This is a genomic window from Spirosoma pulveris (assembly GCF_054781875.1).
Map to the genome: position 1 here is coordinate 1 of NZ_BAAGTO010000016.1, position 111,741 is coordinate 111,741.

The 111,741-nt window shown below is 49.7% G+C and carries 89 protein-coding genes, 1 tRNA gene and 1 rRNA gene; 37 read left to right on the plus strand and 54 right to left on the minus strand.

Annotated features, from left to right (window positions below):
• From ACYVJM_RS28845 to ACYVJM_RS28855, 3 genes are all read left to right on the plus strand, one after another.
• Positions 1-146: ribosomal RNA gene (locus ACYVJM_RS28845) — 23S ribosomal RNA — on the plus strand; the annotation flags it as partial.
• A 124-nt stretch (positions 147-270) separates the two neighbouring features.
• Complete coding sequence (locus tag ACYVJM_RS28850) at positions 271-1,446, plus strand: MFS transporter (protein WP_461151596.1); 1,176 nt, start codon at positions 271-273, stop codon at positions 1,444-1,446.
• Positions 1,447-1,541: 95 nt separating this feature from the next.
• Positions 1,542-1,811, plus strand: a complete 270-nt coding sequence (locus tag ACYVJM_RS28855; RefSeq protein WP_461151597.1) for a hypothetical protein — start codon at positions 1,542-1,544, stop codon at positions 1,809-1,811.
• A 16-nt stretch (positions 1,812-1,827) separates the two neighbouring features.
• On the opposite strand, the gene ACYVJM_RS28860 is transcribed toward ACYVJM_RS28855, so the two are convergent.
• Positions 1,828-2,478, minus strand: a complete 651-nt coding sequence (locus ACYVJM_RS28860) for an HAD hydrolase-like protein (protein ID WP_461151598.1) — start codon at positions 2,476-2,478, stop codon at positions 1,828-1,830.
• 170 nt (positions 2,479-2,648) lie between these two features.
• Here ACYVJM_RS28860 and ACYVJM_RS28865 point away from each other — a divergent pair, with 170 nt between their 5' ends.
• From ACYVJM_RS28865 to ACYVJM_RS28885, 5 genes are all read left to right on the plus strand, one after another.
• The gene (locus ACYVJM_RS28865) at positions 2,649-2,990 is read left to right on the plus strand and encodes an HPF/RaiA family ribosome-associated protein (protein ID WP_461151599.1); all 342 of its coding nucleotides are present in this window, start codon (positions 2,649-2,651) and stop codon (positions 2,988-2,990) included.
• Positions 2,991-3,676: 686 nt separating this feature from the next.
• A complete protein-coding gene (locus ACYVJM_RS28870; protein ID WP_461151600.1) occupies positions 3,677-4,126 on the plus strand; it encodes a response regulator transcription factor in 450 nt (149 codons plus the stop codon).
• A gap of 368 nt (positions 4,127-4,494) precedes the next feature.
• Positions 4,495-4,920 (plus strand): LytTR family DNA-binding domain-containing protein, encoded by a 426-nt coding sequence (locus tag ACYVJM_RS28875; protein ID WP_461151601.1) that lies wholly within the window; start codon positions 4,495-4,497, stop codon positions 4,918-4,920.
• Positions 4,921-5,239: 319 nt separating this feature from the next.
• Complete coding sequence (locus ACYVJM_RS28880; RefSeq protein WP_461151602.1) at positions 5,240-5,485, plus strand: hypothetical protein; 246 nt, start codon at positions 5,240-5,242, stop codon at positions 5,483-5,485.
• A gap of 50 nt (positions 5,486-5,535) precedes the next feature.
• Positions 5,536-5,934, plus strand: coding sequence for a response regulator (locus ACYVJM_RS28885; protein WP_461151603.1), 399 nt, complete (start codon positions 5,536-5,538; stop codon positions 5,932-5,934).
• Positions 5,935-6,016: 82 nt separating this feature from the next.
• On the opposite strand, the gene ACYVJM_RS28890 is transcribed toward ACYVJM_RS28885, so the two are convergent.
• The 5 genes from ACYVJM_RS28890 to ACYVJM_RS28910 form a co-directional block, all read right to left on the minus strand.
• Positions 6,017-6,439, minus strand: coding sequence for a response regulator (locus tag ACYVJM_RS28890; RefSeq protein ID WP_461151604.1), 423 nt, complete (start codon positions 6,437-6,439; stop codon positions 6,017-6,019).
• A 255-nt stretch (positions 6,440-6,694) separates the two neighbouring features.
• Positions 6,695-6,865, minus strand: a complete 171-nt coding sequence (locus ACYVJM_RS28895) for a hypothetical protein (protein ID WP_461151605.1) — start codon at positions 6,863-6,865, stop codon at positions 6,695-6,697.
• A gap of 347 nt (positions 6,866-7,212) precedes the next feature.
• Positions 7,213-10,566, minus strand: a complete 3,354-nt coding sequence (locus ACYVJM_RS28900; protein WP_461151606.1) for a UTP--glucose-1-phosphate uridylyltransferase — start codon at positions 10,564-10,566, stop codon at positions 7,213-7,215.
• 50 nt (positions 10,567-10,616) lie between these two features.
• On the minus strand, positions 10,617-11,576 hold the full coding sequence (locus ACYVJM_RS28905; protein WP_461151607.1) for a UTP--glucose-1-phosphate uridylyltransferase: 960 nt from the start codon (positions 11,574-11,576) through the stop codon (positions 10,617-10,619).
• A gap of 191 nt (positions 11,577-11,767) precedes the next feature.
• Positions 11,768-12,433, minus strand: coding sequence for a GNAT family N-acetyltransferase (locus tag ACYVJM_RS28910; protein WP_461151608.1), 666 nt, complete (start codon positions 12,431-12,433; stop codon positions 11,768-11,770).
• A gap of 435 nt (positions 12,434-12,868) precedes the next feature.
• On the opposite strand from ACYVJM_RS28910, the gene tkt reads away from it, so the two are divergent.
• On the plus strand, positions 12,869-14,914 hold the full coding sequence (tkt, locus tag ACYVJM_RS28915; protein ID WP_461151609.1) for a transketolase: 2,046 nt from the start codon (positions 12,869-12,871) through the stop codon (positions 14,912-14,914).
• A gap of 61 nt (positions 14,915-14,975) precedes the next feature.
• Here the strand turns inward: tkt and ACYVJM_RS28920 are convergent, their stop codons facing one another.
• From ACYVJM_RS28920 to ACYVJM_RS28935, 4 genes are all read right to left on the minus strand, one after another.
• On the minus strand, positions 14,976-16,193 hold the full coding sequence (locus ACYVJM_RS28920; protein ID WP_461151610.1) for a glycosyltransferase family 4 protein: 1,218 nt from the start codon (positions 16,191-16,193) through the stop codon (positions 14,976-14,978).
• 172 nt (positions 16,194-16,365) lie between these two features.
• Entirely contained in the window at positions 16,366-17,136 is a 771-nt protein-coding gene (locus tag ACYVJM_RS28925; RefSeq protein WP_461151611.1) for a glycosyltransferase family 2 protein, read from the minus strand.
• A complete protein-coding gene (locus ACYVJM_RS28930) occupies positions 17,133-17,771 on the minus strand; it encodes a WcaF family extracellular polysaccharide biosynthesis acetyltransferase (protein WP_461151612.1) in 639 nt (212 codons plus the stop codon). Before ACYVJM_RS28930 ends, ACYVJM_RS28925 begins: the two co-directional genes overlap by 4 nt.
• Positions 17,722-18,654 (minus strand): glycosyltransferase family 2 protein, encoded by a 933-nt coding sequence (locus tag ACYVJM_RS28935; RefSeq protein ID WP_461151613.1) that lies wholly within the window; start codon positions 18,652-18,654, stop codon positions 17,722-17,724. Before ACYVJM_RS28935 ends, ACYVJM_RS28930 begins: the two co-directional genes overlap by 50 nt.
• 134 nt (positions 18,655-18,788) lie before the next feature.
• On the opposite strand from ACYVJM_RS28935, the gene ACYVJM_RS28940 reads away from it, so the two are divergent.
• From ACYVJM_RS28940 to ACYVJM_RS28950, 3 genes are all read left to right on the plus strand, one after another.
• Positions 18,789-20,774, plus strand: coding sequence for a sialate O-acetylesterase (locus tag ACYVJM_RS28940; RefSeq protein ID WP_461151614.1), 1,986 nt, complete (start codon positions 18,789-18,791; stop codon positions 20,772-20,774).
• A 65-nt stretch (positions 20,775-20,839) separates the two neighbouring features.
• Complete coding sequence (locus ACYVJM_RS28945; protein ID WP_461151615.1) at positions 20,840-21,604, plus strand: methionyl-tRNA formyltransferase; 765 nt, start codon at positions 20,840-20,842, stop codon at positions 21,602-21,604.
• Positions 21,605-21,701: 97 nt separating this feature from the next.
• Positions 21,702-22,556 carry a polysaccharide deacetylase family protein gene (locus tag ACYVJM_RS28950; protein ID WP_461151616.1) on the plus strand — a complete coding sequence of 285 codons (855 nt, stop codon included), beginning with the start codon at positions 21,702-21,704 and terminating at the stop codon, positions 22,554-22,556.
• Positions 22,557-22,560: 4 nt separating this feature from the next.
• On the opposite strand, the gene ACYVJM_RS28955 is transcribed toward ACYVJM_RS28950, so the two are convergent.
• The 19 genes from ACYVJM_RS28955 to ACYVJM_RS29045 all read right to left on the minus strand — a co-directional run bounded on the left by ACYVJM_RS28955 (position 22,561) and on the right by ACYVJM_RS29045 (position 45,588).
• Positions 22,561-23,712, minus strand: a complete 1,152-nt coding sequence (locus tag ACYVJM_RS28955; protein WP_461151617.1) for a glycosyltransferase — start codon at positions 23,710-23,712, stop codon at positions 22,561-22,563.
• Between the two features lie 19 nt (positions 23,713-23,731).
• On the minus strand, positions 23,732-24,898 hold the full coding sequence (locus tag ACYVJM_RS28960) for a glycosyltransferase family 4 protein (RefSeq protein ID WP_461151618.1): 1,167 nt from the start codon (positions 24,896-24,898) through the stop codon (positions 23,732-23,734).
• Entirely contained in the window at positions 24,898-26,277 is a 1,380-nt protein-coding gene (locus ACYVJM_RS28965; protein ID WP_461151619.1) for an O-antigen ligase family protein, read from the minus strand. The genes ACYVJM_RS28960 and ACYVJM_RS28965 overlap by 1 nt, the downstream gene beginning before the upstream one ends.
• An 82-nt stretch (positions 26,278-26,359) precedes the next feature.
• The gene (locus tag ACYVJM_RS28970) at positions 26,360-27,250 is read right to left on the minus strand and encodes a glycosyltransferase family 2 protein (RefSeq protein ID WP_461151620.1); all 891 of its coding nucleotides are present in this window, start codon (positions 27,248-27,250) and stop codon (positions 26,360-26,362) included.
• A 3-nt stretch (positions 27,251-27,253) separates the two neighbouring features.
• Positions 27,254-28,363: a glycosyltransferase family 4 protein gene (locus ACYVJM_RS28975; protein WP_461151621.1), complete on the minus strand. Its 1,110-nt coding sequence runs from the start codon at positions 28,361-28,363 to the stop codon at positions 27,254-27,256.
• A 120-nt stretch (positions 28,364-28,483) separates the two neighbouring features.
• On the minus strand, positions 28,484-29,491 hold the full coding sequence (locus tag ACYVJM_RS28980) for a hypothetical protein (RefSeq protein ID WP_461151622.1): 1,008 nt from the start codon (positions 29,489-29,491) through the stop codon (positions 28,484-28,486).
• A gap of 18 nt (positions 29,492-29,509) precedes the next feature.
• The gene (locus ACYVJM_RS28985; RefSeq protein WP_461151623.1) at positions 29,510-30,535 is read right to left on the minus strand and encodes a glycosyltransferase; all 1,026 of its coding nucleotides are present in this window, start codon (positions 30,533-30,535) and stop codon (positions 29,510-29,512) included.
• Positions 30,536-30,543: 8 nt separating this feature from the next.
• Complete coding sequence (locus ACYVJM_RS28990; RefSeq protein ID WP_461151624.1) at positions 30,544-31,371, minus strand: DUF5672 family protein; 828 nt, start codon at positions 31,369-31,371, stop codon at positions 30,544-30,546.
• Positions 31,368-32,402: a glycosyltransferase family 9 protein gene (locus ACYVJM_RS28995; RefSeq protein ID WP_461151625.1), complete on the minus strand. Its 1,035-nt coding sequence runs from the start codon at positions 32,400-32,402 to the stop codon at positions 31,368-31,370. Before ACYVJM_RS28995 ends, ACYVJM_RS28990 begins: the two co-directional genes overlap by 4 nt.
• A 2-nt stretch (positions 32,403-32,404) precedes the next feature.
• The gene (locus tag ACYVJM_RS29000; protein WP_461151626.1) at positions 32,405-33,475 is read right to left on the minus strand and encodes a glycosyltransferase family protein; all 1,071 of its coding nucleotides are present in this window, start codon (positions 33,473-33,475) and stop codon (positions 32,405-32,407) included.
• 39 nt (positions 33,476-33,514) lie between these two features.
• Complete coding sequence (locus tag ACYVJM_RS29005) at positions 33,515-34,735, minus strand: glycosyltransferase family 4 protein (RefSeq protein WP_461151627.1); 1,221 nt, start codon at positions 34,733-34,735, stop codon at positions 33,515-33,517.
• Positions 34,736-34,752: 17 nt separating this feature from the next.
• Entirely contained in the window at positions 34,753-35,406 is a 654-nt protein-coding gene (locus ACYVJM_RS29010) for an acetyltransferase (protein ID WP_461151628.1), read from the minus strand.
• 70 nt (positions 35,407-35,476) lie between these two features.
• Complete coding sequence (locus ACYVJM_RS29015; RefSeq protein WP_461151629.1) at positions 35,477-36,175, minus strand: WbqC family protein; 699 nt, start codon at positions 36,173-36,175, stop codon at positions 35,477-35,479.
• 103 nt (positions 36,176-36,278) lie between these two features.
• On the minus strand, positions 36,279-38,366 hold the full coding sequence (locus ACYVJM_RS29020; protein WP_461151630.1) for an ArnT family glycosyltransferase: 2,088 nt from the start codon (positions 38,364-38,366) through the stop codon (positions 36,279-36,281).
• Between the two features lie 97 nt (positions 38,367-38,463).
• On the minus strand, positions 38,464-39,573 hold the full coding sequence (locus ACYVJM_RS29025; protein WP_461151631.1) for a DegT/DnrJ/EryC1/StrS family aminotransferase: 1,110 nt from the start codon (positions 39,571-39,573) through the stop codon (positions 38,464-38,466).
• Between the two features lie 83 nt (positions 39,574-39,656).
• Positions 39,657-40,916 (minus strand): ABC transporter ATP-binding protein, encoded by a 1,260-nt coding sequence (locus ACYVJM_RS29030; RefSeq protein WP_461151632.1) that lies wholly within the window; start codon positions 40,914-40,916, stop codon positions 39,657-39,659.
• A 77-nt stretch (positions 40,917-40,993) separates the two neighbouring features.
• Positions 40,994-41,833 (minus strand): ABC transporter permease, encoded by an 840-nt coding sequence (locus tag ACYVJM_RS29035; protein ID WP_461151633.1) that lies wholly within the window; start codon positions 41,831-41,833, stop codon positions 40,994-40,996.
• A 27-nt stretch (positions 41,834-41,860) separates the two neighbouring features.
• Positions 41,861-42,982, minus strand: a complete 1,122-nt coding sequence (locus ACYVJM_RS29040) for a hypothetical protein (protein WP_461151634.1) — start codon at positions 42,980-42,982, stop codon at positions 41,861-41,863.
• Positions 42,983-42,999: 17 nt separating this feature from the next.
• Positions 43,000-45,588, minus strand: a complete 2,589-nt coding sequence (locus ACYVJM_RS29045) for a polysaccharide biosynthesis/export family protein (RefSeq protein WP_461151635.1) — start codon at positions 45,586-45,588, stop codon at positions 43,000-43,002.
• Between the two features lie 249 nt (positions 45,589-45,837).
• On the opposite strand from ACYVJM_RS29045, the gene ACYVJM_RS29050 reads away from it, so the two are divergent.
• The 3 genes from ACYVJM_RS29050 (at position 45,838) to ACYVJM_RS29060 (ending at position 49,756) form a co-directional block, all read left to right on the plus strand.
• On the plus strand, positions 45,838-47,736 hold the full coding sequence (locus ACYVJM_RS29050) for a DNA topoisomerase IV subunit B (protein WP_461151636.1): 1,899 nt from the start codon (positions 45,838-45,840) through the stop codon (positions 47,734-47,736).
• Positions 47,737-47,838: 102 nt separating this feature from the next.
• The gene (pheA, locus tag ACYVJM_RS29055; protein WP_461151637.1) at positions 47,839-48,912 is read left to right on the plus strand and encodes a prephenate dehydratase; all 1,074 of its coding nucleotides are present in this window, start codon (positions 47,839-47,841) and stop codon (positions 48,910-48,912) included.
• Between the two features lie 151 nt (positions 48,913-49,063).
• Entirely contained in the window at positions 49,064-49,756 is a 693-nt protein-coding gene (locus ACYVJM_RS29060) for a sulfite oxidase-like oxidoreductase (RefSeq protein ID WP_461151638.1), read from the plus strand.
• A 159-nt stretch (positions 49,757-49,915) separates the two neighbouring features.
• On the opposite strand, the gene ACYVJM_RS29065 is transcribed toward ACYVJM_RS29060, so the two are convergent.
• The 7 genes from ACYVJM_RS29065 to ACYVJM_RS29095 form a co-directional block, all read right to left on the minus strand.
• Positions 49,916-50,473, minus strand: coding sequence for a D-sedoheptulose-7-phosphate isomerase (locus tag ACYVJM_RS29065; protein WP_461151639.1), 558 nt, complete (start codon positions 50,471-50,473; stop codon positions 49,916-49,918).
• Positions 50,474-50,505: 32 nt separating this feature from the next.
• Positions 50,506-51,447, minus strand: coding sequence for an ROK family protein (locus tag ACYVJM_RS29070; RefSeq protein WP_461151640.1), 942 nt, complete (start codon positions 51,445-51,447; stop codon positions 50,506-50,508).
• A 91-nt stretch (positions 51,448-51,538) separates the two neighbouring features.
• Complete coding sequence (locus ACYVJM_RS29075) at positions 51,539-53,161, minus strand: hypothetical protein (RefSeq protein WP_461151641.1); 1,623 nt, start codon at positions 53,159-53,161, stop codon at positions 51,539-51,541.
• A 58-nt stretch (positions 53,162-53,219) separates the two neighbouring features.
• Positions 53,220-54,095 carry a carbon-nitrogen hydrolase gene (locus tag ACYVJM_RS29080; RefSeq protein ID WP_461151642.1) on the minus strand — a complete coding sequence of 292 codons (876 nt, stop codon included), beginning with the start codon at positions 54,093-54,095 and terminating at the stop codon, positions 53,220-53,222.
• Positions 54,096-54,191: 96 nt separating this feature from the next.
• Entirely contained in the window at positions 54,192-55,529 is a 1,338-nt protein-coding gene (locus ACYVJM_RS29085; protein WP_461151643.1) for a TolC family protein, read from the minus strand.
• A gap of 2 nt (positions 55,530-55,531) precedes the next feature.
• Positions 55,532-58,639, minus strand: a complete 3,108-nt coding sequence (locus ACYVJM_RS29090; protein ID WP_461151644.1) for an efflux RND transporter permease subunit — start codon at positions 58,637-58,639, stop codon at positions 55,532-55,534.
• Positions 58,636-59,706 (minus strand): efflux RND transporter periplasmic adaptor subunit, encoded by a 1,071-nt coding sequence (locus tag ACYVJM_RS29095; RefSeq protein WP_461151645.1) that lies wholly within the window; start codon positions 59,704-59,706, stop codon positions 58,636-58,638. The genes ACYVJM_RS29090 and ACYVJM_RS29095 overlap by 4 nt, the downstream gene beginning before the upstream one ends.
• 163 nt (positions 59,707-59,869) lie before the next feature.
• On the opposite strand from ACYVJM_RS29095, the gene ACYVJM_RS29100 reads away from it, so the two are divergent.
• The 8 genes from ACYVJM_RS29100 (at position 59,870) to ACYVJM_RS29135 (ending at position 69,639) form a co-directional block, all read left to right on the plus strand.
• Positions 59,870-60,490, plus strand: coding sequence for a TetR/AcrR family transcriptional regulator (locus ACYVJM_RS29100; protein ID WP_461151646.1), 621 nt, complete (start codon positions 59,870-59,872; stop codon positions 60,488-60,490).
• Between the two features lie 153 nt (positions 60,491-60,643).
• A complete protein-coding gene (locus ACYVJM_RS29105) occupies positions 60,644-61,438 on the plus strand; it encodes a sialate O-acetylesterase (RefSeq protein ID WP_461151647.1) in 795 nt (264 codons plus the stop codon).
• Between the two features lie 122 nt (positions 61,439-61,560).
• Positions 61,561-62,658, plus strand: a complete 1,098-nt coding sequence (locus ACYVJM_RS29110; RefSeq protein WP_461151648.1) for a Gfo/Idh/MocA family protein — start codon at positions 61,561-61,563, stop codon at positions 62,656-62,658.
• Between the two features lie 180 nt (positions 62,659-62,838).
• Complete coding sequence (locus tag ACYVJM_RS29115) at positions 62,839-63,069, plus strand: hypothetical protein (protein WP_012927106.1); 231 nt, start codon at positions 62,839-62,841, stop codon at positions 63,067-63,069.
• Positions 63,070-63,298: 229 nt separating this feature from the next.
• The gene (locus tag ACYVJM_RS29120; protein WP_461151649.1) at positions 63,299-63,991 is read left to right on the plus strand and encodes a response regulator transcription factor; all 693 of its coding nucleotides are present in this window, start codon (positions 63,299-63,301) and stop codon (positions 63,989-63,991) included.
• Between the two features lie 127 nt (positions 63,992-64,118).
• Entirely contained in the window at positions 64,119-65,387 is a 1,269-nt protein-coding gene (locus tag ACYVJM_RS29125; RefSeq protein WP_461151650.1) for a TolC family protein, read from the plus strand.
• A gap of 28 nt (positions 65,388-65,415) precedes the next feature.
• Positions 65,416-66,495, plus strand: coding sequence for an efflux RND transporter periplasmic adaptor subunit (locus tag ACYVJM_RS29130; RefSeq protein WP_461151651.1), 1,080 nt, complete (start codon positions 65,416-65,418; stop codon positions 66,493-66,495).
• A 3-nt stretch (positions 66,496-66,498) separates the two neighbouring features.
• Positions 66,499-69,639 (plus strand): efflux RND transporter permease subunit, encoded by a 3,141-nt coding sequence (locus ACYVJM_RS29135; RefSeq protein ID WP_461151652.1) that lies wholly within the window; start codon positions 66,499-66,501, stop codon positions 69,637-69,639.
• Positions 69,640-69,721: 82 nt separating this feature from the next.
• On the opposite strand, the gene ACYVJM_RS29140 is transcribed toward ACYVJM_RS29135, so the two are convergent.
• The 9 genes from ACYVJM_RS29140 to rpe form a co-directional block, all read right to left on the minus strand.
• Positions 69,722-70,723, minus strand: coding sequence for a hypothetical protein (locus ACYVJM_RS29140; RefSeq protein ID WP_461151653.1), 1,002 nt, complete (start codon positions 70,721-70,723; stop codon positions 69,722-69,724).
• A 104-nt stretch (positions 70,724-70,827) separates the two neighbouring features.
• Positions 70,828-73,545 carry a hypothetical protein gene (locus ACYVJM_RS29145; RefSeq protein WP_461151654.1) on the minus strand — a complete coding sequence of 906 codons (2,718 nt, stop codon included), beginning with the start codon at positions 73,543-73,545 and terminating at the stop codon, positions 70,828-70,830.
• Positions 73,546-73,573: 28 nt separating this feature from the next.
• On the minus strand, positions 73,574-74,335 hold the full coding sequence (locus ACYVJM_RS29150) for a glycosyltransferase family 2 protein (protein WP_461151655.1): 762 nt from the start codon (positions 74,333-74,335) through the stop codon (positions 73,574-73,576).
• Positions 74,336-74,568: 233 nt separating this feature from the next.
• Positions 74,569-75,711 carry an acyltransferase family protein gene (locus tag ACYVJM_RS29155; RefSeq protein WP_461151656.1) on the minus strand — a complete coding sequence of 381 codons (1,143 nt, stop codon included), beginning with the start codon at positions 75,709-75,711 and terminating at the stop codon, positions 74,569-74,571.
• 95 nt (positions 75,712-75,806) lie between these two features.
• The gene (locus ACYVJM_RS29160) at positions 75,807-77,600 is read right to left on the minus strand and encodes a hypothetical protein (RefSeq protein WP_461151657.1); all 1,794 of its coding nucleotides are present in this window, start codon (positions 77,598-77,600) and stop codon (positions 75,807-75,809) included.
• Between the two features lie 2 nt (positions 77,601-77,602).
• Positions 77,603-79,399 carry a glycosyltransferase family 39 protein gene (locus ACYVJM_RS29165; RefSeq protein WP_461151658.1) on the minus strand — a complete coding sequence of 599 codons (1,797 nt, stop codon included), beginning with the start codon at positions 79,397-79,399 and terminating at the stop codon, positions 77,603-77,605.
• A gap of 60 nt (positions 79,400-79,459) precedes the next feature.
• Positions 79,460-81,574, minus strand: a complete 2,115-nt coding sequence (locus ACYVJM_RS29170; protein WP_461151659.1) for an OmpA family protein — start codon at positions 81,572-81,574, stop codon at positions 79,460-79,462.
• Between the two features lie 110 nt (positions 81,575-81,684).
• The gene (locus ACYVJM_RS29175) at positions 81,685-83,088 is read right to left on the minus strand and encodes an alpha-amylase family glycosyl hydrolase (RefSeq protein WP_461151660.1); all 1,404 of its coding nucleotides are present in this window, start codon (positions 83,086-83,088) and stop codon (positions 81,685-81,687) included.
• Between the two features lie 42 nt (positions 83,089-83,130).
• Positions 83,131-83,802 (minus strand): ribulose-phosphate 3-epimerase, encoded by a 672-nt coding sequence (gene rpe, locus ACYVJM_RS29180; RefSeq protein ID WP_461151661.1) that lies wholly within the window; start codon positions 83,800-83,802, stop codon positions 83,131-83,133.
• A gap of 251 nt (positions 83,803-84,053) precedes the next feature.
• Here rpe and ligA point away from each other — a divergent pair, with 251 nt between their 5' ends.
• A complete protein-coding gene (gene ligA, locus ACYVJM_RS29185) occupies positions 84,054-86,144 on the plus strand; it encodes an NAD-dependent DNA ligase LigA (protein WP_461151662.1) in 2,091 nt (696 codons plus the stop codon).
• A 148-nt stretch (positions 86,145-86,292) separates the two neighbouring features.
• Complete coding sequence (dapA, locus tag ACYVJM_RS29190; RefSeq protein ID WP_461151663.1) at positions 86,293-87,189, plus strand: 4-hydroxy-tetrahydrodipicolinate synthase; 897 nt, start codon at positions 86,293-86,295, stop codon at positions 87,187-87,189.
• Between the two features lie 80 nt (positions 87,190-87,269).
• On the opposite strand, the gene ACYVJM_RS29195 is transcribed toward dapA, so the two are convergent.
• From ACYVJM_RS29195 to ACYVJM_RS29205, 3 genes are all read right to left on the minus strand, one after another.
• Positions 87,270-87,470, minus strand: a complete 201-nt coding sequence (locus tag ACYVJM_RS29195) for a hypothetical protein (protein WP_461151664.1) — start codon at positions 87,468-87,470, stop codon at positions 87,270-87,272.
• Positions 87,471-87,563: 93 nt separating this feature from the next.
• On the minus strand, positions 87,564-89,786 hold the full coding sequence (locus tag ACYVJM_RS29200; protein ID WP_461151665.1) for a carbohydrate binding family 9 domain-containing protein: 2,223 nt from the start codon (positions 89,784-89,786) through the stop codon (positions 87,564-87,566).
• A 130-nt stretch (positions 89,787-89,916) separates the two neighbouring features.
• Positions 89,917-92,499 carry a M14 family metallopeptidase gene (locus tag ACYVJM_RS29205; protein WP_461151666.1) on the minus strand — a complete coding sequence of 861 codons (2,583 nt, stop codon included), beginning with the start codon at positions 92,497-92,499 and terminating at the stop codon, positions 89,917-89,919.
• Between the two features lie 181 nt (positions 92,500-92,680).
• On the opposite strand from ACYVJM_RS29205, the gene ACYVJM_RS29210 reads away from it, so the two are divergent.
• From ACYVJM_RS29210 to ACYVJM_RS29220, 3 genes are all read left to right on the plus strand, one after another.
• Positions 92,681-92,752, plus strand: a tRNA-Glu gene (locus ACYVJM_RS29210).
• A gap of 368 nt (positions 92,753-93,120) precedes the next feature.
• Positions 93,121-94,488 carry a GAF domain-containing sensor histidine kinase gene (locus tag ACYVJM_RS29215; RefSeq protein WP_461151667.1) on the plus strand — a complete coding sequence of 456 codons (1,368 nt, stop codon included), beginning with the start codon at positions 93,121-93,123 and terminating at the stop codon, positions 94,486-94,488.
• 350 nt (positions 94,489-94,838) lie between these two features.
• A complete protein-coding gene (locus ACYVJM_RS29220; RefSeq protein WP_461151668.1) occupies positions 94,839-95,264 on the plus strand; it encodes a response regulator in 426 nt (141 codons plus the stop codon).
• A gap of 200 nt (positions 95,265-95,464) precedes the next feature.
• Here ACYVJM_RS29220 and ACYVJM_RS29225 read toward each other — a convergent pair whose 3' ends face one another.
• Positions 95,465-96,697: a PQQ-dependent sugar dehydrogenase gene (locus ACYVJM_RS29225; protein WP_461151669.1), complete on the minus strand. Its 1,233-nt coding sequence runs from the start codon at positions 96,695-96,697 to the stop codon at positions 95,465-95,467.
• 344 nt (positions 96,698-97,041) lie between these two features.
• On the opposite strand from ACYVJM_RS29225, the gene ACYVJM_RS29230 reads away from it, so the two are divergent.
• Entirely contained in the window at positions 97,042-97,782 is a 741-nt protein-coding gene (locus ACYVJM_RS29230; protein ID WP_461151670.1) for a YciE/YciF ferroxidase family protein, read from the plus strand.
• Between the two features lie 96 nt (positions 97,783-97,878).
• Here the strand turns inward: ACYVJM_RS29230 and ACYVJM_RS29235 are convergent, their stop codons facing one another.
• The 3 genes from ACYVJM_RS29235 to ACYVJM_RS29245 all read right to left on the minus strand — a co-directional run bounded on the left by ACYVJM_RS29235 (position 97,879) and on the right by ACYVJM_RS29245 (position 99,596).
• Positions 97,879-98,199: a hypothetical protein gene (locus ACYVJM_RS29235; protein ID WP_461151671.1), complete on the minus strand. Its 321-nt coding sequence runs from the start codon at positions 98,197-98,199 to the stop codon at positions 97,879-97,881.
• A gap of 60 nt (positions 98,200-98,259) precedes the next feature.
• Positions 98,260-98,697, minus strand: coding sequence for a hypothetical protein (locus ACYVJM_RS29240; protein ID WP_461151672.1), 438 nt, complete (start codon positions 98,695-98,697; stop codon positions 98,260-98,262).
• A gap of 149 nt (positions 98,698-98,846) precedes the next feature.
• Complete coding sequence (locus ACYVJM_RS29245) at positions 98,847-99,596, minus strand: SDR family oxidoreductase (protein ID WP_461151673.1); 750 nt, start codon at positions 99,594-99,596, stop codon at positions 98,847-98,849.
• Positions 99,597-99,712: 116 nt separating this feature from the next.
• Between ACYVJM_RS29245 and ACYVJM_RS29250 the strand changes: the two genes are divergently transcribed.
• Positions 99,713-100,615, plus strand: coding sequence for a histone deacetylase family protein (locus ACYVJM_RS29250; RefSeq protein WP_461151674.1), 903 nt, complete (start codon positions 99,713-99,715; stop codon positions 100,613-100,615).
• Positions 100,616-100,765: 150 nt separating this feature from the next.
• Here the strand turns inward: ACYVJM_RS29250 and ACYVJM_RS29255 are convergent, their stop codons facing one another.
• The gene (locus tag ACYVJM_RS29255) at positions 100,766-101,413 is read right to left on the minus strand and encodes a response regulator (protein ID WP_461151675.1); all 648 of its coding nucleotides are present in this window, start codon (positions 101,411-101,413) and stop codon (positions 100,766-100,768) included.
• Positions 101,394-104,504, minus strand: coding sequence for a sensor histidine kinase (locus tag ACYVJM_RS29260; protein WP_461151676.1), 3,111 nt, complete (start codon positions 104,502-104,504; stop codon positions 101,394-101,396). Before ACYVJM_RS29260 ends, ACYVJM_RS29255 begins: the two co-directional genes overlap by 20 nt.
• Positions 104,505-104,717: 213 nt before the next feature.
• Between ACYVJM_RS29260 and ACYVJM_RS29265 the strand changes: the two genes are divergently transcribed.
• From ACYVJM_RS29265 to ACYVJM_RS29295, 7 genes are all read left to right on the plus strand, one after another.
• Positions 104,718-105,482, plus strand: a complete 765-nt coding sequence (locus ACYVJM_RS29265) for an HpcH/HpaI aldolase family protein (protein WP_461151677.1) — start codon at positions 104,718-104,720, stop codon at positions 105,480-105,482.
• Positions 105,483-105,621: 139 nt separating this feature from the next.
• On the plus strand, positions 105,622-105,939 hold the full coding sequence (rplU, locus tag ACYVJM_RS29270) for a 50S ribosomal protein L21 (RefSeq protein ID WP_461151678.1): 318 nt from the start codon (positions 105,622-105,624) through the stop codon (positions 105,937-105,939).
• Positions 105,940-106,030: 91 nt separating this feature from the next.
• A complete protein-coding gene (gene rpmA, locus ACYVJM_RS29275; protein ID WP_297374809.1) occupies positions 106,031-106,333 on the plus strand; it encodes a 50S ribosomal protein L27 in 303 nt (100 codons plus the stop codon).
• Positions 106,334-106,501: 168 nt separating this feature from the next.
• The gene (locus ACYVJM_RS29280) at positions 106,502-107,104 is read left to right on the plus strand and encodes a NifU family protein (protein ID WP_461151679.1); all 603 of its coding nucleotides are present in this window, start codon (positions 106,502-106,504) and stop codon (positions 107,102-107,104) included.
• A gap of 163 nt (positions 107,105-107,267) precedes the next feature.
• Positions 107,268-108,689, plus strand: a complete 1,422-nt coding sequence (locus tag ACYVJM_RS29285) for a DUF5723 family protein (RefSeq protein ID WP_461151680.1) — start codon at positions 107,268-107,270, stop codon at positions 108,687-108,689.
• A gap of 62 nt (positions 108,690-108,751) precedes the next feature.
• On the plus strand, positions 108,752-110,860 hold the full coding sequence (gene recG, locus ACYVJM_RS29290; protein WP_461151681.1) for an ATP-dependent DNA helicase RecG: 2,109 nt from the start codon (positions 108,752-108,754) through the stop codon (positions 110,858-110,860).
• Positions 110,861-111,045: 185 nt separating this feature from the next.
• Positions 111,046-111,741 (plus strand): carboxypeptidase-like regulatory domain-containing protein (locus ACYVJM_RS29295; protein ID WP_461151682.1); only part of this gene is annotated, 696 nt, incomplete at its 3' end.

Here is a 111,741-nt window from a genome sequence, read left to right on the forward strand (position 1 = left end):
CTGAAAGCATCTAAGTGCGAAACTGGCCTGAAGATGAGTGTTCCGGTATAAAGGGGTGTTGTAGACGACGACGTTGATAGGCGGCAGGTGGAGGTGGTGAGAGCCATAAAGCCGAGCCGTACTAATGGCCCCGGAAGCGTATACAGTAATTGATATCTACTTTCTTGCTCAAACGGGACAAGACATATATAGTACCTAAAAGCCGCTCCTATAGGGGTGGCTTTTATTGTTTTATGGAGCTCAATAAGCAACCATTCTTACTTTTGCTGCATGAATAGCAAAACGTTAACACCCGGCCAGATTGCCATTATGGCCGTATCGGCAGGGGTGTGTGTCGCCAACATTTATTATAATCAACCTATACTACCTCACATAGCCCGCACATTTCAGGCAACTGAAAACGAAGTTGGCCGGGTAGCCGTACTGGCTCAGGCCGGGTACGGTGTAGGACTCTTTTTCCTGACTCCCCTTGGCGACAAATTAAACCGAAAACGGCTGATGCTGTTATTACAGGTTCTGCTCGTCATTGCGCTGGGATGTATGGCATTGGCCAGTAGTCTGTTGCTGGTGAATATGATGAGCTTTTTCATTGGCCTTTTTGCCGTTTCGGTTCAAATCATCGTGCCCATGGCTGCTAGTCTGGCGCGTGAAAACCGGGGGCGCGTTGTGGGTATTATCTTCACCGGCATTCTTATTGGGGTGTTGTTCGCCCGTGTTTTTAGTGGCTTTATCGCCGAGTGGTTCGGTTGGCGATACGTGTACGGTATTTCAGCGGGGATGGTAGGCGTAGTAGCCCTGGCGCTTCAGCTTTCGTTACCTGATGTACAATCGGCATTCACGGGCAGTTATGGACAGTTGATTTCGTCGACGCTGGCGCAGATAGGTCGCTTTCCACTTTTGCGCAACACGGCACTGTTAGGCGCACTGGTGTTTGGTACCTTTTGTTCGTTCTGGACAACCCTGACCTTTCACCTTAGTGGCCCGCCTTTTCAGTATCAGACGGGTACCATTGGCTTGTTTGGACTGTTGGCTATCGGAGCCGCTCTGCTGGCGCCTGTGTTCGGGAAGCAGGCCGACAAAGGCAATGCTCTCAAAATTCGCCTGTTTATGGCATCTCTCCTTATTTTAAGCGTACTGATCGTTAAAGTTTTCCCATTCTCGGCTACCGCGTTTATCATAACGGTTCTATTGCTGGATCTGGGCGCGCAGTCCATTCAGGTGACGAATACCGCGCTCATCTACACGCTGGACAGCACCGCGCATAGCCGTATCAACACAGTGTATATGACATCTTATTTTATAGGGGGAGCCATCGGAACCTTCGTTGGCATCCAGGCATGGGCCTGGGGTGGTTGGAACCTGGTGACCTGGCAACTGCTGCTCTGGAGCAGTCTGGCCATGCTTGCTCTGCTACTGGGCTCCCGGTTGAGAACCGTTACTACCTAATCTGCCCGGTCTAACTTTTTAGTCCAATTCGGGTTCTTTGTAAGAATACAGTCTCATAGAACCCGGTGCTGTGACGGAATCCAGCCAATCTGCTTATGAATGATCAACTAGCCTTATCCACCGTTGCCAACAAGCTTATCGAACGTTGGAAAACTGTAATGACCGAAGGCCAAAAAGCGAAGGATGCCCAGAATGAGCTGGTTGTAAACATCTACCAGCAGGAAAGGCAATTTCTGGAAAAGTTGATCGATGAGGTCAGTCAAACGTTAACCGATCCGTTACCGGAATGGGAAGCCTATAAGGAAAGACCCGCGCCCGATATTCTATTCAGCCCCGACTCAACCTTTGTGCAGCATCGATTTTAACGCTGGCCAATACAAGTTAGACTCCGTTGGGTCGATAGTGACCAAGTACCGTCTTCTGGATGTCATCAAGGGAGTCGAACAGGATGATATCCGGTTGAACTTTCAGCGCGCCAACGTGAGTATATCCCCAGGAAACGACTCCGATTGCCGCGTTAACTTTCCTGGCTGCATCAATATCCCGGATTTCGTCGCCAATACAAAGGGTTTCGCGGGGGCTAACGCCATATCTGGCCATCACCTTCCTGAATTTTTGCTGCTTACCAAACAGGGCTGTTCCACAGGCGTAGTACTGAATGAGGGCTGCATTGTCGGGACCTAAAACCTGACGGATGTTGGTTTCCGAGTTTGAGCTAACGATGGCTAATCGAACACCCTGCTCAGCCAATTGTTTCAACAGAGCAGATACACCAGTGAATAGCGGAATCTGGTCAATGTCCCGAGCCATTAGTTGGATGAACGAACGGGCAATGAATGGAATCTTCCAGGCGGGTAGCTTGGCGAGCTTCATCATTTGCCGGGCATCAAGTGCCCGCAGTTGATCAACATGGCCGGGCTCTATCTGCTTAAAATTATACCGTACCGCTAGTGTATTGATCGTACGCAAAAAGTAAGGAAACGAGTCTGCAAGGGTACCGTCAAAATCGAAAATGACCAGTTTGTAAAGCATGGATGTCTATTGAGTATTTATTGACTAAGCAAAAGCGTAACCCGAAGCACATCATTGGATTGCCGCCAAAGTCTTGGACCGTATCCTCATTATCTGGTTCAACACCAACGACTGCTCAGTTGGAACGTATTATGTTCAAGTTAGTACGGTAACCATAAATACCAATGATTATGAGCGATCAAAAAGGATTGGACGATGTACGTCTGTCAGTTAATGCGGTTGATATTACCGTCGATGATGCATTTCGGGATCGAATAGCCCAGGCACTGGTAAAACTTCGGCGATATTATAGTGGTGATCTAATTACAGCTGAAGTATTCCTGCGTGTAGAATCGCATGGCGGACCAAACGATAAGTCGCTACGCATCATCTATGGCGTACCAGGAACAGGTGTTTTTGCCGAAGAAGAGGGCGCTAACTGGGATACGATGCTTCATACCGTGGTTGGTAAATTAAAGCACCAACTGGAACGAAAATTTACCAACTCTCAAAATAGCTATCGGCAACATTAGCGTCAGGCCAGTGTATAACGCAACTTATTTATTGCTGATTCGCCGTTAGCAACGTTAATGACCGTATCAACTAGAAAAGGGAGCACTTAGGTGCTCCCTTTTCTAGTTGATACATCATTTAAGCCTCTACTGCCAGTTATGGCGAACGGGGTCAACGATTAACCTATATATTGATGAACACTAAGCCTGTTTTGTGATTCTTCCGTTCTGTAAGCCTAATCATACTGACTGTAGTGGAAAGCTCGGATGGAGTGTCGGGTTATTTAATCCAGCATGTCTTCCTGTTGGCTCAAGCTTGTCAACCAGCTTTAGTCAAAGCCTGATTTAGACTGAAAAGGTACTTTAAGCCAACAGGTCTGTCGTAAGACATTAGACTGGCTACGTAATGATCATCATCGAAAAAAACGGGTCCATAAGCTCATTATTTGGTTCAATACTTCTCAGGAGGGAATTTTTAGAAGCAACCTCAACGTTTTGTCCAATATTCTCTAAACAATGCTATAAAATGTAAGTTCTTATTAGGGTCAGACGTATATACGTGCTTAAACGCCGAAGTTAGTTGGATCGTTTAGGAAAGTTATAAGCTTGTTTCCCGGCGCGTTAAATGTCTGGTATACACTTCATCTAAATCACACACAGCAGCCGCTAAGTCTGGCAGACTACCGGCTGCGTATTCATCTTAACCCATGCCCGATGACCAGCGACGAAATCAAAAGTCTTCTTTTCCACTACTAGTGGCTGTATCGAATAGAGACCATCAACTACTCATTCAGTATAGTCTGATGGCCAGCATGCCACATGCACAAGTGGCATTTGCCGCAACGAGCGATGATGCGGCTGCCTACCTGGCAGAGGCAATTACAACAGAACCATTTCCTCGATTGGTGCTTCTGGACGTTTACCTGCCTTTTTTAGATGCCGGTTATCAGCTGATAAAACACATCAAAAAAACGTATCCTTATTTACCCATAGTTGCCATTAGCGGTGATCCCGATGCCACTATTGTTAAACACGCCTACGAACTGGGTGTCCATTCGCTTCTTATTAAACCCGTTTATTTAGAAGAGTGGGAACATTATTTTCGCGTATTTAACGCGTATTGGTCCGGGGTGGTAACCCTACCGCCCAGTATATAATCGGGTTGCAGAGAAAGGTTAAAAAAAGATCTACTCTTATTCGTAATCAGGCAGTTGGTGTATGACTGGACTACACAAACTATGATTATATTTTAATGTCTATGGATTTTGTAGTCTAATCCGTTCATTAGTAGGGTTTTAAACATACGCTCTTTTGTTCCTGTTAGTATATATCAACGTGCTTTTAAGCCGTAAAACATGTCTGACAATCCATTCACGATATGAAAAATCTGTTGATTATTGTTTCTGGAACTTTGTTGGTAAATGTCTTCCGATAGGTTGTTTGTCTATAGGATTCGTTGTCTGAATCCTATAGGCTGATAGTTATGATTAACTGTTTTTTGCAGAAAAACTTAACTTTTTCATCTATGAGGTCTCAACAAAACTTGACGGTAACAATTCAAATACCCGGCTACCGCCACATCCAGGATGCACAGCGTATTCTCAGGTTACAGGGCAGTGGTAACTACACAACGATTTATTTAAGAGATGCAGATAAACCGCTGCTGGTTAGTAAAAGTCTTGTGTACTTCGCCGATCAGTTACCGGATTTTATTCGAGTCAGTAAATCCAGCCTGATCAACCCCACTGATATTGTCAAAGTGACCCGATGGGATGCCAGAAGAATGGAAGTAGAATTAAGTGACGGCACATTACTGCCGGTTGCGCGTCGTCGTGCGGCCGACTTGCTGGCGGTGCTTCAGGAACAGGTAGATCGTCGGAAAATCGTGCAGAGAGAGCCGTCCTGGAGTATTCATTTGGTAGCTAACCAACTCGTCAGACCTTATAAATAAGCACACCTTAAGGGCGTTTCGATCTGCGCGATCTTACCCGCGCAAGTATCTGCAGCCTGTCTTGATTAAGGCATGGGCTGTAACATTTCCGCTTTATTTAAAACTATTTCATGCGGTCATATGTGTTCAGTACAAACACACATAAATTGGCTTATATTGATAAAATCGTATCAAAATCCGATATTTCGTTGACTTATTTTGGGCTTTAATAAACAGGTGATGCTCTGTTTTTTCGATTTGATACTGACTCTATTCAGGGTAATATAAAACCACTGGGTCATCAATTCGTTAAACAGATACACCTTAAACCAACAAAGCCATGAAAATGAACACCCATCCTCTGGTAAATCTGGAAGTAAGTCTGGATGAGTTACTGTATGCGTTCAAGCAACTTCCCCAAAAGAACGAAGGTCAACAAAGCCATTTTTCTGTAAAATTTCCCGTAACCAACGATTATGGTAATGCTAGTGAGCGTCAATTACTTTTTAGTTGGAATGAAGCGTACGATGACTGGGAGTTAAACACAAAAGGTCATGATCTATTGATCACAGCCTCTGTCCGATGATTTTCATGGGTCAAATAGCTGTGAAAGTTGTCAACAAAACGGTACAAACTATGGAGAACGCCAAACAAGTGATCATTATTGATGACGATGATGATGATTGTTTATTTTTGGAACAGGGCTTGCAAAAACAAACGTCAAATCTGGTAATTTCTCGTTTTGTATCGGGCGATGAATTTATTAATTCCCGGCTATGGCAACAAGAAGAACACAGTTATAAACTCATCTTATTGGAATTTATCTTACCCGGCGAGGATGGGTTAGACTGGTTAAAACTGTTCCTGAAACATGAATGCTGCCAGAACATACCTGTAGTCATGTACTCCAGTTTAGCCATAGAGCCTCAAACTTGTAAGCAGGCCGGTGCTGCTGATTATATTACCAAACCCTGCGATTTAGACGAACTTGATCTGGTCTCTGAAAAGATATGCCTTAGCTGGTTGTTCGACTAAGTAGTCGGCCAGTAGTGCGTTTGGAGCAGAACTCTTAGACAAATGCTGGTTAGAAATGCAGAGTGACAGGAGTCTGCCAGGCTTATTTGATGGCTGCTGATTTGCCCTCTAACCAGGTCCGCTTTAACTCGATAACAACCTGATTAAGCTGTTTCAACGTTGGGGGCTTGGTAATAAAACCATTAGCCTTTAACTCAGAAGCCATTTGTCGATCTGCCAGTTGATCAGACGTAGTCAGGATAATTACCGGTACAGAGTTATATCTGGAGTTTTGGCGGATTAAGCGAAGTGATTCGAAACCGCCCATGATCGGCATATTTATATCCAGCAGGACTAAAGAGGGTAGAACTGCTGCATCGATCAAAGCCTGTAACAGTTCTTCACCGCTGGTTAACGGTCTTATTTCACAAGTTGGGCAGTACTGTTGAAATACCTGTTGCATTAAAAAGCGATCATCTTCATCGTCGTCGACATGAAAGATGTATTCATATGGGTTTTGAATCATGCTCAAGTTATTCGGTAGGTAATCGACGTTAAGATGGGTAACGCTGAAATAAGTTATATTGATATACAACAGACTACACGAATTAATGAGCGATTAGAAGGGTAGTCGGTTTACAGGAAAACATTTCCTTTGGTCGCTCATTAATTCGTATTAAGTCATATCAGTGGATACAACTTTCTTCCAAAATAACATTGAGATAACAGGGTGTACTGAGGAGTCCGAAGGGCACCTGTACCACAAAGACGGGCATACTTGTCAGGCTACCGGAAGTAAAATATCTTCCCATTCCTGCCGAAGTTTCCCTAACGGGCCACTAAAGTAACTTCCATCGAAAGCATTTAACGGCAAATTGATCAGGTTCTTATTGGCACCAATTATCCGAACATCAGTCAATTTCCAGCCGTGGTTCATTAACTCGGTTAGCATGTCCAAGCCAGATTCAAGGTTTGGACCTCCATAACTACATTCCTGTAAGTCGCCTGAAGAATCAGCGTATTTAAAACAGATAATTATCATGATGATTGAAGTTACAGTGAAATATTAGATGCAAATTCGTATTTCCTGGATATTTAAATTTACCATCCAATAAATATTTATTCATAGTTTATTGGATGGTCGTAAATAATGAAATACGTGGCTTTTTTTAGCCGAAGGCAGCGGAATTTTTTAAACTGTAATTCATAAAGACACATCAAAAAAAGTGTCCTTAAGAACAAATCAGTTTGTTCTTAAGGACACTGGATGATACTGGGTTGATACCCTCTTATTTACAATTACTTTGCAGGTTGACTGCTCGCAAATGTGCAGAGCGAAGCAACATAGTCTTTACTGCCATCGGTGACCCACGAGTCCAGCTGGGCCGGATCTTTCATCTGCTGCCCGCGGTATCTGGGAACCGCAACATAGCCGCATTTGACATCGGCCAGTGCCGACATATCGCTCCATAACTTCTCAATCTGCGCAACGGGGTAAATATCTTCCTGCCCATGTCCCCAGCGGTATTTTACATCCTTGATGGTAACATAAGTAGGAATTCGGTGCCCGATGCTCCGAACGGCTTTGGCCAGTTGTGCTTCGTCGCCGTTTTGCAGATCGGTGCGACTCAGGCCAAAAAGCTGAAGCAGTGGATCAATCTGAATCCAGGTAGTCATGGTATTGTAATAGCTCAGATTGAGTTCGTCGTCCTCGCGGGGCTGCGCCAGACCTTCCAGCAGGCGAACATGACCGTTTACTCTGGCCAGTCCACCCCCCCGATCTTCAATCCGACGGGGCACTACCTCGAATGTGAGCGCATTGCCCGATTCGAGGTGATAGCCCAGAACGGCCGGGTCTACATTGGCACCCAGCGTGTCGATATTATGCAGCATGATGGTTTCTACCTGCGGATTGTCGGCAAGCAGCTTTGCCAGGGTACCATTGCGCAGCAGGTTAGAGACTTCGTACCAGTGACCCAGCGGGGAAAACCGCTGTGCGGCAATATTATCGACATAATCGGTGCCTTCGCCTTTTGCTTTCGCCCAGGCAATCATCGACTGGCGTACGGCATCCCGCACTTTCTGCTTGTTCTCATCCAGCGTTTCCTGCGGCATTTCCTCCCACATAAACCGCAAATCGCGTTCCATCGGCACAAAACGCTGCCCGATCGAACGGCCCGGCGATAGGAAAGCAGGTCCGTGATAACCAAAGTTGTTCGTTTGTTCCAGCTTTTTCCGAATAGGCTCATGCGTCAGATAGCTGGTGGCAACAAGGTGCGGAATGGCCGCGTTGTACTGCTCAGCTATTTTTCGGGTCTTGGCCATGTGGATTTCCAGGAAGCTCCGGTGCTCGCCGTCCATATCAACGAACGGATTAATGGCCTTGATGACCCCGGCGCCTTTGGTCCAGCGGCTGCCAACGCCAGCAGCCAGACTCATGATTGCCACCTTGCCTGCCCTGATGGCTTGTTCGCCGGCCTGGGTTGATGTGGCCAGCGAATCGAACTGGACCAGGTCTTCCGGTAAAACGTCTTCAATGGTCGTTTCAGCCGACAGCCGGTTACGGGCCAGTCCAATACGACCTTTCTGAAGTTCTTCCCGAATTTCGCCGTGCTGGATGTAATCGAATCCGTTCTCTTTCTTAATACGGTCGGCTTTGTCGTTTTCGGTGCTCCGGTTGCCCTGCGATGTAGGATCGGATACTTTAAAGAGATTGCTGACGATGGTTCGCAGCAATGGGTAAGCCAGGTTGTTTTGGTCGCAATAGGTAGTAAAATAGTCTATTTCTGCCCGGCGAACATACGGAATCGAACTGGGGTCTTTCCGCACCAGTTCCGACACTTGTATACCGTAATACTGTTCGGGCATTAATGCCTGATTGCCCTCCTGCAGCGTTGCCCAAGTACCTCTTGGGTTAATGCTCCAGTTGTAAACTACTGGCTCCATAGCAAAGGGTAGGGAGTCTGAGAGCTCGTTTTTGGTTTTACGGAGCATCTCCAGCACCTGTAACTTGTATTCTTCATAGCGGTCCGGGTTAACGAACATACCCATACCTCCGCCAGACATACCCCCCAGCATCAGGAAACCATAATAATCATCGCCAATCTGTTTTTTTGCTCTGGCAATGATTTGCTCCGTAAAATACGTCGACGCCCAGGGAATGATGGTTTTGATGGGGAACTCCCAGTTCCGGGCAGTATTCTCCCCCAGTTTCCGGATGTCGCCTTCCTTGATAGCCCCCAGGATATTGTCGAAGATCTGGTTCGTCTGCTGGCGGGCGGCCCATTCCTTGTCGCCACGGAGGAGGTATTTCTCGGTAACCATCTCCAGAATCGGCCCCACGTTGGAAGCCATACCACCGTGCATCAGCACAAGCGAGTTCATGATTTTTTCCTGAATCTCAGGGTGTACCTCGCTGCCTTCCAGCACGCGGTGGCGGGGGAGGAGCGTACCCCGGCTGATGCCCGACTCCGGATCGCCTTCCTGCGCAAACGTACCCTGAATGGCTTTGATGCCCGGCCAAACGCCCCCCGAATCCTGCCAGCCACCGCCGGAGCCGCCAATCCACTCGCCCAGAATAGCTCTTGAGGCCACCAGACGCCGTTCACTTTCCAGCAAGCCGCCTTCCAGACTTTGCGTTTGTCCGGTTGCGCGCATCAGCAGACTAATGATGGACCCCAGCAGGTTTGTGGAAACGGCAAAGCGCGAACCCTTCGGAATATCGTTTACTTTCGTAACCAGTTCGATACCCATACCGGGCGCCACGATACGGGTCAGGATTTCGGCCAGCGACTGGTTAGTGCCTTCAAACGAAGGCGGAATTAAGCCAGAGGCAATAACCCCGGCTTTGACCAGACTCAGGTAATCATTACCGAAATTGAACAGATCGGCAAGGTCGTGAATATCCTTGGTGGTGTTCAGGTCAACGCTGGTCAGACGCAGCACTGGCTCCGAGATAACCCGTACGTAACAGTGCAGTGGCGGCCGAATATCTTTGTCGCGGCCAAAAACGCCCAAATCGATCGATATATTGATAACCCTGGCTCCTTCGGGGTAGTCCATTCCCAGAAAGAAAATATCGGACCAGCCACTGTGGGTCAAGTCCATCCGCACCGATGTCTGTTCGTGCAGGATCGGGTAGAAAAGCGAGTTCTCCGGCCGTTTCAGCAGGTTTGGGTGAATACGAATAGGATGCTCTGCCTGATGCCCGACCCGGAACATCCACTGGTTGCCCTTACTGGAACGAACGCTCTTACGAACCTGGTCGGCCAGAATCTGGAAAGATAACTGATGATAACTATCGGCTAACGCACTGAACAATGTGGCATTAGGCCCATGACGGTCCAGGTCCTGCAAAAAAGCAACGATGGCCTGTTCAAACCGGCGGGACAATAGATCTTCAAAACCGGCGTAGGGAATTTTGCCGATGGCCGGGGTTGCTTTGTCTTCCATCAGGAAAAAGCGGAAACCGGCATACAGGAAGAGAATCGCCCTGACTTTGTCGTACAGGTTGGGTGTTGATTTTCTGAACTCATCCAGTTCGCGGAGGGCTTTCAGTAAATCTTTGGCAGATAAATTTCGGCTTAACTCAAAGAAGGATCGGTTACGGGCAGAGGAATCAGCAGAAGTAATTGTTTCTATAAAAACATTCATGTTGATTGATGCTAGGAAACTAATAGGAAGTTTCGGGATGACAAAGTGCCTTATTGAACCTGTTGTGCCTTTCGGGTATTTGCTTCGGCCAGCAGTTCAACCATAGAGGTCAGGGTTTCGTCATGGGCTACACCCGCTAGTCCTAGCGCCATTTGCGCCCGGAGCAGGCCCTGGCGTCCGCTTAAGTCGTACCGATTTCCTTTCACTTCCAGCGCCAGGTATTTTTCGGTATCGGCTAAAGCCTGAAGGGCCGGTGTTAACAGAACGTTTTTACTGCCTTCTGTTAATTGCTTTTCCAGCAGTGAGAAAACAGTAGGCGTTAACACGTGCATACCGAAGAAACAGAGGTAGTAACCCACCCGCAAACCGGGCGTTTGCAATTCAAGTTCGGCAACGCTCAAAGATGGCTTCTCAATAAGTTTCTCGATCTGATATACCCCCGTCATGTTGGGTACGTGCTTGCCGGTCAGGGTGCCGTACCGTCCAATCTGATGCTCGATGGTTGGGTTAACCGCCGATACCGAGCAGTTCTCCTGCATGGCCAGTTCGATCAACTGGGCTGCACATCGTTTACGGGTAAGGTTTGAGACGTACAGATAATCACCTAACAGGAGTAAAAAAGGTTCATCGTTGACAAACTCCTTCGCGCAGTAAACGGCATGACCATAGCCAAGGGGCTCCTGTTGCTCCGTAAATTGGATTCGACTGATGAGGTTGTCGATCTTTTCAGCCTCTTCCCGCGCCCAGTCAACACCCTTGTACGATTTGACCAGATTGTCTCGTAACGAGGTGAAGGCGTTGATGTATCGTTCACCATCGCCGGGGGCACAAACGACGCATATTTCGTCAATGCCGCTCAAAAAAGCTTCTTCGGCAATCGCCTGAATGACTGGTTTGTGTAAGCCATCGGTATCAATAACCGGGAGCATGGCTTTTTGAATCGTGTCGGCTACCGGATACAATCGTTCCCCGCGAGCGGCTGCTGTGATAACTGCTTTTTTTATTTTCATTAGTTAGTGAGGTATTCAACTGTCGAAGATAATAGGACAAAACTAATTTATCTATGCTTAGCCGCCCGATCAACCGTACTTATATTGACTTTTTAGTATAGGACGTAAAATAATGGAAAGTATAGGGTTACAGCCGTTGTGGAACCGCACAACTGAAGACAGACAGAAGTCCCGGAAATGACTCAGAGGCCTTATTGTTGTTCCAGTTTGAAGGTCGCCATCGCGTTCACCGTTGCCCACGAAAAGGGGAGCCACCGACCGGTATTTTCATCGAACACCTCGGTAGCGGCTTCGCAGGGAAATAGCTTGTAATCAAATTTTGGGTAGTAGCTCACCAGATAGCCGGGATAATAGTACTGTTTATGTCGATTTCGCGCGTGGTTTATCTTGAGCAGCATGAGGTATTTACCAAGGCTATGCTTACGATAGTCCGGATGGTAAAAATTCATGATGCCCGCAATACTGGTTTCTCCATTATCAAAGATTCCCACCGCAATGAGCTTGTTGTTATCCCGTACTTCAATGGTATAAGTATCGAAGCCAGACGTAAGCGCCCCGTTCAGTAACCAGAATTCGACCGAAAGCGGGGCGTCAAAATCGACCGATTTTTTATAAAGCGCGTAGAGGGTTTCAATTTCCGGCGTTAATACGAACGGCTGTACGGTTACTGAAAACTTTTCATTGATGCGAAGTAGGCGGGATTGCTTTGGACCGAATGCAACGCTGGCCAGGGACAGCCTCAGCCAGTGTACCGGGCAGAGGGTATCGTTAAAAACAATGTACTGGCAGGTGAACACCTCCTGCTGCATTCGGAAATAGCCTATACTGAGGAATAAGTCTAATTCGCTTCCTTTCATTTAGGGTGGGACGTCAATAGAGAACGCCTTTTTTACGGTTATCGATTGAGGGCAATTTAACGCAAAATTCGGTACAGATTTGGCAAATCAGATAGTAAGTATGCACTGTTGATGTAAGAAAGGCAATGCATAAGAGATCGATAAAATGTGTCGCCAGATGCAGCCTGTGTCGGACCTGAATACGCTGCCGGAAAACGTATGGTACTGAGGCTGGTAAGGTAAACCCTTTTTGTCTATCGATTTATAGATGATCAATATTGCCCTTGCCAACTAATTGACTTGACTAACCAGCTGTTAATCAGCTTGTTTTTATTGAGTCGCTAAGTTTTTTCAATCTTCTTTTGTGTTTGATAGTTAAATTATAACAGCTGTTAGTCGGCCGGATAGCTGCGCCGGTAACATCGGATCATTTTTCAACGTTTGCCTTTTTTCGTTATGACCACTCAATCGGTTGATCTCGACCAACTCAGTATCAATACCATCCGGCTTTTGTCGGTTGATGCGGTTCAGAAAGCTAATTCTGGACACCCCGGCCTGCCTCTTGGTGCGGCTCCCATGGCCTATGTGCTCTGGTCCCGCTTTTTGCGGTTCAATCCAAAAGACCCGCACTGGCCCGATCGGGACCGGTTTGTTCTATCGGCCGGGCACGGTTCTGCCTTGTTATACAGCCTGTTGCATCTGTATGGGTATGATCTCTCGCTGGATGATATAAAAGCTTTTCGGCAGATCCACTCCCGCACGCCGGGCCACCCCGAGTCCAACCTGACACCCGGCGTTGAGGTAACTACCGGCCCGCTTGGACAGGGGTTTGCCAATGGGGTAGGTATGGCTATGGCCGAAGCGTTTCTGGCCGCAACCTATAACCGGGATGGCCACACGGTCATGGATCATTATACCTATTCCATTGTCAGTGATGGCGATCTAATGGAGGGCATCGCGTCTGAAGCAGCCTCTCTGGCGGGGCACCTCAAACTTGGAAAGCTAATTTATCTATACGACGACAACCTGATCTCGTTGGATGGGCCTACCAATCTGGCGTTTACCGAAGATCGGATGGCGCGCTTCGATGCGTACGGCTGGCATACACAGCACGTGGCTGATGGGAACGATCTGGAAGCCATCGACCAGGCCATACGCACAGCCCAGGCCGAAACGGACCGGCCGTCGATCATTGCCGTGCGTACGGTTATCGGCTTTGGCAGCCCAATGGAAGGAACCAGCAAAGTACATGGCAGCCCGCTGGGTGATGAAAATCTACGGAAAACGAAAGCGTTCTATGGGTTCGACCCCGATCAAACGTTTGTCATTCCCGACGAAGTAAAACCGCATTTACTGAAAGCCGGAAGTCGGGGTGCCGAGCTTCAGGCCGACTGGCAAAAACGATTTGAAACGTATAAAAGCCAGTTCTCCGATCAGGCCAATCTATTTGACGTGTCATTTTCGGGCAAGTTCCCCAGCGATTGGGAAGCTGATTTGCCCAAATTTACGCCTGCCGATGGGCCACTGGCTACCCGGCAGGCGTCCGGTAAAGCACTGGAAGCGTTGAAAAAACGGGTTCCTTATCTTTTTGGCGGCTCTGCCGATCTGGCCTCCTCCAATGAGATGCCAACGAAGGGCGACATTAGTTTTCAGCCCGGTAAGTACGGTAATTCGAATATCTGGTTCGGGGTGCGTGAACACGCTATGGGCGCGGCCTTAAACGGCATGGCCCAGCACGGTGGCGTGCATCCCTACGGCGGTACCTTCCTCAACTTTTCTGATTACATGCGGGGAGCCATCCGGCTGACGGCGCTGGCGGAGTCATCGGCGACATTTGTATTCACGCACGACAGTATTGGCCTGGGCGAAGATGGACCCACACACCAGCCCATCGAGCAGGTTGTTTCGTTGCGAACCGTACCAAACATAATTGTTCTGCGGCCCGCCGACGCCAACGAAACGGTTGAAGCCTGGCGCGTGGCTTTGCAACAGCCAAAGACGCCGGTAGTGCTGATACTCTCCCGGCAGAAGCTTCCCGTGCTGGATCAGGAAAAATACGGCTCGGCACGTGGTCTTAAGAAAGGGGCATACATTTTAAGTGAAGCGGAAGGAACGCCCGAGCTGATTCTGATTGCCACAGGCTCTGAGGTGTCGTTGGTACTGGAAGCGCAGACCGAACTTAAGAAACAGGGTATTCAGGCCCGGGTTGTTAGTATGCCCTCCTGGGAGCTGTTCGAAAAACAGGATCAGGCGTATCATCATGAAGTATTGCCACCATCCATTCGGAAGCGACTGGCCGTTGAAATGGGCTCACCAATTGGCTGGCATAAGTATGTAACGGACGAAGGCACAACCGTTAGTATGAACCGCTTTGGCTTATCCGGCCCCGCCGAAGAGGTAATGGCTTACTTTGGTTTCACCGTTGACAATGTAGTAAAAACGGCCAAAGCTGTGCTGGAAAGTAATCCTGATGGTATTGAGAAGAAAGAAGTATTATCCTGATATTGTCCAAAAAAAAGCCCTTCGAGCAGTTGAAGGGCTTTTTGTATGAATTTGTGAGTGATTACAGGTAGTCGACAATGCGACGTCCAACAATTCCATTTTGTAGTTCCCTTCGTAAAACAGCTTTCCGTCGGCGCGGATGGGTAGAAACGTACATCACCCGCATCTTGAGCGTAAAGCTCACGATCATGTATAAGCCGAACATACAGCCCAGTATCACCAGAGATAACGTGTTTGAGATGTTGCGGTGCAGAAACAGGAATAAGATAGTGTTGAAGAGCGAGATACCACACAAAACAGCCGTCGCTCCGGCATGAGACAGCCCATTGTCCAGCAGAATATGATGCATGTGGTTTCGGTCGGCTGAAAAGGGCGAACGGCCCGCCAGAATTCTAACCAGAAAGACCCGCAGGGTATCAAATATGGGTACGATCAAAATGACAATAGCAATGATCGGGGCATTGAAGAAGGCCGTTGGCTCGTAACGATAGGCGGAATTCAGATTAACAAACCGAACGGCAAAGAAAGCCAGCATAAAGCCGATGATCAGTGACCCCGTATTACCCATGAATATCTTGCTGGTTTTTGAGAAGTTAAACCGCAAAAAACCCAGCAAGGCTCCAGCCATTGTAAAGGCCAGACACGCCATGGTAAAATGATTTGTCAGTAAAAACCAACCGCCAAAGGTGGCACTGGCGATGGTCGAAATGCCACCCGCCAGGCCGTCAATACCGTCAATCAGATTGATTGCATTGGTTAAAGCAATAAAAATGAAGCAGGTTAACACCACACCCACAACAGGCTGTATGTGGTATAAGCCCATGATGCCGTACAGGTAGTCGACCCGCAAATCGCCAAAGAGGATTAAAATCATGGCGGCCAGCACCTGAAACATTAATTTTTTGGCCGGATCTATGCCAACCAAATCATCTTTAATGCCAATAAAGAACAGAATGGTCATGCCCACAATAGACAGATTTGTACTGTAGGTACTGTAAAGGTCTGTTCTGTCAAGGCTGGGCCAAAGGAAATAGCCGATCAGGATAGCAGCAAAGATGGCAATCCCACCGAAGGTTGGCGTTGGCGTTGAGTGAGACCGGCGTTCGCCGGGTTTTTCCATCAGCGATTTCAGTTCAGAAATCTTGATTACAACGGGAATGGCGATTACAGCCACAAAACAGGCGACTAAAAAAGACAGTATACACTGATAAAGGCCAATCGTAAATGCTTCATCATTGAATTTATTTTGCAGGTACGCAATTAATAAATCAATATTCATAAGGTGGGGCGTTTAATGACTATCAAGCTTCTTAGCTCGATGAGTGTTCAAAACAACTCGAAAACTAACGCTACCTACGTACACCAGTCATCTGGTTTGGAAATCGAAGGAGCGTAAAAATTATGGTTTTACCTATTCATACCGTTGAAATCTGATCGAACGGCATGTCTGGTTACTTAATTAGTACGGCTGGCGGCTTAGTAATGTATTGCTTCAATTTACGTAAAGGCTTGAGCCAGAATGTAAACAAATAAGGTTTTAACCCGTTCAGCTGCCAGGCCAACTGGTCTTCACGATTGGCGCGAAGGCGATTTTGCAGGCTGCTGTTGCTGATTCCGCCTACCCGCATAACAATCGTTACCTCGTCCATGTACGCCAGTTTGGCTTTATGCTTGTGAATGAACCGTAACATCAACTCATAATCGGCCGCACTCTTCATGTCTAATCGAAACAAGCCGTATTGCAAATACATCCAGCGCTTGGCAAAGAACGAGAGGTGCCCGGGCATCCATCCCCATAGGAATGCATTTTCAGTGTACCAGCCCGAACGCCAGTAACGCTTAAGCTTTTGGGTATCAGTACGGTCTACATAAAGCATATCCCCATACACGGCATCGCTGTCCGTACGCTCAAAGGTTGCGACCATGTTTTCTATAACACGTTCATGCCGGTAAAAATCATCGGCGTTCAATAAGCCTATTACGTCGCCGGTTGCCAAACGGATTCCCTTGTTCATGGCATCGTACAGGCCTTTGTCAGGTTCAGATATGAATTTGGCCACCCGGGTACCGTACGACTCGATGATGGCTACGGTTCCATCCGTCGATTGGCCATCGACAAGGATGTACTCGATGTTGGTATAGGTCTGGCCGAGCACGGATTCAATGCAGTCCCGAACAAATTCTGCACCATTGTAGACAACCGTTATAATTGATACTTTCACGCCTTAATGTTTCGTTGACGGACCCAGACAGCCGGGTTTCCCTGATAAATACCATACGCTTTCAAGACATGCGTAGCCACCGAATTAACGGCCAGTACAGCATGTGATTCGCAGCGAACACCCGCACAAACAATGGCTTTAGCCCCAATCCAGACCCCATCCTCAAGGGTAATCGGCCGAGTGGTCAGATCAAATGTGGACCGCGAGTAATCATGGTTACCAGTTAACAACATAGCACCTTGAGATAGACAAACATTATTGCCAATGGTCACATCGCTTAAGTTATCAATCCACACATGCTCGCCGATCCAGACTTGATTGCCTATCGATAGCAACCAGGGATACTTAATGTTTACAGCTGGTTTTATAACGACCCCTTCTCCAATTTTTGCTCCGAAAAACCTGAGCACGGCTAACTTTAACGCAATGGGAACGGGGAGATAGGTATTTAGAAAATAAGCATTGACCAGAAACCAGAGAATAACTTTCCAACGTGGCCCCGGATTGTACCAGCTGATGTTGAACTTGGTAAAATCCGTTTTCCCGTTCTGAAAGTCAGGTTCTGTAGTCCGATCAGTATTTGAATCAGGGCTGATTGACTTGCTCGGGTCGGGCTGGTCTAAGGTCTTTTCCATATTCCGTTCGGAAATAGTTGATAATTGCTTCTTTATCGGTGCCTACCCGAATGTTCACTTCCATGAGCTTGGCATCGACCAAAAAACGGTACCAGAGTGCCTGTAGGGAACACCAGACGAAACCCGCCTTGCCATCCAGGAAACCTAAACGGATAAAATACCGATAGATAAAATATAAGATAGGTCGGGTAAAGAGGGGTAATGACGCGTATTTCTCTTTTAAAAACCGGATTCGCTGCTCTTGTGTTCCAAACAGCCTGGGCTGAACCGTCTCAGCTTTGTCGAATTGATAGCGGTAGTTTAGTAAATTGATCATTTCCAGAATGGTGTAGTGATTGTGCTTCTGCGTCCACCATGTCAGGTTGTTGAGGTTATGATCAACAATATCATGACTAAACTGAATAGGCTCACCTTTTGTCAGTTTAATGTGTTCATCGTGCCAAACCTGCTCGCAAAAGCCGTCTCCCCGTCGCCAGAGCCGCAGTAACCAGATGGGGTAAAAACCGCCGTGGCGCATCCACCGGTTCAGGAAGAACACCCGGCGTTTCACATAAATACCCCCAACATGAGCCGGGAGGTTGTGAAGACGTCGGTTTATTTCGTCGGCCAGTTCTGGCATTACGTACTCGTCCGCATCCATCCGCATTAGCCAGCCCGTTTTAAAAGGGGTGTTGTTAATGCCAAAATTAAATTGAGTGGCGTAGTTTACCCAGGTGTTTTGAACTACCTGAGCGCCCAGTGAACGAGCTATCTCAACAGTATTGTCAGTCGAAAATGAATCGACAATAAATATTTTATGCGTAAATGGCAGCAAACTCTGAATACAGCGAGTAATGTGTTTTTCCTCGTTATGTGTCAGGATGATGACTGATACGTCGGTCATATTCAGATGAACTATAGACTCTCTATAAGCCTGTTTTCATTCTTTTATGCGAAAAAAGAATGTATTTTTACCCGCTTGTTTGCGCAACAAGAATGCGCACAATATTATAACTTTTTTTATAGTCAACAAAGCCGATGAAAAGACTTTACTTCGGAGTCATATTGTTTTTGTACTATTTCCAAGCCCAGGGGCAACTGGTTTTTGATCGGCTACCCCGTGAGCTACAGTTATATCCGCGTGATGCCAGCAGTCAGGCCCAGGTTGTTGTAAGTGGAAAGATGGATACGGCCGGTTACACGAAAATAACGATGCGCATGGCTCGGGAGGGCGTATTGACAAACGTGGTCAGCCAGAGTTTAGAGCCGGCGAGCAATAGCGCCCCATTCAGTTTGTCGGCAACCATCAAAGCTGAACCGGCTGAGTACTCGGTTCAGGTATATATTTATAAAGGGACAGACTCACTCCTGGTTGCCAACCCCCAGCACATTGTTTGCGGAGATGTATATATCATTCATGGGCAGTCGAACGCATTGGCCCTTAGTGACTTCGATGTGCTGTATTCGTTTAATTTCAATGATAAGTACATGCGGAACGTGGCTTATCCGTATCTGGGACTACCCTCCCAGATGAGTTGGTACCCTGCCAAACAGCCCTTTGCCAGTATTGGCGGGTTTGGGCTGACGATTCAACGGCTCATTCTGGAAAACTATGGTATCCCTACCTGTGTCATAAACGGGGCCATGGGTGGGACGCCCATTAGTGCCTTATCGATACGTGACTCGGTGAACCATGCTAATCCAATCACGTTCTACGGTGATCTGCTCAACCGGGCGCAATGGGCGGGTGTTGCCAAACAAACGAAAGCAGTAATCTGGAAACAGGGGGAAGAAGATGCCGGAAGCGGTCTGCCGGGGTATCCGGGCAAATTTGCTACCCTGTATAAGCAGTTCAGGGAAGATTATGGCAACGCCCGCATCTACGTAGGGCAAATCAATATTTTAAATAACCCACAGGATAGTGCAGCGGCCCTGCGCGATTTTCAACGGCGTACCAAATACCTGTTCAATAACGTTGAAACCATCGCTACCGTTGGGACACCGGGTTATGATGGTGTGCATTACAGCGGGTTGGCGCACCAGCGGATGGCCTTCGAGCAGTTCCGGCTAATTGCCCGCGACATATATGGATCGAATGATACGCTTCAGATTAACTCGCCGGATATAAAGAAGGTATTTTATAATAGCCGTAAAGATTCTATTACCCTGGTTTTTGACGATCAGATGCAAATGGTCTGGAAAAACGATACTACCTTTTATAATTTTGCAACAGGAGCGAAAATCGCTTACCGCGAGCAGAAAGATTTCTTTTATCTGGATCGGCAGTCAGGGATGGTAACGGGCGGATCAGCCACTGGAAACCGGATTCTGTTGTCTCTGAAACAACCAGCCTCCGCCAAAACAATTCGTTACCTGCCGGCTTATTTTTCGGATGCCGCTTCGCCATTCTACGACGGTCCTACGCTCCGCAATACGCGGGGTATGCGCGCTTTTTCATTCGATAACGTTGCTATTGCCGAAGCCATTGCTCCTGTAACTACGCTGGCTGCCAAACCTGTATCGGAAAAGCAGATTCAATTGAACTGGACCGCTGTACCAACGGCTCAAATTCAGATTCTGGAACGGGCCACGGGTACACCCACCAATTTTACACCGGTTGCCAGCCTTGGTGGGACCATTGGAGCGTATACCGATACGAATGTGCCTGACATGTTTGGTACTTATTATTACCGATTACGTGCGTTCAGTGCGGTTTCCGAATCTACCTACAGTAACGTTGTCAGTGCCCGCCCACTGGTGCTGGGTACCGAACCAACCGAACCACTTGTTCAGATTTATCCGAATCCATTGGCGTCGGACCGAATGCTGTACGTAGAAGCAGACCAGGTCTTTTTTACTGAGTTAACGGTACGTGACCTACTCGGCAGAGCCGTAAAAACATGGCGGGGCGGCCCCAAGAAGGCGATTTCGCTGGCACTCGATAACTTGGAATCCGGTATCTACATCACGGATGTGCAAACCGTCAATGGGCACCTAATTCGCCGGAAACTGATTATACGTTGATAACCGGATACTGGCTTTCGGGTCTGAATGTGTAGTTTTGTGGCATTAATGTTATATACTTGTTTATGCGCCTTGTGATTCTTACGCAGGATGATCCGTTCTATCTTGCTCGTAATATCGATTACTTACTCAAAAACTTACCTCCCTACGCTGAAGTTGTAGCAACCGTCGTGTTCGACGTATCGCCGTTTGGCAAGCGCGAAAGTTTTAGCGAGAAGATGAAGAAGACGTACGATATTTTTGGTCTGCCATTTTTTGTACGGTATGGCTTCAAATTTGTAGCCTCAAAGCTGGATAGCCGAAATAACGTACGCAAGGTGCTGGCCGACCGGAATATTCCTCTCATTCATATTGATGGAAATATTAATAAAGATGAGAATCTCGAAAAGCTAAAGGAGTACAAACCAGACCTGTTTCTCTCCATTGCCGGCAACCAGATCTTCAAGCGTAAACTTCTGGATGTTGCCACCCACGGGTGTATAAATCTGCATACGGCTCTCTTACCCAAATACCGTGGATTGATGCCCTCGTTCTGGGTATTGAAGAACGGGGAAACGCATACGGGCGTATCCGTGTTCTTTGTGGATGAAGGCATTGACAACGGACCTATCCTGGTACAGGAAAAGCTTGCCATTGGCAACATGACCCAAGCCGAATTAATTGATGTGACCAAGAAAATGGGTATGGATGCCATGCTTAAGTCTATTGATAAAATTCACTCGGGTACTTATGAGTTAATTGAGAATGATGCATCCCAGATGACTTACTTCACCTTTCCCACGCGTGAGGATGTAAAAGCTTTTCTGGCAGCCGGTAAGCGGTTTTATTAAAAGGAAGAAGGGGAGGAAAGGGAGTATGGAAAAAAGGAGAGGCCATCCGCGCTCCTTCCTGTCCTTGTCCTCCCCTTCGACCCTTTCGATCTTAGTTATGAACATTTTGACGTTTGACATTGAAGAGTGGTTTCATCTTCTGGATAATGAATCGACCCGCACAGAAACGGAATGGAGTCGTTACGAAACCCGGATCTACCATAATATGGATCGGATCTTTCAGCTTTTAGAAGATACTAAAAGCCGGGCCACCTTTTTTTGTTTGGGTTGGGTGGCTGATAAACACCCGGAGATAATCCGACGAATTGATGCTGCCGGGTACGAGGTTGCTACCCATTCTTACGCCCACCAGCTCGCTTACGAGCAGACACCAGCCGAATTTCAGGCAGACCTGGAACGATCTATCAAGCACCTACAGGATTTGACCGGTAAAAAAGTGCGCTCCTATCGGGCCCCCGGGTTTTCGATCAAAGAGTACAATCGCTGGGTGTTTCCGGTCTTGCTGGAGCAGGGTATCGAGATTGACTGCTCGGTTTTCTCGGCCCGTCGCTCACACGGGGGCGATACGTCACTAAACATGTTCGAACCGGGTTATCTGAATATTGACGGCACACTACTCAAAGAATTTCCTATCAATACTGCCCCGGTGTTCGGGCAGGACCTTATCTTCTCGGGTGGTGGTTATTTCAGGCTCTTTCCCTATAAAGTTATTAAGGGGTTAGTGAGTCGGTCGAAGTACGTCATGACATACTTCCACCCCCGTGACTTTGATCCGGGTCAACCCATGATTCCCGGCTTAAACCGCGCCCGGCAGTTTAAGTCGTACTACGGTCTCAATAACTGTCTGCCCAAATTACAGCGATTACTCCTCGATTTCCCGTTTGTTGACCTGGCTGAAGCCGATAGGCAGGTTGATTGGGCCAATGTCATCCGCCGGGATGTGCAGGTGTAGGTTACTATTTTTTGCATACGTTCGTGTATTCGTCAAGGAGCTTTTTGGCGACTACATCAATGTCATATTGTTTCTTCAATAAGGCCGTCGCATTTTGGGCCATTTCCTGGCGTACCTGTTCATTGCCAAGTAGTTGCGCTATCCCTTCCGTAACGCTTTCTGCCGTTAAGCTGGCCAGCACACCAGCGGCTTTGTGTTCCCGAATTACGTCGCCAAAGCCAACCCGATCGGATACCAATGTGGGCGTTCCCGCTGCCATAGCCTCAAGTACGGCCATTGAAAAGCCTTCCGAATAGGAGGGAAGGGTAAACAGATCAGCATCGGCGAGGGCCGCTTTCTTATCATCGCCGGTTAACATACCCACCATTCGAATTGAATCGCTGAGCTTATGCTGTTCGATAAACTGCCGGGTGGTTGCTTCATAGCCGTCGTCAGGGCCAGCCAGAGCCAATACGGTATCGGGGTGCTGACGAACGTACTCCCGAAAACCAGGCAGCAGTAGGTCTAGCCCTTTTTTTGCATTCAGACGACTCATGAATAACACCAGCTTTTTGTCCATAGGCAGGCCAAACTTCCGGCGAAACGTACCCTTGGGCGGTAACGAAATGAAATCGCTCATTTTAACCCCATTGGGGATGATAACGATGTTTGGATGTGCATGACCCAGATAACGCAGCACATCCTGCTGCTCATCGGTATTGTTAATTTGCACCAGATCGGCCCGCTGGAGGTACTTTTTTTGAGCCAGCGAATCCATTAACTGCTTTTTCCAGTTGTTGTGCGCATAAACCCACCGATCCAGCACCCCGTGTATGGTAATCACTTTGGCCACTGTCCGGTCAATCATAAAGGGGGCCAGGGTGCCAAAATGCCAAAGACCGTGGCAATGAATAATGTCGTACTCGTGAGCGTGCTTTCGTAGATACTGATAAAGCTCAATGGAAAATTCACGAAAAAACCTGCTGATACCGGGTGTTCGCTGGCAGAGAATCAGTCGTGCCCCGGTCGGAACAGGATAGGGCTTTTCGCCGGGCGAAACAGGACTAAGGATGTCTACCTGATGGCCATAGCGAAGGGCTACCTCAGTATGATCGAAAATGATTTTGGGCGGCCCGCCCGATTGCCATGTGTACGCGCAGATATTTAAAATTCGCATGATACTGCGGAATAACCGATTAGTTTGTGATTTTATGAAAGCCCTCAAGCATTTCCTGAGCCACAACTTCAGGGGCATAAGGGGCAATGAACTCCCGGGCCAACTGGCCCATTTGCCGGATGGCCACGTTCCCGTCCATAAACCGAAGAAGGTATTGCGTGAGTTGATCAGGCTGATCCGGGTCGAAAACGAACCCGTTTTTTTCATGATGTACCAGGTCTTTCACACATCCGCAACGGTCCGAGACAATAACGGGTAATCCGCAGGCCATGGCCTCATTCACAACCAATCCCCACGGCTCCGAACGGCTTGGCAATACCAGAACATCACTTAAGGCCAATACCTCCGGCACCCGAAACCAGGGGCGACCGGGTAATATAGTTACTTGATCCGCCAGCGCCAGCGCATCAATCTGCCGCATTAAGGAATCATACTCAGCACCATCGCCCAGCATAATTAATCCCCATGTCGACGGGTTTACGGTACGTTTGAGTGCCTGATGAAAGGCATCGACCAGAACAGGTAAATTCTTAGCCTCAATCAGTCGACCCACAAAAATGAAATTTTTGTCTCGTAACTGCATGGCCTGCCGGATGCTTTCCCGGTTTGGAAGCGTCTTTTGGTAAACAGCCCGAAGGGCCTTATTATCTACCGCACTTTTTCGGAGCAGGATCTTGGCGGGAGGCACGCCTAACTGCAAGAGGTAGTCGGCCGATTGGCTGCCAAAGCAAAAAAAACCATCGCACTGACGAAAGACCCAGCGTTTGAACACTTCTTTCCATCCTCCTCGCTGGTGATCGGAGGCTGTACTTTCGTTTTGCATGACTACCCGAACGCCATTTGCCTTGGCCCAGCCTAACAAGGCGAGTTGTGCCGGATCATAATAACCCGTCAGGTGAATAACATCCGGTTTATAAACCCGGGTACGCTTGAGTAAAGCCCTGACTCGTTCTACCAGGCCAATTTCTTCGACAAATCGGTCGAATAACAACTCATGCTCGTAGACGTAAGTTGGGGTGGTTTCGTCGGCTAAGGATTCCAGACTGGCACGCGAGCGCTCGTTACGGGCAATCTGTAAAACGCGTACTGAGGTATTTTCCTGCTGGTTTACCAGTTGTTGCAATGCCTGAAATACGGTTGATTTATAATGAGCCCATAAGAGATTATGAACGATAAGAATACGCATCAGGCTGGTTCAGCGGAAGGCACAACAATAAATTGATCTTGTGTATGGTTAATGGCATGGTTGGTAAGATGGGCGGGGAACAGGTGGTCAACGCCCATAAACCGGATCATCAATGAAAGCGGGAACCAGTAGGAAATTTCGGTTGGCCGCCCATTTGTAAAGAGTTGTACAATCAGAAGCAGATAAAAATACGCGAGAAAGGTATTTAACGGGTTCGGATTTGTGCGCATGTTGCGAACCGAGTAATAAAACGCCATACCATTAATGCCTCCGAATGTTAACAAGCCAAGAATACCCTGATTAACAAATGCTTCGAGAAGGGGCACATCGAAGTACTGGAATTTGTAGCCATAGCCCAGAATGAGCATATATATTTTAGGCCCCATCAGGTTCCTGAGGAACGTAAGACCGACGGTTCGGTTTGCCGCCGAGTCGTCGAGTACAGCTTTATACTCCGTCCCTTGTGCTTTCTGTCCTAAAAGCGCATAGACATTTTCGAGGTTTCGCTCCATAAAGCTGGAGACATAGTCGTATAAGATCAGGTAGGCCGTAATGTTGCGCTGGAAGAAATAGACGACTCCGAGTACGCCGACAACCATGATAAAGATAGGGACTGGCTTGACGAGGCTACGAACTGCCGAACGAATTTCTGTCGGGCGAACGTGGAAATACATGAACAGGAGCGTTGCCAGGATGAAGGCCAAAATGCCGGATCGGGTTTGGGTAAGTACCAGTACGGCGATGTTGAGTACGCCGGCAAAAAAACACAGTAACTTGAACAGAATGTTCGACTTCGGCTGTAACAGGCCAATGGCACAGGCGATGATGCCCATGTACGCATTTCGTGAAAAAGCGTGGGGGTTACCAGACCCTTCGTCGCCATTATTGAGGGTAATGGTTGCCCGCTGCCCAATGGCCCAGGTAGGGTCTGTGATCAATGCATAAATTAACCCCAGGTTAGATACCAGTGTAAATAAGACAACTATTGGAATAAAAAACCGGATGATCTCATTCGGTACATTAATGAGTAGGAACAAAAAGATAAGAACGTATGCAAAATAGATCAGGTCGCGGTCATAATCTTTAAAACCTGGTACTGCGTTGAAATAGAACATGTAAAAAACGCTCAGCAGAATATAGCAGATACCCAGCGTGAGCATCACGTAATTTGGTCGGTACAATCGGCGAAGTAACGTAAACGGTACCATAAGCACCAAGCCCCCTGCCAGCGCTGCCGCCGTAAAGGCAGTGCTACCGGGAGCGAGTTTAAGGGTTTCCCGAAAAAAGAAGATCAGGGGGTAACCATCCAGAAGAATACAAATACCGACCACCATTCGCATATAGTCGAGTGATTGTACAAAGCGAATGAACGAGTTCATAAATTGGATTCGATTAATAGGGTTGAGGTCAACCGTGTCGATAAAGGTGTAACGATACGTGTTTATGCAAACAGTTGACAGTCTATTTATTTAGACGAAGCCGATGCCGTACGTAGGCAAACTCACCTTTGAGCACGAAAGTCATCAGCTTACGCAGTCGGCAATACCGTTGCCAGAAAGAGGCTCCCAGACGTGAAGTTAACATCGGCTGGTATTTTTCTTTAACCTGTTTATGTTCCTGTAAGCCCACGGTGGCGGCAATGGTTGATGACTTCGCGTCGGGCTGAACCCGAAACCCGCCCCAGAATCCGTCAACGTGTTGAAATCGCATACCGGGTTGAACCCCCAATCGGGCAACAATCTCATAATCGATCACAAAACGCAGGCTTTCGTCGAGCATGCCCAATCGAAGTAATTGCTCACGACGGATAAACAACGATTGGTTAAAAACCTGCATCCCTTCGTAAATATGACATTCGGCGCAAAAGGCCGGTGCCCGCATCTCTTCCAAAATAACGTCGGTTTCATCGGTGATGTACATATCTCCAAAAAAAACGTCCGTATCCGGGGCCTTCCGCCAGGCCTGGGCCACCCGATGAAAAGCGTCTGGTGCAAATACATCGTCGGAGTTTTGAAAAGCGACGTAATCGCCGGTTGCCCGTTTGAATCCTTTATTTATGGCATCCGTTTGCCCTTTGTCCTTTTCACTCACCCAGCCAGCCAGATAGGGTTCATACTTTTTTATGATATCTACACTACCATCGGTAGAGCCACCATCCATGATGAAATACTCCAGATTAGGGTATTGCTGGTTCAACACGCTCAGGATCGTTCGCTCCAGATACTGTGCCTGGTTGTAAGACGGAGTAACGATGGTAAGTTTTGGATACGCTCTGTTATCCGTACGGGTAGCCTGAGCAGACGAGTACGGCTGTGTAACAAATGTATGAAGTGAAACGGAAGTTGAGGCCATCGCTTAATGGAGAGATTGATAAACCTCCAATGTCTGGCAGGCGGTTTTATCACATGAAAAATTCTTCAGCCGCTCAATTCCTTTCAGGCGCAGGTCGGCACACAACGCATCGTCGGTAACAACGCGTTCGATGGCTTCGGCCATTGACTCATCGTCTTCGGGATCAAAATACAGGGCGGCATCGGCAGCTACTTCGGGTAAGGAGCTTCGGTTGCTCAACACAACGGCACAGCCTCCGCTGTAGGCTTCCAGAACGGGTATGCCAAAGCCTTCATTCAACGAAGGAAAAACAAAGGCACGGGCGTGTTTGTAGAGGGCCAAGAGACTGGCATCGGATGCGGGTCGGTAATGAACGCGATTCGCCAGTCGGGACGAGTGAAACAGGGTCTGCTCGTCTTTACTGAACGCCCCCCCGCCGGCGCAGATCAGATGTAAATCGGGATGCCGCTGCAAAACAGGCTGTATCGCCCGGAAAAAGCCGGTGAAGTTTTTGTACAAACCCCGTTTGCCCACATACAGCAGGTAAGGAGCCTGCATAGGCGGAGTATTGTATTCACTCGCCGATGCATACTCCCCGAGCGTAGTGCCCAGATGAATAACTTTTATCTTTTCCGGGTCGACCGTAAAAAAGCGCAAAATTTCCTGCTTCGAAAATTCAGAAACGGCAATGATGCAGTCGGCCCGTCGTAGCAGCACTTTCTTCAGGTCATACAGCCCTTCGCCTACTTCGGGGTAAATGCTGCCATATCGTTCACTGGTGGCATCATGAAAGGAAACAACAAAAGGCTTGTTGCCAATCGCGTCCAGAAAGTAGCGATGGTAATAAGTCGGGTGGAAAACGTCGAATTTCCCCGCTTTTATGCGACGCAGGCTGTAAAGCCGATTGAGAACGGAGGCAACCCGATGGGCATTTCGCACCTGAGCCAAACTCCGGTAGCGTAAGTGCCGACTGAAGGAGGCCTGATCGAGATACTCGTTATTGGATAATCGCAGGGATAGTTCAAATTCAATATCTGTTCGCTTGGCAAACGAACGCATCAGTTCAAAAAAATAGCGGGAAACGCCCCCGTAAGGTACACCCGTGAACGATTGATGGTCGTAAAGTACTTTCATGAAGGGAAATCTACAAACGAAGACCGTTTGTATTTTTCTGAGATGATTTGTCTACAAAATTAGAGCTAATAGGGGATAAAACCTTGCCCAAGTCGCAATATTCCTCCAACGGTCAAACGCTTAGCTTTGAACGGAGAACTGATCAATGAATCGGGTAACGCTTCGAAACGACTGAACTGCCGTATAACGCCAGCCCCGCAAAACGACAGGTTCCGGCTGTTGTCCATAAGCTGGTGTTATTGACTTCATACTAAGCTCGGGAGGAGTGGGCAGGGTTTGTCGGTAAGTGGCCAGTAAGGAGGTGAGTTCGGGTCTATCTGACAGATGAAGCCGGTTTTGATGCGGAAAAAGCCCCTGATCGGGGTGAAGCCATCCTTTGACGTTCATAAACAGGAGGGGCTGATCCTGTCCTTCTGGCCCTGTTACCCGCCAACCATTTTCTGTTTGCTGAACGCTACGCTCGGGTAAATTCCACAGAGCAACGTGCCAACCCGGATTCTTGATTATCCGCACATCGTTAAAAAAGACCGGAACATGCATAAGCCAGATCTGGTCGAGACATAGGCCTTCGCAGTAGTTGATAAACGCTCGTTGCTGAACCCGGTCCGTCCACCAGGCTACTAACCGATCCGTTTCAGCAGATCGGCGGAAGCCCAGAAAGTCGGAACTATACAAACCGATGTTCTGAAAAAACTTCTCATCGGGCCAAAGTGAATCGGCTGGAGTACGGGTAATAAAGGGAGTCAGCAGGGCCGTTGACTCGTCAAGGTTCTGCCAAACTGTCAACAACGAACCCGTGAAATACACATTCGGGTCGGCATAAAGTAGTTTATCAACGTCGGGATATCGCCGAAAGACTTCAGCAATGAAGATTGGTTTACAGGCCGCGGCAAATTCAGTTGGCGTGTAAATCGCTGATAAATCGGTTAGTTGCACAGCCGTTAATAACTCGCTGACCGGCAGAAGCGGGTAAGGAGAAACGAAGCCGACGGGTAAACGGGCCGGATCATCGACCAGCCCCAGGATAACCGAAGAGCTACCGGTAGCGTTGACCGAATGACGAATAAAACTGTCGCCCAGTGCAATTGCCTGAGGAAGTTGTGAGAGGGTACAGATGGTTAATAGCACAGTAAATGCAAAGCTACGTCATTCGAGTAAATCGCCCAACATTGCCAGGTAAGGGGCGTACCAGTTGGCCGATGCGTCGGCATACCGGTTGTAGTTGCCGCGCTGCAGGCTTCGTAGAACCGGCAGTACCCGGCCAAGCCGGTTATCGGGCAGACTGCTGCGCATGGTAAAATGGGCTAATCGTCGGTTAAGTTGAGAAAATCCCGGCGCAGTTTCCGGAACACGGGTGCTCAGTAGCTGGTTTATTTTGGTCAGATTTACCTGTTTTTCGCGAAGGGGGGCAAGTTTACCCGCCCGGCGACGGGCCAGCCGGTCCTGCAACCGCACCGACTCGGCCGCTTCTTTCGCCCGTACGCCAACCTGTTGTTGAACGTGGGTTCGGTAGAGTTGTAAGGGGATGTCGATAAAGTGTACAGCGTTGCTGGCAGCGGCTACCAAAGCCATCCAGCCATCGTAGATATAATCGGTAGGTAAGTCATTGGGTACCGGCAGCACCGTAGTCAAAAATGATTTTCGAACAACGGTAGCACAGCCCATCATTCGATTGCCATCCAGGAGTACTTCCAGCGATTCGCCCGTTTGCCATCGGTTCTGTGCGTTTTTATCAAAGCGTACAACCTCCCAAAATCGACCTTTCTTTTCCTGAAGCAGTTCGTCCGTGACCCAGGCGTCGCAAAACGCTACCTGCGCATCGGAATGCTGCATCATATACCGGGTCATGGTCGCTATTTTTTCGGGTAACCAAAAATCGTCCTGGTCGCATAAGAAGATCAGGTCGCCGGTACAGGCTGAGAGCGCCCGCTCGAAATTTTTATTGGACCCCAGCCGGACTGTATTTTCGAGGACCCGCACCGGAAAGGGCGCATCGACGGCAAGCTGGCTCAGTAATTCGGCGGTGCCATCGGTAGACTGGTCATCGCAGACAACGATTTCGTCGGGCAGTTGCTGCTGCTCAAGCAAACTCTGCCATTGAACGGGCAAGTAGGCAGTGCCGTTGTACGTACAAAGGGCTATGGAAATGGTTGGGCGGGGACGTTCATTCATGCAAAAAATCAGATTTGGTAGCCGTACCGGGCAAAAATAGGTCGCCAGTAGTCGGTACCGTGGATGTTCCAGGCGTGGCAACCGAAGGGTAACTTGCCCTGATTGTAATGCTCAACGGCCCACTGAGGAAAAAACTCAATGGAGAAATAGAGCGCTTCTCGGTAAGACGGAATGCGTAAGTGGGGCCAGTGCCGATTGACTTCAATACCCCAGAATACATCTTCGTGGTACTGGTGCAGCGTTTTGCGTTCGTACTCGTCGATTTTGTGCTTAAACTGTTTTAAGCAGCGCAGCATCGCCGATACCCGCCGGAGGGTAAACCCGCCATTGCCCACGCCGTTCAGGTTGATGATTTCGCGCGGGGTGATGCCGTCCGGTTTTTTCAGGTTTAGCCAGGTAGCCAGTCGTTGCCGAATGGTAAAGTCGAGCTTGTCGAGCCAGCCTGTAAAATCGCGGTCCCGGAGCCAGGGTGCTCCAATGTAATCGTAATTCTGCTGGCACCAGTATGCCAGATCATCCTGAAAGACAAATGCATCTAACTGGTAGATCAGCAGGTATTCCTGATCGGCAAAAGCACTGTAAAATTCTTCTGACAACATGAGCCGGTTGTAGCCCTGTACATCGGTGAAATAGTGCTCGTCGAATGTTCGTGCGTTAATACCGGGGGCTATTTCCTGATAAGCCGTCATATCGAGGGTATGGGGTGCCGCGAGCCAGACCGGGTAATTGCCTAGTACCCGAACACATTGCGTCAGGGCAATGCGTTCATAATCGGTAAGCTGGGCCTTGTAGACCGGTATAACTATGTTGACACTAACAGACCTGGACTGTATCATACTCGTTTGGGTTGACCTACCTGATGTTGAACGGCCTGTTGTACCCAGTCGTAGGGTAATTCAGCACATGGATGACCAAAATTGTTGAGAATAGTCACCCCTTCCCCTCGTTTATAACGGCCTGAGTAGGGCAGGTAATCAATAAAGTCATACAGTTTTCCTAAAAGGAGAATACCTGTTACCCCTCCGGCATTGGCCATGTGTGCCGGTCCGCTGTCGATGCCAATGAACAGCCGGGCGTGTTGGATAACTTCGGCCGTTTCAAGCAAATTCAGTTGACCGCATAAGTTAATAAACCGTGGATTGGTGGATTGGACAGTTGGCGTAAGTCCCACTTCGATGATCGGGTAGGGATACGTTGCCAGTAGCCAGTCTACCAGCTTGTTCCAGTTAGCAGCGGGCCAGTCGCGGGCAATATGGCTTGACTGACAGTGGATAACAATGGGCTGGTCCGGCAATTTCCTGGCTTTTATGGCCTGTTCAATAGCTTCCGGAATATACATTCGAGGCTCGTCGGTGATGGGCGGCAACCCGGCTGCCTGCGAGAACATATACAGTAAATCGCCCCGGTGGTAATAATTATCGAAGGTGAGGCCTATCCGATCCGCCGTTGGGTTAACAGGGTCTTCTGGGCAGTATTTACATTTTCGGTGCGAAATGTGCAGATTATAAACCTGATCGTAGATGCCGGAGCGCAGTAATTGTACCCGTTCGCCGGGGCATTTTTCTACCAGAAAGCCATCCAGGTTGGGGTTGTATCTGACCAGGTCAGCGAAGGCTTCCTTCACGATCCAGAGGATATAGGCATCGGGATGACGCTGGCGTACTTCCCGAGAAACCGGCTCACAGGCAATAATATCGCCCATCTGTTCCGACAGAATAATAGCGACCAGCTGCCGGTCCCCCAGCCGACTTTTAAGTAAACGAAGCTGAAGGTACTTCACGGCAAACGACCAGAATTTGCCCACAATGTGGGTAATTTTATGGTAGCGATAAATCCAGACTTCCCGAAAACGAGGCCCTTCTGTCATAGTTAACTAGATTCTAAGAGCGTGATCAGTTTGTTGAAAGGCAGTTTCAACAGCTTACGTATCCGCTGATAACGAAAAACTTTAGGCGGCTTGATATAGACGCAGGGATATTGACGGTATAGCTCGTTTTGGTTAGTCAGCAGCTGATTGCGGTATAGATCGAACAAGGGCCTTACATCGGGTCGCTGTTGTTCGGGCAGATCGGCAAAGCGGTGGGGCTTGCCGCCGGTGTGGTTGGCCTTATTGGGAAAGCTGTACCGCGTTTGGTATTTGGAGATCTCATCCGGCTTATCGGGGTTGTAGCCGCTAAAATGAAAGAACTGTAACAGCTCTGTGTGAGGAGCTGGGGAGGATGTTAATGTTGCGGTTACCAACCAGTGCCCGGCCTCGTTCTGGCTGATAAACCGTTCGTGCAAATTCCAGTAGGCCATGTTGTAGCCTAAATGATGATCGATCAGGACGTTGTTAAAATAAACGGGAGCAAAGTTCACCCAGTGCTGATCGACAAAAAGGCCTTCGCAGAGGTCGATCCGGCATTCATACACCAGGCGGTCTTTCCACCAGTTCACGAATTGACGAGCGGTGGCATCGTTACGAAGTCCAATAAAACCGAGGTTGAAAATGCCCGTATTCAGGTGGTGCTGTTCGTTGGGCCGCTCCCAGTCGGGGGTTGGCGAACAGGTGTGTGGGGTTAACACCAGGCTGTGCCGGGTCAGGGCTTCATTAAGCTCGTTAAGCGGTTGAAAAACGATGATGTCGGGATCAAAATAGATAACCTCGGTAGCGTCCGGATAGGCCTCGTACAGGTAATCAATGTAAAACGGCTTTACCGCCGTGTTCAACTCCGTAATATCATAGCGGTCGCACATGGCCGCAAAATCAGGAATTCCAATTTTGTCTACCTCTAGCATGGGGTAGTCAGGAACCAGTTGTGCCGGTAAGTTAGCTACACTCAATTTATCAACTAACCCAATTATGAATTGGTAATCGGGATTAGACTGTCGAAGTGAGTCGCCCAGGGTACGGGCCTGAGCTAAATAATTTATAGAACAAATTGTGAATGCAAGAGTCATACATTGGGCACGGCAAAGGGCCACGGGCGTGCAGCGAGGCTATTGCCGAGTCAGTTTCTCGAACAAAGTTACGAGAGTTTCGACGCTTTGCTGAGCCGGGTGGCGTTCAAGTATTTTTTGAGCAAGTCGCTGCCCCATCTTCTTTCGTAAATCAGGCTCCCGGAGCAGGTCGATAACGCGGTTGCTCATGGCATCGAGGTCAAGGTAAGGCACCACAAAACCACCATCGGTTTCTACCAGCTCGGGTGAGCCTCCGGCCTCGTCAAAACAGACTACCGGTACTTCGCTCAAGCCTGCTTCAAACACCACCAGCGGGTAGGGATCTTCGCGGGAGCAAAGGAGAAAGACGTCGAACCGACTTAGGTAACGCAGCACCTCCGGCGTAGGCGGAACCAGGTGAACGTAATCACTAAGCCCCGCTTTCCGAATATCGACCAACAGGTCGTCCCGCAGGTTTCCGGCCGGCACTCCAACCCAAACGAAATAAATGGGCCGCTCCATTGATGCTTCTGAGACTATACTGTCCTTCTGAACGCGGCCAATTACCTGCCTGGCCAGTGTAATGAAGAGGTCGTTGCCTTTTCGCCATTCGGCGTTGCCGCACCCGCCTACAATCAGGGCGTTATCGGGCAAACCCAGCGACGTATAAGGGCTCGGCTGCTCACGGGCCTGTTGAACCGAGCGGGACAGGGTGGGGGTATCGATGAGTGTATAGCGTGTAATGCGGGCCGGATCGAACCCATGCTGACGTTCGTAATACCGGGCGGTCGCTTTCGATACCGCCAGTAACTGCGTGGTTCGACTAAGCAGAAACGCCAACTCGTCGGGGCGGGTGTATATCCGAACCGACATGTCGAGTTCATGTACAAAAGTGACGACGGGAATACGGGCGGGTAGCGCCAGTTGCCCAAACCATCGGCTACTGGTTACGGTATTAACCAGCACCAGATCGAACGAATTGATGTCAAGCTCCGCTTGTATTGCCTGTTGTCTTCTAAGCTGCTGTCGCGTCTGAAAACGCTCCCAAAGTCCGGCTTTAAACAGCACTTTATCGGCAAGAGCCCCCACTACGTATGGACTGGGGGCAGGCCAGATGGTAACCGGGCATATTGCCCGGTATTCGTCGAGCAGCGGACCGCCTTCTCCCAGCAGTAAGTGCATGGAAAGGCCTTCCGCTTTCAATAAACGCATCAGGTTAAGGAGCACGATTTGTGCGCCGGCCCGGTTGGCATCATGGCCTAGTAACAGGAGCTTTTTCAACAGGAGACGGCTGCGCTTTAATACGCTTCGTAACTGGGTTTGGGAAGTTTTTTGGCCGGGTTGCCGAGGTATAAACCCCACTCATCGGTATCCTTGTAAATAGCAGAAGCCATGCCGACAAGGGTTCCGGTTGCGATGTGCAGAAAGTCGCGAATAGTACTGTTTACCCCAAAAAAGCAATACGGCTCAATAACACAATGGCCGGACATAACCACGTGCGAGGTAAAGAACACATGGTCTTTTATCTGGCCGTGATGACCAATGTGATTGCCGCTCCACAGCACAACGTTGTTGCCAATGGTTGTAAATGGTTGAATGGTATTGTCTTCCAGAATAAAGCAGTTTTCGCCGATCTGGTTACCAAATAGGGTGGCTTTTGAACTGATGTAGGAAATGAATTCGTATCCTTTGGCTTTTGCTTCGAGGTAAATCCGTTCCCGGTTTCGGTTCATGTTCCGGCCAGTCATGGGGGCGAAAAACTTGTATTCCTTCGGAGAAAACAGCGTTTCTACGTCTTCGAATGCTACCAGTGGCAAGCCCTGAAATTCATTGCCGGTCATGTATTCGCGGCTCACCGTAAAAGCCGCAACTTCGTGTTCTGAATCGTGGGTGAGATAGAAATGGGCCAACTCGGCCGTATCCATAACCCCGAAAATGATAACTTTTGCCATATGTTAGATAAGGATCGAAGCGTAAGAAGTTTCGAGATACGTATGTCAGGACAACTCCCCGCTGCCAGTACTAAACTAATTCATATTCTCCCAGCAATTTCCGAACGTCGGGTATGTCGTTAAACATAAGCGTGTCTAGGACGGATAACCAGGGAATAAAGTCATTTTTGAATTGAGAGTACTCAGCCCGTTTTGATTTAATGAATTTTAGGTCGATACCCGCCTGGGCAAATGTGGGCGCATCGTATAACTCCATTCCCCCAATTGGATTGATGTAGCGGGAAGCCTTTTCCTGCCGACAAATGTCCAGTATGCGTTCCTGCGCTTTTAATTCACTGTTGGCGTAGATGGACGAAGAGATAACCAGTCGGGTTGATAAACCCAGGTAGGTATTCAGCTCAACGAGACTGAAATGGATCAGTTCGGCGATAGAGTTGGTTGTAAAATTGATGATCTTTTCGGTTAGCGGCATAACCGTTTGGTAAGAGGGGGCTTTTCGATAGCCCTGTTCAATGGTTTTTAGCAGCTTACTGCGCCATTTTGGATCATCGGCCAAATGTACTTCGTTGATTCGCTTGTTCTGGCTGGCATCTTTTAACGGGATGGTAAATAAATACTCCTGACCATTTATTAACAACCTGTTTCGATTTATCCAACCCCGGTTTATGAAGGCTACATCGTCGTACAAAACAAATGTATCGACTGCTCCCATCAACTGCATATAGCCGATGTAGGGCAGAAAGTAAGGCTGCATGATGGCAAGGGTCATATTTTTAGGGTTTAGGAGCGAAAAGTGAGGAGGGAGTATTGGAAGCGAGGAGTGAGGAGCGGGGAGTTGCTGACGCCAGCAGTATACCCGCGTTAGTAACTCCTCACTCCTCGCTCCTCGCTCCACCCTTCTTCAACTTCCGTAAATAATAATCTTCACCCGGCACGATCATTTTGGCGCGTAGGGTGGTATCCGTACCCAGGCGTATGTCGCCGGGTTGGGGTGAAATAACGCTTTTATCGAAAAACAGGTAATCGGCCTCTTTCGGAATTGGCTTGAGTCCCTGCTCAAATGGGTTAATGGCAATAAGTCGACGGGATAATTTAGGCCCGTAAAGCGGATACTCATAATCATCATTAATGGTCGCCAGCGCAACAGTTGCACCATCAGGAACCAGTTCATCGAAGCGTTTAAAGGGGATATAGGTATCCTGGCGACCAATAGTTATCTGCCGAATTCTATCTGCGGTAAACGCCGACGGAAAGGGAGCGCCATCGGGGCCGGTCCAGGCGAATGGCAGCGCTCGTGTGTTCAGGAATACGCACATGAGCGCCGACAGGCAACCCAATACAGTAACGAGGGCTACGTATCCTTTCCAGATGGGTCGTTTCTGGGCGTCGATCGTTGTGCGTGGATGAAGGAATAGCAAGGCCAGAAAGGTAATACCAAACAGGCCTGTTTCTATAAAATAACGCCCTTTAAATGGATCATACGGAGCTGAGTAGGAGAGTGCTAAAAAATGAAGCAACAGGGCTATACCTAAATAAACATGCGGGGTTGAGCGAATATAGCCTATCAGGACCAGCACAAGGAACGGTAAGATGAGACCAAAGCCGAAAATTCCCCAGTACGGATTGGCATTGTAAAAGACAAATTTACGGTCGAAGGCAAATGTCTGAATCGAAAAATCCGTTTCTTCATCCAGACGCATATGCAGTTTGTCCTCCAGCATAACCAGCGGCTTGCGCATGGCATGGTTCAGGTCGGCCCCGGCTTTCACATTTCGGATGCCGTCCAGGTTTATATGGTCGTAAGCATAACGAACCACATTGCGGCTTCCCTGCTCAAGTAAGTTGGGAAGTGAGCCTGCCCGCTCCACCGACTGGTGTTTGAGTGCCGTTGGGGGACCAATCGGGTGGCCAAATACTTCAATGTTTTTCAGATAACCGGTTGGCAGTGTCCATAAACAAACCCCAACCCCTATGGCCAAGCCAAGCCGCCAGACCCGACCAAAGGTAACGACCCACGAACTGGACAGGAAAACCGTGTAAATCAGGATGACAAATACGGAAGGCAACAACAAAGAAAATGTGATTTTGTGCCCAAATGCAATGCCAAACGCCATACCGGCCAGGTACAGATACCGGTTATCAGCAGTAGACAACCCAATACTGCGATACGTAAACAGCATATAAAGTAATACGCTCAGGTAGGCGGTCAGGACAATGTCTGTTTCGGTGGTGATGGCCTGCATGAGGAAATCGGGAAGCAGGGCATACGCCAGCGCACAGAAAAAACTAGCTGATAGCCGGTTCTGGCCAATGCGCTGCACGATACCGAAAACCGCAACGATGGCCGTCCAGTAACTCAGGTGATGAATAAATTTGAAGCCATTCTCAAAACGGCCGGTCATCAGAAACGAATAGATCTGAAGGGTACAAACGCTCTTTGGATAGGTATCCATGTTCCAGTTTGTTCCGCCAAAATGACGCATCGTGCCGCGTTGAATGTACTGCATCACCCGGTTCAGGTGGCCGGTCATGCTGTCCCATTCATTAGGAACGGTGAATAGGACCAACAGCAGATTGGTAATCGCAATGATTCCCAAAGTGCCGAACAGCAGGACGAAGAGGAAGCGGGAATATGCCGGCAACCCACCGAACCAGTCTTTAAGCGTTTGAAAGCGCTCCTGAGCAAGTACGCGGATCGAAAAACTGGATTTATGTCCAGACAGCCCACTCAATAGTTTACCAAGTATTGTTGCCGTAATAAACACCGACCCGGCCCAAACCGGGGCATTGGCCGTGAGGTACAGGCCGGATAGTACGAAGCCCGTTAAAATAACACTCCCGGCACCCAGCAAAAAAGTTGTCAGCCACCATTCTGTTAGGGAACGGCGGCAAATCTGTGCAGAGAGCCGTCCGACGTAAATAATAAACAGAACAAGGGGAAGAATGTATAAGCTACTCATAGGAAGAAAATTCTCGTACAGAAGGGCCTAATGAAAAATGGCCTTATAAACCGACCTAGTGAACGTAAGTCAGTTTATTGGCCAATTTCGGGCTTTTTTATACGCTTTCGGGTACGATACCGACAGTCAGATTTACAATCGAAACAATGCGGTCAACATCAGCTTCGGCCAGATCAGGATAGAGGGGCAGGCATAACACCCGCAGGGATACGTCCTCCGACACCGGACAGGATTGAGCGGATGTCGAACCGGGCCTGAATGTAAAGGGCAGGGTATTGAGCGAAGGGTAAAAATACCGGCGGGGCATAACGTCGTCGGCCTTCAGGGCATCTACCACCCGCAGCAGTGTCTCCTCCGAATCGAAAATTACCGGGTAATAAGCATAGTTATAGTCGACGCCGGGTGTCAGGCTGGGACGGGTGATCCTACTGAAATCCAGCTGACTGTCATAATACCCGAACCGCTCTTTGCGGGCGGCAATCAGCTCGGGTACTTTGGGCAGAACGCACAAACCCATGGCCGCATGCAGTTCGGAATTCTTGGCGTTGATACCAACGCCAAAGTAGTTGTCATTTTGGTGACCGAACGAGCGCATGTGGTGCAGCTTCTGCGCCATATCGGCGTTGTTAGTCACGATACAACCCCCTTCAACAGTATGAAATACCTTGGTCGCGTGGAAACTACAGGTACTCAGATCGCCATAACTTAAAATGGACTTACCCTTGTAACTAGCCCCGAATGTATGAGCTGCGTCGTAAATTACTTTTAGGTTGTACTTATCGGCAATGGCCTGAATCTGTTCAATCCGGCAGGCATTACCATATACATGGGTAGCCATGATTGCCTGGGTATCGGCCGTGATCAGCGGCTCGATTTTTTCTGGATCGATATTGTAATCATCCGGGCTAATGTCGGCGAATACCGGGGTACACCCTTCCCAGAGCAGCGCATTGGTCGTGGCCACGTAAGAAAAGGGTGTAGTGATAACCTCTTTCTTTATATCCAGTGCTTTGAGGGCCATCTGAAGTACAATGGTGCCATTGGTGCAGAATTTCAGGTACTTTACATCCAGAAACTCTTTCATCTCATCCTCCAGCCTACGCAGAAGTGGCCCATCATTCGTCAAATGAACACGCTCCCAGATACCCTTTAAGTAGTTGGTATACTCGTCAAGTTCTGGCAGATATGATTTCGTGACATTAATCATTAAGCAATTAGTAGATAAGCGTCAACAATAAACAGACAGTATTAGGCAGCTCGCTATAAGTACAATCTGCTAAATAGACTTAATTATTGTTCACTGGTGACTGTTTCCAGCATTTTTGTGTGAAAAGGTATCTGAGGACGAACATAACCCGGCCATTTTCCATACCAGGCAATTCCCTCCCGATAATCTTCCACATCAAAGGTAATACCTTCTTCCATTACGAATAGTGGGGTAACCGTATCCTTCACAATCATCATGGAGATTGTATAGGAGCCATCATTCAGGAAGTATCCCGGAATGGTGCACTCACCGGCAATCAACCCTTTACCAAAGGGCTGCGACAATGTTCCGATGTTAAAGATACACTCACCGGTCATTGAATTCAGGTGCAAGCTCAGGTTGAGGTTTGCATTGTCCATGAAACTCCAGAATTCAAATCTGAATTTCATCGATGTCCGGACATCGATGTGGGTGAGGTCGTCGATGTATTCGGGCGCGAGTTCAATCCGGTGAACGCGCACGAGGTCATTGCCGGGCGCATCTTCGGGCTTTTCCCACTGGCGCATGAGTCTCGTTTTCGATACTTTGCTCAAATAAGAGGCAATAACCTGATTGGTTTCGCCCTGTTCGATAAGTTGCCCCTTTTCAAAGTAAAGGGTCTTGTTGCAAAGCGCCTGAACAGCCGTGAGGTTATGGCTAACGAAAATAATGGTTCGGCCACTGGCCGAGTTATCCCGCATTTTACCAAGGCTTTTCTTCTGAAACTCGGCATCACCAACCGCCAGTACTTCATCAACGATCATGATTTCGGGGTCGAGGTGAGCCGAAATGGCAAAACCCAACCGAACATACATGCCTGACGAATAGCGTTTTACGGGTGTATCGAGAAACTTTTCGACGCCGGCAAAAGCCACGATCTCGTCGAACTGCTTTCTGATTTCGCTGCGACTCATACCCAGCAGGGAACCATTGAGGTAGATGTTTTCCCGGCCGGTCAGTTCAGGATGGAAGCCTGTACCTACTTCGAGGAGGCTGGCTACTCGTCCTTTGATGCGAACGGTACCGGTCGTGGGCTCGATGATTTTGCTCAGAATTTTGAGCATGGTCGATTTTCCGGCTCCGTTATGGCCAACAATACCAACCCGATCGCCCTGTTCAATGGAAAAGTTTACATCGCGAAGCGCCCAAAATTCTTCATGCGTTACGGCATCCTTTTCTTTTTTGCTTCCGAACAGAGACCGGAAGTTTTCTGAAATAACATCCCGCAACGTATTGGCACCTTTGCCCTTTTTATGGTCAATGATGTATTGCTTGCTGATATTTTCGACGGTAATGACAGACATATTGATTTACGATTTACGATCTACAGTTTACGGCCGCCTGGGCCATCCACGCGTCATAAATAATAAATTGTAATTCTTTAAATATCATCTACAAATGTGTTCTCCCGTTTCCGGTAGAAGTAAAGCGATAAGGTTAGACAGACGCCTACAATAGCCATGGATATAAGCAGGCTTTGCGGGTTAAAGTACGCCTTTTCACCAAGCAGTGACCAGCGAAATCCATCGATTATACCAACCATGGGGTTCATCCAGTAAAAGGGCGTCCACCATTCGTTTTGCTTATCTGCAACCAACCGACTGCTGTAGGCGATTGGGCAAATGTAGAAACCCACTTGTACTATAAACGGAATTAGCTGGCCAATGTCACGAAAACGTACGTTAACAGCCGCAAAAAATAAACCGAATGCAAAAGATGCTAACAAAGCCAGTACGATAAAAGCCGGCAGCATGAGCAAATGCCAGTCAGGAATAAATCGATACCAGATGGCAAGGACAATGAATAACCCCAGCGATACCAGGAAGTCGATAAAACTAACCGCTACAGAACTAATGGGCATGATCAGGCGGGGAAAATAGACTTTCGTAACCAGGTTGGAGTTCATAGTCACGCTGTTGCTGATCTGCGTAAAAGCCGTTGCAAAGAAAGTCCAAACGGTTATTCCGCCCAGTACCATAAGTGGGTAGGGGACGCCAGGGTCGGCGGGCAGTTTAGCGATCTTACTGAATACAAATACCATGATCAGCATGGTGGTGAGTGGGCGAATCAGCCCCCAGGCCGTACCCAGAGCAGTCTGTTTATAGCGAACGGAGACATCCCGCATAGACAGAATATACATCAACTCGCGGTTACGCCACAGGTCGCGCCAGTAGTGGCGTTCTGACCGGCCAGGCTGTATGATAACTTCGTGCGTTTTCAATGTGTTTGTGTAATAAAGATGGTATTCCTAAGCTTCATGCATCACGGAACGGTACGTCTCCTGCAGAAAAATAATAAGGATGGAGAGCACCAGACCAACGATCATACCGATCTGCAAACCAGCCGTTTTGATCGTATCTACGTGAAGCGGGTAATAAACAGGTTTTATTATGGTAAACAATGGCGTTTCCCGAATCAGGGATAAGCGCATGTTGTCTGCCTGCTGAAGCGCCTGGTAATAGAGTGTGGTCAGGAAGCCGGAGTTCCGCGTTAGCTTATTTTCTGTAATACGACCCTGGGCAACTACCACCTGCTGGTTTTGATCCATGTACTGAGCCAGCTTGTTCTCTGTACCCGTCAATCGCGCCTGAAGGGAGTCCACTCTGGATATCAGCAAGTCATACATTTCGTGGGTTTTCTTCGTCTGCTTTGTCTGGTAATCCTGCTCAATGGTTTTGAGGTGATTGGTCAGAAAGGTAGCCGCCAGTTGCTCGTTCTCCATGAAGCAGCTAAGTTCCATAAACGACGATTTTCGCTCGGGTTGCTTAACGGCTATTTCGCCTTCGACCCGGGCGTAAATGTCCGACATGACGAGCTGTTCGGTCTTGGTGTATTCTTCAGGTCGTTTGGCCCGCTTGAAATAAAATGCACGCAATGAATCATTGTCTTCCCATTCCTCATCACGAATTCCGCTGTGGCGAATGTAGTAATTGACAAGCAGGGTGTCTTTACCGTTAACGGTATCGGTCTGCATCAACGTTTTTTCGACCACTGGTCTTGATTTAGCGTAAATAAGGAAGTTATCGCCAACGAAGATGTTGGCATCCGTGGCGCCCGAGCTAAGTCCAAACGCACCGGCCAACTGGCCCAGTTCACCACCAAATCCACCACTCGATGAGCCGCCACCCAGATTAAACATGATGGTGCCGGTATAGGTGATTTTGGTTTTATGGAATGCGTCATAGATGAATCCGATCAGACCGCCCAAACCTATAAGAATGACTAATATTTTCCAGTTGCGCCGAAACACATACTTCAACTGGTAAATACTTATCACAACCGACTTAGGGGAAATCTGATCGGGTGGTAAGTGTCGGGCCGCTGTGAGGTGGTTCTGGTTGTTTGTATCAGATAAGTTTGTAGAAGCCATAGCCTGAATAGTCCTTTTTAGTTGTTAACCCGGCTAAGTAAAAGTAGGGTTGTAACCAGTGTCAATAACGAGCCGGCGATACCAACCGTCGAACTCAAAATCTGTTGTGCCGTGAGTGGCGAAGCAGCCCGTTTGGGTATTACGATTTCGGAGCCGGGCTCAACGCGTGGATAAACATTGAAGAACATGAACTTCCGGGTCTTATCAACAGAGCCGTTGGCATAAATGATAAACGCTCTCCGACGTTGGGATTTGGAAGTAAACCCACCCGTTTGTGAAATGTAGTCTTGGAACGTTCCCCCCTCCCGGAATTTGACGGTGTTCGGCAGTTGTACTTCGCCCTGAATCCGAACTGTTTCGAGCAGTTTTGGAATCCGCAGGGTATCCCCTTCCTGAAGAAGAATGTCTTCTGATGAACCGGGTTTTGCCAGAATCTTTTTCAGATTGATCCCAATCGCTTCGGCAACATCAGGAGTGATGACCTCCGTCTCTACAATCGATTTTGTTACATTGTCGGCAACTTCTTCGATAGCTTTCTGCTTCCGTTTCAGTTCATCGGCACTTAATCTGACCGGGCGAATCAGCGTAGCACCTTCAACGTAGGCCTGTGAGGTTAATCCACCGGCCTGAGTAACCAAATCCGATACCTTCTGGTCTTTGGTCCGAATGGGGTAAGAGCCCGGCATGATCACTTCGCCTGCTACATAGGCATAGGTTTGCACGGCATAGTTTGGCGACCGACGAACGATAACCTGGTCGTAAGGCTCCAGGATGAAGTTCTTATTTGCGTCTGTTCCGATCGATAAGTTCCGGTCTACGTTGAACCGGAAGGTTTCGGCAATCTGTGCCGTTGGCGACCGGGGGTCGGCATCTTTCTTGCGACGAACCACTTCAACCATGGAAGCAGCCGCAGATTCTCTAAGACCGCCAGTACGAAGTAATACATCGTTCAGGGTCATATTGGCAATGTAGGGAATATCTGTTTCCGGGGCATTTACTTCGCCCTGCACCGAGATGGTTGCCTGCTCTACCTGATCGAAACGAGATGGAATAATAACTTGATCTTCCCGTTGCAGGGGAACGTCAGGCTTGGTGCCAGCCAGAATAGCTGCCAGATCAATCGAGAGATTTTCGATAGCCAGATCTTCGCGGGTGCGGGTAATTATAACACGACCTGTAAAGGCATCGCCCTTCAGCCCCTCGGCATTGGTGATAAGTTCTTTCAGCGTTCGGTTCTTGTCGAGGGAGTACTGGCCGGGACGGAAAACAGCCCCTTCAATCGTGATCTGATTTTCGAAACGCTCAAGCAGGCGGGATACCGTGACCAGGTCGCCGTCCTGGATCTCAAATGTTTTGAACTCAGGCGTTGTTACGTCAATTACTTTTATTTCCCGGTCAGTCAGTCGGGTAACTTTGAGCCTGCTTTTATAGGCCTGCGCGGCAAAACCACCCGCATAAAACAGAAGTCGGTCGAGGGTTTCGCCCGGCAACATTTCAAAAATATTGGCGCGTTTTACCGTTCCAACAATCTCGACTTTATCAAGGAACGTGGTAAACCGAATGTTGTCATTGTCCTGTAAGCGAAGGTCATTTCGCTGAATACCATTCAGCAGGTAATCGTACAGGTCAAGTGTAGCAGCTACTTTATTGTTGCGAATGAGCTGTACCCGGCGGTAAGAGCCAATATCATTCGGGCCACCAGCCTGATAAATAGCATTCATTACCGTTGCCAGCGAAGACAGGGTATAAGTTCCGGGTCTAACCGCGTCGCCCGTTACCGACACGCGTATACTCCGTATCGTTCCGCCCAGCGATACCTCAAGGAATGTATTCTGAGGGCCGTACGAGGAGCTGCGCAAGCCTGCAAACCGCTTGGACAACCGATCGGATATTCGGGCTTTTGCCTGCTCGATTGTAAGGCCGGAAACGGAAACGGGACCGACACCGGTCGATTGGCCGAAGTAGACATTCCCGTCGGCAGAAACAGTCTGGGTAAAATCGATTTCCGAGTATCCGTACATCCGGATATTGAGCTGGTCGCCGGGGCCGATTACATAGTTGCGGGGGGTGGCAATGTTCAGGTTGGGCTCAAAGGTGCGCTCCATGGCCGGATCGTTGAAGAGCGAGTAGCCAAACGTTCTCTGCCGTTTTTCCTGTTGCTCCCGGCGTTGGGCCCGCTCGGCACCCTGCCGAACAAATTCCTCGTCCGTTATGGGATCCGGAGCCGTGGTATCTCCCGGGGTTAACTGTGGATTGGCAGCATTCGTAACCTGTTTCCTGTCTTTCAGGGACTGAGAGGTTGGCGACGTACGGTTAGTAGGCGTCTGTGTCTGACCGGTTCTGCCGTTAACCTGTTGCCTGACATTATTGGGTAAACTGTTCGGGTTGATACCTTTGGGTAAAGCAGTGGCCGGTATGCCCGTGGCACCAGCGGGGCTCATTGTTGCCCCTGAGGATGAAGGGACTGCAATTTGCCCTTGTGCTGTAAAGCCCACTAGTAGTAGTGCAAAAACAACCACAAAATCCCTAAACTGGTCCCGAACTGACGCAGCAGAAATGTGAAAAAAAAATTTCAAAGAGAGGTGGAAAAGTCTTGAATTTTGCATATTTTTAAGAAATCGAACAGCGCGGCACTGTAAAAGACGAAGCCTGTATCTAACGAACAAAGTGAATCTTGTGGTACATAGTGCAGTTCAGTCGACAAAGTAAGCGAACTTTTGTTGGATTATAAACAGTTTCATATTGAGTGGTGAATTTTCGCGTTTCCAAATCACGAGGTATAATTTTTCCAATGTTTCGTTAAACGGACTAATCTAGTATGTAGCTCGTTTAAGCCTTTTCGTAAAAAATCTCTTATGGCAGAATTGCTGAATCAAGCTGTTCAATACAACGAAGATAGTATCCGATCGCTGGATTGGCGTGAGCACATCCGGCTGCGGCCTGGTATGTATATCGGTAAACTTGGTGATGGCTCGGCCGCCGATGATGGTATCTATGTACTGATCAAAGAAACAATCGACAATTGCATCGATGAGCATGTAATGGGCTTCGGTAAAACCATTGAAGTACGTGTAACGGACCATCGGGTTGAGGTGCGTGACTTTGGCCGGGGCATTCCGCTTGGTAAGGTTGTTGAAGTAGTGTCAAAAATTAACACGGGTGGTAAGTACGACTCCGGGGCTTTCCAGAAGTCGGTGGGACTGAACGGCGTTGGTACAAAAGCAGTTAATGCCCTTTCCAGCTATTTCCGGGTTCAGTCGTTCCGGGAAGGCAAAACGGTCTGGGCCGAATTTGACCGGGGTGAGCTAAAGCAGCGGGGCGAAGACGTTACCACAGAGCGAAACGGCACCCTCATCTGTTTTGAACCCGACGACACGGTCTTCAAGAATTTCCACTTCATCCCCCAGTTCCTCGAGAACATGATCTGGAATTACTGCTACCTGAATGCGGGCCTGACCATCTCGTTCAACAAGCAGAAATACCTGTCGCAAAATGGGCTGCTCGATCTGCTTCGTGACAAAACGAAGAAAGATGAAGATTCGCTGAGGTATCCAATCATCCACCTGAAAGGGAATGACCTCGAAATCGCCATGACCCACGGCAATCAGTACGGGGAGGAATATTACTCGTTCGTAAACGGGCAGTATACCACGCAGGGCGGTACACACCTCAATGCCCTTAAAGAGGCCGTTGTGGAAACCGTTCGGCGCCATTTCGACAAAAACTACGAGGTATCGGATATTCGCTCGTCAATTATTGCCGCCGTTAGTATCCGGGTCCAGGAACCCGTCTTTGAATCACAAACGAAAACAAAACTTGGCTCGCAGAACATGTCGCCCGAGTCCAATGCGCAGTCTGTGAGTTCTTTCGTTAAGGATTTCGTAAAAGAGCGTCTGGATGATTTTCTGCACATGAACCCAGCCGTACGGGACGCCCTGAAAAAACGGATCGAACAATCGGAACGGGAACGCAAAGAACTGGCAGGCATCAAAAAACTGGCCAATGACCGGGCTAAAAAGGCTAGTCTGCACAACAAAAAATTACGTGACTGCCGCAACCACCTGCCCGATTTGAAAGCCGATGATCGATACCAGTCGACGCTGTTTATTACGGAGGGAGATTCGGCCAGTGGTTCCATCACCAAATCCCGGAATGTGCAGTCGCAGGCCGTTTTCAGTCTGCGGGGAAAGCCGCTCAACTGCTTCGGCTTGACCAAAAAAGTGGTGTACGAAAATGAGGAGTTCAACCTGCTGCAACATGCACTAGATATAGAAGAAGGGCTGGAAGGATTACGATACAACCGGATCGTTATTGCGACTGATGCCGATGTCGATGGGATGCACATCCGGCTTCTGATGCTCACGTTCTTTCTTCAGTTTTTCCCTGATCTGGTGCGTAATGGGCATTTGTACATCCTCGAAACGCCCCTGTTTCGAGTGCGTAATCCGAAAAACCACAAAGAGACTACCTACTGCTATTCGGAAGATGAGAAGCAGAAAGCGATTGATAAGCTAACCAAAGCGGCTAAAAAGGTTGAAATCACCCGATTCAAAGGTCTTGGCGAGATTTCTCCGGACGAGTTTGGCTTGTTCATCGGCGAAAATATGCGTCTGGAACCGGTCATTATGGAGAAGGAAACCTCTGTTCCCAAACTCCTTAGTTATTATATGGGCAAAAACACGCCCGACCGTCAGCGATTCATCATCGATAACCTGCGTATCGAAAAAGACATCGACGAAGTAGAATTGGTGTAGAAAAGTCGGGAAGTAAGTAAGTCGGTAAGTCGGTAAGTGCTAAGTTTGTATGTTGGCTTCGTGCTTACCGACTTATTGACTTATTGCCTTACCGACTTTTTTATGACTTTAGAGTCTCTCCGTAATGACATTGATGCGCTCGATGATCAACTCCTGACGCTGCTAAATCAACGAATGGAACTTGTGCGCCGGGTGGGCGACCTCAAACGTACAACCAATACAGTTATTTACCGGCCGGAGCGGGAAAAGCAAATCCTGGACCGGCTCCACGAGCAAAATAACGGCTTGCTGAACCGATCGGCCATTGAGGCTATCTTCCTTGAGATCTTTGCCGTATCCCGTAACCTCGAACTGCCGGAGCGAGTCGCTTATTTAGGCCCCGAAGGCAGCTTTACGCACCAGGCGGCTGAAAGCCGATTTGGGGCCATGAGCGCTTACATGGCGTTGCCAACCATACGGTCTGTATTTGAGAGTGTCGAAACAGGACGGGTTCGATTTGGCGTTGTGCCCATCGAAAACAACCAGGAGGGCGTGGTAGAAGAAGCCATCGATCTATTGCTGGAGAAAGACCTGCGAATAGCCGCCGAAGTGCAGATTCCCGTGCATTTTACCTTTGCTACAAAAGCCGAGAACTTAGCCGATATTACCCACATTTACTCCAAAGATATTGCTTTCCGGCAGTGCAGTCGGTTTCTGAACGATTATTTCGATGAGCTGAAAGCCGAGATGGTGCCGGTCGAATCGACGTCGAAGGCGGCCAAAATGGCGGCTCAACAGCCTAATACAGCAGCGATCTGTTCGCATATTGCTGCCAAGCTGTTCGACGTTCCGGTGCTGTTCGACAATATTGAGGATAGCGATCTCAACCGGACCCGGTTTCTAATTCTGGCCAAGGATTTCGTGAATCAGCCCAGTGGGCACGACAAAACCACGTTAATTGCCCGCCTGCCGAATACGCAGTCGCCGGGGGTGCTGGCCGAATTTCTACAGGAGTTCAATACGCGGAATATCAACCTGACAAAGATTGAAAGCCGGCCTTTGCGGGATGGAGCCACTTTCCGTTACTGGTTTTTGCTGGAGTGCGAAGGCCACGCCAGCGATCCTGATCTGCACGAGATATTAAATCACCACGCGGCTGAAGTTAAACTGCTTGGCAGTTATGTGCGTGTAGGGTAACTGATTAGGAGAGCAGCGGTTATAGCAGTTGTAAAGCCGATACTGTCGAGTTGCCTTCTACCATAAGGCCATTTTTCGTTTGTATAAAACTACAAAATAGAATTTACAGTTTACAAAAGAAAAACCGCCAGATACTTCCTGTTCGCATACGATGGACGCTAACGAAAAAACCGATAAAATCATTGAGGCCCGCATGAAACTCAAACGCAGGTTTGAGGAAAAAATGGCCCAGACGCCCTCCATGACGGACGAGAAGCCGCGGGGCTCAGGGCCTGTTAACCGACATGGTATGCCTGCTGTACCGGTTGGCCAAACGGTTACGACCAAATGGCCGGTGCTGGATTTAGGCTATCAACCCGCCATCCCCCTCGACAAGTGGCAACTTAATATTGATGGTGAAGTGAACAATCCCGTTCGGTTGAAATGGGAGGATTTGATGGAACTGCCGCAGGTAGAGGATACCAGCGATTTTCACTGCGTTACGACTTGGTCGCGGTTAAATGTCCCCTGGGTGGGCGTTCGGTTCATGGACCTGGCGGCTCTGGTCGACCCCAAAGGCACGGCAACGCACGTTATGTGTTACGGCTATGATGGCTACTCAACAAACGTTGCCCTGGAGGAAGCCCTGAAACCTGATGTACTGCTCGTCCATACCGCCGACGGCCAGCCTCTAACCCGTGAACACGGTGGCCCATTGCGCATGATCACCCCGCAGCTCTACGCGTGGAAAGGCTCAAAATGGATCAAGCGAATCGAATTTCTGACTAAAAATCAACTGGGATTCTGGGAAGAACGCGGCTATTCCAATACCGCCTATCCTTGGCGCAATGATCGGTATTCGTGAGAAGTTATGAGCAGCTGGCGCGGGCATTTGCCCGAGCCTTTTTATAAAGTCAGTATTCACTGACGCAAGCGAATGCTTGCATTATAAAAGGCACGGGTATATACCCGCGCTAGCAAGTCCTCACTTCTAACTCCTCGCTCCTTATACTAACATTAACATCTAGCTCTCAATAAACCCGTAGCACAGCATGTGGCAGATGGTCATCTGGGCGTCTTCGACCCGGCCGTAATGCTCATCCTGAATAATAATCGACTCGTGGGCGATGTCGGCGAGTTTGCCGCGCTTGCTTCCCACCAGTGCCATGGTTGTCAGGCCGTTTTCGTTGGCCCATTCTATGGCTTTAACAACGTTGGGTGAGTTGCCGCTGACGCTCAGGGTCAATACCAGATCGCCGGGACGGGCGTAATTCTGAAGTTGCCGCAGGTAAATGTCTTCGTAGGCGTAATCGTTACCGAGGGCCGTAATCCAGGACACGTTTTCGTTAAGCGACAGGCAACGAAATCGCTTACCCATTCGGTCGGACGCACTCTTGCCGAGATCGGTAATAAAGTGAGAAACGTTCGACGCACTGCCCCCATTACCGAAGGCAAAAAACTGTCGGTCTTCTTCCCAGCATTTCTTGATGAGGTCGATCAGGTGCTCCACCCGATCAATGGGTATGGCGTCATACGCGGCTTTTTGCCGGTCGAGGTAATTTTTGAAGTAGGTCTGGTTCATAGGGGAGGGAATAATGTATGATATAGGTTAAATCATATATCTTTCATTGTCAGAACTAATGCGCCGACGGGTACGGAATCTTCACCGAGTTTGGCGAGAAGTACAACAGGAGCTGGCTGAAAGGTTTTCATGACAAAACGGGGTAGCGTTTGGCGAACGGCCGCCCGCAGCGGCTCGCCAATGAGCGACAGGCCGCCCCCCAGCACAATGGCATCCGGATGAAACAAGTGAACAACGTGCGATAGCGCCAGCGCCAGCACCGAGCCAATCTGCTCGATCAACATTTTGGCTACCGGGTCACTGGCTTCGTAGGCCTGATGCAAAAACCGGGCTTCTTTGCCAACAGAGCCTGTAGCGTGGGCTTGCTGCACGGCCAGCTTAAGGGCAGAGTCATCCGGTAGCTGCGGCAGTAGGTCACGAATCTGCTGGTCAACGGCCCAACCCGAGATCGTCTGCTCAACCGTTTGGCCCGGTGTGGAATCGCCGGGGGGGACGAGCCACAAGTGACCAATTTCCGCTTCGCCCGGTAGTGCACCATGATAGAGGTTTCGGTCGACGACCATGCCTCCGCCAACACCGCTGCCCAGGGTGATGTAAAACACACGGTTAAAACCCGTTGCAACGCCTTTTCTGGCTTCGCCAAGGGCAGCCACATTGGCGTCATTCTCAATCTGAACCGTGGCGCCCGGCACCTGCTCCCGAAGCCAGCCTGCGAGGTCGACACCCGACCAGCCGCCAATCTGATGTGACGTAGCAATACGTCCCGTTGTCCAGTCGACGGGGCCACCGAAACCAACACCGATGGCGGTAGGTGGTTCGGGAAGTTGCCGGATGGTGGTGGAAATCTGAGCTAAAATACCATTGGCTCCCTGTGCGGGGTCAACGATATAACGGAATCGCTGGCTAATCTGACCGGTCGAATCGCCCGTGATGAGTTGCAGTTTTGTTCCGCCAATTTCAATACCAAGAGTCATGTAAGGGGTTATTTTGACAAAGACGTACGCGCTGAGCAGCGTGAGAGTAACGCGGTCAAACTAAAAATCTACTGTTCAGCGTCTGGTTATTTCACCGGTTCATAGTAGCCCGGCCCAGGTAAATTTCATCGCCTTTCAAGGTAATGGTCGTGTAAAAAGTAAAGCCGTTCTGCACATACCGCACCATAACCCGGTTCGACTGATTAGGTTGGGCGTAAGCTTTGGTAGCCGCTATCAGAATCTGATTGCCGTTCACAATGGCCCGAACAACCGGCAGATCGCGCACCTTGAGCTGGTTGGCATTGTATTTATACCACGTTTGTCCTCCGTCGTACGAGCATTCGGTCGATTCATTAAGGTAGGTTTCCCGGCCATTGAACAAATCGCTGTGATGCTTGAACAGCCGCCAGAGTCCATGAACATAGTGCTCATAGCAGGCATAATTCCGATCGTTTCCCAAACCTTTCTGACTCGGATCGGCGGGCGGGGGCGAATCGGGTACAAGATCCATGTGATCATCCCAGAAAAGTACCCCATAAGCACCGGTGAACCAGTAGAAAATGCCCATTCCTTCAGCTACGGCGGGGGGAGTTGCGTGTTCGGCTTTGCTGCTGTTTGGGAGTTCACTCTGGGTGTTGAACAGCCACTGCCAGGCTATCCGCTTCTTTGGCGATAGCTTCATGTTGACTTCCTGCTCGCCTAGTAATGCCGCCAGCCAATGGCGGCTGTTGTCTCCGTTGTGACGGATCGAATAGTCAAAATCAGGATAGGCATAATACGTACCGGGCATCTGGAAGTCAGCGTAATCGCCGAACGATTTGCCAACCAGATCATTCGGCATACCCCGCTGGCGGCTGGTAGCTGTATGACGGGCGGTCATTGCCCACAGCCAGTCGGGGGTGGCTTTGTAATCTTCAGCTCTTGAATACCCAACGCTGTTGTGTAAAACCGGGGCAATGGAACCAACCTGCGTTTGCGGACTAACATTTTCCTTGATCGTCTTGATCATGTAGGTGTACAGGTTAGCCTGTTCCTGCTGATTGCTCATGTTGGCACCGTCGTTCTCAATATCCAGGAAAATAAACCCGTACGTGCTCTTCATGCCGCCGGGTGGGCAGTCGCCGAAACCAAAACAACCTCCGCTCAGTTCCGCGCAGGCCTGATACAAGGTGTTCCGGTTAATAGGCCGAGCTGCTCCGGCAGCGTTGCCAGCGGGAGCGGCCCGGTAGAGTGTCGCGCCAGCCTTATCGCTGTTTTGTGCCCAGGCCAGACCAAACGCATCCCTGAAATAACCCTGATAGAGAATAACCGACCTTTGGCTGGGTTGAAGCGCAGATTTCCAGCCATTCGCCGGAAGCCCATCTTTCCAGATTTCGACGTTAGGCACCATCCTGCTCTGATCAACGGCTGAGAATCCCCGCCGAAAAAGCTTCGTGCGGTCTTTCTGCACGTGCAGGTTGCGCCCGGCTCCGCAGAAGGTAATGGTTTTTGTGGCTGGTAAGGTGAAATCGCTCACAAAATCCAGATTGTAATACCCTTTTCGGGAGCTGGGTGTGGGTGTAAATTGCGTGCGGGGCGTAGGTACTAGTGACGTCTGCGCTGGTAGAGGACCCTGCAACTGCACGGCTGCAACCGCCGGAACGTTTGTTGACTGCCAGTACCAGTAGCCGGTACCCGCCAAACTGACCAGCAGGCCCAAGGCAACTAATTTCATAACCGACTTCAATAAGGTGGGAGTTTAGGGACGCAACAAAAAAACGAGCCCGGACCAGCTATTCCTGATCAATATACCGTCTGGTAATGGGCTGATACGAATCAATCCGGCGGTCGCGGAAGTAGGGCCAGGTGGTGCGGTATTTCTCGGAGAGCGCCAGATCGACCGTTTGCACGTGTACCAGTTCCTGATCGTGAGGGGCCAGATAAAGCAGTGAACCGAATGGATTGGCAACGAACGAGCCACCCCAGAACTGCTGGTCGGCCTCGCGACCAACCCGGTTGACGGCTACCACGTGAACCCCATTGGCGATGGCATGACTCCGCTGGATCGTTTGCCAGGCATTGTACTGTTCCGTGTTCTGCGCCGGATCGGGCTCGTTGGTATCCCAGCCAATGGCGGTTGGGTAAAATAGAATTTCAGCACCCATGAGCGCCGTAATGCGGGCCGCTTCGGGATACCACTGATCCCAGCAGATAAGCACACCAATTCGGGCAAACTTCGTATCGAAAACCTTATAGCCGAGGTCGCCGGGAGTGAAATAGAATTTCTCGTAATAGCCCGGATCATCCGGGATGTGCATCTTCCGGTATTTACCCAGATACGACCCGTCGGCGTCCAGCACCGCCGTCGTGTTGTGGTATAACCCCTGCGCCCGCTTCTCGAAGAGAGAGGCTACAATGACAACGCCCAGCTCACCCGCCAGTTCACCCAGGCGGTTGGTAGTGGGGCCGGGGATGGCTTCGGCCAGACCAAAATTATGATGATCTTCAACGTCACAGAAATACAGCGACGTGAATAATTCCTGTAGACAAACGATTTGAGCCCCTTTCGCAGCCGCTTCACGAATGCCGCTGATGGCTTTTTGAATATTCGTCTCGACATCTGCCGAGCAACTCATCTGCACTAAACCGATATTGACGTTCTTAGACATGGGGCAAAAATAGACGGTAATTCGTTGATGGTCCCATTTGTCAACAAAAAGCTTATCGGGTGGGTTCGACCCCCTATAAGCTTTCCGTAAGGTGACTTACCGGCTAATGCCCGTGAGTGCTTCTAAATCAGAAAGAGCCAGCCGATAAGCCAACTGGGCCGAATACAGATCTGCTTCGGCCTTTGCCAGTGCGGCCTGGGTTTCCAGTACATCGCGTTTGAGGGCGAGCCCGGCGGCAAATCGATCCGTTTTTAGCTTCAATTCGTCGCGCCGGTATTGGGCAGCCTGGGCGGCAATGGGGAGTAATGACTGCGCCTGACGGGCTTTGCGATGGGCTTTCTGCACCTCGCCGGCAATGTGTTCCTGCGTGTACTGAACATTTTCGCTGGCCTGCTTCTCCTGCGACAGCCGCTGGTTGAGCGTAGACCGTCGACGGCCGAAGTCAACGATATTGTAGCTCAGTTGAAGCCCCACAAAGTAATTGCTCTGGGGAAGGTCAGAGATCACATTCTGGAACAGATAGCCCCCCAGTGCGCCAACCGTTGGTATGTAGTCCTTGCGGGCCGCCTGCACACCCAGCGTGGCTTTCTGACTGGTCTGATCGGCCTGACGAACCTCCAGATTTCCGTTTTTGGCCCCTTCCAAAAAAGTCGCCAGTGGGGGCAAAGCGGGTAACGAGTCCGAAACCGGGCTTAGGCTCAACGGCGTTTCGGCGGGCTGGCCGAGCAACTCGTTCAGATCGGCGGTGTAGTCTTCCACCTGATTCGTAAGCTGGAGTAACTGCTGCTGCTGATTGGCCAGATCGGCTTGCAGGCCTACTTTATTGACAGGGTCGGTTTTCCCGGCCAGCAGTGCGCTCTCTACGTCATACAGTTTAGCCTGAGTCAGCTCAAGGGTTGTTTGTACTTGCTGTTGCTGGCGTTGGGCGATCAGCAAGCCAAAATAAAGCTTTTCAACCCCCTGCCGAACCGCCAGCTCTGCCTGACTTACCTGCGTTTTGGCCAACGCCACATCGGTTTCGGCTACTTTGATACCGTCCTTGATCTTCCCCAACTGACTGATAGGTTGATAGGCCAGTACATTGCCGAAAAACAGGTTGTGCTTTGCCTTGAACAGTGTCAGGTCCTGCTGGGGCAGCGGAATGGGTGTTGCGCCGGGTAATACGCCAATGGAACCGCGGGGCAGGGTCAGATCGCGGGTGACGCCATTGTAGGTGTAGCTGCCATTGGCAACTACCAGCGGGTAGAGCCGACTGCGGGCTTCCGCAATTTTATAATCGCTCTCGTCGACTTTATAACGGGCAATTTTCAGCCGCCGGTTCTGCTGAACAGCCTGGTCCTGAACCTGTTTTAGTTGTAGTGGCTGGGTGGGTTGAGCTATTGCCGAGCCGGTCAGGAGGACTGAGAAAAAGGATAATTTGAGAGGTAAGTTCATCGTCAGTGTGTCTGGGTGGTTGGTAAAGAAGCAACTTCTGTGTGAGCCTCTTTGGGCTTGACGGTCATCACAAACAGCACGGGAATGACCAGCAGCGCCATCACCATCGAGAAAATAACGCCCACGGCAATGACACTGGCGAGCGGGCTCCACATGGGCGAACCGGACAGGATCATTGGGACGACGCCAATGGCTGCGGCCATCGTTGTCAGGAAAATAGGCCGGAGTCGACGTTTGCCCGCTTCCATAGCCGCTTGCCGAATAGTCATCCCTTTTCGAATCAGTTCATTGGCGTAATCGACCAGAATAATGGCGTTTCGAACCACAATACCCGACAGGCTGATAAGCCCCATAAAGGCCGTAAAGCCAAAGGGATTTCCCGTTAGAACCAGGCCCAGCAACGCGCCAAACAGACTCAGGGGAATGGAGGCCATCACCACCAGCGATTCTTTCAGGTTGCGAAACTGGAAGAGCAGGATCAGGAAAATAAGCACGAGACTAATGCCCAGCGCGCCAACCATCTGGCTGAAGGTGGCCCGCCGGTTTTCATCCTCACCGCCGTATTGAATGCTGTAGCCAACGGGCAGGGGTATGCCGGCGATTTTCGGCTGAATGGCTTTCAGCACTTCCGATGGCAGGGTATTACCACTCGTTTCGGACTGAACCGTCAGCGTACGAACGCCGTTACGGTGCATAATCCGCCCGGTTTGCCATTCGGGGCGTAACGTTGCAATCTGCCGGAGTGGTACGCTGCTGCCCGTTACTGGGGAGGTAAGGTACGTATTCTCCAGGTCCGTAAAGTTCTGTCGGCTTTCTTCATCGAGCCGGAGAACCAGATTGACGGGCTGGTCACCTTCGTACAGCACCGATATGGGCGCACCCGAGAAACCTGTGTAAATACTGGTAGCAATGCCGGTTGTTGTAAAACCAAGCCGGTTGGCTTCTTCGGTCAGGCTAATCCCGACGCCGTAATAATCTTCCTTGAAATCCGTACGGACGAGGGCACTGCCGGGGGCTTTCCGGACAATGTCCTGCACCTGCGAACCAAGCTGTTTTAGTACGTTCAGGTCGTTGCCAATTATCCGAACTTCCACCGGCGCAATGGTTAGGGCGCCCTGTTGCATCAGCCGTACACGGGGCGTACCATCGGGAACCAGCGCGGCCACTTTCCCAATGAGTTCGTCAGCAAGGGCCTCCGTTTCTTCATTGGTTGTCGTGTTCACCAGAATCTGCCCGTAGTTGGTAACGGGGGGCTCGGGCGAGAAGTTATAATAGAAACGGGGGGCGCTGGTGCCAATGAAGGTGGCGTAGGTTTCTACCCGTCCGTCTTTTTTGAGCAACCCTTCCAGTCTGGCAAGGGCCTCTTTGGTTCGGTCGAGTTTTGTGCCGGTTGGCATCCAGACTTCCACTACAAACTGGTTCCGTTCGGCCGCCGGAAAGAATTTCTGCCGAATTGCCTTGAATAACAGGCCTGATGCCGCAATGGAAACGACTGCGAATACAAGCGTTGCGGTTCGGTGGTCGATGCACCAGTTGATGGCCTTGTCGTAGCCGTCCTGCATGTAGTCGAGCAGCGATTTCCGCTTCCGTTTTTCGGGCCGATCACTGGGCTCAATGACCTGATGCAGCCCTTTTTTAATGAAGGTGTAACATAGGAACGGCGTGAGCAGCATGGCCACGATAAACGACGAGGCCAATGCAATGGAAACCGTGATGGGCAGCGAGAAGATAAATTCACCCACCGATCCGGTCAGAATAACCATCGGCAAAAACGACGCGATAATCGTGGCTGTTGCCGTGAGTACCGGAACGACCAGATCACTGGCACTGCGCCAGGCGGCTGTCCATCGGTCAACGCCTTCGTCGAGCAGTTCCACGTAGTTGTCGGCAATCACGATGGCGTCATCGACAACCATGCCCAGCACCACGATCAGCGCGGCCAGCGATACCTGGTGCAGTTCAATCCCGAATGTATGCAGCAGCGCAAACGTAACAGCTACCGTTACCGGAATAGCCATGGCGGCAACGGCCGCTATGCGGAACGGCAGCAAAACAATGGTGACGACAACAACGGAGACGATGGCCAGAAAGAATTCCCGGATGAAATCACTTACGCTGTGCTGAACAACCTGTGGCTGGTTGACAACCGTTGTGAGCTTCACCGAGCTGGGAAGATAGTGCTGAATATCAGTTAGCTTGGCCGCCACATCGTCACCAAACCTGACAATGTTATTGCCTTCCTGCATTTCAACGGACAGCATCAAGGCCCGGTGGCCATTCACGTTGATGGTCGATGTTGGCTCCGTACTTTCCCGTTTGATAGTTGCCACATCGCCCAGTCGAATCACGGACCCGGTTGGCGTGGTCCCAATCACCTGATTGCTGATTTCTTGCTCGGAGTTATAAGAACCCTGAGCGTAGAGCGGCACCTGCGACTGGTCGGTTTTGACGTTTCCGGTTGCTTTGATAGCGTTTTGGGCCTGAAGTACCTGAACAACCTGCGTCCATTTTATACCATACTGCGCAATCTGTTCGGAACGGGCTGTAATGGTGATCTGCTCTTTCTGCTCTCCGTACCGCCGTATTTTCGACACGGCTTTAATGGTACGCAGCCCGTCTTCTATGCGTTTGAGCTTATCGTCCAGTTCGGTATAGGATAGCTGGTCGGATTCAACACCGATGAGCAGGGCAACCGTATCACCAAAGTCGGTGTTGACGATCGGCCCCTGAACGCCCTGCGGCAGATCCAGCACTTTGGCCTGGTTGAGGTCGTGGCGAAGCTTGGACCAGAAGATGTCCGGATTCTTGACATTCTCTTCCAGTTCGACGTTGATGACCACGGCACCGTCGCGGGTGGTGGAGTACGTTTTTTCTTTTCGAACCTCGGCGTAACCAAACAAATACTGCTCCAGTTTACGAGTCACCTGATCTTCGACCTGAGCGGAATTGGCACCGGGGAAGAAGGCGACAACCAGCCCCGTGCGAATCGTGATTTTCGGGTCTTCCCGACGCGGCATGGTCAGCAGGGAGTAAATGCCCAATGCCGCCACCAGAAAGACAACGCTCAACGTTACCTGCGGGTATTTTAACGAGCCTTGAATGGGATTCATTGAGCGGATTGGTTAAATTGTATCGAAGCGCCCTCCTGTAATTTCTGCTGACCACCGGTTACAACGAGGTCGTTGGGTGTAAGGCCGGATGTGATTTCGACGTTACTGGCGAAAATCTTGCCAATGGTCACTTTCCGTTTGAACGCCTGTTTTTTGAGCGAGTCGGCCACGAATACGTAGGTTGACTGGTCGTCGTCGCGCAGCACGGCATTTCCCGGCAGGCTCAAGGCTTTGGACCGGCGGGCTGATGTGATCCGGGCATCGGCGATCATACCGGGGCGAATCTGAAGTTTCGGATTGGGGAGGTCGATTTTAACCGAATAGGCGCGGGAAGCCGGGTCGGCGACGGCACCGATGAGGGAAATCTTACCGGTATAGGTGCCGTTTATGGCCGGAATCGTCACCTGAGCAGACTGCCCCAGCCGAAGCTGACCAACTTCCGATTCCGGCACCGATACCCGCACTTTAATGGGTTGAATGTCGGCAATCTGAAAGAGGGGTTGCCCTTGCGGGATAATCTCACCTGGACTGGCTCCTTTGCGGGCCACGATGCCGGAAATCGGGGCGTATAGTTTGGTTTCGCGTAAGTTCTTGGCGGCCAGTTGCTGACGGGCTTTAACCTCGTCGAGCCCCGTCACAACTTTTTCGTAATCGCTGGGGGTTACGCTTCCCCGTTCTTTCAGAATGGTTAGCCGGTTGTATTCGTCCTGCACCCGGGCAACATTGGCATTGGCAATGGTAACGCCCAACTGATAGTCGGTGGGTTCGATGGAAGCGATCAATTGCCCCGCCCGAACGGTCTGCCCTTCCTGAATTGTGACACGGTTTAACTTGCCGGCCACCATAAACCCTAGATTTACGGTCGTTTCAGATTCGGTTGAGCCGCTGAGAATTAGCTGTCCACCTTCCTGCGAATCCTGAACCCGGCTAACGATAACGGGAATAGCTACCGGTGCCTCGGTGACTGCTGAAGCAGCGTCTTGCTTTTTGTCGGAGGAAGACTGACAGGCCGACAGTGTCCAGACCGACAGGCAAAGTGAAAAGGAACATATAAAGTTAATAGTCATAGGGACTGGCGGATGAGGTAAAACAGACTTACGTTTGTGAGGTATAATAGATGAATACCCGCTTTGTTTATAATCCTGCATACATTTAGGTAAGTATGTATAGTACTGCCTTTTGTAATTTACACTTTATATTGTAATTTAGTTTCCATTTGGTTTAGAAACTGTGTCAGCAAAAGCAAAAACAAGGCAGCACATTATAGAGGCTGCTCAGAAATTATTCTTACAGCACGGATACAGTGACATGTCTGTTGATGACCTGGCTCGTGAATTGGGCATCAGTAAGAAAACAATTTATAATCACTTCAGCAGTAAATCTGAGTTATTAATGGCTGGTATAGAGCAGTTTGCTCAGGAATACCAGACGAGAGCAGACGCAATTTTAAATGACGTTGACCTAACCCTGCGGCAAAAAGTGGCGGCTTACCTCCGGTTCATTGGAATAAGTTTCGCCAACATCAACCAGGGATTCTGGACAGACATAAAACGTTCAGAACCAGAGGCATGGAAGAAGGCCTGCGAGATCAGGCGGGATATACCCCTGAAACATTTTAGTCAGTTAATGGACGAGGGTGTGCGGGTTGGGTACCTTCGGGATGACTCCTCCCGGCACATCGCTATGCTGACGTATGTGGCAGCTATTCAGCAACTTACTGATCTGGACTTTTTAAGTCAATTTCCTGGATCCATTACATCAGCCTTGTCAGATGACTTGGCTGCACGTGCGGATCAAATCGTAAATCTTCTTTTGCATGGGCTACTGACCCCCCGGTTCTATAATGAATAATTTTAAAGAAAACTTTACTTTATATTAGTTATAAGTGTAATTTTTGACTAATTATTTTTATCTGAAAAGCAGTCTTGACAGGGAATAGTGATTTTGGCATCTGTTCTACCGTATAAATGATGGGGTACTTGTCTTTTACCGTAAATACCCGCCATGAAAACTCCGATACGGCTAAAATTAATTCTATATCTGCTGCTCTTGGGAACAGCCTTTGCCTTTAAACAGGATGTGCCGCCCCGGCTCAAACTGTTCCTGCTCATTGGGCAGTCGAATATGGCTGGCCGGGGTATACCCGAAGCCGAAGACCAGCAGCCGCACAAGCGTATCTGGATGCTTACCAAAGAGCAGACATGGCTACCCGCCCGCGACCCGCTTCACTTCGACAAGCCCGCCGTTATTGGCGTTGGTCCCGGACTGGCGTTTGCCCAAAAGCTGGTCGACTCCGATAAAAAAGTAAATATTGGCCTGATTCCCTGCGCTCAGGGCGGGTCGGGAATCGATGTATGGGTGCCGGGGGCGTATTATGCGGCCACCAAATCATACCCTTACGATGATGCCATAAGACGAACCAGAAAAGCACTTGAAAATGGCGAGTTGGCGGGGATACTCTGGCACCAGGGCGAATCGGATAGCCAACCCGAAAAGGCAGCGGTCTATGCCGGGAAATTAACCGCTTTGGTCAACCGCATCCGTACCGATCTACAGGCCGAAAAGGTCCCGTTTATGGTTGGCACGCTGGGCGACTTTTATGTGCAGAAGCATCCGGATGCGGCTCAGATCAACACAATTCTGGAGACTTTGCCAAAATCGATACCCAATATGTACGTTGTTTCGGCAAGCGGGTTGACGGACAAGGGTGATACTACTCATTTCGATTCGCCTTCTGCCCGAACCCTGGGCCGCCGGTATGCCGATGCTTATATTACCCGGTCTAGAAAAGGAAAGTGAAAATGGAACCAGTAGGGTATTTCCTTTTAGAACAAGTGACCAGATACCGTACGGATAAACTTGACCTTTCAAGGTAAAATCCTGAATTTTATTGTACGAACAAATCTCTAATCAGAATCCACATGACCTCTCGCAGAACGTTCCTGCAAACAACAGTACTGACCGGTGCAGCCGCCACCATTTCACCAAATTCGCTTTGGGCATCAACAAAACCAGCAAAGGATAAACTCGGTGTAGCCCTTGTGGGTCTGGGCTATTACAGCACTGATCTGCTGGCACCGGCTCTGCAAAAAACAAAGAACTGTTACCTCGCCGGCATCGTGACCGGAACGCCCGCAAAGGCGGAAAAATGGAAGAAGCAGTATAACATTCCGGACAAGAATATCTATTCGTACCAGACGTTCGACCAAATCGCCAACAACCCCGACATTGACGTAATTTATGTGGTGCTTCCGCCCTCCATGCACGAAGAATACGTGGTGCGGGCGGCTAAGGCGGGTAAACAGGTATGGGTCGAAAAGCCGATGGCTGTTACCGCCAAAGAGTGTCAGAATATGATCGATGCCTGTACCAAAAACAAGGTATCCTTAGCCGTTGGCTACCGCCTGCACCACGATCCCAATACGCAGGAGTATGTAAAAGGGCTGCGCGATGGCAAGATTGGTAAAGTACAGCTGGTTAACTGTTCTGCTGCTTATTACGACGCACGAACCGACCACTGGAAACAGAAAAAAGAAATGGGCGGGGGGGTTATGTACGACATGGGGGTTTATGTGCTACAGGGTGCCCGATTGGCAACGGGCGAAGAACCCATTGCCGTGACCGCCCAGCAATACACCTCCCGGCCGGATGTGTATAAGAACGGTCTGGATGAAACATCCATGGCACAGCTCATTTTCCCAAGCGGAGCACGGGCTGTAGTCCAGTCGAGTTACGGCATGAATATGAACTTCATGGACGTGATCGGTAGCAAAGGGACATTACGTGTAGAGCCTTATTCGGGCTATAACAACGTAAAAGGCGTTTGGAGCAATGGGGGTAAAATAGATCATCCCTACGAAGTGACCTGGCAGCAGGCAAAACAGATGGACGACGATGCTGAAGCCATCATGAACAAAAAGCCGATGATGGTACCCGGCGAAGAGGGCCTGCGTGATATAAAAATTGTAGAAGCAATCTATCAGGCCGCTAAAACAGGCAAGCAAGTAAAGATTGGCTAAAAAAAATATACGTCAACGCCAACTGGTTTCCTCTACAAGTGTACTGTATGGTAAGGTGTTACTTGAGATAGTATTTTAGTTGTATTGTATCAGTATTTTTCTTGTGCTATATAAAGTCGGGCGGCTCATTTGGTGAGCCGCCCGCTTTTTGTTTATTTCGCCTGTCAACCCCGTACAGCTATGCAACCTGCCGATTTTACCTGTCTCCCCGCCGACCAGCAACTCGATACCCTTTACTTTACGGGCGACATACTTGCCAACCGCTACGAAGGCGAGAACATCTTTCTGCTGTATAATCTTCACAACTTTTACGTCGAACTCAAGTACGACGCCTACACCAACAGCCTGCATCAGGTTACGGCTTTCCGCGAAACGGATAAGTTGGAGCCCTACCTGCCTTACCTGGCGTAGAGGCTAATTTTATGTTCCACTGATTTTTTGTAGGGCTATTTTTCGTGTAAAGCGGAGGATAGGCCCTTGCTTGTCGACCACCGGAAAGAAGATTAGAATTTTCTAATCGGATGGCTGGTGTGAATTTTTCTGTTGCGTGTGTCCGTTATCAAGGACACTATGAACCCTTGTCATGCGTGAATTCTGGTGAACGACCAGTGCAAAGACAGTTTCTGGGGAGGTCAATGGAATGAAAAAAATATTAATTATTGAAGACGACCGGCGTATTGCGCAGATCATTAGCCGAACCCTACAGGAGGATGGCTACGCTACAGAAGTAGTCTATGAAGGAAACAACGGCCGCCAGATGGCGTTGATGCCGGGCGTCGATCTACTCATTTTAGATATCAACCTCCCCGGAATCAATGGATTCGAGGTGTGCCGCAGCGTTCGGGTAGAAAAACCGCATCTCCCCATTATTATGCTCACCGCCCTGGGTGAGATTGAAGACAAGATAGAAGGGCTAGGACTGGGTGCCGACGACTATCTGGTCAAACCCTTTGATATCCGGGAGTTGATTGCCCGCGTGGAGGCCTGTCTGCGCCGGTCAACCTTGCTGGAGGAGATGACTGCCGAACCGGAGAAAGTATGGCGGGTGGCCAATTTAACCGTCAATTCAGCCTCCCGTGAGGTAAAACGGGGAGAAACCACCATTGACTTGACCGCCCGCGAGTTCGCTCTGCTGGAATACCTGATTCGTAACCGCGGACGGGTCCTGGCAAAACTGGACATTACCGAACAAGTCTGGAATCTGAATTTCGACCCTACCACCAATGTTGTAGAGGTTTATATCAACTACCTCCGGAAAAAGATTGATCGGGATTTTGAACCCAAACTGATTCATACGAGGCCGGGTATGGGCTATGTACTCAAAGAGGAGTAATGCCTGAGCAGAGACCTCGCCAAGGACTCTAAGGTTTTTCTTATCATCTTCTAACGTACTTCTAACTCGCCTGTAAGCCTGCTGTAATCTGCCCGACTGACCTTTGTAGCCGTACACTACTCAACGAATGCGGCTATTAATTTTTCTCTTTTTCATTCTCCTGAATGCCGGTCAGCTCCAAGCACAGACTGCCGTCGGGGAGGACTCACTTCGGCTCACCCTCAAACAGGCAGATAGTCTGTTTATTAAAAACAACCTGCTGTTGCTGGCCGAACGATTTCGGATCGACGCGAGTCAGGCTCAGGTGTTACAAGCAGGTTTGTATGATAATCCCATAGTTACCGCCGAACTAAGCACATATAACGCCGAAGCCCGTCGGGTGCTGGATGTGGGTCGGCAAGGGCAAAAAACGCTCGCCATCGAGCAACTGCTGTATACGGCTGGAAAACGGAACAAACGCATTGCTCTGGCATCGGAGGCCGCTCAGTTAACCCAGTTTGAACTTCTCGACCTGGTGCGTGGGCTGCGCTTCGATCTGCGGAGTCGGTTCTATTCCATCTATTTTCAGCAAAAGACACTGGTGCGTTTTGATCAGCAACTTGTCACGCTCCAGTCGACGGTAGCGGCTTACGATGTTCAGTATAAACGGCAGAACGTGTCACTTCGCGAGTTGCTCCGGCTGAAAGCATTATTGTTTCAATTGAGTAACGACCGCACAGCCATCGTGTTCCAACTGGCCGACGACCAGCGGGCATTGCGCACCTTACTATCTGTCGATCAGCCGATCAAACCAATACTTCCGGATGAAACGCTGGCCGTATACCACGTACCAAGTCTGCCGGAGGACACTCTGCAGCAGATGGCGTTACGGAGTCGGCCTGATCTGAAAGGTACTATATCGCTCACACGACAGGCCGAACTGAACCACACGTTACAACGTGCTTTGGCCGTACCGGATATTCGTTTGGGCGCCAATTACGATCAGGCCGGGAGCTACATCCAGAACTACGTTGGCCTGTCCTTATCCACCGACATTCCCCTGTTCAACCGAAACCAGGGGGCCATTCGCGCTGCTCGAAGTCAGATCGGCTATCAGGCGCAGTTGCAGCAGCAAAAAGTCATGCAGATACGAAACGAAGTGGCAACGGCCCTGCATAAAGTGCAGGAAGTAGAACGCCGGGTGCAGGCCGTTGAGCAAGCGTTTACCACCCAGTTTGACCAGTTGAATCAGGGGGTACTGGTAAGCTTCCAGAAGGGAAACATCACCTTGCTGGAGTTCGTCGATCTGGTCGAAGCCTACAATGACAGCATCAGCAATCTTAACCGCCTTAAGGCCGACCGGGTAAGTGCCTACGAAGAATTGAACTACCTGATCGGCGACGATTTATTCAACTAAAACAGGCCTCACCTTTGGCCCTGAACTAATGAAAATCCACCTTCTTTTTATTATCGGCAGCTTGACTGTCTTAGGCTCCTGTGCGCCAAAGCCCGCACCTGAAGAAGCACAGGCCTTTATGCTTTCCGATACCATGCTGCGTCGTATTCGGCTCGACAGCGTGTTTACCCAGCCCGTGCGTAGTGAATTGACACTCGTTGGCAAGATTGCTGCCGACGAAAACCGGGTTGTCAAAGTGTTCCCGTTGGTGGGAGGTAACGTTGAAGACGTGAAGGTCGAACTGGGCGATTTCGTGCGGAAAGGTCAGACGCTGGCCGCTATTCGTTCCGGAGAGGTGGCCGACCTGAAAAGACAATCCATACAGGCACAGTCTGATTTGCTGGTTGCCGAGAAGAACCTCCGGGTAGCGCAGGACCTTCTTGAAACGAAGCTCACCTCCCAGCGCGAAGTAGTATCCGCTCAGAAAGAAGTCGAGAAAGCACAGGCCGAAGCCAACCGGATCAGTGAAGTATCCCAGATATATGGCATCAATAACGCGTCGATGTACACCGTGAAAGCGCCCATCGATGGGTATGTTATCGAGAAAAATGTTAACCGCGATATGCAGCTCCGCTCGGATAATGCTGATAACCTGTTCACCATTGGGCAGATCAGTGATGTGTGGGTGCTGGCCAATGTCAATGAAAGTGATATCCGGCGGGTACATACCGGAATGCAGGCGAGTGTACAAACGCTGAGCTACCCCGATGAACGCTTTGCGGGGCATGTCGATAAAATCTATACCGTACTCGATCCGCAAACAAAAGCCATGACCGTCCGAATCCGGCTGCATAATACGGGCATGAAGCTCCGGCCGGAAATGCACGCTACCGTCACCTTGCAGTACGAAGAGGGTGGGAAGCTGGCCACAGTACCTTCCCGGGCGGTGATTTTTGACCGCTCAAAGCAGTACGTCATGGTGTTCAGAGGCCGCTCCGACATTGAAACCCGTGAGGTTAGCGTCCTCAAATCGCTTGGTGATGTCGCCTATATACGCGAAGGGGTCAAGCCCGGCGAAAAAGTTATTTCCAAAAGCCAGCTGCTGGTCTACAACGCACTGAATAATTAATTCATGAATAAATTCATCAGTAACGTAGTCGGCTTTTCGCTGAAGAACCGATTCTTTATCTTTTTCATGACGGCGGTGCTGGTCATTGCCGGGGTCGTGAGCTACCTCAAAACGCCCCTGGAGGCTTTTCCTGATGTAACGAATACACAAATTATTGTAGTTACGGAATGGAATGGCCGCTCGGCTGAAGAGGTGGAGCGCTTTGTGACCGTACCCATTGAAGTGGCTATGAACTCGGTGCAGCGGAAAAGTAATGTCCGCTCAACGACCATGTTTGGGCTGTCGGTCATGAAAATTATTTTCGAGGATGATGTCGATGACTTTTTCGCCCGGCAGCAGGTCAATAATCTTCTGCGCAATGTTTCGCTGCCGGAAGGGGTGGAGCCAGACGTGCAGCCGCCTTACGGACCTACGGGCGAAATATTCCGGTATACCCTGGAAAGCAAAGACCGCGACAGCCGCGAGCTCCTTACCCTGCAAAACTGGGTCGTTGACCGGCAGATGCGTAGTGTACCGGGTGTTGCTGATATTGTTGCCTTTGGGGGACGCGACAAAATGTACGAACTGCGTGTTAACCCGACCCAGCTAGCCAAGTACGACATCACACCGCTGGATGTGTACCAGGCCGTTACCCGAAGCAATATCAACGTGGGTGGCGATGTTATCGAGCGAAATGGACAGGCGTATGTTGTCCGGGGCGTTGGCCTGCTGACCTCCATTCAGGATATCGAAAACATACTGATCGAAGAAGCCGGGGGGAATCCTGTGCTGGTCAGGCATGTGGCGGAGGTGGCCGAGTCGAACCTGCCCCGTGTCGGACAGGTGGGTCTGGATGCGAATGATGACGTAGTTGAAGGAATCATCGTGATGCGGAAAGGTGAAAATCCCAGTGAGGTACTCACACGGGTAAAGGATAAGATCGAGGAATTGAACACGCGTGTGCTGCCATCGGATGTAAAGATGGTAACGTTCTACGACCGCGACAATCTCATTGAGTTCTGCACCCAAACGGTGCTGCACAACCTCACGGAAGGTATTGTTCTTGTAACGGTCATTGTTTTTCTGTTCATGGCCGATTGGCGCACCACCCTGATCGTGTCCATCATCATTCCGCTGGCCCTTCTGTTTGCGTTCATGTGTTTACGACTGCGGGGCATGTCGGCTAACCTGCTTTCGATGGGTGCCGTCGACTTCGGGATTATCATCGATGGGGCCGTGGTGATGGTTGAGGGCATATTTGTTACGCTCGACCACCTGGCGCATCGGGTGGGCATGAACCGGTATAATCGCATGGCCAAGCTGGGTCTTATCCGAAAAACGGGGGGTGAGTTGGGCAAGGCAGTCTTCTTTTCGAAACTGATCATTATTACGGCGCTGCTGCCTATTTTCTCCTTCGAGAAAGTGGAAGGTAAAATGTTCTCACCTCTGGCCTGGACGCTGGGCTTTGCCCTACTGGGCGCGTTGCTGTTTACCCTCACGCTGGTGCCGGTACTTTGCTCGATGCTGCTGAAGAAAAACGTTCGGGAAAAAAAGAACCCCATTGTTAACTTTTTCGACCGCATTGTCATGGCTGGCTTCGGCTGGTGCTACCGTAACCGTCGGCTGAGTCTGGTTGGCGCAATCAGTTTCATGATTGCTACGTTTTTTTCGTCCAGTATGCTGGGTACCGAATTTTTACCCCAGCTCAATGAGGGCGCGCTCTGGGTAACGGCCGAATTGCCAATGAGTATGTCGCTGCCCGAAAGCGTCGATATGGCCAAAACCATCCGGGAAGACCTGAACAGCTTTCCCGAGGTAAAACAGGTACTCTCGCAGGTCGGTCGTTCCAACGACGGCACCGACCCCAATGGGTTCTATTTCTGCCAGTTCCAGGTCGATCTGAAACAGAAAGGCGACTGGCCCGAACGACGGCTCGGACACCGGCTAACCGATGAACAGTTAACCGACGAGATGGACGCCAAATTGAAAAATTATGCCGGTGTTCTCTACAATTACTCACAGCCGATCATCGATAATGTGGCCGAGGCTGTAGCGGGGTACAAGGCAAGTAACGGGATCAAGATTTTTGGCCCGGACGTCTATGAACTGGAGAAGTACGCCAACCAGGCAATGGAAGCTATTCGAAATGTGGAGGGGATTAAAGACCTGGGGATCATCCGCAACGTGGGACAACCCGAAATGAGCGTGATGTTCCACGATAATAAGATGGCGCTTTACGGCGTATCGACGGCCGATGCCCAAGCCGTCATTGAAATGGCTATCGGGGGTAAAACCGCGTCTATTTTATACGAAGGAGAACGGAAATTCGACATCCGGGTACGCTTTCAACCCGAATATCGAAAAAGCGAAGAGGACATTATGCAACTGATGGTGCCCACAATGAGCGGTGGCAGAATACCCCTTAAAGAGATTGCGACCATCAAACAAATAACGGGGCCTGCTTTCATCTACCGGGATCTCAACAAACGGTTTATTGGGGTGAAATTCTCCGTGCGGGGTCGTGACCTGGGCAGTACCATTGCCGAAGCGCAACAGCGGGTACGGGAAAAGCTGCATCCTGAGAAAAGCTATTCAGTAGATTGGGTAGGGGAGTTTGAGAACCAGGTTCGGGCTACGGAGCGTCTCGGACAGGTCGTGCCCATTAGTCTGGCGGCTATTTTCGTGATTCTGTTCATCACCTTCGGCAATGCAAAAGATGCCGGGCTGGTTTTGCTGAATGTCCCCTTTGCGCTCATTGGTGGTATTCTGGCCCTTCACGCTACGGGGATGAACTTCGGCATTTCGGCGGGGGTTGGCTTTATCGCGCTGTTTGGCATTTGTATTCAGAATGGCGTTATCCTGGTTTCGGTGTTTAATAACAACCGTAAAGAACGAATGCCACTCGACGAGGCTATTCGTGCCGGGGTTAAGTCGCGTATCCGGCCGGTGGTCATGACGGCCCTCATGGCTGCCATTGGTCTGTTTCCAGCTGCTATCTCCACCGGAATCGGCTCCGAAACGCAAAAACCGCTGGCTATTGTCGTTATCGGCGGGTTACTGACCGCAACTGTGTTGACCCTTCTTATTTTCCCTATTATTTACCGATTGTTCTATCGCCCTAAAACGCCCAAAGTAAGTAAGCAATTGGCCTACAGTGAAGTGTAAATGTTATTTTGTGTTCGGTCAAGACAAACGCCGTTTCTTTAAGAAACGGCGTTTGTCTTGACCCTTAAAACCACTGAACAGACTAAATCTGTGCTTTTTGCCGAACCCGATCGAGCCATAGTGCCCGTCCATCACAACTCCAGTGTGTATCACTTTTCAGATAAGGCGGTGCGGAGCTTCGCTTATACGCTTGATATACATCAATAAACGGCACCTGCAACGCCGGGTTCGATTGAATACGTTCGATGAGGTGATTATAACGAGCCCGCTCAGGTTCCAGAATACTAGCTTTATTGGGAATGAGCGACAAATAAACCGCATCGAATCCAAGCTGTTTGTATCGGCTGGCAACCGAATTTATACTGTCAACAAGTGTGTTAACCTCCTCGTCTGTCAGTCGGGAGAACGACGAATTCAGCGTTTTGCTCGTATCGGTGTCACTGTGCACAAACAGATGGTTGTGGTCTTTTGAAAGACTTACACTCGCACTCTCCCGGTCAAACCAGTTCAATGTCAGGCTGGCTTTTAGCTCTTTGAACCAGAAAGCCCAGTCGTGGCTGAAGAGGGTCGATTCGAGCCGCTCTTCCATGTCGCTCCGATGGAACTCATTGTTTAACCGTTGCCAGAGAGACGGGCGAAGAGTGGGTAGCCGACTGGTATCTTTCTCGACGACAAGCTCTTGAACGCCCCCGGCAAAGTGCTCCCGAACGTGCCGTTCAATGGATTCAATGAGTAAGATATTGCGCTTGGTTGGGTCCAGTTGTGCCCGTTGCCGGAAGTCCCACGCTACGCGCTGGAAATGACTTACCCGGAAATCGTCCTGGCTTAGTCGTTCAGGTTCCGAAAAACTATCCCCGATCAGGTAGAGATGCGTAGAGGCCGTATCGCTCGACCGGTTGGATGGCGAGCAAACCGGCTTGGGTTCTTTAAACTGGGGTAGTGCAGAAAGCCTGTATAAGTCGCCAAAGCGATAATCATCGACAATGATACCAACCTGATAGAGCCAATGAGAAACCGTGCTCGATAGGCCGCCCCCCCACAAAAGGAGGACAAAAAGAATAATTAAGTAACGAATAAAACGCATAAGGTATTGAGCAAAGGGACTGGGGTTAAGGGCAAAGGGTCTGGGGCTTTTGGAATAGAGAGCTACCCTATGCCCTTAATCTCATGCCCTACGCCCCATGCCCATTACCGAAGTCGAATACTAAATAATTGTACAGCCTGTTGAGCACCACTTAAAATGTATAATTCATTGCTGCGTTCATCGAACTGAACAGCAATCGGAAAATCACTTGGAATAGGCCGGTCGTTAAGGATTCGGCCATTCAGATCGTAAAGCATGGTAAAGCCACCCGATTTAACACTGATCAGCTCTACCCCCGACCCGAGTCGATGGTAACGCACATTGTTGCGGCCGGATTGTAACGCGCGCACGTCAAACCGCCGTTTACCCTGCTGATCCAGAACCGTAACTTCTGTATCGGTTGTTCGCAACAGCAACCAGTTCGTCTGGTCTTCGTCGGGGAACAGCCGGAATTTGCCTCTTCTGATCGGGCGGTACAACTGAATCCGCTTGGCCACGAGTCCGTTACCGGTCAGTGTCAGCAGTTGACCTTCATCGGTGATGGTTCGGATCTGGGTTTGATCAGGGGGTAACAGGGCAGGCCCATCAAAATGAATTTCGGGCTCTTCTTCGTTGGATCGCTCGATTTTGGCAGGGAAATGCGGATACTGTGTGCCGTTCTCCTGCCAGTGGTTCAACGTACCATCGACCTGAATTGCCAGTACGGCCATACCTTTCGGAGTAGAAATAACCTGAAAAGGAAGCTGTAAAGCCCCTTTGTAGGGAGCCGTCATCAGCCGGATAAAGCTTCGTTGCTGGCGGTCAAGTGCATAAATATGGCCATCCTGATGCGCGGCCAGCGCAACCAGGTTTCGCTGCTGACTACCGCGTGGACGAGACAGAAACGACGCGTCGATGCCCGCCGGCAGTGGAATGGATTGAAGGGTAACTTCTTTTCGAATGCGGACCGGATCGGCAATGTACAGGGTTCTGTCGGTCATGAACAGATACTGCAAGCGCCCGTTGTTGAGGAAATCGACGCCGAGAGCATTGCTCCGGATGGGGCCGTCAATGTTATTCTGTACCAGTTTATCCCCTTCCGGAGTTACCAGCACAAACTGACCGGCGTTATTCTGAGCATAAAACTGGGCAGAACTATCGCTCAGTGAGCCGGTTACGATCGGGGCCGAGACAAGGGGTGCGTTGAACTCGGTTTTCTTATGAAGCAAAAGTTTGTTGAGCACAGCCCGACTGGCGCGTCGGGTGTTACGGCCCAGTATTACGGTAGATTGAATATTCTCGTTGCCGTAACTGGCCTGGTAAACCATATTTTCCAGGTTTGCCAGAGCTGATGTGCCCGTGGCAGGATCAACCTTATCGAGTAAATTCTGCCAGCCCAATGGCCAGTTGGTGAGTACGCTTGTCTGTTCCCGATTTAACCGGGCAAAGGCCGTAAAATTGGCCGGGCGCAGGGTTTCGTTTAATAACTCAGCCTGGCGCACATCGGTCGACCAGACGGCACCCCGCTGAATCTGCTGTAGATAATCCAGCATCGCGTCTTCGCTATTAGCGATAATCAGCGACGAACCATGCTGGGTGATCCAACTTTGTGGAAACCCTGAGAAAAGGCTGCTGAAAAGTGATGCCGGTAATTCTGAGACGTTGAGCAGCAGGATTTTATGGGCTAAGTAACTTTTGGGCGATAACGCAGCTTTAGCGCCCGACCTGTAAGCAACCTGCTGGTAGGCACTAGCCAGTTGTTTACCATCTTTAGCGGTCAAAACCATAACCTGACGTGGCGTTCCCGATCTGGATTCGAGTCGACACAGAAGAATATCGCTGCCCAGCGACTCGTACAGTGGCTTTGTCTGAGGCTGTATCTGGCGGAATCGTTCCCGGAGAAAGCCGCTGGAGGCTGAACTCAGTAAGTTACTGAGTGACTGGCCAAACTGGCTCGCATCGCTGATGCCAATGTGATACAGAGTCGATGTCGATTGAGGAATCAGGTAGGCATGCTGAATACGGCGAGGAGCCTGATTGGCAAATAATGCGGCTACGTCCCGACGTCCGCCAATCTGGTCGACAGCGTACCCTACGAGATGAGTAGGAGAGGCCGACTGCCGAAATTGAAGGTTCAGCTCTTCCGGCAGAAACAGTCTTACCAGTGAGCCTACATTGCTGAATAGCGACTGTAATACTTCCGGCCGTACGGATAAACTTGCCAGACGATCGTTATCAAGCTCAAAATCCGGCTCGGCTGATGCGAACCGGAGCGGCTGATGCATTCGTTTGGCAACATTCTCAATCAGGATGCCAGATACACTACCGACGAGAAAATTATCAGTGAGGATGAACGAGCCAACGGGTTCATTCCCTCTGGCCACCAGATCAAGAATCTTTTCGCCCGCAAACGAGTGATTCAAAACCCGATACTGCCGTGGGTCCGGGTTGGTTACCCGATTCAGGAAAGCCTGGTCAGCCGAACTGATAGGAATGTAAAAAATGAAATCGAGGGTCGTTTTGGAAATTGAGTGGAGAGAGTACCGGATATTTCGGCCCGAAACGAACTTCAGAACCGTCGCCGTATCGGCCGTTGCGTACAGGAACCGGTCGAGTTTCTGGCGGGCCTCGTCAAAGACCGGAACCTGCCTGAGCGACATTTGAGTACGCAGCACGCGTGCAGAGACAGTATCCTGCAGGCGGTCGCTCGACAGCACCAATAAAGCGCCCGGCGGCACCAGCGACCCTACCGTACGACCCGCTGGAAAAAACTGTCTGAACCCCAGCCAGCCACCCATCACCAGCACTACTGCACCAAGACCAATCCAGAGACTTCGTTTCATAGTTGATTTTCAGTCGGCAACTTACCACTTACGCAACTACGGCTTCTGGCTTCTTAAGGGCTTTTACTTTACGACTTAATTCAAAACGGAACTGAGCCAGTTCTTTAAAACTTTGGATACACACCTTCAGTAGCTTCCATTTCAAGATAGAAACCGTTCCCGTAACCCGCTCTTTGTGGGTAATGGGGATGTCAAAAGTATCATATCCGGCTTTTTTAGCCATAACAGCCAGGAATATATTGGGCGCAAAGGGGGTTGGATCGGGTAATTGAGCCAGGAGTTTACGCAGGAACGTTCCTCTTATCAACCGGAAGGGGATGTTGCTGTCCATAATGTAGGTGCCGTAAATAAAGGCGATGCTCAAGCGCAAAATACGCGTAATGAGCAGGCGTGCCGGGGCATCGTAGCGTTCTTCCCGGTAGCCCAGAATAAACGGCGACTTGCTCCGCTTCTCCCAAAGTTTCTCAAAATCATCGGCAATAAACTGGTCGTCGCTGTCTGTCTGAAAGATGAATTCTGAGTCAAGAGCTACCGCCTGCCGATACCCGTTCACAACGGCGTTACCATGACCACCATTGGGTTGATGCACGACCAGCAGCTTTGGGTACAGGTTTTTAATTTGATCGAGTATGGCGCCCGTTTTATCGCGCGAGCCATCATTAACAACAATCAGACGCGTATTTTCGGCAGGAAATCGGCGGGTCAACAAATCAGTCCACTGCTTGACAACAGTTTCGATAACTTCTTCTTCGTTGTAAGCCGGCATTACAATTGACAGCAGGAGACTCATACTTGGATAATTAGTGAAAACTCATTAACAGACATCGAAACCGGCACATTGGTTGAGAGCGTAGTATAGGAATAAGCCGATATTCAGCGACAATTATGTTGGTAACTATGTTTTTGATAAAGAGGATTTGCAAATATAGGAAATTGTTACCGCTGAAATAGGTAAACTAACCTGACCTTAGTGTGTGGCCTGTTCATAACCGGAGCAGGAGTATAGTATCCATAATCCACAAATTAGTATGAATACCGGTCTTTCAGATTATTAATCGGTTTTTCGATCAAAAACCAGGAAATTGTTGCCAACGCAACGGTTAGCGCAAGATAAAATGAAAACTGGAAAAAATAGGAACTTGTTAGGAAAGGCATCATTTCGGAAAGGCGATTCCAGGCCCGAACCGTAAAATGAGTTGGTTGGGTGTGGAAAAAGTTAAAGACGAAATTATGAAAGAGGTACAGCCCGTAACTGATACGACCCAGGTATTGACTAATGGGGTTTTCGAGTACCCACTTCATGGGCCCCTTGAACCCGACAACTGCCCGGCCAATCAGGAAAAAGCCGAACAGGGAGCCGATCAGCCGTTCCCAAACATCGGCTACCACATTGTGATACCCAATGGATGGCGTCTCGGCGAGCCAGTTTGTTAGCCAGACAGCTCCCAAAAAGCCCAACAGACTGATAATAACCCAGACCGACGATTGAAACAGGCGCGTAAACCACTCACGCCGGTAGAGCCAGGTGAACGCCATCAGCATACCCAGACCAAAAGCATCGAGACAGGTGGGCATGGATACATACCCAATAAACCAGGGCAGGTGCTTGCGAAAGAGGATGTACCGTAACCCAACGCTGCCAACGATCATAAGTAGGGAGGTGAGTGGAACCCACCGGCGCGGCATGAAAAAGAGGAGCAAAGGGAAAATAAGATACACTTGCTCTTCAACGGCCAATGACCAAAGGTGGTCGACGGTTCCCATCCAGGTTGCGTAGCGGGCTATGTAAATATTGGACGCGTAGAGCGCCAGCCAGCCAAACGTTCGGCGAACGGGTGGTTCGTTGACCAGGTAAAGAACAAACAGCGTCAGGTAATAAATTGGGAAAATACGCAGGGTACGGCGAATGTAGAAGGTCCTGAGATACTTGCTCAGTCCTCCGTTTGGCTGGTTGCTGAGTTTATCTTTGCTCGACAACAGAATGCGGGTGATCAAAAAACCACTCAGCACAAAAAAGATGGTTACACCCAAAGCGCCCAGTGCCAACCCGTCGGCCCGTCCTACCATCCAGTGATCGAATAAGACCATGCCAACCGCAATGAACCGGATGCCGTCCAGTTGCCGAAGGTGGTTCAGCGTTGAACGGACAGGCGCGGGTGTTGACATAGACGACTGGTTAGGTAAGTTGGACGAAGGGTTGTGTTGATGAATCAAGTGTATTTTATATTAGTCTCGTAATAAAATTGAAAACGGCTCGGAGGCTACCAGTTTTTGGCTCCCACAGTAGCGGGCGGGCCTTTCGACACCAGCTGTTTGTTGGTTGGATATAGACTAAAGGTGTTCTTATCCGACACTTTCAATACAAACAGTTGATAACTGCCTGCTTCCAGTTCCAGATCGAGGAGCGTAGCTTTAAAGCCTTCCGTAAACACATTAGCCGGCTTGAATCGAGCGGCCAGAATCGATTGCTGATGTTGCCAGACCGGGAACAAATACATCCGTTTGGCTGACCGGGCCATTACATAAGCGCCTTCATCACGCAAACCCTGAAACGGGAATGTTGTGTTTTCGACCGAATATCCGCCCTTGATTTTGGTTAGGTGCAAATCCATAACCGGTTGTTCGGCAGAACCGAATATGACGGGTAATGCCGCATCGTAGAAGGCCGGACTCGCGGGGGTATACTTTTGTGATATGGTGTCGGACGAGAAAACGGGCTGATTCGTTTTATACGTCCAGTTGAACTGATTGGTCGTTAGCCAATGCCGCCACCAGATAGTTTCGTCCAGAAACGCGTAGTACGTCAGGGCGGCAAAGGCAAAACTGCTGATCACACTCCCCAGCATCCATAAACTGCCAAGGCGTCCGGGTAAATTCACCACCGCATACAGGTACAGAAGGGATAGGCCCGTCAGCGAGTACATTTTATACCGACTCGTAATCAGTAACTCGGCGCCAAATCCCGTTCGTGCCCAGGCAACAACAAGGGTTGTTCCTAAAATAAAGGCGGCACAACCCCAGAAGAAGAGCGTAATAGAAGCAATCGTTTTTTCCGTTATAGGTGCGTTGGAATTAGGCTTTACTACCCTGCTGACTACGGTTATGATAGAACGCCGGTTGTTCCAGAGGGTCCAGAGAATGATGCAAAGAATGGATACAAACAGTGCACCACCCAGTAAAATACACGCCCGAAGGGGAGCCTGTACCGGCAAGGTTTCGGCGGCCGCTCCCAGAACAGCAAACCAGCCTTTTAACAGAGCAGCTATGCCGGGTTTCACATAATCGATGCCTTCCGGCTTCGAGAAGCCGGTGAAATAAAGCACAATCACCAGCGCTGCCCCAGTCAACCAGCCGAGCAGGGGTCGGTAAAGCTGCCGACTGGTTGCCGGCGCGTAAGCTGGTATGCGCAATGCGAGAATCACAAAGCCAATTGGCCAGACCATAAGGCCATTGCCGCTGGTTAATGTCGCCAGCGTAGCCGCCACCAGGGCGAGACCCCATAAACGGGTATAGCTCAAAAAATAGAAAGCCGCCAATACCCAAAGCACCACCGAAAAGTTTTGCAGAGAGGCCATCCCCCAAAACATGTTCTCCCACTGCGACAGGTTAAAGAGCAGCATGGCCACCGGAAGTGCATAAATTACGGTCTGCTGACTGGGCATTGACCGGCGCAACGCGGCTGTAAAAACCAGCAGCAAGCCAACCAAACTCAAGTCACCAACCAGCATGAGGTGAATAAAGTTGAGCCTCCCGAACAGCGCGTAATCAAGTCTCGTGATCAGTCGGTCGTACACAATCCGGTGTTCGTTGTGTTGCCTGAAAAGCTGATAAATTTTCCCCGTTAACGAAGCTTCCTGGTCGGAGTAAAACAGAAACGCCCGCAGCGCGTGATCGTCCCATTTGGGAATATTTACGGCATAGTACTGCCAGACGACAGCGAAAAACAGGATCGGAACGCCCAGCATTACCCACGAACTGCCCGGCAGCCACCGCTGAATTGGCTTTGGCTGTTCGGGTTGTCGTGACTTATCCGTTATGGGCTGTTGTGTGATCACGATTAGTACCTGTATTTAGTGCCTTCAAAATCAAAAATCGTCACGCGTTGTTTTGTCTTCCCTTTTATCAGAATGATTCGGTCGGTCTGGGTGGTGTCCATTCGCTGGTAATAGGTAGCATCTTTGGGGAGATACAGGTTCGTGTATTGCGCGTCGATGATCGAATGCGTCGTGTATGTATTCTCTACTTCATCGCGGGGCGCTGTTCGGGGCGATGGATATAGAACGGTATCGCCCGTCATGTACATACTCTTTATCCGGTTAGCGGCAGTTGCATATGGGTTCTCGATACGATAGTGGCCGTAATACGTATACTTTGGTGCCTGGTCCTCGTAGATCCGGTATAGTAAGTCGGCGATGTAATAACCCTGCAACAGCAGAACAGCCGCCAGCGTCAACCGCAGGTAAGTCGATTGACGAAATACCTCCCGAACGGTCAGGCCAACCAGAATGAGTGCATACGGAAATGAAAAACCGGAATAGCGCTGCGTAATACCATAGGTATGTCCGTTCCGGAAGGCAATGGCAATCAAAAACAGGGTCGGTATAGTGCTCATCAGCACCAGTAAAAACAGGAACCGACGCTCAGGCCGACTTGTATAGCCGAGGAATGCCTGACTGAGCAGATAATAAAACAGGGGAACGGCAGCGGCCACGATCAGCCGGGGCGACTGTACCGAGTAAACCGCGAATCCGGCAACGAGTAACAGCGGGATCAGAACGCTTACCCAAACCGGCACGGAGCGACCCCGGCCAAATCGATGGATGATCAGCACCGCTACACAGCCAAGTGCGAAGGCAATAATCAGATTCCGAAAGGCCAGCGTATCGGTAGAAAGGCCATTGGAGAACATAAACAAATCGGCCAGAACCGGAATCGACTTCTTAACTACATTGCCAAGCGTAGCAGGCAGAATAATGCCAAAGCCATTGTTATATGGGTTCGTCAGGGCCAGTCCACCATACAGTTTGGCCTGGTAAGCCAGCGTTTGAAAGGTGTATTTTCCGCCACCGAACACAAACCAGGGAATAATCAGGCCCAGGGCTCCCCCAATAGTACTGATTCCCAAACCAATGTATGTTTTCAGGTCACGGTTAAACAGAACCAGGTAAAGCCCGTGACACAGAAAAATAGTTACGGCCAGATAATGCCCGAGTGTAGCCAGAGCGAAGGATAAGCCGTACCCAATATACAAACCTATGGGTTGCTTGCCTTCAGCCCGTCGGTCCAGAATTCGTAAAAAGAGATAAGTGCCCAGCAGACTGATAAAGATGGTCATGCAATAATTGCGGGCCATGTGGCTATAGGCAATGAAAAACGGCTCAATAGCGGTTAGAAAGGCACACAAAAGCGCCAATGAGTCGGATCGAAGGTACCGCCTGACCAGTAAAAAGACAAGACCAACAATCAGGGTGCTGAACAAAATGGACGGCATTCGAATGGAGAGGTCGCTCATTCCGAAGAACTGTATCCAGGCCCAAAGCAGTGCGTAGTGAGAAGGGCTGTTGCCAATGTCGGTCTGGATAATGGCCCGGATGTAATCTTTAAGCGGTTTTTCTTTCCAGAATTCCTTTGGGGTGAAATAGGTTTTGCCCGGGGTGAAAAAGACGTCGTGCTGGTTGTACCCTTCCAGCGATATTCCTGATGTGTTAATCAGTGTAAACTTTTCATCAAGATAAAGGCCATGAACGCTGGATTTATAGAGTCGGAGACCTAATGCAAACAGAAGGATTATAATAATAAGCAGGCGTGGGGAACTCAACTGGGCAACTAAACCAGAACGGTTATTGGTAATCATGCGGTCTGAAGTGAGAGAATTCGGGATTTGGGCACAAATGTAAGCCACGACTCGCCGGTTTTACAATTTCAGGATGGTGAATTCTACTCTTCGGTTAAGTTTACGCTTCTCTTCAGTTTCGTTACTGGCAATGGGTTTGCTGGGTCCCCAGGCTTTTGTCTGAATGCGCCCGGCGTTAATACCCTTTTTCAAAAGGTACTCTTTTACGACCCTGACGCGGTCTTCGGCCAGCTTCATATTTGGCTCCCAATCGCCCTGATTATCCGTATGACCTTCAATGAGTAGCTGCATGGTAGGGTGCTTTTCCATCATGTCGACCATCTTGTCAAGCTCTACGTCAGCACCGGGTAATAAGTTGAACTGGCTTTGCTGAAATAAGACTTCGCGCATGGTAATAGTCTGCCCAGCCTCAATTTTAGCGAGGTAAAGGTTCTTTTTTATATCGCGAAAGCGTTTGTCTTTGCTCAGATCCAGCGTTTCGACGGTTGGGAAGTACCCCTCTTTGCTGGCCGTCAGCACGTAGGTTTTTTGCGTTGGCAGGATAAGTTTATATTCACCGGTTTCGGGGCTGAAGTCAACTTTAACCAGTGGTTTCTGATCACCGAACAAGGTCGAAACGATCTCCGAGGCAATGGGCTTTTTTGTTTTTGAGTCCAGTACCAGGCCCGAAATGATGGCAACAGGATCTGGTTTGATAGCCGGGTACAGCTTTAATCGAAAAATATCGTCCTCACCTAACGAACCCGACCGGGAGCTTAGATATGCATAGTCGCCGGAAGCCGGAATGGTAAAATAGCCGTCCCACTCATTTGTATTGATCGCCGGACCCAGATTCTCGGGTTCACTCCAGTTGTTCCACGAATCGTCCAGCCGACGCGACACGAAAATGTCACCGTTGCCATAGCCCGGATGTCCCCCCGAAGTAAAATAAAGCGTTCGGCTGTCAGCGGCCAGAAACGGAGAACTTTCGAAGTCGGCCGTGTTTATGACGTTGCCGAGCGAAACGGGCTCCTGCCAGGTATTATCGGCCTTCTGGAAAGAAATATACAGGTCGCGGTCACCTTTAGTATCTTTTCGTTGCACGGCTAAAATGATGGCGTGCCCATCGGGCGAGACACAGAATTCAAGCTGGTTTTTTTCGTGAAGATTGTAGTTGTTGGTAATCCGGCACTCAACCGGTTGCGACCAGCCCGTTTTTGTTCGAATGGATTTTGAAATGCCAAATGACATGCCCCCGTCTGGACGGTACACATTGATGAGGTAGGCCGTCCGTCCATCGGTAGCCATGCCGCTGATGGCGTTGTCACCGGTGTTGTTGATCGGAGAACCGATATTGACCGCTTCACTCCAGCCCGACGAATTGCCGCCAACCCCCGACTCAAGGGTCGAATACCAGACGTCCTGCCGGTCCGATGCCCCGATATTGGCTTTGTTGAAGTTCCGCGTAAAATAAAGCGTTCGGCCATCGGGAGAAATGACCGGGGCCACTTCCTGGCCGGATGAATTGACCGTTTTACCCAGGTTCTCCTTCTTTATTTCTTTAGGTATGTCTTTTGAGATAACCAGGCTTACCGAAACCGGCTTAAGATCAGTTGTAATGCCAATAGCATCGATCTGGTTGATGCCTTTCAGGGCCGCGCCGTTGATAAAGACTTTCAACTGCGTGCACAGGAAAGCGGTGTCTTTTGGGAACAGGCGAAAGAGTGGGTCCTGACGTGCCTGAATACCGGTAGCTTCAAATACCGAGTGCTCAACCCCTTTGGGATCAATGGCAAGAACGCGCACCACCGAACCGGGATTCACGTTTTCGGCAATAACGATCTGGCGGGCCCGCATGGGTTTTGCAAAGCCAACCTGTATCCATTCATCGGCCGTACCATCGGCATAAAAAGGTGCCCAAGCACACGGACTTTCGCCCATATCCGGTAATTTGCTAGGGCGGCCCAGTACCTGCGAGGCTTTGTATTGTTCGCCGTAGGGTTCCCCTTTCTTTTCAGAAGAAACCCCAATTACCCGACTAGCCCACTGCACACTGCCCGTAGGTTGCTGCAGTGTTTCTGCCGGATTGTTAGGTCGCTTTGGGGAATCAGCCGGCCTGGTACCGGCCGACTGGGCAAGGCCGCCCAGGGAGCTAATTAATAAATAACCAAAGAAAAGAAGAAGTCGCGTAAGCATGAGATTAAACGCTCTATTAGCTCCAATATAGGCAGTAAATCATGGTGATAAAAGCCATAAGTGTTAAACGGAGCCTGTTCGGGGTCGTTCAAAGGGTAAAATGCTGAAGTTTAGTTGGTCATTACCCGATATTCCCAGGGTTTCAGCGTGACAGTGATCTCGGGTTTCAACTCAACCGGCTGATGGCTGAATACATCGGTATACGTGCCGGTATATCCATCGCCGGTTAGCCGGGCCGTTTGGGGCTGATTACTTAGATTCAGAAAAACGGTGACACGGTCGTTGTCCCGCTGCCGGTAAAACGCATATACTTTATCGTCATGGTCGGTCGGAATTTTCACTACCTGACCACCGTCCAGTCCGTTCCAGAGAGCCCGATTTCGGTGTTTCAGTGTGAGGAGTGTTTTATAGAAATCACTCTTCGGGTAATTGGCCCAAAGAATGGTGTCTTTCTCGAAAAAGGCCAGCCGTTTGTTTAAGTTGGCTTCCATACCATTGTACACCAGGGGCATGCCTTCCAGCGTACTGCTCAGCACAAAAAAAGCATCAGCTGCGGGGCCGAACGATTCTGTCAGGGTGCCGCTATTAGAATTTTCATCGTGGTTTTGGGTAAACAGCATTTGATAATACCATTTGGGAAATCGTTTCTGGTTGGCTTCGCGCAAGGAATCGATTTTGTCGGCCGAGCGGGCTCCCTTTGCCACAGCTTTCATCATATTATGCATACTCCAGCCGTAATTCATATTGAAACAGCTCTTGAAGTGGTCGGGCTCATCTTCCCATTCGGAAAGCATGAAAACGGTCTTTATTTTGTCCAGTTGGGGCCGCAGTTCAGCCCAGAAGTCGTTGGGGACAAACCCGGCTACATCGCAGCGATACCCGTCAACCCCGCATTCTTTAACCCAGTATTGCATGGCATCGATCATGCCTTTACGCATCTCGGGGTTATCGTAATTCAGGTCGATTACATTTGTCCAGTTAGTAGGTTTACCGGTTTTCGGGTCGATAGGCGCTGTTGGTTTACCATTTACTTTGGTGTACCAATCGGGGTGTTCTTTCACCCACACATGGTCCCAACCGGTATGGTTAGCCACCCAGTCCAAAATGACCCGCAGGCCAAGGGCATGCGCCCGATTCACGAGAGATTTAAAATCGGCGAGTGTACCATAGGCCGGGTTAACACTTTTGTAATCGGCAATGGCGTACGGACTACCCAAAGAGCCCTTTTGGTTTTTCTGGCTGGTTGGGTAAATGGGCATCAACCAAACGATGTCTACGCCGAGTTCTTTTAATCGGGGCAATTGAGCTTCTATCGCTTTAAAATTTCCTTCTGCCGAAAACTGACGGATATTCACTTCATAAATCGTAGCATTCTTAGCCCATTCAGGAGCCGGAGGGGCAGGTAGCTTTGTTGTATCGGACATTGTGGTTCCGCTTTGGTCCGTTTGTGTATGTTGGCAGGCCGTTGCCAATAGCAACGCACTCAACAGGCCGTGCAGGTACGATTTCTTCATGAAAATTAGATCAGGTAAGGTACAGTATAAGTTACGGATAGATTAAGCCAACGATGGAAGGTGGCTATTTTTTAACTGGGTAATGGCTACAGAAGGATCCGGGGCGTTAAAGACGGAACTACCCGCAACCAGCATATCTGCCCCGGCATTGAGCAGGGACTGGGCATTGGATAGACTGACGCCACCATCGACCTCAATTAAGGCCGGGCACTGGTTTGCCAGCAAAAACTGTTTGAGCCCCGCAATTTTCTGAATTGTGTGCGGAATGAATGCCTGCCCGCCAAAGCCAGGATTAACGGACATGATCAGGATAACATCAATTTGCTCGAGCACGTCGACCAGCCCCGAAACAGGTGTGTGCGGATTGAGGGCCACCCCCGCCCGGCAACCCAATTCCCGGATGCGGGAAAGTGTTCGGTGCAGATGGGGGCAGGCTTCGTAATGAACATGGATGGTAGAGGCACCCCCTTCGGCAAACTCGTCAAGATAACGGTCCGGGTCTGTAATCATCAGGTGAACATCCAGCGGTTTCCGGCAATGTTCATGAACCGCCTTGAGCAGCGGAAAACCGAACGAAATATTGGGCACGAAGACGCCATCCATGACATCAAAATGAAGGTAATCAGCCTCACTCCGGTTAATCAGGTCAAGATCGCGTTGCAAGTTAGCAAAGTCGGCCGCAAGCAGCGATGGAGCAATAAGAGGCTTTATCATGGACAGTAAGGCAATGGTTGAGGTTTAATAGTCGGCACTTCTGAGTACATTGGATTGTGGAAACAAGTAATTACGAAGCGACTACGCTAAACACACAACTTTTTTATCCCGTAAAAATACTTTTTTTTGGATGAACGAAGAAACAATAACGATGTTGCCCGTTTAGAACAAAGGAAGTTTTGTGCGATTCGTCCACTGATGTCCAGTGAACCAACGCCGGGAACCGCTACCTAACGATTGAAAAGTATATTATGAATCCGGAAGAACAGATCATTGACCTAACAAACCGCCTGAATTACTACAATTTTCAATACTACCAGAATAGCATCTCGGAAGTAGACGATTTTACCTTCGATAAGTTACTGACCGAGCTTACGGCACTGGAAAATCAGTATCCCGAATTTCGGCAGCCCGACTCCCCAACGGCCCGCGTAGGCGGTACTATCAGCAAAGAGTTTAAGACGGTGTATCACCGTTTTCCAATGCTTTCGCTCGGCAATACCTATTCTGAAGCAGACCTCATCGAGTTCGACAAGCGCGTGCAGAAAGGACTGAACGGGCAGGCGTACGAGTACATCTGTGAGTTGAAATTTGATGGTGTAGCCCTCAGCCTAACCTACGAAAACGGGGTACTGGTGCAGGGTGCAACCCGTGGCGATGGTGTTCGGGGGGATGATATTACCAACAATATCCGAACCATCCGGACCATCCCTCTGCGCATCGGTGGAGGGCATAAGAGCGTGCAGGCTCAGTCGGAATCCGCCCCGTCCGTTACGGCGATTCCAAATCTTTTTGAGGTTCGGGGCGAAGGGTTCCTTCCCCTGGCTGAGTTCGAGCGGATCAATAAAGAGCGGGAGGATATTGGCGAGCCGCTGCTGGCAAACCCGAGAAATGCAGCTTCCGGTACCTTTAAGCAACAGGACTCCGGCGCGGTCGCCAAACGCCGGCTCGATTGTTATCTGTATTCGTTTTTATCCGAAACGGACATTTTTCAAACCCATGAAGAGAGCCTGGTTGCGCTGAATGAATGGGGATTCAATGTGTCGCCAACCTGGCGGAAGTGTACCGACATTCAGGAGGTAATGGCGTACATCAACGAATGGGAGGCCAAACGCTTCGACTTGCCCCTTGGTACCGATGGTATCGTAATTAAAGTAAACCGGTACGACCAGCAACGGGACCTGGGCTACACGGCCAAAAGTCCACGCTGGGCCATTGCGTTTAAATACAAGGCAATGGCGGCCAGTACTGAACTCAACGGCATTCAGTATCAGGTAGGCCGGACGGGAGCCGTTACGCCCGTTGCCTTGCTGACGCCCGTACTGCTGGCCGGAACAGTCGTGAAGCGGGCCTCCCTGCACAACGCCAATGAAATTGAACGGCTGGGCGTGATGATGCACGACACCGTTTATGTTGAAAAAGGAGGGGAGATCATCCCCAAAATAACGGGTGTCGACCTAAACCGTCGCACCGACAAAAGCCAGCCAATCGTTTATCCCACCACCTGCCCTGCGTGCGGGACGACCCTCGTCCGGAAAGAAGGAGAAGCGCATTTTTACTGCCCCAATGAGCAGGGATGCCCACCCCAGCGACAGGCCCGCTTCGAACACTTCATCCAGCGACGGGCCATGAACATCGAAAGCCTGGGCGAAGGGAAAATCGAACTTCTCATCGACCGGGGGCTGGTGCAAACCCCCGCCGATCTATATGACCTGAAAGCGACGGACCTGCTGGGGATCGAAAAGGTGTTTCTGGTGGAGGAGACCGGCAAAAAACGGGTTGTCAGCTTCCGAGAAAAAACGGTTGAGAACATACTCACGGCCATTGAGCGCTCAAAATCGCAGCCGTTCGCCAATGTTCTGTTTGGGTTAGGTATCCGTTACGTGGGTAATACCACTGCCGAGAAACTGGTTGATTATTTCGGGTCGATGGACGCCATCATGAACGCCACGCAGGAGCAGTTGCTGGCCGTTCCGGATACGGGTCCGCGCATTGCGGAAAGTGTCGTCGCCTGGTTTGGGGATGCCGACAACCGGGCGTTTGTGGAACGGCTCAGAGCGGCAGGGCTGCAATTTGTCGGCGAGAAAAAAGTAGTGGAACAGGAAGGCGATACCTTGACCGGCAAAACATTTCTGTACACCGGAACCTTCGCTAATTTCAGCCGCGAAGAGCTGGAATCCCGTATTGAAGCCAATGGCGGTAAGCTGCTCAGCGGAATTTCGAAAAAGCTGAACTACCTCATCGTTGGTGAAAATGCCGGTCCATCGAAGGTAGAAAAAGCGAAGAAACTGAACGTACCCATGATTGGCGAAGACGAGTTCATGGCGATGTTGGTTGTGTAAATCGATTGGGATTCACGGTGAGGTCTCTGCATGAAAACACTCGCTTACGTCGTGCCACAAGATTTCTCGTTCAATATGGCAGCCTAAACGCATGACGACTCTATAAATTCCCGTAACTTTGTCGTAATATACATTCCTGTTTCCCCTAATGGATACCAAATTTCACGGCGTAGGTGTTGCTATCGTGACGCCTTTTACCGCTGACCAATCAATTGATTTCGACGGCTTTGGCCGCATCGTTCGCCACATCTCCGATGGGGGCGTTCGCTATATCGTCCTTCAGGGCACCACCGGCGAATCGCCAACGGTGACGAAGCAGGAGAAGAAACAGTTACTCCAATACCTCAAGGAAAATAACCCGAAGAATCTGCCCATCGTATTTGGCGTGGGCGGCAACGTCACTGCCGATGTTGTATCGGGCATGAAGGATATAGATTTCGATGGTGTCGACGCTATTCTGTCGGTTTGCCCGTATTACAACAAGCCCGGCAAACGGGGGGTAATCGAGCATTTCACCCGCGTGGCCGACGCCAGTCCGGTACCGGTTATCCTGTACAACATTCCATTCCGGACGGGCATCAACATGTCGGCCGAAACAATTTGCGAACTGGCCCAGCATCCTAATATCATCGGCGTTAAGGAAGCGTCCTGTGTGATTGAGCAGTGTATGGAAATAGCCCGCGACAAACCCGAGGATTTTCTTCTCATTTCCGGCGACGACGTACAATCTGTACCCATCATCAGCATTGGTGGTGTTGGGGTAATGTCGGTTGTTGCCAATGCGTTCCCGGCCAAGTTTTCAAGCCTGATCGACGCTGCGCTACAGGGTGATTTCGCTTTTGCCCGCAAAGAACTCTCCCATTTCCTGCGTATTGACCCGCTGTTGTACGAAGAAGGGAATCCGGTTGGAGTAAAAAGTATTCTGGAAATTATGGGTATGATTTCGGCCGAAGTTCGGTTGCCGCTCATGCGTGCATCTGATGATCTGGCCGAACGCCAGCGCGCCGTTCTTCAACGTGATGGCTTACTGGAACTGGTTGCGTAAGACTCAGTAAGTAAGAAGCAAAAAAAAGCCGAATCCACGCAGGATCCGGCTTTTTTTCGTAAAGCTATAGGTGTAATCGGCTAGACATTGCTGCTGCCGCCACCACCGCCAAATAACTTGGAGACGATCCAGATGACAACGCCGATACCGACAACAACCAGGATGACGCCTGTCCAGACACCAGTTTTAAATATGTCGCCAATAGCTGCGCAACTGGTCAGCGTAAGCGTCATGAGTACGGCGACCAGGGCCGTGGGGAAATAGCGCAGAAGCGTTTTCATAATCGTTGGTTTTATGTGTGTAGTAGTCAAGACTACCGCTGGTAGATTGCTTATAAACAACTGACATTGGCACCGTTTGTTTACGGCGCAAAATCAGATATTCCACCAGTAGGTCCACTTCAACACTAACGCGCGGTTTTTAACCGAGAAGAACCCCGGCACATCCTGACCAATCTGTGCAGAATTAGGCAGATAATTGTCGGTATACACCAGGAAAAAATCAGACGCGGGTTTATAGCGCCATTGTACCCGTGCATTCACGTTCATGTTCTTTTGCTGTTCGTTGTATTGAACAAACGTGGTCAAGTACAGGGTGTTTGTTACGGTCACGTCGAAACGTGGTCCTACAAGCCAGAACGTCGTCTGACCCCAGGGCTGTGGCAACCGAATATCGTTATAGTTGGCACTGGCTGCCAAACTCACGTAGGGCTGAAAACGGTAGCCAATATCGGCTGCCAGATTTAAACGGGTGCCATTGTTATAGTAACCACCGTAGCGGGACGAAAAGCCGTAGGTAAAGACACTCTGCGGCTTGGAGTCAAAATCCGTTCCCCAGGCCGTCCAACTATGTTCTGTACCCGTTGCCAGGGTTTGCCGCCCCGTATTTGTTGGATCGAAGGGTTGCAGCAGCCGTACATAGTCTGTGGCGATCCAGCCGGTAAAAACGCTTTTACTGCGGAAAGTGACGATGTAGCTGAGTACGGATTCGTTGTCACTCTGTCGCCCGGCCGGATCGAAAAAATACGTTGATGTTGCTGTTGGGCCGTGGCTGAGTACTCCGCTACCCGTTGGGAGAAACGTGTAGCCAACCGTTGCCAGTGCCCGTTCATAGCCCCGGCGGGGTACGTAACCGGCTTCGGCTGTATAGTTCTTTCCAACCGATTCGAGTTGGCCACTAATGAGCCAACGGCGCGTATTATACTGAAGATTAGCCGCATAGACCGCATCCTCACCCGATTGGGAAGGGCTGAACGACTTGACGTACAAGGCCTTGCCTGACCAGAAATTATTTGCCGAAGCCAGGTTGTATTCCAGCCCCAGATTGCGGTTGTAACGCGTATAAAGCGGTTTGTCGGACGTTGGCGTGTAGGAAAGCGATTCTTTATTAACGAAGATCATACCGATGTTCGACCGGGCCGAAACTCTTCGTTGCAGCGCCAGAACGGCGAAATTCTGCGCCGGGAGCGGTTCTACGCCCGGCCCCATGTCTTCAACGCGCCCCGTTTGCATGTCCATGACGCCGAGTCGCCAGTCTTTATTCAGCTTTCCACTCAGACGAGCCCCAAACCGAATGGGTACGCCACCCAAACCAATCCGCCGACTAAAAAAAGGACGAATGGTGGAATAGCCGAAGTTGGTAAACTGATCGCCGTTCTCCAGAAAGAATTGCCTTCTTTCCGGGAAGAATAACTCAAAACGGTCGAGGTTCGTCACTTGCTGGTCAACGTCGACCTGCGAAAAATCGGGGTTTACCGTAAGGTCAAGGTTCAGCGATGAGGTAACGGCCACCTTGGCATCGAGTCCGGCATCGAAGCGGCTTTTGTTGGGTGTATTTTGCTGATAATCACGCGAGACACCGCTAAGCATATAGGGAATGAGCGAGATGTTCGGGCCGGGCTGTGGTGGCGGCTGATCCCAGACGAGTACGCCCGTTAAGGCCAGGGAAGCTGTTGGAAACTGGCGCTGAATGGGCGTCCAGGATGATTTCTCCGTTGTTTTTAAATCCTGCCTGCTGAAGTTGATACCCCAGCGGCTGATGCCCCGTTTGTATCGGATTGTTTTGAACGGGATGGCTAATTCCAGAACGTATCGGTCCGGATAGTTGCGGACGGACGATGTCCATTTATTGTCCCAGCTCAGATTTGCTTTGCCGCCTTCGTATAACAGGCCATCCCATTGCGCTCCGGCGGCATTCGTACCAAAGGTGAAGCCGTTGGTCTGGTCGTCGAAGGTGTCCATGAAGAATATGAAGTTGTCGTTTTTTCCGAATGCCCAGTCGCGCCTGAGGGATTCGACAATGTAAGGGCCCGGAACATCGCCATGGTAGCATACGGCGCTCAGGTACATGTTGTGGTCGTCATAGGCCATTCGAACTTCGGTTCGAACCTTCGCGCGACTGGTGTCCATAGGCAGCACCATCCAGAAATCGGTCGCTACTTCAGCCGCTTGCCAGGCTGGCTCCTCAACAGACCCGTCAATGACAATTGGCGAGGTAGCCCGGCTAATGTGAAGCTGGTACTGTTCATTTTTCTTCTGAGCCAGTAGAGGAGAGACAATGAATGAAAAGAACAGCGAAAAAATCAGTAAAAATTTCACCAAGCAAATGCGTTATAAAGCAATAAGAAAAGAGCACAAGTGTGCAAATTTACCCCGATACTCCATAAAAACATAAACGCAACGACCAATCGGTCGTTGCGTTTATGTTTTTCAGCGAAAAACAAATGAATTAATTGCCAACCATAAATACGGCATTGGCGAACAGGAGCTTTCCGTTGTACCAGAAACCCCGGAAAAGCGGGTCATCGGCCAGGTAAACAACGCTGCCCCGACCAAGTGACTGAACGCCCATCAGTAATGTATTCTTCAGCTTTTCCTTGGCATTCCTGCCCGAAAAACCAGCTACGTAATTGTCCGTTTTCAGGTACCCAACGTTCCAGCCTTCCTTAAGGTAATCAAAGTTGAACGCATTTTGAACCAGCGAATAATAACCGCCCGATAAACCAAAACCCAGTGGGTGTGAGGTATCGATGTTTACCCGGTAAATACTGCCTGGAATATCATCGGAGATCGCCGTTCGTTCGCGGTCGATATAGCGTTTGAGTGTGTCGGGGTTGTCGCCTTTTTTACTTTTATCAGCTGGTTTATCTTCTTTCTCTTTTAACTCGAACCCATCTTTACCGGCCAGAAACGAAGCAGCCCGCTCCATGGCAATGAGCTTTCCGCCCGCCCGAACCCATTCTTTGACGGCGGTCAGGATTTTTTCGTTCAGGAAGCGGCTGTAATTGTAATTTGTCGGCAGGATCAGAACGTCGAGTTTATTCCACTGTACATTGCTCAGCGTATTGCCGTCAAGCAGCGTGATCGGGTAGTGTAATTCCTGATCGAAATAGTGCCATACTTCGCCCGCCGATGGGGGAGGAGTACCTTCGCCCACAACAACTGCTACGCGTGGGGCTTTTAGTCCCGAAACGAAATCGGAGCCGAAGTCGGAACCCGTCGTGACAAAACCAGTCTGAACCGGTGTCAGATCAGCGCCCGTCCGGGTCGCTTCCGCCCGAACCAGTGCATCCAATCGGTCGCCGAAGCGTTCGTTCCCCGCCCGTGTTACGATCAGTGTTCCTGACGGGTAGGTCTTGTTCTCCAGTTCAAATGGTTTTTCGGCGGCCCGTACGCGTATTTTCTGTTTCAGCAAACCGGTCAGCATTTGGACCGCCGGTAGTGACTGCCACCGAACGACGTACCCATAAGGGCGGCTTTGCGGGGTTACTGAAGCCGCTGGCGTGGTCGTGGCGGGTGAAGTGCTTCCCGGATTGAGTCGAGTGGTCAGTCCATAGGTTTGTAAACCAAACGCGTAGGGGAGCGACCAGGCCGTGATATCGTACGTTGCCGAGTCTTCCAGCTTTGAGTTCTGCTCAAAAAGGATTTTCAGTAGGGTTGATTTCGGCTGATAAGCGCTGATCACAATGTCATCGGCCGATACGGCTACCGTTTTATCTGTTTTCTGAGTCGTGTAATTGAACCCACCGGCTACGTTCTGAGCTTTGCCCGCGTAGCCGTAACTGATTTTGTTCCGCTCCAGCAACTGTTGCAACGCTTTGATTCGTCCGGCATCGCCACTGGACTTGATGACGTAACTTTTGTACGCACCAATGGGCGTATTCCGGGATTTGTCGAAGAACTGACCAAACTCCTTTACGATTTCAGCGGGCCGGTCGGCTACGGATTCCAGTGTGGCAATGCTGGACGCAAAGTGGTGATCGATCCGCTGGCGAAGCGTGAGGGTATCTCCATCGGCTTTTTCAATAGCCAGTCCGGCCCGGCCGCTGCCGCCCTGTTCGAACGTCATGCCAATAGCTCCGTTATACGTCGGGTACGTATCGCCGTAACTTGGGTAAAACAGATCGAAGCGTTCGCGGGTGTAGTAGAGCCAGCCGTTTTTGTCGAAGTAGCGACTGCAGTACTGACCGATCGTTTGCTGAAACTGCCGCTGGAAGGGCGTAACATCTTCGTGGTAAGGCTTAGCCGATGGCGCGAAATAATAAGGACTTTCAACGCCCATTTCATGGAAATCGCCGTGCAGCTGAGGCATCCACTGCTGGTAGAGCGCCATACGTTGCTGCGTGATCTCCTGCGTTTGCCAGGCCCAGTCGCGGTTGGGGTCGAACAGGTAGTGTGTATAACGTCCCCCAGGCCAAGGTTCGTTGTGTTCACGCGCTGAGGGGGTAGGGTCGGCTACGCTGCCCTGCATCTGGTTGTACCAGTTCACGTATCGATCATGGCCATCGGGGTTGAGGCCGGGGTCGAGAATGACGACCGTCGTGCTCAGGATTTTTTTCGCTACGGCATCGGATGAACTAAGCAGGTGATACAATACATCCATAAAGGCCTCGGAGCTGACAGCCTCATTGCCGTGAACGTTGTAGCTGAGCCAGGCAATGGGTGGTTGGGGCGTGGCTGTTGGCGTGCCGTCCATCAGGCCAATTCGCTTCAGATTATTGGTCCTGATTTCTTCCAGGCGACTCATGTTTGCTTCTGAGCCAATGGCGACCACCATCAACTGGCGACCTTCGTAGGAGGTGCCATACGGAATTAATTTTATCCGGCCGGGCAGTTGACGAGCTACCTGCTCGGCATACGCCAGCACCCGATGATGTGGTGTGAATCGTTCCCCAATCTGATAACCCAGAAATTTTGCGGGCGAATCAATCGTGGCAGAGGGGGATAAAGAAGTTGACGAAGAGGATGTTGACTGTGCTGAAGCCGACAGTGACGCAACCGTTAGGCCCGCCAGCAGCAAAAAGTGTTTCATGAAGGCAAAAAAAAATTTGAATGCTAACCTCCTCAAAAATAGCACTAAAACGCTCAGGAACCCTTTTTTTTAATTTTTTTTGATACCTACTATTGCACTTTAAAAATCTTGCCTTACCTTTGCACCACGATTCGCCACCACAGCGACAGAAAGTCAAAAGGGTGGGTCTTTTAAACAAGACGGCCGATTCGTCTAGCGGTTAGGACATCGCCCTTTCACGGCGGTAACACGGGTTCGATTCCCGTATCGGTCACTTAGTCCACTGACTAATTCATAAGAAAACCAGCCTCGAAAGGGCTGGTTTTTATTTTTCCAGCCTATTTCCCTGCTCTCGCAGTACGCGAAATCCGTGTATGATAAGTAGTTTCCAAAATCTCTGGTATAAAAATTCAGGGCTTATTTTTACGTGCTCGCGGACTACCTGTTACTGCTCAGGATCAATCCAGTAGGTGTCTATACCTTCTTTAGCCAGAAAAATTTTACGTACACATCGTTTCGACTTAAACAGCTATAACGCGTGCCTCCATCCGGGATAAGCCGCCTTTTCCTGAACATACTTTTTTGTTCAGGTGTTGTTTACTGTTAGTTACTTTAACAGAGCCACACCGGCTGCGCTCAACGATGCTATTTTCTAATTTTTCCGAAGAATCTAATAGGCTTGATGCCTTAAGAAGTTACGATATACTGGACACCTTGCCCGAAACTGATTACGATCATATTACGAGCCTGGCTTCCCAAATTTGTGAGACACCAATCTCGTTAATCAGTCTGGTAGATGAAAATCGGCAATGGTTCAAGTCTAATCTGGGTATTTCGGTGCGGGAAACGCCCCGCCAGTTTTCCTTTTGTGCTCATGCAATCCTCAACCCGAACGAGCCTTTACTCGTTTCGGACACCAGGAACGATGAACGGTTTGCCACTAATCCGTTAGTGACTGGTGAGCCCCATGTCGTTTTTTATGCCGGCATACCATTAATCGATACGGATGGCTTTCCTCTTGGTTCGCTTTGTGTTATCGATAACAAGCCCAGGCAGTTAACCAGCGCTCAATTGACGGCTTTAAAAACGTTAACCAACCAGGTAGTCAATCTGCTATCCTTACGCAAAACTAACAAAGCCCTCCAGTTGAGTGAACAGCGCTACCAAATGCTGACGGCTGAGCTGGAAGAACTGGTTGAAACACGCACCCATGCGCTCCAAATCGCCAATGAGGAGCTTCATAAAACGAATGCTCTGTTAACTCACGCCAACGACAACCTGAAACAATTTGCGTCGGTAGCATCCCATGATTTGCAGGAACCCCTACGAAAAATAGAATCCTTTGGAAACCTGTTGCAAAGTCAGTATGCCGACCAATTGGGAGAAGGGCAAACTTATTTGCAGCGGATGCAGTTGGCGGCTAGTCGAATGTCTGTGTTAATTCAGGATTTGCTAAGCTATTCGAGGATAGCCGCCATCCATGATCGTCGACAATTGATTCCCCTCTCATCGGTTGTTCAGACCGTGCTAACTGATTTAGAACTGATGATTGATGAAACAGGCGCCATGATCCAGGTCGATTCCTTGCCTGAAGTCCTGGGGGATTCAATTCAGCTAGGCCAGCTTTTTCAGAATCTGTTCACTAACGCGTTGAAATTCAGTTGTACGGCTGTAGGTGGGCGCTCAAAGTCGGCTGTCCAAAAAGTCCCCATTATTCAAGTCCGTCTTCAAACCCTCTTAGCCAAGGATTTGCCTGCTACAGTTAAGCCTGCTCTTCTGGCTCCGCTTTATTATCGGATCGACGTGATAGACAATGGGATTGGCTTCGAACAGAAATACGCCGACCGCATCTTTCAGGTGTTTCAGCGGCTGCATGGAAAGAACGATTTTTCGGGCACCGGTATCGGCCTTGCCATTTGTGAGAAAGTAGTAATCAATCATGGAGGGGCAATTACCGCTACGAGTCGCCCCGGTCACGGAGCTACCTTCAGCATTTATTTACCTAATTAGATACATGATCGTCTATAATGGGCGGGTGAATGTGCTTGTTGATGAATTTACGGTATAGTGAGGGTTAATGCCCACATAATTGGGTAAGAAAGTCACAACTTATTACATGAAAGAATATAAATATAAGTTATAAGCCTTTGATTAACAGTAGTATAAATTTATGTTTCTGAATTGGTATGATTTGGGTACTGCCATTACGTGGACGGGTTACATCTTTAGTTGTTCGCTGCTTTCCTTGCGGCTTTACCATAGATCAATGTCGTTTCACTCAACGTTAAGAAAACAGAAGAACTCAAAAGCTCGGTATTGAACCGGGCTTTTACTTTACCCCATTCATTAAGCACTGAAATATGAGCGAGCACCCCATTATCTTTATTGATGCTGATGAAGATGATCATGATATGTTTAAACAGGCCTTGTCGGAGTTGGACATTCCTTATCCCATATTAGTTTTCTCTAATGGGCAAATGGCTCTGAATTACCTGATAAACAGCCCCGTAACGCCCTTTTTAATAATTTCTGAAATCAGTATGCCTGGCATGACAGGCCTGGAGCTTCGAACACAAATAGATCAGGACCCCAAACTTCGCCGAAAGTGTATTCCCTTTATTTTCATGACCAGTCCGGTAATCGATTACTTAGTGGAAGAAGCCTACGAATTGACGATTCAGGGCCTGTTTGAGAAAAAAGGAACCTTTGCTGACTGGAAGATGCAACTGGGATCAATTATCGCTTACTGGACGGAATGCCATCATCCCAAACGTTTCAACCGATAAGTTTTCTGTAATCATACAAGGGACTTAAGGACTGGTTCAAACGTTGATTAAAGGAAGGACAGGACCAAATGAAGGTGATACTATGTTAAGAGTTGAAGATATAAAGAAGGGGTGTACTAATTTTAGCATTAGTACACCCCTTCTTTATGAATCTATCAGACAATTATGAATCTATCAGACAATTTACCGTCTGCTGTTGATCACTTGGTATAGGCAATCCGATAAATCACCCCATTGTTATCGTCTGTAAACAGGAGGGAGCCGTCGGGCATAGCGGCTAATCCAACGGGCCGCCCAAACTGAGCCTGGTTATTGTCGACTACGAATCCACTTACCAGATCATCCACACGAACGGGTTTTCCGCCCTCAAAATGAATCCGTACCACTTTATATCCTGACGGCTGACTACGGTTCCAGGAGCCGCGCATGGTGGCAAAGGCATCATTGCGGTACTCGGCAGGAAAACTACCTGCTGCGCCGGTACTTGTATAAAAAATCAGGCTCATAGGAGCCGCATGGGCGTCGTACTGTAACGAAGGCAAAGTTGTTTTGGCCAGAATCTGCGCATAAGTAGTATCGCCCATGGGTCTTGGATGGGGGTTATAGTTGCCGTCACCATAAATGTAAGGCCAGCCATAAAAACCACCGTCTTTAATCAGGTTTATTTCTTCTTTCTGCTGTTCGTCGCCGAGCCAGTCGATACCGTGGTCCATTCCGTAGAGTTCCTTTGTTTCAGGATGCCAGCCAAAGCCGATAGTATTGCGCAGCCCTTTCGCAAAAATTCGTCGACCGGTTCCATCCGGGTTAGCGCGTAGGATGGTAGCGCTCTCGGGGTTGGAGTCGGCACAGGCATTGCAGGTACTGCCCACGGTAATATACATAAACCCATCCGGGCCAAAGCCAATGGTTCGGTTTGGGTGTTGTCCGGCATCGGGTAGACCAGTCATAATTTGTTGGGGGGGGGCCAGTGTTCCATCGGGATTAATTGTTGCCGAATACACATCATGGATGGATATCAAATACATCTTCCCCGAAAAAATTGTAATACCGTGAACATCTTTGATCGTGGCAACTATTTTGCTCTGGTCCGATTTGCCATCATTGTTCGTATCCCGAAGTAAGGTAACAGTCCCGGCCTCACGGCTGGTAACATACACATTGCCGCTTCCGCTGACGGTCAGCATCCGGGGCTTGCCAAGTTGATCGGCAAATTTGGCGATGGTGAAACCAGCTGGAAGTTTAAGCTGAGCAATGCGCGCATCCGTTGCGGCTACCAACGCTGGTTCGAAAACACTACCGTTAACCTGAGCAGTGGTCGGCTGCTGGTTCGTCTCGGGGATCTGGGCATTGAAGACTTCATCCTTACTACAGGAAATCAAAAATCCTGCAGCAATCAGACCGGATAAGATAGTCGGTTTGACTACGTTTTTCATGCGGAAAATTTAAGTATATAAACGTTGAGTTAGTTGTTTGAGCGCTTCATCACTGCCGGGCAGGCGATCCAGTCGCCGTACGGCAAAAAAAGCAACTAAACGTGATTGTAACATATAGAAAGAGACCGTGTTTAAAGAAATTTAAAATAGTAAGATAGTGGGGTTGTTGAGCTAACCGGCTGATTATGCGGCATTTTGTGGCGAAAGGGATAGTACTCTACAAAATCTGTAGAAAAACATAACCAATGGTTAAGTAGCCCAATTCATAAACTGCACAGTATCAGCATATGGCATGGTTTTGGTCATATGGTGGAAAAATCATTAATAACTAACCCAACAAAACCATGGCATCTCTAGGTAGTCAAATCGCAAATTTCTTTAGTGGGAATGACAACGATACACGTGAAGGTTTACAGAGCCTTTTCGTTAGTGAATTGAAAGGAATCTATTATGCTGAAAAGCAGGCCGTAGACGCACTCGGCGAACAGGCAGATGCCGCTACGACCGATGAAGTAAGGAGTGCATTCATCCAGCATCAGGAAGAAACCCGCGGACAGGTGGCCCGTCTGGAGGATGTATTCCGCAGTGTAGGTGTAGAAGTAGACGATAAGACCTGTGCGGCGATCGACGGATTAGTTGACGATGCACAAATGGTCGTGTCTGAAACGGAGTCGGGCTCACTAACTCGTGACGCCGGGCTCATCATTGCCGGGCAGAAAATAGAGCACCACGAAATAGCTGCTTATGGATCGGTCGTAACACTGGCCAATGTACTTGGTTATTCGGATGCGGCCCGCATGTTGCAGCAAACGCTGGAAGAAGAGAAAAATACCGACAGAAAGCTGACCCAATTAGCTGAATCGTTTATTAACCAGCGGGCGGCTTCGGAAGATAACAATTCTGGCTCGGGCCAGTATGGCACACAGAATCAATACAGTGGCAGTAACCAGTATGCCGGTACCGGTAGCAGTACAGATCAGTACAGCTCGGTAAATCCGGATGGAAGTCGTTACGGGGACAGTTCGTCAACAACGGGTTATAATACTGGCGGCAGTTCGTCAACAACCGGTTCCAGCTTCATTTAAGGCTGACTTTAGACGATAGTTTACAAATCAAAAGGGACTCGCTTCAATTGAAGCGAGTCCCTTTTGATTTGTAAGAACTGGACAAAGGCTATTTTACTAACGAATTGGATCGGTCTGCTCGGGGTCGGGTTCCGTACCATCGTTATTGCCTAATGCGTCTCCATTGCCATAATTGCCCGAATCTACTTCCATGTTAGGACTGCCCGAAAATGCACCGGTTCCATCGTTGCCGGTAGCGGCTTCTTCTTCATCCGTTGGCGTAGTTGGGGGCGCATTAACGTCACCAGCTAAATCTGTCGGATTGTAATCCTGGTTGATGAGAATGCTGTCGTCCGGCGTTTGTGCCGTTCCGCCGGTTCCGGGATCAAACGTACGCGACTGCTCATTGAGCATGGCATCCTGATTTGTGTTTTCCATAAGTGAGCTTTACTATTTGGGTTTATCTTTCAGGATAACCTTAAAAGTAAGCTTCAGTTTTTACTTGGTGAACAATTCCCACAGCCGACTGTATAATTTGCCCGCATACGTTTTAATATCATTGGGCGAGGCATGAATCGTGAACGGCATAAATTGACTAGCCGATGACGGCAGCGGTTCAATACGAATTGTACGACCGGCGGTCCACATTCCTGCCAGACGACGTACAGACCCCGTCAGGCGAATGCCGGCATCGTGCAGGTCAACTCGACTGGTTTGCGGGTATTGAACGGTAGCCAGCTCCTGCGAAAATCGCTGTAACTGGTTGGCATCGAACCAGGACAGCGAAGGTAAATTCAGGTGTTTGGCATATCGGTCACTGCGACACAGCAATTGCACAGACAGGATGGATTTACCGGCCGTCCGGCGGGAAGAAACCTGCAAGTCCAGCACTTCGAGCGGAGCGGTTTCTGAGGCAGTAGTAAGTTCTATATTCATAGGAGATGAAGAAGGTTGCGACAACGTTTTCGGTCGGTCATGTTGCGTGTGCTGCGCTGGCTCAGGTGTGAACAGGGCAGACAGTCCCCAAACGACTGACGATACTAACTAAAAAAGGGGCAGGGATGTTTTATTATATTTTCAGTCAATCATACGTAAATCATCTTTCGGGTCATGCCTCCATCTACTACGAAGTTCTGTCCGGTAATGAAACTATTTTCCGGAGCGATCAGGAAGAGTATCATACGTGCCACATCGTCGGGTTGACCCACCCGCCCCGCCGGATGCTGGCTATGATCTTCAGGCCGGAGTTTGTCCGCTTTGGCGTTGGCTTTTTTCTTCAGGGCGGAGACATCAATCCAGCCAGGGCTAACGGCGTTGACACGAACGTTGGGACCTAAACTGATGGCGAGCGAATGCGTAAGCGCCAAAATGCCGCCCTTACTGGCCGAGTAGGCAAACGTGTCGGGTTCGGACTGGAAAGCACGGGTAGAGCATAAATTAACGATGCATCCTTGCTGTTTGGCCAGATAAGGGGCTGCATATTTGGCGCACAGAAATGGGCCGGAGAGGTTAGTGCCGATAACCGTGTTCCATTCTGCGAAGGTTAGTTTATCAAGAGATTTTATCGTCATCAGGGCTGCATTGTTAATTAAGACGTCAATTTGCCCAAAATGAGACTTTGTTTTTTCAACTGATCTTTTAACCTGTTCTTCGCTGGATACATCACAGGTAAGAAAAAGAAGTTGAGTTGATGACGCTAAAAAAGCTTCCTGAAGTTCAGTAAGCGCGTCGGTATCGGCTTCCCAAACGGCTACGTTATAGCCATGTGTAAGGAGGTATTGTGTGGTAACCCGGCCAATACCCTGTGCTCCGCCCGTGATAATTGCTGTTTTCATACGACTGGGGTAAACCCTAAGAACCACGAAAATGCAGCGTTTGGTAACAGATTCGTTGCCGAACGGGTTAATAAAAACACATCTCTTATCGAACGGGACGGGCTACGTCTGCTTCTATGCTTCAGATTGCGTTTTCGCCGGTGTACCGATTAAGGTTGCCGGAAGGGCATCGCTTCCCCATGCTCAAGTACGAATTGATCCACGAACAGCTGCTGTATGAAGGGACCTGTACGGAGGCTAACTTTTTTGGCCCTCAGCCCGTAGATGACCGCTGGGCGCTGGGTGTTCACACGCCCGATTATATACAGTCCCTGAAAACTTGCACTGTCGATCCTAAAATGATGCGTCGGATTGGCTTTCCACTAACGCCCGACCTTATTGATCGCGAATGGATCATCACACAGGGTACTATCGATTGTACGCAGCTGGCCCGGCGCGATGGAGTTGCTATGAACATTGCGGGCGGAACGCACCATGCCTTTCCCGATCGGGGCGAAGGGTTTTGTATGCTCAATGACGTAGGTGTGGCCGCTAATTACTTGCTCGAAACGAGTCAGGTGAAAAAAATACTCGTGGTGGACCTGGATGTTCATCAGGGAAATGGTACCGCTGTTATGTTTCAGACGGAGCCCCGTGTGTTTACATTCAGCATGCATGGGGCCGATAACTATCCCCTTCGAAAAGAGAAATCTGACCTGGATATTGATTTTCCCACCGGAACTGCCGACGACGTTTATCTGAACACACTCTACGATACATTGCCCCGGTTGATCAGACAGGAACAGCCCGATTTTCTGTTTTACGTATCGGGGGTGGATATTCTCATTTCGGACCGACTGGGGAAGCTGAGTGTGAGCCGGGAAGGTTGTCGGCAACGGGATATATTTGTTTTTGAACAGGCGATAAAGAACAACCTGCCCATTGTCGTGTCGATGGGTGGGGGCTATTCCCCCCGGCTTACCGACATTGTGGAAGCTCATTGCAATACTTTTCGGATGGCAACGAATTTATTCTTTTAACGAAAAACGGCCGATCTGTAAGCACAGGAGCGGCCGTTTGATCGTTCGATCAGCAGAAAAACGTATGGTGTGGATAAACGTACGTAAAGTTCAGCACTATCCACTTTGAGCGCAATACCCGAATTCGGGTATATTTATATGTTATATAGATTATATATTCATTTCAATTGAAAATCGAACCAGATCGGCAACGGTACTTATATTGAGTTTGGCGTGTATATTCTTGCGGTGTGTATCGACGGTATGCTGACTCAGGTTTATTTTCTCCGCGATCTGCGGGCTGCTCAAGCCATCTTTAATGAGCCGAATTATTTCCAGTTCGCGGGGAGAGAGTTTATATTTCTTGAGAAAAATATCATCTGCATGGTTACTGAATTGCTTCGTGTCGGCGAGTTTGGGATCGAAGTAATGCAGTTCCCGGGCTACGGCTCGAATCGCCGTTAGCAGTTCATCTTTTGTTGAAGTTTTTAACATATAGCCCAGGGCACCTGCTTTTTTGAAATCGGTGATATAGCGGGATTCACCGTACATGCTCAGAATCAGAATGCGTTGTTGGCCTAATTGGGCGATAAGTTTCCGGGTCAGAGCAAGACCATCAATATCCGGCATATTGAAATCAATGAGCAGCACATCGGGATGATGCTCTTTGACCTGCTGTATAGCTTCGCTGCTGTGATATACATGGCCAACAATACGCATATCGGGCACATCGGCCAGCACAAGCCCCAGCCCGTCGTTAAACAGGCGATGGTCGTCAATGATCAGAATCGTTATCGGGTTAGAAACTGCTGGTATCATAAGGGACGTCAAGCATTACAATATAACTGTCTTCATTACTGTCGGTAGTGAGTGTAGCATGCAGGTATTCAGCCCGGTAATTTATGTTTTTTTGACCAATTCCGGCTGCTGACGGGTCTGCCTGAAAAGGATTAGTCTCTTTAGACTGTAATGGGGTGTCTATTAAGATGCTCAGGTGTTTGGGGTGGTAGCCCAGTTGAACAACGGCCATTCCCGTTCCACCATGTTTGAGTGCGTTTTGAACCAGCTCCGCAATAATTCGGTAGATAACCAGCTCGCGTTCGGGCTTCATTCGCTGCACTTCGCCAAACAGAATATAGGTAAATGTTGTCCGTGACGATGTGGTTGCCCGGTCAACCAACTGCGCAACCACATCGGGTAATGCGTAGGTCTCAAACTCGATAGGCATCAGGTCGTGTGTAATCGTACGAAGGTCTTTGCCCGCCTTATCGATCATGCTATAGGCTTTATCAACTTCAGGCATCTGGTCTGTCTGGGCAAGCCGTTCTTTGGCCAAGCCCAATACGCCTTTAATTGCGGCCAGGGTGTTTCCCACATCATCGTGCAGATCGCGGGCAATTCGCCGGCGTTCGTCTTCCTGGGTCGCCAGCGTATTTTGTAATAGCCGTCTTTGCTGGTTAAATTTTTGCCGGTTATAAACTGTTAACCAGGTTGCTACACTACCGACAATAACCAACAAGCCGAGCAGGCGAAACCACCAGCTTTTCCAATAAGGAGGATGAATCGTGATGGCCAGTTGAAGGGTTGGTGTGAGCTGTCCCCGGGCATCGGTTGCTCTGGCCTTGAAAATGTAGTCTCCCGGAGGCAGGTCGGTATAACGCACAAGGCTGGTATTTTTTAAACTAACCCAACCACGATCGATACCCGATAAGGTGTAAGTAATCTGGTTTCGTCCGTTACTAAGGTAATCCAGAACGGCCAGGCCGATAGCTAGTGTGTTCTGCTCGTAAGAGAGGTCTGCCCGCCTGGTTTCGCCAACAAAACCATTGGTTCGAAAGGGGAGGTCATTGACCTCAAAACTGATGATCTGAACCGGAACGTTTGCCTTGTAATTCTCCAGTTGACCGGGAATGAACCGATCTAACCCGTGTACACCGCCTATGTAAAACGTGCCGTCAGACCCTGCCAGCAGGGCGTGGCTATTATATTCCCGCCCCTTTGTCGAGACAACCGGCGCAAATTTCATTTCGGTCGGGTAGAATTTAACCAGACCATTGTTGGTGCTCAGCCAGAAATGGCCTTTTGGGTCCGGAAGAATACCATAAACCACGTTATTAGGAAGCCCGTCGCGAACGGTGTATCGCTGAACGACACGCCGTGTGGCCGGATCAAAACGTACCAGACCCCGGTCTGTAGAAAGCCATAAGCAATGACGTGCCGGGTCGGCAAAGAAATCCATGACATTGTGTCCCGACAGGGTTATGTAATCAAGCGTTAGCAGGTCTTTATGTAGCGCCGATGTCAGGCTGCCGTTCTGTTGGTACCGATAGACTGCCAAATCCTGATCACGTCGTCCGGCATACAGCAGGTTGGTAGCCGGATCAAAATAAAGCGAGCCGAAATAGGTGCCGTCCGGGTCAATACGGCTTATGAGTTTCAGGTCTTTCGTCAAGATGAATAGACCACCAAAGGTTGCCATGACAAATCGGCCATCGGGCAACTCACAAATACCCCTTGCAAACCGGCAGTCGGGATCAGAACAAAGGGGATTTGGTAATTCAATAAAACGATCCTGCCTGGGGTCGTAGCGAAGTAAACCCTGAAGGTTTGTTACTAAAACCCGGCCATCGCTGGTGCAGATTATATGGCGGACATTTCCCTCTGCGGGAACACCCTGCGCCGACGTGTAGTCTTGCATATGGCCCGTGTTCGGGTCATACCGCCGGATGCCTCCGTCTACCGTTCCAATCCAGATTCGCCCGAGCTTGTCTTCGCACAAGCCCCGGATCGGGTGCCGATTCAGATCATGGGTATTGAGCGGATCGTCGGGGAACGTTTCAACACTGTAGGCGTTGGGATAAATAACGTCGATGCCAAATGGGTCGCTGTTGGCCCATACAAGCCCCAGATCATCAGTGTATACTTTCGAAATCTGGTTCGTCATTAATGAATTGGTGAGGGTAGGGCCGGGGGTTAGCTCACGCAGCAGGTTCATGGCGTTCGGTTCATAAAGCCATACGCCTGAGCCCCCCGCACCAATCCACCATCGGCCCTGTTTATCTTCATCGATACTCGCCAGTCGGTATGCTTCTACTCCGGTTCGCAATGGGTGGTGTCGTACTACATGTGTAAGACCGGCATCAAATTCGAAGATACCCTGAGGTCCCGCAAAGCAGTAATGCCCATAATGAACGCCTGGTACGTGGCAGCGGTGAATGGATTGAAACAGGAAGGCTTTTCGAGAAGGCGAGGCAGGCAGGTTTTTAAGCGGCCGATCGGTCGGTTTTCCGGTCAGGAAGGTGGTTAGCTGGTGGGTTTTGTAATTATAGCGGGCAAATCCTACAGGAAGTAAATAAAGCAGAGACTGCTGGTCAGGTTGATGGACAATCCATTCGGTATTGATACTAAATTTGGGTTTCACCCATGGGCTAATACTAGTTTTGCGGCCCGTTTTATAATTCAATTTCATGATACCCTCCCGATTGCTGGCATACCAAATGGTTGAGTCGTCGGCGAAAAAAGGCTCCTGGAGCGCAGCAAGTCGTTTGCCCCGCTGATCTACAGCATATATGTGTTCAAATGAATCCGTATGTCGCCGATAGCGGTTCAAGCATTCCTCCGTACCCACCCACAGATCGCCGTGCGGATCTTCGATCACGCCCCGTACTTCGCCCTTGCCAATTGTAGTCGAATCCTGTTCATTAAAACTGTACACGGTAAATCGGCTCCCATCGTAGCGGTTCAGGCCATCCTGACTGCTCATCCACATAAACCCCCGCGAGTCTTTCAGGATATAAAAACAAGACCCCTGCGACAGACCATCGTTCGTGGTGAGATGGTGAATCGAAAAGGGGGACTGCGCCTGCCCCGGTTTCGGTAGCAAAAGAAAAATCAACATGAACCAGCGCATAAAATGATAAGGTATAAAATCTCTATTAGGTTTCTATGTATGTATGATGCTCTAAGGTAAGGCAAATCAGCTACTTACAGCCAGGCAATCGGCCGATTGTTAGTACATGGTAAGCGGGTTTCCGCAAAAGCTGATTCGGTTGTAACTTAGCCGCCCAATCTATTTCCGACAAAATGCAGTAAAGCGTGGCCCGTGGCCCGTTTTGCCTACACTATGAAGCAAAATATCGTTAAAACCCGGCTTAAGAATGGTCAGCCCGTGCTGGGTGTCCTGTCGAATAGCAGCGATCCGACCGTTGCCGAACTTTGTGGCTTTTCGGGGCTGGATTTTTACATGATCGATGGTGAACACAGCCCCGTTACCACCGCCCAGGTTCAGGACATCGTACGCGCCTGCGAACTGACCGGTATTACGCCCCTCGCCCGTGTTCGAAGCAACGACCCAAAGCTCATCCTGCAATTTCTGGATGCGGGCGTTATGGGGATTATGATGCCTGCGATCAGTACCGTTGCCGATGCCGAAGCGCTGGTTCAGGCGGTAAAATACCCACCGCTGGGTACACGTGGTTTTGGGCCGGTGCGGGCTAATGATTATTTGCTGGGTACCAAGAACCAGGGCGAAGCCGTTGCCTTTGCCAATGAACAGATACTTGTTTTACCCCAACTGGAAGATAAAGAAGCCATCGACAATCTGGATGATCTGTTAACCGTAGAAGGCATCGACGGCTTCGTAATTGGTCCCCGCGATCTGGCCATGAGTATGGGCTACTACGATGGTCCGGGCCATGATGAGGTAAAGCGAACGATTGCCGGTGTTGTAGAGAAGATCAGAAAAGCCGGTTTGATCGCCGGGACCACAGCCGCTACCGGCGACCAGGCTAGGGCGTTGATTGATCGGGGTGTTTTATTCTGCCTGAACTCCTTTGCCGGTCTGCTCAAATCGGCCGCCGGTGACTTCATGAAAGGAAGAACAGCCTAATAAGACAGGCCGTAAGCTGTGTGCGCCAGTCGATGCTGCCCGTGTCATATCGTTATAAGCAATAAAATTGACTATTCTTATTCGTAAATCGTAATTTTTGCTTACTTTTGCACCTCATTTCCAATTTCATACACAACACATGTACGCAATCGTAGAGATCGCAGGGCAGCAATTCAAGATCCAAAAAGGTCGCCATATCTATACCCACCGGTTAGAAGGCGATGTGGACGCTGCACTTGCCTCCGACAAGGTGAAGATTCTCCTTGTTGATAACGAAGGGAGCATCACCATCGGTGCCCCAACCGTCGCCGGAGCGACAGTATCAGCCAAAATCGTCGAACATTTGAAAGGTGAAAAAGTAATCATCTTCAAAAAGAAGCGTCGTAAAGGGTACAAAAAGAAGAACGGCCACCGTCAGTATTTGACTAAGGTCATGATTGAAGACATAACTCTATAACTAGTAGGTAGGCATGAGGAGTTAGTCGTGAGAATACTGGCGCAGCCATTTCTCCTGTCTCCTCACTCCTGACTCCTAACTTCTTAAAAAAATGGCACACAAGAAAGGTGTAGGTAGTTCCAAAAACGGCCGCGATTCACACAGCAAACGGCTGGGTGTGAAACTGTTCGGCGGCCAGTCGGCCATTGCCGGCAACATCATCGTCCGTCAGCGCGGTACGAAACATCACCCCGGCAAAAACGTCGGTCTGGGTAAAGATTACACGTTATTTGCGCTGGTAGCCGGTACCGTGAAATTTCGTCCGGGTCGGGATAGCCGGTCTTACGTAGATATTATCCCTGCCGGTCCTTCGGCTGTGGAAACAGCGCCTGTAGCTGAAGTAGCTGCGGCTTAAGTGAAGAATTAAACCTGTAAACTTTCCAATGCTTTATGGGTTCGTTAAAAAACCCGTTCGACAAATGCCGAACGGGTTTTTTTGTGCACAAAAACTAAAAAAACGAGTCGGATGTTACGACAGTACGAAAACCGACCGAACGTTTCGGTGAACTAAAATTTGGTAATAATGAACCCTACGCTAGACCGTCCCGTATCCATCTTTACGGAAGGAAGCCCCAATCCGAACTCCATGAAGTTCGTTGTTAACTTTGAACTCGTACCAACTGGTCTTTCGTTCGACTATGCAACTCCGGGCGATGCCCTTCTCGATGGCAAAGCATCGCCCCTGGCCGTAGCGCTGTTTGGGTTTGAGTTTGTTCGGCGGGTGTTTATTTCGGCCAACTTCGTGACCGTAACAAAGGACGATGAAACCGATTGGGATGAGGTACTGCTGGAAGTGAAACTCTTCCTGAAAGATTATTTTGGTGCGCAGAAGCCCGTTTTTTCGCAACGGACCGTAGAAACCAACACGACCAAGCTGGACATGGATTCCGAAACCGTCCAGAAAATCAAGGCGGTGCTGGATCAGTATATCAAACCTGCCGTAGAATCCGACGGCGGGGCTATTAGCTTCTATTCGTTCGATGAGCCCAGCGGCACCGTAAAAGTGCTTTTGCAGGGCTCGTGCAGCGGCTGCCCATCGTCTACACTGACGCTTAAAGCCGGTATCGAAAATTTGCTGACCCGCCTGGTTCCTGAAGTCAAGCTGGTTGAAGCTGAGGGCGTGTAGATTATCCGGTTATCATGATTTAAACCCTCTGTTTAACAGAGGGTAATATTTCTCCTTATAGATAGATTACTCATTTTGGGAAAAATAAATCCGCCATTGGTTAACCCCGGTGGCGGATTTGCGTTTCTTTTGTAGTATGCTATCATATTTACCAAGTCACTGCATGAAGTACCTGTTTATTTTCAGTTTTTTATTTTTGTTTACAACCATTTGCCTTTCGCAAAACCTACTTGGTATCTCGACCAGCCGATACGGCGGAACCAATCGGCTTTACATCAATCCAGCTCTTGCCGCCGACTCCCCCTCTAAGTTTTACCTGAATATCGTTACGGGCAATGGGCACGTCGATAATAATTACGTTCGGTATCAGGCTCCTTTTTCGTTGCTCCGGCTAATCACCGACAATGTGCCTGCTCAGTACAAAAGTCCCGATGGTTCACTTCGTTTTGAAACAGACTACACCCGCGAAACACTGAATGGGCGACCAAAAAATGGAACGATCTGGGGCGAGGTCCGGGGCCCTTCCTTTTTGATGCGTACCAGTGAACGGTCCGCTATTGCCGTAACAACACGTTTTCGGGCGGTAGGACAGGTGGTCGGGGCGTCCGAATCCATTCTATCGGCCCTGCGCGCCAGTCTGAATAACGGTGGGTTTTACAGCATTCCAAGCAGTGATAATAAATTCAGTGCCAACACCAATACCTACGCCGAACTGGGTGTCACCTATGCCGGAACCATATGGGAAGAAGACGGGCGAAAGCTTTTGTTAGGAGCCACCGGTAAATTTCTGTTGGGCTATAACACCCAGCAGTTGATAAACAGGGGATTGGATTATCGGATTGTCACCGATCCGTCCAATCTGAATAATGCATTGCTGGAAGTTACTGACCTGGATGCCACACTGGCGTATACGACTTTTCTGCAAAACAGGAGCCTCAATCCGCAAACCTTATTCAATACATCTGCACCTGGCAAAGGCCTTGGTCTGGATGTCGGGTTTACCTATATTGATCAATATGACGCAGATAGCCCCGCCCTACGGGTAGGAATGGCTATTATGGATATTGGCGGGATTAGCTACTCGGGTGGAGAGTACAGCTTTACCGACATTGGGGTCAATCCGGTGCGGTTTGCCGCCAGCGACTTTAATGGGAACAGCCGTCCGCAAGCCATTGCGCAGGTTATTCAGGAGAAACTCAACACGGGTCGCGCTGCCGATAAAAACAGATTTACCGCTGGTTTGCCAACGTCGTTTAATTTCACGGCTGATTATCAGCTCCCCGGTGGATTAGGTATTAATCTAACTTACTTGCAGGATATGCGGTCTGTGCAGGCAAGGGCAATTCACCAGCCTACTATTGTTGCCATAACACCTCGTTACGATGCCCGATGGCTCAGTTTATCCGCTCCCGTCACGTACCTGAATGGGAGCCTGACCGCCGGAGCCGCCGTTCGCGTAGGGCCGGGATGGCTTGGCACCGATAATCTCCTGGGCTTGATGGGCAACAGCTCTAATGGTATCAATCCGCGGGGATTGGATATCTATTTGGGTGTGGCATTTGGCATTGGACGAGTGGACGAGTAATCGGCAGAAATGCGTAATTTTGGTCTAATCCTGCCTACAAACCGGGATTTACCGGGTCTGTTATGACCGAACGAGCTACATTTTTTGATACCCCGCTTGCCTACCTCAAAGGCTTAGGACCGCAGCGTACAGAACTGCTCAACAAAGAGTTGAATCTGTTTACGTATGGTGATCTGATTCAGTATTATCCTTTTCGCTACGACGACCGGTCGCGGTACTACACCATCAGTGAGTTGATGGATTCGATGCCCTCTGCCCAGATTCGGGGGCGGCTGCGCGACTGGTATCTGGAAGGCGAAGGTCCTAAAAAGAGGCTGGTGGCTACCTTTTCCGACGGTACCGGTTCCATGAGCCTTGTTTGGTTTCAGGGAATCACCTTTATCGAGAAAACACTCCGGCGGGAGGGTGAATACATTGCATACGGTAAACCTCAGTCGTTTAATGGTCAATTCAGTATTGTGCATCCAGAGTTGGAAAATGCCAATGCCGCTTCGGAAAATGAACCGGGTTTCTTTCCGGTTTATAACTTAACGGACAAGCTTCGCAAACGACATCTCGACAGTAAAGTCCTGGGCAAGGCCATGCGTATTTTGCTGGAACAATCCTGGACACACATCCGCGAAACGCTGCCAGACTCTCTCATTCAGCAGTACCGCCTGATTGGTAAACGGGAGGCTATGTGGAACATCCATCTGCCGCAGAACCAGGGCTGGCTGAAGCAGGCCCAGCGACGATTGAAGTTTGAAGAACTGTTTTATAACCAACTTCGGCTGATCAAGAATAAGCTCCTTCAAAAAGAGGAATTTCCCGGACAGATTTTTCGGGATACATCGCTCATGAAGCACTTCTACAACGAATTGCTGCCCTTTGAACTGACGGGGGCGCAGCAGCGCGTCATAAAAGAAATTTATGCCGATTTCCTGAGTGGCAAACAAATGAATCGGTTGTTGCAGGGAGATGTGGGCAGCGGCAAGACCATAGTCGCGTTTATTACCTGCCTGATCGCTATTGGCAATGGTGCACAGGCCTGCCTTATGGCCCCCACCGAAATTCTGGCCGATCAGCATTACAATGGACTCAAACCCTTTGCCGATGCCATGGGCCTGAACCTGGGAATTCTGACCGGCTCGACCAATAAAAAGCGCCGGGTTGTACTCCACGAAGAGCTGCAATCGGGTAAAATGCACATTCTAGTCGGTACCCATGCCCTGCTGGAAGATGCCGTGCAATACAAAAATCTTGGGCTGTGCATCATTGACGAGCAGCACCGTTTTGGCGTGGCACAGCGGGCCAAACTCTGGCGTAAAAACGAAACCGTGCCCCCTCATATTCTGGTGATGACGGCAACACCTATTCCGCGAACGCTGGCGATGACGTTGTATGGTAATCTCGATGTCTCGACCATCGACGAGTTGCCCAAAGGCCGGAAACCCATCAAAACCGTTCATAAATATGATAAGCACCGTTCAGAAGTATTCGGGTTCATCCGTCAGCAAATTGAACTGGGGCGGCAGGTGTATGTGGTGTATCCATTGATTGAAGAGTCGGAGAAACTGGATTATAAGGATCTCATGGATGGCTTCGAGAGTATGCAGCGGGCGTTTCCCCGGCCTACCTACGAAATCGGTATGCTGCATGGCAAGATGCTTCCGTATGAGAAAGACGATGAAATGAAGCGGTTTCTGAAAAAGGAAACGCAGATTCTGGTGGCTACGACGGTTATAGAAGTTGGTGTAAACGTACCGAACGCCAGTGTGATGGTCATTGAAAGCGCCGAACGGTTCGGACTGTCGCAATTGCACCAGTTACGGGGTAGGGTAGGGCGGGGAGCCGACCAGTCTTACTGTATTATGATGACCGGGTACAAATTAAGTACAGATACCCGCACCCGGCTCGAAACAATGGTACGAACCAACAATGGGTTCGAGATTGCCGACGTCGATCTACAACTACGTGGCCCCGGCGATCTGACAGGCACCCAGCAGAGTGGGGTAATGGACCTCATGATTGCTGACCTCGCTAAAGACGGCGCAATTTTATCGGCCGCCCGGGAGTCAGCTCAGGAGATTTTGAACAAAGACCCGGAACTCTTGTTACCCCAACACGCCCCTATTCGTAATCACGTCGACTCCATCAAACAGTCAGAAAATAACTGGGGTAGAATATCCTAGTTATAGGATCTTAAGTAAACTTATAAATATAAGAGTATATTTATAAATTTAAATACGTGTATAAACTGTATAATAGTATTATTTAATGGTAAAATAGACCAAATTTTGGTCAAGAATTGCTGAGTATAATTATTTCTGTGCCTTACTTTAGCCTATAATAAATATAGGCTTAATCATAAGCACACATGTACAAACAATTTACTCAACAGGGGGCCTTCTTTCAACGAGATGATGCTTTTCCATTTTACGCGACCGTCAGTCGACAGGTCGCTTTTTGTTCGTTGTTCCTGCTGTGCCTGCTGGCCTCAGTAGGGGCTTACGCCCAGACGAAGGTTTCGGGTAAGGTGGTCGATGCGCAGGGGCTGGCGCTGCCGGGGGTGAGTATCGTCGTGAAAGGCACCACAACGGGTACGGTTTCGGGTAGTGAGGGTGATTTTACCCTCAACGTAGCGAGAGGTAACGAGACGCTGGTTTTCTCGTACATCGGGTTCATAACACAAGAAGTAGCTATCAATAACCGTAGCAGCATCAACATTACGCTGGCTTCTGACGATAAAATGCTGAGCGAGGTTGTAGTTGTCGGGTATGGCGAGCAGAAGAAAGAAACCGTTACGGGTGCCGTAGCCACTGTAAAGGGTACAGATCTGGTTAAGTCACCGGCCGTCAACCTGTCGAACTCGATCGCGGGCCGGATGCCGGGCGTTATTGCTACCAACGCCAGTGGGGAGCCCGGCTACGATGGAGCCGCTATACGGATTCGGGGTTCCAACACCCTGGGGAACAACGACGCGCTGATCGTGATCGACGGGGTACCGGCTCGGGCCGGAGGGATCGACCGGTTGAACCCGGCCGACATCGAGAGCATGTCGGTGCTGAAAGAT

Coding starts and splice junctions, on each gene's coding strand:
- ACYVJM_RS28985 (WP_461151623.1), bottom strand. CDS start 30,535: ATGAATGAACGTCCCCGCCCAACCATTTCCATAGCCCTTTGTACGTAC.
- ACYVJM_RS28975 (WP_461151621.1), bottom strand. CDS start 28,363: ATGAAAGTACTTTACGACCATCAATCGTTCACGGGTGTACCTTACGGG.
- ACYVJM_RS28995 (WP_461151625.1), bottom strand. CDS start 32,402: ATGACAGAAGGGCCTCGTTTTCGGGAAGTCTGGATTTATCGCTACCAT.
- ACYVJM_RS28965 (WP_461151619.1), bottom strand. CDS start 26,277: ATGAACTCGTTCATTCGCTTTGTACAATCACTCGACTATATGCGAATG.
- ACYVJM_RS29080 (WP_461151642.1), bottom strand. CDS start 54,095: ATGTCTAAGAACGTCAATATCGGTTTAGTGCAGATGAGTTGCTCGGCA.
- ACYVJM_RS29105 (WP_461151647.1), top strand. CDS start 60,644: ATGAAAACTCCGATACGGCTAAAATTAATTCTATATCTGCTGCTCTTG.
- ACYVJM_RS28875 (WP_461151601.1), top strand. CDS start 4,495: ATGAGGTCTCAACAAAACTTGACGGTAACAATTCAAATACCCGGCTAC.
- ACYVJM_RS29255 (WP_461151675.1), bottom strand. CDS start 101,413: ATGATACCAGCAGTTTCTAACCCGATAACGATTCTGATCATTGACGAC.
- ACYVJM_RS29155 (WP_461151656.1), bottom strand. CDS start 75,711: ATGTCAACACCCGCGCCTGTCCGTTCAACGCTGAACCACCTTCGGCAA.
- ACYVJM_RS29045 (WP_461151635.1), bottom strand. CDS start 45,588: ATGCAAAATTCAAGACTTTTCCACCTCTCTTTGAAATTTTTTTTTCAC.
- ACYVJM_RS29070 (WP_461151640.1), bottom strand. CDS start 51,447: ATGACTCTTGGTATTGAAATTGGCGGAACAAAACTGCAACTCATCACG.
- ACYVJM_RS29175 (WP_461151660.1), bottom strand. CDS start 83,088: ATGAAGAAATCGTACCTGCACGGCCTGTTGAGTGCGTTGCTATTGGCA.
- ACYVJM_RS28890 (WP_461151604.1), bottom strand. CDS start 6,439: ATGATTCAAAACCCATATGAATACATCTTTCATGTCGACGACGATGAA.
- ACYVJM_RS28940 (WP_461151614.1), top strand. CDS start 18,789: ATGAAAAGACTTTACTTCGGAGTCATATTGTTTTTGTACTATTTCCAA.
- dapA (WP_461151663.1), top strand. CDS start 86,293: ATGGATACCAAATTTCACGGCGTAGGTGTTGCTATCGTGACGCCTTTT.
- ACYVJM_RS28920 (WP_461151610.1), bottom strand. CDS start 16,193: ATGAATATTGATTTATTAATTGCGTACCTGCAAAATAAATTCAATGAT.
- tkt (WP_461151609.1), top strand. CDS start 12,869: ATGACCACTCAATCGGTTGATCTCGACCAACTCAGTATCAATACCATC.
- ACYVJM_RS29235 (WP_461151671.1), bottom strand. CDS start 98,199: ATGGAAAACACAAATCAGGATGCCATGCTCAATGAGCAGTCGCGTACG.
- ACYVJM_RS28950 (WP_461151616.1), top strand. CDS start 21,702: ATGAACATTTTGACGTTTGACATTGAAGAGTGGTTTCATCTTCTGGAT.
- ACYVJM_RS29090 (WP_461151644.1), bottom strand. CDS start 58,639: ATGAATCCCATTCAAGGCTCGTTAAAATACCCGCAGGTAACGTTGAGC.
- ACYVJM_RS29220 (WP_461151668.1), top strand. CDS start 94,839: ATGAGCGAGCACCCCATTATCTTTATTGATGCTGATGAAGATGATCAT.
- ACYVJM_RS29265 (WP_461151677.1), top strand. CDS start 104,718: ATGAAGCAAAATATCGTTAAAACCCGGCTTAAGAATGGTCAGCCCGTG.
- ACYVJM_RS29120 (WP_461151649.1), top strand. CDS start 63,299: ATGAAAAAAATATTAATTATTGAAGACGACCGGCGTATTGCGCAGATC.
- ACYVJM_RS29260 (WP_461151676.1), bottom strand. CDS start 104,504: ATGCGCTGGTTCATGTTGATTTTTCTTTTGCTACCGAAACCGGGGCAG.
- ACYVJM_RS28855 (WP_461151597.1), top strand. CDS start 1,542: ATGAATGATCAACTAGCCTTATCCACCGTTGCCAACAAGCTTATCGAA.
- ACYVJM_RS28900 (WP_461151606.1), bottom strand. CDS start 10,566: ATGAATGTTTTTATAGAAACAATTACTTCTGCTGATTCCTCTGCCCGT.
- ACYVJM_RS28945 (WP_461151615.1), top strand. CDS start 20,840: ATGCGCCTTGTGATTCTTACGCAGGATGATCCGTTCTATCTTGCTCGT.
- ACYVJM_RS29000 (WP_461151626.1), bottom strand. CDS start 33,475: ATGACTCTTGCATTCACAATTTGTTCTATAAATTATTTAGCTCAGGCC.
- ACYVJM_RS28930 (WP_461151612.1), bottom strand. CDS start 17,771: ATGGAAAAGACCTTAGACCAGCCCGACCCGAGCAAGTCAATCAGCCCT.
- rpmA (WP_297374809.1), top strand. CDS start 106,031: ATGGCACACAAGAAAGGTGTAGGTAGTTCCAAAAACGGCCGCGATTCA.
- recG (WP_461151681.1), top strand. CDS start 108,752: ATGACCGAACGAGCTACATTTTTTGATACCCCGCTTGCCTACCTCAAA.
- ACYVJM_RS29020 (WP_461151630.1), bottom strand. CDS start 38,366: ATGAGTAGCTTATACATTCTTCCCCTTGTTCTGTTTATTATTTACGTC.
- ACYVJM_RS29150 (WP_461151655.1), bottom strand. CDS start 74,335: ATGAGTCTCCTGCTGTCAATTGTAATGCCGGCTTACAACGAAGAAGAA.
- ACYVJM_RS29245 (WP_461151673.1), bottom strand. CDS start 99,596: ATGAAAACAGCAATTATCACGGGCGGAGCACAGGGTATTGGCCGGGTT.
- ACYVJM_RS28860 (WP_461151598.1), bottom strand. CDS start 2,478: ATGCTTTACAAACTGGTCATTTTCGATTTTGACGGTACCCTTGCAGAC.
- ACYVJM_RS29195 (WP_461151664.1), bottom strand. CDS start 87,470: ATGAAAACGCTTCTGCGCTATTTCCCCACGGCCCTGGTCGCCGTACTC.
- ACYVJM_RS29170 (WP_461151659.1), bottom strand. CDS start 81,574: ATGCTTACGCGACTTCTTCTTTTCTTTGGTTATTTATTAATTAGCTCC.
- ACYVJM_RS29240 (WP_461151672.1), bottom strand. CDS start 98,697: ATGAATATAGAACTTACTACTGCCTCAGAAACCGCTCCGCTCGAAGTG.
- ACYVJM_RS29010 (WP_461151628.1), bottom strand. CDS start 35,406: ATGGCAAAAGTTATCATTTTCGGGGTTATGGATACGGCCGAGTTGGCC.
- ACYVJM_RS29025 (WP_461151631.1), bottom strand. CDS start 39,573: ATGATTAATGTCACGAAATCATATCTGCCAGAACTTGACGAGTATACC.
- ACYVJM_RS28865 (WP_461151599.1), top strand. CDS start 2,649: ATGAGCGATCAAAAAGGATTGGACGATGTACGTCTGTCAGTTAATGCG.
- ACYVJM_RS28955 (WP_461151617.1), bottom strand. CDS start 23,712: ATGCGAATTTTAAATATCTGCGCGTACACATGGCAATCGGGCGGGCCG.
- ACYVJM_RS29030 (WP_461151632.1), bottom strand. CDS start 40,916: ATGTCTGTCATTACCGTCGAAAATATCAGCAAGCAATACATCATTGAC.
- rplU (WP_461151678.1), top strand. CDS start 105,622: ATGTACGCAATCGTAGAGATCGCAGGGCAGCAATTCAAGATCCAAAAA.
- ACYVJM_RS29215 (WP_461151667.1), top strand. CDS start 93,121: ATGCTATTTTCTAATTTTTCCGAAGAATCTAATAGGCTTGATGCCTTA.
- ACYVJM_RS29060 (WP_461151638.1), top strand. CDS start 49,064: ATGGACGCTAACGAAAAAACCGATAAAATCATTGAGGCCCGCATGAAA.
- ACYVJM_RS28960 (WP_461151618.1), bottom strand. CDS start 24,898: ATGCGTATTCTTATCGTTCATAATCTCTTATGGGCTCATTATAAATCA.
- ACYVJM_RS29130 (WP_461151651.1), top strand. CDS start 65,416: ATGAAAATCCACCTTCTTTTTATTATCGGCAGCTTGACTGTCTTAGGC.
- ACYVJM_RS28885 (WP_461151603.1), top strand. CDS start 5,536: ATGGAGAACGCCAAACAAGTGATCATTATTGATGACGATGATGATGAT.
- ACYVJM_RS28990 (WP_461151624.1), bottom strand. CDS start 31,371: ATGATACAGTCCAGGTCTGTTAGTGTCAACATAGTTATACCGGTCTAC.
- ACYVJM_RS29075 (WP_461151641.1), bottom strand. CDS start 53,161: ATGAAATTAGTTGCCTTGGGCCTGCTGGTCAGTTTGGCGGGTACCGGC.
- ACYVJM_RS28910 (WP_461151608.1), bottom strand. CDS start 12,433: ATGAAAGGAAGCGAATTAGACTTATTCCTCAGTATAGGCTATTTCCGA.
- ACYVJM_RS29065 (WP_461151639.1), bottom strand. CDS start 50,473: ATGAACCAGACCTACTTCAAAAATTACCTCGACCGGCAAAAAGCCGCG.
- ACYVJM_RS29250 (WP_461151674.1), top strand. CDS start 99,713: ATGCTTCAGATTGCGTTTTCGCCGGTGTACCGATTAAGGTTGCCGGAA.
- pheA (WP_461151637.1), top strand. CDS start 47,839: ATGACTTTAGAGTCTCTCCGTAATGACATTGATGCGCTCGATGATCAA.
- ACYVJM_RS29110 (WP_461151648.1), top strand. CDS start 61,561: ATGACCTCTCGCAGAACGTTCCTGCAAACAACAGTACTGACCGGTGCA.
- ACYVJM_RS28935 (WP_461151613.1), bottom strand. CDS start 18,654: ATGACCGACGTATCAGTCATCATCCTGACACATAACGAGGAAAAACAC.
- ACYVJM_RS29165 (WP_461151658.1), bottom strand. CDS start 79,399: ATGATTACCAATAACCGTTCTGGTTTAGTTGCCCAGTTGAGTTCCCCA.
- ACYVJM_RS29140 (WP_461151653.1), bottom strand. CDS start 70,723: ATGCGTTTTATTCGTTACTTAATTATTCTTTTTGTCCTCCTTTTGTGG.
- ACYVJM_RS29125 (WP_461151650.1), top strand. CDS start 64,119: ATGCGGCTATTAATTTTTCTCTTTTTCATTCTCCTGAATGCCGGTCAG.
- ACYVJM_RS29280 (WP_461151679.1), top strand. CDS start 106,502: ATGAACCCTACGCTAGACCGTCCCGTATCCATCTTTACGGAAGGAAGC.
- ACYVJM_RS29115 (WP_012927106.1), top strand. CDS start 62,839: ATGCAACCTGCCGATTTTACCTGTCTCCCCGCCGACCAGCAACTCGAT.
- ACYVJM_RS28880 (WP_461151602.1), top strand. CDS start 5,240: ATGAAAATGAACACCCATCCTCTGGTAAATCTGGAAGTAAGTCTGGAT.
- ACYVJM_RS28970 (WP_461151620.1), bottom strand. CDS start 27,250: ATGGCCTCAACTTCCGTTTCACTTCATACATTTGTTACACAGCCGTAC.
- ACYVJM_RS29205 (WP_461151666.1), bottom strand. CDS start 92,499: ATGAAACACTTTTTGCTGCTGGCGGGCCTAACGGTTGCGTCACTGTCG.
- ACYVJM_RS29225 (WP_461151669.1), bottom strand. CDS start 96,697: ATGAAAAACGTAGTCAAACCGACTATCTTATCCGGTCTGATTGCTGCA.
- ACYVJM_RS29230 (WP_461151670.1), top strand. CDS start 97,042: ATGGCATCTCTAGGTAGTCAAATCGCAAATTTCTTTAGTGGGAATGAC.
- rpe (WP_461151661.1), bottom strand. CDS start 83,802: ATGATAAAGCCTCTTATTGCTCCATCGCTGCTTGCGGCCGACTTTGCT.
- ACYVJM_RS29135 (WP_461151652.1), top strand. CDS start 66,499: ATGAATAAATTCATCAGTAACGTAGTCGGCTTTTCGCTGAAGAACCGA.
- ACYVJM_RS28905 (WP_461151607.1), bottom strand. CDS start 11,576: ATGAAAATAAAAAAAGCAGTTATCACAGCAGCCGCTCGCGGGGAACGA.
- ACYVJM_RS29085 (WP_461151643.1), bottom strand. CDS start 55,529: ATGAACTTACCTCTCAAATTATCCTTTTTCTCAGTCCTCCTGACCGGC.
- ligA (WP_461151662.1), top strand. CDS start 84,054: ATGAATCCGGAAGAACAGATCATTGACCTAACAAACCGCCTGAATTAC.
- ACYVJM_RS28850 (WP_461151596.1), top strand. CDS start 271: ATGAATAGCAAAACGTTAACACCCGGCCAGATTGCCATTATGGCCGTA.
- ACYVJM_RS29040 (WP_461151634.1), bottom strand. CDS start 42,982: ATGGCTTCTACAAACTTATCTGATACAAACAACCAGAACCACCTCACA.
- ACYVJM_RS28870 (WP_461151600.1), top strand. CDS start 3,677: ATGCCCGATGACCAGCGACGAAATCAAAAGTCTTCTTTTCCACTACTA.
- ACYVJM_RS29285 (WP_461151680.1), top strand. CDS start 107,268: ATGAAGTACCTGTTTATTTTCAGTTTTTTATTTTTGTTTACAACCATT.
- ACYVJM_RS29015 (WP_461151629.1), bottom strand. CDS start 36,175: ATGACCCTTGCCATCATGCAGCCTTACTTTCTGCCCTACATCGGCTAT.
- ACYVJM_RS29095 (WP_461151645.1), bottom strand. CDS start 59,706: ATGACTATTAACTTTATATGTTCCTTTTCACTTTGCCTGTCGGTCTGG.
- ACYVJM_RS29050 (WP_461151636.1), top strand. CDS start 45,838: ATGGCAGAATTGCTGAATCAAGCTGTTCAATACAACGAAGATAGTATC.
- ACYVJM_RS28895 (WP_461151605.1), bottom strand. CDS start 6,865: ATGCTAACCGAGTTAATGAACCACGGCTGGAAATTGACTGATGTTCGG.
- ACYVJM_RS29145 (WP_461151654.1), bottom strand. CDS start 73,545: ATGAAACGAAGTCTCTGGATTGGTCTTGGTGCAGTAGTGCTGGTGATG.